Below are 115,343 nucleotides of genomic sequence, written 5' to 3' on the forward strand. Positions count from 1 at the left end.
TTCACAGTGCCCGTGAACAAGAGAAAAAGCCAAGTGCGGGCACTCTAAGAGGTTCACAGTGCCCGTGAACAAGAGAAAAAGCCAAGTGCGGGCACTCTAAGAGGTTCACAGTGCCCGTGAACAAGAGAAAAAGCCAAGTGCGGGCACTCTAAGAGGTTCACAGTGCCCGTGAACAAGAGAAAAAGCCAAGTGCGGGCACTCTAAGAGGTTCACAGTGCCCGTGAACAAGAGAAAAAGCCAAGTGCGGGCACTCTAAGAGGTTCACAGTGCCCGTGAACAAGAGAAAAAGCCAAGTACGGGCACTCTAGGAGGTTTCACAATAGCCGCATAACAAAGAAAAAACACTCCATTTTTTTGTGTCCGCTTTTTGAAATGCTTTTTGATTGTCCAGATCTATCCTCATAAATTTTCCACAATCTTTGGTTTGTTTTTATAAAAAACATTATATTTAGATAATACTTTTTTCTTCGTCTATTTTCAAGAATATATTGATACCGCTTACATTTGCCGCGATTGTTTAAATTTCAGACTATTCTTTTGTTAATAATCAAATAATTTTTTTGATCAAATTTTTTAAAAAAATAATAAAAAACTTTATAGATTTCTGTCGATTGTTGCAATATTATTTGTCGTTCTGTGCTGAAATATGCTGAAAAATCCCTCATTATAACATCTTTCATCAGTTGTTGTCAGAAAAGATAAAAAAGTTTTTCGAGGAATATGCTTCATTTGCACTTATAATTGGTCTTTGAAATACATATTTTCATTGAGGATGAGGAGAGCCATGACAGTGAACACGTTATTTCCGACTGATTATCAGCTGCACTTATTTCACGAGGGGAATTTTTTTCAAAGTCATCAGCTTTTTGGCGCTCATATCTTTAAGGATTCCGACAAGGTTTATACACGTTTTTGCGTATGGGCCCCTAATGCCAGCCAGGTGCGGCTTACGGGCGATTTTAATAACTGGAATGGTAAAGGATATGAACTAAAAAAGGTAAATGATGAAGGAGTATGGATCCTTGTTTTAAACCAAGAACTAGAAGGAAGTCTTTATAAGTATGAAATTTTCTCACAAACAGGGGAAAGATTGTTAAAAGCAGATCCGTTTGCATTTTATTCGGAATTAAGGCCAAATACTGCTTCAGTTGTTTATTCGTTAAACGGTTATGAGTGGGAAGACGACCATTGGATGAAGCGAAGGGAAAAACGGAACCTTTTATCAGAGCCTGCAGTTATTTATGAAATCCATCTTGGATCCTGGCGAAAAAAACCTGACGGCAGCTTTCTCAGCTATAAAGAATTGGCCGCAGAACTTATTCCATATGTAGTGGAGCATGGCTTTACCCATATAGAATTATTGCCGCTTGTCGAGCACCCGCTCGACGATTCGTGGGGATACCAAGGGACAGGTTACTTTTCAGCCACATCCAGGTACGGTACACCTGACGACTTTCGATACTTTATTGACCAATGTCATCAGCATGGGATTGGAATTGTCCTGGATTGGGTTCCTGGTCATTTTTGCAAGGATGCGCATGGTTTATACCGCTTTGATGGAACACATATTTATTCTTACAGTCATGCTGCTGATAGAGAAAATGTAGTATGGGGCACTGCGAACTTTGATCTTGGAAAGGGAGAGGTACAAAGCTTCCTTATCTCAAACGCCCTTTTTTGGATAGATTATTTTCATATTGATGGGTTTCGGATGGATGCCGTTGCTAATATCATTTATTGGTCGAATTCCTCTGGACAAAAACGCGAAAATCCATTTGGAATTAACTTTTTGAAAAAATTAAATAAGGAAGTCCATGAATATAATCCGCATTTTTTAATGATAGGAGAGGATTCCACTGACTTCCCTCAAGTAACAGGTCCCGTTCAGTACGGCGGGCTTGGGTTTGATTACAAATGGAATATGGGCTGGATGAATGACATGCTGGAATATGCAGAAACACCGCCATTTTCACGCTCAGAAGTTCATACAAAAGTCACTTTTTCACTTTTATATACCTATTTAGAAAACTTTATGCTGCCATTTTCGCACGATGAAGTGGTTCATGGGAAAAAGTCGCTCCTAGATAAAATGCCGGGGGATTATCGGGAGAAATTTGCCCAGCTAAGACTGTTACTAGGTTACATGTTTGCGCACCCCGGAAAGAAACTACTATTTATGGGCTTTGAATTTGGCCAGTTTTCCGAATGGAAGGATAAGGAACAACTTGATTGGAACTTAATGGAATATGGCATGCACCAGAATCTAAATGCATATGTAAAAGTATTGATTAAACTGTATAAGCGTTCAAAGGCACTATATGAATTGGATCATTTGCAGGATGGTTTTGAGTGGATTGACGCCAACAACAGCAATCAATCAATTTTCTCGTTTATCCGAAAAGGGAAGAAAGAAGCGGATAACCTCATCATTATTTGCAATTTTACAGGTAATAGCTATCCGGTTTATAGGATTGGAGTCCCTAAATCGGGTGAATATCGAGAACTTTTTACAAGTGATCAAGAAGAATACGGCGGGACTGGATTGATAAATAAAAAAACGATTTTGGCGTTGGAAGAGCCATTTCATGGCCAGCCATTTTCACTTAATTTATCAATTCCCCCGTTTGGTTTTCAAATAATCAGACCAGTAAACAAACGAAAGGAGAGAAAAGGAAATGGCAAAGAAAAAGTGCGTAGCCATGCTGTTAGCAGGGGGGAAAGGAAGCAGGCTTAATTCGCTGACAAAGGATCTGGCGAAGCCGGCTGTACCTTTTGGGGGAAAATATAGAATTATCGATTTTACGTTGAGTAATTGCACCAATTCAGGTATCGATACGGTAGGCGTTCTTACTCAATACCAGCCGCTGTTGTTAAACTCTTATATTGGAATTGGGAGCGCCTGGGATCTTGATCGCAAAGATGGCGGTGTAACTGTCTTACCGCCGTATAGTGAGTCTTCGGAAGTAAAGTGGTATACCGGGACGGCAAGTGCAATCTATCAGAACATGAATTATTTAAAGCAATACCAGCCTGATTATGTATTAATCCTTTCAGGTGACCATATATACAAAATGAATTACGAGAGCATGCTTGAATATCACATTGAAAAGAGGGCCGATGTCACGATTTCTTTAATTGAGGTTCCCTGGGTGGAAGCAAGCCGGTTTGGGATTATGAATACAAATGAGGATTTAAGAATAGTAGAGTTCGAGGAAAAGCCTAGCAGTCCGAAGAACAATCTAGCATCTATGGGTATTTATATTTTTAGCTGGAATATACTGAAAGAATATTTAGAAATGGATGATCGAAATCCTGAATCGAGCCATGATTTTGGGAAAGATGTGATTCCGATGCTGCTTGAGGAAAATAAGAAATTGTTCGCCTATCCTTTTAAAGGATATTGGAAGGATGTCGGTACGGTTCAAAGTCTTTGGGAAGCGAACATGGATTTATTAAATGAAGAATGCGAGTTAGATTTGTTTGATCATGACTGGAGAATTTACTCTGTTAATCCGAATCAGCCGCCGCAGTATATTTCTACGGACGCCATTGTTAAAGAATCTTTGATTAATGAAGGCTGTACCATCGAAGGGGAAATCGAAAAATCAGTATTATTTCAAGGTGTAACGGTCGGAAAAGGCAGCATGATCAAAGAGTCGGTCATTATGCCGGATGCCACGATAGGAGAAAACTGTTTAATTGAAAAAGCCATTGTACCGTGTGAGGTTAAGGTTCCAGACGGGACTGTGATTCGCTCTTTTGATGATGAAATTATTCTTGTTACGGAAGAAATGTTAAGCGAGTTTTACACTGCCTATTAAATAATAGTCTTTAGTTGGAAAACAGGAGGGAATTTGGAGTGAAAAGAAAGCTTTTAGGCGTTATTGATGCCACTACTTATCATGAAGATTTGGAAGATCTTTTAACACATCGCTCACTTGCCGCATTGCCTTTTGCGGGTCGGTACCGCATTATTGATTTTGTTCTATCAAATATGGTGAATTCAGGGATCCGCAGTGTGGCCATTTTTCCAAAAATGCAGTACCGCTCGCTAATGGATCATTTAGGTTCGGGGAAAAACTGGGATCTGAATCGCAAGCGGGACGGACTTTTCTTTTTCCCATCCCCGATTGTCGATAACGATGGCAATAAAATAGGATCGTTTGAACATTTTGCAGCCAATATGGACTTTTTTTATCGCAGTACACAAGAGTATTCGATTATCGCGAACTGTTATACGATTTTTAATATGGATTTTAGACCCATATTAAATTGGCATAGTCAGGCAAAATGTGATATAACCGAAATCCATCACCAGGATGGCAGATCGATGGAAATGTATTTAATCAAAACCTCCTTACTAATTAAACTTATTGAAACAAGACATGAAACAGGATATACCTGTATGAAGGATGTCGTAACGGCTATTCATAACGATTATTCCATTTGTCACTATGATTATAACGGTTATACCGTGATGATAGATTCAATTGAAAATTATTTTTCTACTAGTATGAAGCTGCTCGAATCCAATGTTTGGAAGCAATTATTTATCAAAGAACAACCAATCTTTACAAAGGTAAAGGATGAGCCGCCAACCAAATATAGTAAAGGCTCAAGTGTAAAAAATGCGATGGTTGCCAATGGGTGCAAAATTTTCGGGACGGTGGAAAATAGCATTGTTTCCCGCGGCGTGAAGATTGGCAAGGGAGCAGTTATTAAGAACTGCATTATTATGCAAAAGTGCCAAATTGAAGAAAATTGTTATTTAGATTCGGTAATCTTAGATAAAGATGTGAAAGTGGATGCCGGAACCCATTTAACTGGAACAGCCCGTTCACCTTATGTGATTCGTAAGGGGACAAAGCAAGGAGCGTTGATGAACTCGTGAAAGTATTATTTGCTGTTTCAGAATGCGGACCATTTGCAAAATCGGGGGGACTTGCCGATGTTGCCGGTTCGCTTCCGAAAGAATTAAGAAGTCTAGGAACAGATGTCAGGGTCATTCTTCCTAAGTACGGAACCATTTCTGATGACTATAAGAAAGAAATGAAGAAGCTCAAAGAATTCTTTGTTCCTGTCGGTTGGAGAAATCAATATTGCGGTATCGAGGAGCTTACACATCAAGGGGTGACCTATTATTTTGTCGATAATGAATACTACTTTAAACGTGAACAGCTATACGGTTTTTTTGATGATGGAGAAAGATTTGCTTATTTTAATCGAGCCGTCTTAGAAGCACTGGCGGAGCTGGATTTTTTCCCAGATGTGCTCCACTGCCATGACTGGCATACCGCCATGATTCCCTATCTAATAAGGACGGAGTATTACAAGAGGAAAGGCTACGGTCTAATGCGGACTGTATTTACGATTCATAACCTGCAATTCCAAGGCGTTTTTCCGAAAGAGGTGTTGGGAGATCTGTTAGGGATAGATCATCAATCTTTTCACCTAGGCCATTTAGAGTTTTTCGGGAATATCAATTTTATGAAGGGAGCGCTTGTCGCTGCTGATAAAATTACGACGGTGAGTCCGACCTATAAAGGGGAAATTCAAACGGAAGTTTACGGGGAAAAATTAGAGGGTCTTTTAAGAGAAAGAAATGAGGATATTGTTGGAATTTTAAATGGAATAGATGAGGACTTCTATAATCCAGCTGAAGACCCATTGATCTATCAACCCTTTACAGCCGATAATCAGCGAAATAAGCTTATTAATAAACGAGAAATTCAAAAACGGTTTGGTTTGCGACAAAGTTCAAACACTCCTTTATTAGTGATGATTTCCAGGCTTACAAAGCAAAAGGGGCTCGATTTAGTGAGATGCGTCCTCCGGGAAATATTGCAGGAGGATTTACAGGTGATCATCCTAGGTACCGGCGATTTTGAATATGAAGAGCATTTAAGGCAGGCTGCCCGTATCTACCCGGAGAAGTTAAAGGTTCATACCGGATTTAATGAGGAACTCGCACATAAGCTATATGCAGCGGCAGATATGTTCTTAATGCCATCCCTATTTGAGCCATGCGGTCTCAGCCAGTTGATTGCGATGAAATACGGAGCGATTCCAATTGTTCGAGAAACGGGCGGCTTAAACGATACGGTAAAGGCCTGGAACGAATTTACTGGCGAAGGAAACGGCTTTTCCTTCCGAAACTTCAATGCCCATGAAATGCTCGCGACCATTCAAAGGGCAATAAGTTTTTACCATGATAGCGATACCTGGGAATCGATTGTAAAACAAGCAATGGAGATGGATTATAGCTGGGTACAGTCCGCATTTCGCTATAACCAGCTATATGCAGAGCTCATCTCAAGGAGTGAAACCCATGTTTTCTAGTACAGCCGAATTTAAGGGGAATTTTCTAAAAAGGCTTGAGATGTTATCTGGGAGGAGCTTTTCGGAGAGCACGCTAAGAGACTATTATCAAACACTTGGCCAGATGATTCGTGAATTTGTTAGTCATGATTGGATTACAACCAATGAAAAATATCTAGCGGCAAAGGGAAAGCAAGTTTACTACCTTTCGATTGAATATTTATTAGGTAAACTATTAAGACAAAATTTAATCAACCTCGGTGTGGAAGATACGGTGCAGGCTGGTCTTCAGGAACTGGGGATTGATTTGGGGGAGCTTGAGGAATTAGAAGCAGATGCAGGCTTAGGAAACGGCGGCTTAGGAAGGCTGGCCGCCTGTTTTTTAGATTCTCTAGCTTCGCTGAAACTTCCAGGACACGGACACGGCATTCGTTATAAGCATGGCTTGTTTGAGCAGAAAATTGTCGATGGCTATCAAGTCGAATTGCCTGAGCAATGGCTGCGGAGCGGCAATGTCTGGGAGATCCGCAAGGCGGATTGTGCTGTGAAAATTCCGTTTTGGGGCAAGGTGGAAGCAAAGCAGGAAAACGGCCGACTCGTCTTTCATCATCTGAATGCAGAGACGGTGACTGCTGTCCCACACGACATGCCAGTACTCGGGTTTCAAGCAAATACCGTTAATACACTAAGACTTTGGAACGCGGAGCCTTCCCAGTTTCCATTCCATGATGATATCTTAAAATATAAGCGGGAAACAGAAGCAATTTCTGAGTTTTTATACCCGGATGATACCCATGATGAGGGGAAGATTTTGAGACTAAAACAGCAATATTTTTTAGTGTCGGCAAGCATTCAATCAATCTTAAAAAACTACAGAAAAAAGCACAGCAGCCTGAATTCGCTCCATGAACATGTTTGTATTCACATCAATGATACCCACCCTGTCCTTGCGATCCCAGAGCTGATGAGGATCCTCATCGATGTGGAGGGGTTTGAATGGGAACAGGCCTGGCAGATTACGACACATACGATTTCTTATACGAATCATACAACCTTATCAGAGGCATTAGAAAAATGGCCGATTCGCATTTTCCGCCCGCTATTGCCACGTATTTATATGATTGTTGAAGAAATTAATGAGCGGTTCTGCCAACAGCTATGGGAACAGACGCCAGGTGATTGGGAGCGGATTGCGAGTTTAGCGATTCTTGCTGATGAATATGTCAAAATGGCTCATTTGGCTATTGTCGGCAGCTTTAGTGTCAATGGTGTTGCAAAGCTGCATACGGAGATTTTAAAGAAACGGGAGATGAAACCTTTCTTTCAGCTCTTTCCCGAGAAATTTAATAATAAAACCAATGGGATTGCCCACCGGCGCTGGCTGTTAAAAGCAAATCCGAACTTATCCACGCTTATTACGGAAACGATTGGGCCCGATTGGACCTATTCAGCAACCGACTTGAATCAGCTTCTGAATTATCAAAATGATGCCGCATTTTTGGAAAAGCTGTTAAAAATAAAACAGGAAAATAAGCAAACCCTAGCAAAGATCATCTTTGATAAGACTGGTACAGCTGTAGATACTGGTGCGATTTTTGATGTCCAGGTGAAACGCCTCCATGCCTATAAACGCCAGCTGCTTAATGTTTTACACATTATGCACTTATATAATCGGATAAAGGAAGATTCAAGTTTTTCGCTTGTGCCAAGGGTGTTTATTTTTGGAGCAAAAGCTTCACCTGGTTATTATTACGCTAAAAAAATTATTAAATTAATCAATACCGCTGCTGAAAAAATTAATAATGATCCAGTAGTAAGCGACAAATTGAAAGTAATTTTTCTTGAGAATTATCGTGTCTCACTTGCTGAAAAAATCTTTCCGGCAGCAGATGTAAGTGAACAGATTTCCACGGCAAGTAAGGAAGCCTCCGGAACAGGAAACATGAAATTTATGATTAACGGCGCCCTGACGGCGGGAACATTAGATGGCGCGAATATTGAGATTCGTGAGCTGGTTGGTGAAGATAATATTTTTACCTTTGGGTTAACGGCAGAGGAAGTTCTTCACTATTATCAACATGGAGGATATCAATCGGTTGAATACTATCATCATGATTATCGCATCCAACAGGCTGTTGACCAGCTTGTGAATGGATTTTTCCCAGGAGTGTATAATGAATTCGAACCAATCTTTGATTCCCTTTTGGAGGAGAATGATCAATATTTTGTCCTGAAGGATTTTGCCTCCTATGCCGACATTCAGGGGAAAATTGGGGAAACATATAAGAATCAGCGCATATGGCAGCAAAAGTCGTTAGTGAATATAGCGAACGCTGGTTATTTCTCAAGTGACCGCACCATTCAGGAATATGCGGATGACATATGGGGAATAAAACCCTTATAAGAAAAGGCTTCTGCCACATGGCAGAAGCCTTTTTCTTATGACACAAAGTGTCCAATGAAAATTCCAATTGCGAGTAAAAATCCAAAAATCGTATTAGTTTGCGCTGTTGCTTTCATCGCAGGTGCCATTTGGATTGGTAAGCTGTTTCCAATAAAACCTTTTGTCGCTTTAATTGCTTTTGGTGCACTTAGGATCACGATGGCTGTCCAAACGGGTATCACACCGCTGATAATAAGGGCAAGAACCCATAAATAAGAGAAAATGAACATCCCTGCTAGTAAGTTAATGGCCTTCTTTTTTCCTAATAAAATGGCTACTGTTTTCCGGCCATTTTCTTTGTCTCCATCGAGGTCACGGATATTATTGGACAACATAATCATGCCAACCAAAATCATACTCGGAACCGATACAAGAATACTTGTGGGCTCAACAGATCCCGTTTGAATAAAGAATGAAATTAAGATAATCAGCATTCCCATAAAGAAGCCGGAAAAAATTTCACCAAATGGTGTATAGGCAATCGGAAATGGCCCGCCGGTATAAAAATAGCCAACAGCCATACATACAAGGCCGACAATGGCGAGCCACCAGCTGCTGTTTGCACAAATATAAATCCCTAATAATAAGGCGATACCGTAAAAGCCAAAAGCAAGATTGATGACTGTCTTTGGCTTGATTCCATCACGGACAATGGTCCCGCCAATTCCGACTGAGTGTTCAGTGTCAAGACCGCGTTTGAAATCGAAGTATTCATTAAACATATTGGTTGCTGCTTGAATTAATAAACTGGCGATCAGCATCGCGAGAAAAAGCCCGAAATGAATTTTCCCGTTCCGAAGAGCTAATGCGGTACCAAGTAATACTGGTACGAAGGCAGCGGTTAACGTGTGGGGCCGCGTCATTTGCCACCAAACTTGAACACCGCGATTTGACTCAACAGCAGGTTTCGAACTTTGCTGTAAATTTGGCTGCATATTGTTCTCTCCCTTTTAAAAAAATTTTCTATATAATATTTCATTTTAATAGGATAAAGGTCATTGCCCAACCCTTAGTGTATGGAATTCCTGTAATAGTGTCAATTGATTTTTGCTATCAAAATTAGAAGATAATCCCTGCCTGATTATTATTGAATGGTTCGAGGGAAAATAATAATAATGAAAATACTGAAAAGTTCATTTGTCAACACAAGGTGAAGATTTGATATATAATAAGGATAGATAGTGACAACTATTATTGACTTCATTACAATGAAGGTAGTAACTTAAAATAAGCAATAAAATGAATGGATAACAGTCATTTCGGCTGTTTTGGAGGGATTTGTTTGGTTACCATTCAAGAAACAGAAATAAACGAAAGAGGTCCTTTGGCTGTTAAGCGTGCAAAAGAACTTGGCCGGCCTATTTTGGTAAGTGAAGTTCATAAAATTGACACGGTTAATCCTTTGGCCTTTTTTAAGGCAGGAAAAGAACGCTTTTGTGGGGAACGTTTTTTTTGGAAAGATCCAACAGATGAAATTGTCCTTGTTGGACTTGGAATTTCTAAACAAATTCAGTCGGATCAGGTTACTGACCGCTTTTTTCATGTTGAAAAAGAGTGGGAGAACTTTTTAAAGGATAGTCTCATTTTTAATACATATACTGAAATCGCTGTTGGTCCTGTCATGTTTGGTGGATTTTCGTTTGATCCATTAAAAGAAAAAACAGAGCTCTGGTCCAAATTTGCCGATTCTTTGTTCCATATACCCAAATATTTATTGAGTATCATTAGAGGGCAGGCTTATTTAACAACCAATACCATTTGTACCCCCCATGATGATCTAACCTTATTTAGTAAGATAATCGAAGAAAGAAATTTGATTCTGCATTCTTTAACCACTAATTATCGAGCAAAGTCGACGTCTCTAATCAGGACCAATGAAATTATGCCGGAAAAATGGAAAGAGTCTGTTGATGGGGTTGTGAAAGAATTAACAAACGGCCCCTTAAAGAAGGTGGTCCTTGCCAGGGAGCTCCGGCTCATTTTTGACGGCCAAATTGAGGCGGAGAATGTACTTGATCGTTTATTCTCACAGCAGCAAGAAAGCTTTATCTTTGCCTTTGAATCAAATGGCGATTGTTTTATTGGGGCTTCTCCAGAGAGACTTGTTAAAAAGCAGGGGAATGAAATTTTTTCTACTTGTCTTGCCGGTTCTATTTCCCGCGGGGAGACGGAACAGGAGGATAGGCTTTTAGGGGAGAAATTATTAACAGACCAAAAGAACCTTATTGAACATCAGTACGTAGTAGAAATGATTAAGGAAGCATTAGATGAATCATGCCATGAAATGATCTTGCCCGATAAGCCGCAGCTGATGAAAATAAGGGATATTCAGCATCTTTATACACCGGTCATCGGTAAATGCCATAAAGATGCTTCCCTGCTATTATTGGTGGAAAGACTTCATCCGACACCGGCTCTTGGCGGGCTCCCTAAAGAAGCAGCCGTGGAAAAAATTCGCGAGGTAGAAGTGCTTGACCGTGGTTTTTATGCAGCACCATTAGGCTGGGCCGATTATCGTCGCAATGGTGAATTTGCTGTTTCAATCCGTTCCGGGCTCTTGCAGGGGGACGAAGCATCATTGTTTGCCGGCTGTGGTGTTGTTGCCGATTCGGAAGCAGAAAGTGAATATTTAGAGACGAGTTTGAAGTTTACACCGATGCTTCGAGCTCTTGGAGGAAAATAATATGAGTCATCAAGAATCATTAACCGCTTATATTGCTGCCTTTGTGGCAGAGCTTTATTCTTCAGGAATTACCGATGTTGTCGTCAGTCCAGGATCGAGATCTACTCCGATGGCAATGGTGATGGCCGAACATCCTGAGTTAAAAGTCCATATCCATGTGGATGAACGATCCGCTGCTTTTTTTGCCTTAGGAATTGCCAAGGCAACAAACAGGCCAGCTGCCATTCTTTGTACTTCAGGTACAGCTGCAGCGAACTATTTTCCAGCGATTGTCGAGGCACATTCCTCCAGGGTCCCGCTCGTGGTTTTGACGGCTGACCGGCCCCATGAACTAAGAGAAGTAGGTGCACCACAGGCGATTAATCAAATCCATTTATATGGGCAGCATGTGAAATGGTTTGCTGAAATGGCGTTACCTGAGGGAAATAGGGAGATAATCCGCTATGCCCGGACCGTTTGTGCACGGGCAGCAGCCATTGCTGTTCAGGCTCCCGCCGGACCTGTTCATTTGAATTTTCCATTCCGCGAACCGCTCATTCCAAAACTGGATGAAGAGCTATTCCAGCTGGAGGAACGGCCTAAAGGATATGTAAAGGTTCAAACCGGTGACTTAACATTAGATTATTACCATTTTCAAGACATTGCTGAAAAGATAAAGGACAAAGAAAGAGGCATTATCGTTTGTGGTAACACGGCCGATAATCGATTCACGGAAGCCGTAACCAGGCTTTCCAAGAAATTAAACTTTCCAATTTTAGCGGATCCCTTATCACAACTTAGAAGCGGCAGCCACAGTCAGGAAAATGTAATTGACACTTATGATACTTTTTTAAGAAATGAAGACGCGAAAACCTTTCTAAAGCCGGATGTTGTGGTACGATTCGGGGCGATGCCCATTTCGAAAGCATTAACGATTTTCTTAAAAGAAAACCACGCTGCAGAGCAATTTGTTATTGATGGCGGAGGCGGCTGGCGTGACCCGTCAGCATTATCCACAGAAATGATTTTTTGCAATGAAACAATCTTTTGCGAACAGCTGTTAAGCTTTCTAGATACCAAATCTCCATCCGGATTTTTGCAGGATTGGCAAAAGGTCAACCTGCTTACAAAAGAAAATATGTCTCTTGTTAAAGACTTAACGGAATTAAGTGAAGGTAAATTATTCTACCAATTGACGGATATGCTGCCAGAGGGAGCAACCCTGTTTGTGGGAAATAGTATGCCAATCCGCGATTTGGATAGTTTTTTCCTCAATAATGATAAATCAATTAAGGTCATGGCTAACAGGGGGGCCAATGGGATAGATGGCACAGTTTCAACCGCCTTAGGAGCTGCTTTATATTCGAAATCCTTATATCTGGTTCTCGGAGACCTAACCTTCTTCCATGATTTAAATGGTCTCATTGCAGCTAAGTTGTACAATATTGATATCCATATCATTCTTGTAAACAATAATGGCGGCGGAATTTTCTCTTTTCTACCACAATCTGAACATCCTAAAAACTTTGAGCTTTTGTTTGGTACGCCGCTAAATCTTGAATTTGAGCATGCTGTTCGGATGTTTAACGGGAGATTTACAAAAATTAAAGATTGGGACCACTTAGACATGGAAATGAAAAACACGATGGAAAGTAAAGGAATCCATGTTTTCGAGGTTGTGACAAAAAGAGATAGTAATCGAGACGAGCACCGTGAATTTTGGCGCTCCGTTTCCCGGGAAATATCAAATTTTGTCAATGGAGCGCAGTAATGGATGTGGTTATTAAGGGGATCCGCTATCATGTCGAAGTTTGCGGTGAAGGTTTTCCACTTTTACTGCTGCATGGATTTACCGGTGATGCATCCACATGGACATCATTTTGTCATGACTGGGGTCAGCACTCAAAATTAATTGTCCCTGATATTATCGGACATGGAAAAACGGAGTCGCCTGAGGAGATTCATCGATATCAAATCGAATCCGCTGCGAATGACTTAAAGAGTATCCTTGATGAGTTGGATGTGCATCAAGTGGATTTGCTTGGTTACTCGATGGGTGGCAGGCTGGCCCTTACCTTTGCCGTATTGTTTCCTAATAGGGTCCGAAAATTAGTGTTAGAAAGTGCTTCTCCCGGCCTCTTGACAGAGGAAGAAAGAGTATTTCGCCGTATGAAAGATGCGGAATTAGCAAAATGTATTAGTGAAAACGGCATTAAGCCGTTTGTTGATTATTGGGAAGAGATTCCCCTATTTTCAACGATGAAGCGGCTTTCTAAGGCCATTAATGAATCAATTAGGGCTACTCGGCTGGGCAATTCCCCTGTAGGACTTGCCAATAGTTTACTTGGCATGGGAACCGGCTCACAGCCTTCTTGGTGGGGGCAACCTTTATTGCAGCTGAAATGTGAAGTATTATTGGTGACAGGCGCAGAAGATGAAAAGTTCTGCAGAATTGCCGAAGCAATGCTGAAAAGTCTAAAAAACGGCACGTGGATTACCGTTGAAAAAAGCGGTCATGCAATTCATGTGGAAGAACGTGAAAAGTTTGGTACAATAGTAAGTGGATTTTTACATAAATAAAGGAGGTTTTTATTTTGACAGTAGAATGGGTTGCAGGACGCAAATATGATGAAATTTTATATGAAACGTATAATGGAATTGCAAAAATCACGATTAACCGCCCACATGTACATAATGCTTTTACACCAAAAACGGTTATGGAATTGATTGATGCTTTTGCTTATGCACGCGATGATTCAAATGTTGGGGTTATTGTGTTAACAGGTGCAGGTGAAAAGGCATTTTGCTCCGGCGGCGACCAAAGCGTCCGCGGACATGGCGGCTATGTTGGCGAGGATCAAATCCCGCGTCTTAATGTTCTGGATCTGCAGCGCTTAATTCGGGTTATTCCAAAGCCGGTTATTGCCATGGTTAAAGGGTATGCGATTGGCGGCGGCCACGTTCTTCATATCGTTTGTGACTTAACGATTGCTGCGGACAATGCTGTTTTTGGTCAAACAGGTCCGAAAGTGGGCAGCTTCGATGCTGGTTACGGCTCAGGTTACCTGGCAAGAATTGTTGGTCATAAAAAGGCACGGGAAATTTGGTTCTTATGCCGCCAATACGGTGCCCAGGAAGCGCTTGATATGGGCTTAGTTAACACGGTTGTTCCTCTTGAACAGGTAGAAGAGGAAACCCTCCAATGGTGTGAAGAAATTCTTGAGAAGAGCCCGACTGCGCTTCGTTTCTTGAAAGCAGCGATGAATGCTGATACTGATGGCCTAGCAGGTCTGCAGCAATTGGCTGGTGATGCGACACTGCTTTACTATACAACAGATGAAGCAAAAGAAGGCCGTGATTCCTTTAAGGAAAAGCGCAAGCCTGATTTCGGTCAATTCCCGCGTTTCCCTTGATTTTAAGCTTTTACGACAGCTTGATGGTATCCATCAGGCTGTTTTTATATAAAGGCTGTTTTTCTAAGAAATTGTTGTTTTTAAATAGGTTTGTAAGAAAACCTTATAAGGTTGATTGGAGCGGAAGTGCTCGACTCCTGCGGGAGCAGTGGGACAGGTGAGACCCCGCAGGCGTTTACGCCGAGGAGGCTCACCGCCCACCCCGCGGAAAGCGAGCAACTGGAGCGGAAATCAACCCTTTGCAATATATTGCACCAAAGTTTGCGAAGACAGCCTATATAAAAGAGAAGGTGCTAAAATGCAAAATGAAACAATGCCGAATTTTTTAAAGAATAGAGCTTTTCTTACCCCTGAAAGAACAGCTGTATATTTTAAGGAACAAACATTAACTTTTAATGAACTTTATTACCGTTCTCTTAAAGCAGCAGGTCAGATTCAGGCTCTTGGTATTCAACAAGACCAGTTTGCGGGTGTATTATTGAAAAATCATCTGGATACCGTGGTAATTTTATTTGCCCTCCAGCTATTAGGGGTCAAAGCGGTCATCTTGAACAATCGTTTAACCCCTGCCGAACTTGTTTGGCAATTGAATGATTCGAAAGCAGCATCCCTGATCCTTGAAGATTCTTTTGCCGAAATCGAACTTGAAATTAACAAACAAATTACCGGTTTGAAAACCATTACGAAAGAGCAGCTTTTTCAAATAGAACCAGCAGTACCAGTTATTAAAGACGAAATTAGTCTTTCAGAAATCTGTACCATCATGTATACATCAGGCACAACCGGGAACCCAAAAGGTGTTCTTCAGACTTATGGAAACCATTGGTGGAGCTCTGTTGGCTCTGCATTAAATTTGGGTTTTATGGAGAGTGATTCCTGGCTTTGTTCGGTTCCGCTCTTCCACATTAGCGGATTCTCGATTCTCATGCGCAGTGTCATCTATGGCATGCCGATTGTTCTTCATGAACACTTTGATGTGGAACAAACGATTGCGGATATTGCCGGAAAAAAGGTTACCATCATGTCAGTGGTTGGAACAATGCTTTCACGGATAGTTGAACAGCTTGAAGACAGGAGGCTACCGGAGCACTTTCGCTGCATGCTGTTAGGCGGCGGTCCTGCACCGTTACCATTATTACAGGCATGTGTAGAGAAGGATCTTCCTGTTTTTCAATCCTATGGTATGACTGAATCCTCCTCGCAAATCGTAACACTTTCTCCGGAATACAGCCTAACAAAGCTAGGTTCCGCTGGGAAGCCTTTGTTCCCTGCACAGCTCAAAATTATCAATGATAATAGCTTACCAGCAAAAGCCGGTGAAGCTGGTGAAATAACAGTAAAAGGACCAAATGTTACACCAGGTTATTTAAATCGTCCGGAAGCAACGGAAGAAAAGTTTCATGATGGCTGGTTTTCTACCGGAGATATTGGCTATGTAGATGTGGAAGGGTTTTTGTATGTCATGGATCGCCGTTCTGATTTAATCATTTCCGGTGGAGAAAACATTTACCCAGCAGAAATCGAAGCAACACTGTTAGCCCATCCAGGAGTTGCTGATGCAGGGGTGACGGGTATTGCTGATGAGAAATGGGGACAAGTGCCGATTGCTTTTATCGTAAAAAACAATAAGGTATCCGCGGATGAGCTCCAAGAATTTTGCCGGGAAAGGCTTGCAAAGTACAAAGTGCCGAAAGCATATTACTTTATTGAAAAGCTTCCTAGAAACGCAGCGAAAAAACTGTTGCGAAGAGATCTTCGGGAGTGGGTGGTTAAACATGAAGATAGCCTCGATTGAGCTTTTTGTTATTCAAATGCCATTAAAATCCCCGTTTTTGACGCATTTAGGCGCTGTTAACGACCGTGAAGGCATTATAGTAAAGGTAACTAATACAGATGGCCTTTCAGGGTTTGGCGAGGGTGTGGCCTTTTCAACCCCGTGGTATACAGAAGAAACAGTTGCAACTAGTTTACATATGTTAAAGGATATTTTGATTCCCTTGCTGCAAAAACATCCAATAAATCGTCCTGAGGAGGCCTCACAACTTTTCAGTTCGATAAGGAGAAACAATATGGCAAAGGCAGCCTTGGAAACGGCCATATGGGATTTGGATGCAAAGAGCCACTCAGAGCCTCTTTCTAAAATGATTGGCGGCACACGCGAGATTATTGCGTCTGGCGTCGTCGTTGCAACCGATTCAACAGCCAAAGCACTGCAGCAAATTGAACAATATCTCGAAGAGGGGTATCAGCGGGTCAAAGTGAAAATAAATCCAAATCAGGATTACTCTTTTCTAGCAGAGATTCGCCGCCATTATCCAGACCTGCCGCTTATGGCAGATGCCAATTCAGCCTATACATTAAAAGACATGGACCACCTAAAGGCTCTTGATGAGTTTAACCTGTTGATGATTGAGCAGCCGCTGGCACATGACGATATCATTGAACATGCCGTGCTGCAAAAGGAAATCCAGACGCCTATATGCCTAGATGAAAGCATCGTCAGCTTTGATGATGCTAGAAAGGCAATCGAGTTCGGGAGCTGTAAGGTGATTAATATTAAAGTAGGCAGGGTTGGCGGGCTCTATGAAGCCAAACGAATACATGATTATTGCTATGAAAGGGGAATTCCAGTCTGGTCCGGCGGGATGATTGAATTTGGCATTTCCCGTGCACATAATATTGCACTTGCTTCACTACCGGGATTCTCCATTCCAGGTGATATATCCGCTTCCAGCAGGTTTTGGGAAGAAGACATCATCGCTCCAGACGTAACCGTTGAAAATGGCTACATTACCGTACCAAAGGCACCGGGAATCGGTTTTGAAATAAATGAAAAAAGAATTCAAGAAACACTATTATCTAAGAGAAGATTTGCTTTTTAAAAAAAGAACCAGGCGAAAGTGCCTGGTTTCATTTCTTCTATAAATCACTTGCTTCAAAAGTTTGACAATCAGTTTCTTTAGTTGAATCAGCCGTTTGCCCAGTATGGCTGACAACGTAGATTTTATCGGCACTGCATTTATTGCCATTTGCCCAAAACGTGCAGTTGTTCACTTCACATAAAACATCTTGTGCCATCCGTATCACTCCTTAAAATTTCGGTAATACAGTCATAGCATTTGCTAATTTCGGTAACAGGATGCCCGAAAACAAAAGGAAGCAGATGTGGGAATTGGCAAAGAGACCAAAATTTAATTATTTAAAGCTGTTTTTAATGTCTCAAGGTTTTTATTCATTAAGGAAAAGTAAGTTTCTTTATTTTTAATGTCATCTTTGGATAATACAGCGAGATTATGAATCGGCAATGGTTTTGCACCAATTTCTTTTTGAACGACCTTGCCCAGTTTAGATTGCACGTTTTGTTCGAAAAGAATATAGTGTAAGCCCTCATGGTTGGCGACAGAAATAATTTTTTCAAGTTCCTTTTGTGTCGGTTCATTTGTCGTCGAAAGCCCTGAAATACTTATTTGTTCAATCCCGTAACGATGTTCCCAATAGCCAAACGCTGCATGCGTGACAATCATTTTTTTATGCTTTGCATCCGTAATGCTTTGCTCATACTGAGCGTTTAGTTCATCTAATTCTAAGGCAAGCTTTTGATAATTTTTAGTGAAAAGTTCTTTGTTTTGGGGCATCTTTTTAACTAATTGATCACGAATAACTGCCGCCATTTCCTTTGAATAAAGCGGATCAAGCCATACATGCGGGTTTACATCCCCATGGTGGTGGTCATCATGCCCATCTTCTTCATCTGCATGAACATCTTTTGGTAACTGCAGCTTATCGGCAACAGGCACTAAGGTAACATTTTCGTTTTTCAACGTTCCTTTTGCTTTTTCTACAAAGCCTTCAAGTCCGAGCCCAATGTAGAAAAATAAGTCTGAATCTGCTAAGTTCATCATATCCTTTTGAGATGGTTCAAAGGTATGTTCATCTGCACCTGGAGGGTAGATCGTTTTCACGTCAGCAAATTTGCCGCCAATCCGTTCTGTAAAGTACTGGAGAGGGAAGACTGTTGTATAAATCGTTAACTGATTTTTCTTGGTATGTGTCTGGTCTTTATTATTTGAACAGGCGGATAAAATAAGACTCAATGGTAAAAAAATAGAAAGAATAAGAATAATTTTTTTCATAAAGGCTCCTTCATGTTGTTAAATCGGTATTATTACGATTTAATGCTGAAAAATTTTTAAAAAATAAATGTATAATACGGAACGATTCCGATTTCCATATGTATCTTACAAAAAAAATCGCCAAAATGCAAGTATAAAATTTGAATTAAACATAGGTTTTTATGTATGCTGAAAAAGAAAGGTGGAATTTTATATGAACAAATTAACATTATTAAATGAAATTCTAGACCATAATAAGAAATTTGTAGAAGCTCATGAATATGAAAAATATGAAACAACCAAATTTCCTAATAAACGAATGGTGATCCTCACTTGTATGGATACACGATTGCTGGAATTATTGCCAAAGGCTCTAAACTTGGGAAATGGTGATGCCAAGCTGATTAAAAATGCTGGAGCGCTTGTTTCACACCCTTTTGGAAGTATTATGCGGAGTATTTTGATTGCGATATATCAATTGAAGGCAGAGGAAGTTTTAGTTATTGCTCATTATGATTGTGGGATGAGCGGCTTAAAAGCAGAGCCCGTGATTGAGAGTATGAAAGCACGAGGCATTTCCGAAGAAACGATTGATACGCTAGATTATTCCGGTATCGACATTAAACAGTGGCTTCATGGATTTGATAATGTGACAGAGAGTGTAGAGCATAGCGTTAGCATCATTAAACATCATCCGTTAATGCCGAATGGTGTTCCGGTACATGGATTGGTCATTGACCCTAAAACAGGAAAGCTTGATCTCATTGTTGATGGTTATCAGGCGTAGGCTTTTTCTCAGGAACCGGGTCTAAACCGCCTGGATGAAAAGGATGGCATTTTGCTATTCTCTTAATGGTAAGCCAGCCGCCCTTTAAAGCACCGAAGCGCTGAACTGCTTCTAAGCCATAATGCGAACAAGTAGGATAAAATCGGCATGTCGGTGGTTTTAAGGGTGAAATGACGACCTGATAAAAACGAATAATGGAAAGAAAGACTTTTTTCAACATCGTATGATCTCCTTCTTACTAATTACTTACACGATAACATAAAAAAATTTTTTCGTCTAAATTGGTAAAATTGATTAAGTGGATGAAAAAACTCGGATTTTATAGTAAAATAGGTAATAGATGAAATAAGGAGTGATATTCATGCCTTCAGTTGAAAGCTTTGATTTAGATCATAATGCAGTGAAAGCCCCTTATGTGAGACATTGCGGTGTCCATAAGGTAGGAAGTGACGGCGTTGTTAATAAATATGATATCCGATTTTGCCAGCCAAATAAACAGGCAATGAAGCCTGATGTGATTCACACACTAGAGCATCTGCTTGCCTTTAATCTCCGGAACCATTCCGAGAAGTATGACCACTTCGATATTATTGATATCTCGCCAATGGGCTGCCAAACTGGTTATTACCTCGTTGTCAGCGGCGAGCCGACTGTGGAGGAAATTATTGATCTGCTTGAGGATACTATGAAGGATGCGGTTGAAATTACCGAAATTCCAGCGGCAAATGAGCGCCAATGCGGTCAGGCGAAGCTCCATGATTTAGAAGGTGCGAAACGATTAATGCGTTTCTGGCTTGAGCAAAGCAAAGACGATTTGAAACAAGTGTTTGCCTAATAATATGAAAAATTCCTATTCGCTAAGAATAGGAATTTTTTTACGCCTTCTTTTGGTCTTGTTCTTGTTCTGTCAACTCTAGGTCGACATATGGGTTATTTTCTAATGGATCAACAGTATGTTTATACGTATAGGCTTTTGAAGTGGTAATAACCGCGAGAAGCAAAACGACAATGACAATAATAATACTAATTACTAATATCGTATTCAACATTTTCTAGTGCCTCCTTTACCTCTACATTGTAACATGAAAAACTCATATATTAAGTACAAAAGGCATAAAAAAGGAAGCTGTTTTCAGCTTCCTCTTATTTTGGTATGTAAAATCAATGAATATTTCTAGGATAGTAAGTATTTGTGCGTTGTTGGCCGTACTCTTCTTTAGCGAATTTCCCCTTTAAGCTTTCAATTAGGTATAACCCCATTAAGTCATAAAGTTCTTGTTTATCCATTTCCTGAATTAAAGCAAGCAGGTCTTCTTGCGACATCTCTTCTAAAAAGGCAAAGGCAAGCATATCAATATCCTCTTCATCGCCGGTAAGCTTGTTCCGGTACATTTCATATAATTCATCGACTAATTTCAATTGTTGCACCTCCTAATTTTCACTTCTACTTATTCCATTCCCTAAAAAAGGTAAAAATAATCTCTCCATTCTTCATTTTGAATTGACTGAAAAATCTGTTTTCTTGATTGTATGTTTATTATAGCGTATTCATTTCTAAAAAATAAGTCGAATTTTGAAAAAGAATAAATTTTATCTATTTGTGGATTAATAAAGAGAAAAGGGGATGACATAATGGAAGCGCAGAAGAAGACCTATTATATAGATGTTGGAACTGGAGGAATCTCCCAAAGTGCCACAGGTTCGACTTGGAGCTATAAAATACAAGCAACTGATGAAGAAATTATCGAGCTCCGTGATTTGTTTAATCAAAATTATTCGACCGAGTGGAAAAACTTTTTCAGAGCCCATGTACCCTATCTTGAATATCATCATGACCGTTCAAACGATGCGTACGACAGTACGATTCAGCAGGTGTATGGCATGCTCCATAAGCTTGGTGATGATGAAGCCAAAAGCCATATTGACAGTATGAATATTTTGCCAAATGGAGATTAACGGCTAGAAGGAAAATCCAAATTATTTAGGGATTTTCCTTTTTTCCGTTATAATAAAAGCATTAATAATTTGAGGCAGGAATTGAAATGATACAGTTTTTAGATGATAACGGAAACAAGGTGGATCTGTCATTTTCGCAAAGGGCATTCGAAGAGGAAGCAAAACATGTTTTGGTTATTTGCCAATTCGGAGAAGGATGGCTTTTAACCAATCATAAACAAAGAGGGCTAGAGTTTCCTGGCGGCAAAAGAGAACTTGGCGAAACCCTTGAAGAGGCTGCAAGACGTGAGGCCTATGAAGAGACCGGGGCTGTTCTTGCTGATTTGAACTTTTTGGCGCAGTACAGAGTTCAAGACGAAAAGGGTCCCTTTGTAAAGTCTGTTTTTTGGGGAAAGGTAAAAAGGGTAGATAAAACAAGCAGTTACTACGAAACAAATGGCCCGGTTAATGTCAACGGCGATATTTTACAATTGCGGTTTGGGGAAGAATACAGCTTCATCATGAAGGACCGAGTCGTTGAGGAATGTATTACCCGCATTCTAACGCTGAAAAAGGAAAAAGAATAGCAGGGAGCTCGCGCCAAACCGCTATTCCTTGATCAGTTTTTTTTCAAGAAGTTCTACGAGCTGGTACATAATCGTTGCAATTACAGCAATCACTAAAAGTGATAAGAACACGAGGGTAAAGTTAAATACTTGAAAGCCATAAATAATCATATACCCAAGACCGCGGGATGATACAAGGAATTCTCCAACAATGACACCGACCCATGACAAGCCGACATTCACCTTTAAGGTCGAAATAATGGTTGGAAAACTTGCCGGCAAAATAGCTTCCTTAAAGCATTGAAACCGCGTGGCCCCAAACGTTCGGAGCACTTTTACATAATTGGGATCGACCTCTTTAAATGAGGTATAAACAACGATGGTGGTAATGATAACAGAGATAATCGCTCCCATGGCAATGATTGAAGGATACCCGGGACTAAGTGCAACAATCAAAATCGGACCAAGTGCTACCTTAGGCATTGCATTAAGGATAACCAGGTAGGGGTCAAGGATTTTTTGAAGCAGCGGCGACCACCAGAGAACAGCTGCTAAAATGGTGCCAAGTAATGTACCAAGGATAAAACCAACAATCGTTTCGGTCAACGTCACACCGGTATGTGTCAGTAACGACCCGTCTTGTATTTTATTCAAAAATAAATTCCATATTTTAGAAGGGGAACTGAAAATCAGCGGGTCAATCCATTGCTTCTGACTGGATAGTTCCCAACTGGAGAAAAAGATGATAAAAATGACGGCTTGATAAAATCGCACCCACCATCGCTCAATTTTTAACGAATGGATGTAATTTTTATGGAGGAGTTCAACCTTATTCTTTTGCTGATTCAAGTGACTCCAACTCCTTCCATATCGTTTGAAAGATGCTAGGGTATGCTTCATGATTTCTTGCTTCAAACGGAGAAATTTTCTTTAATTCCTCAGGCATGGTAAAGATTTTATAAATTCTGCCTGGGCTCGGTGAAAGCAAAAAGACACGATCACTCATGGCAATGGCTTCGCCGATATCATGGGTAACAAGAATCGCTGTTTTGCCGAATTCAGTTAATATATTTGACACTAGATCCTCTAGCTTTAGCTTTGTTTGATAATCGAGAGCGGAAAAGGGCTCATCAAGCATCAGCAGTTTTGGCTCAGTAGCAAGTGTCCGCACCAAAGCCACACGCTGCCTCATCCCGCCTGATAACTGCTTTGGCAGCTGCTTCTCCACTCCGTTCAAGCCAATTTGCATTAATAACCCGGTTGTTGCCGATTTTGTTTTTTCATTTAACTGCTTTGACAGCTTCAGACCTAATAAAATGTTCTCTTCAATCGTTTTCCAAGGGAACAAATAATCCTGCTGGAGCATATAGCCAATGTCATTTTTTGCAGTGGAAATCGGTTTATTTTCTAACAGAACCGTTCCTTTTGTCGGTGGCAAAAGGCTTGAAATGATGGAGAGCAGGGTTGTCTTTCCACAGCCGCTTGGGCCGAGGATGGAGACAAATTCCCCTTCCTCAACCGTAAGTGAAATATCGGAGAGGGCCGTGGTGGCGGTGTCTTTTGTAAAATAAGTATGGTGAATATCTTGAACTGTTAAGAAGCTCATACAAACGGCCTCCCTTCCTGGTTATTTTTTCATGACTTTTTCGGCAATCTCTGTATTGACGAGCGTTTTATAATCTACTTCTTTTGGAAGTTCGCCTGCTTTTTTCATGATATTTTGCAAGTTGTTCCATTCTTCTTCATCTAAAATGGGATTTGTTGCGAATGAGCCTTGACTCTTATAGCGCTCAACAACGGTTTTCATAATTTCAGGGTCTGTATCTGGGAAATACGATTCAACTGCTTTGGCAATTTCTTCGGCACTATGAGATTCGACCCACTGTTGCGCCTTGTAAACAGCTCTAGTGAATTTTTCAATCGTTGCATTATTTTTCTTCATAAAGCTTTCTTTTGCCATAAAGCTAGTATAAGGAACATGGCCGGACTCTTTGCCAAAGGAAGCGACAATGTGTCCTTTCCCTTCTTTTTCAAAAATGCTGGCAGTTGGCTCAAATAATTGCACGAATTCACCTGTGCCGGATGCGAATGCATTGGCGATGTTGGCGAAATCGATATTTTGGATTAGAGTTAAATCTTGATGCGGGTCAATGCCATGCTTCTTTAAGACGAATTCCCCGACCATTTGCGGCATCCCGCCTTTGCGCTGGCCTAAGAAGGTTTTACCCTTTAATAAATCCCAAGAAAAATTGTCGATTTTCTCGCGGGCAACGAGGAATGTGCCGTCTGTTTGCGTTAGCTGGGCAAAATTGATAACAGGATCGTTAGCACCCTGAGCATATACATAAATCGAAGTTTCAGATCCGACCAGGGCAACATCGGCTCCCCCTGAGATCAGGGCTGTCATTGTTTTGTCGCCGCCGGGAGTCGTCGTTAGTGTTACGTCTAAACCTTCCTCTTTAAAAAATCCTTTTGCCAGTGCAACGTATTGCGGGGCATAAAAAATGGAGCGGGTGACTTCAGCAATCCGAACTTTTTCTAATTTCTTTGTTTTCGTATCGTCATTACTGTTGCAAGCAGCTAAGGAAAACATCAGAATAGCAATTAGAAGGAAGGAAAAACTGAACTTTACTGATTTTTTCATAAAAACTGAACCTCCTTAAATCTGGGCTAAATTTCTAAGATTATCGTATGAAGCAAAAAAAAATGTGTGAATGCCCAGTTCCACAAAATTTTTAAAAAGGGATCGATATAAGATGAATGATGGGAAAATTGTGGCTATTAACCGATTTCCTTCCCCTAATCCAAAGGTGGAATTGATGGAAATCACCTATATTTCTAATGGATTAAAAGTGAAAGGACTGCTCGCAGAACCTAAATATGAAGAGGTATCTGACGGCTTTCTTTATTTAAGAGGCGGGATTAAAAATGTCGGGAAAGTCCGGCCGGCGCGGATTGCTCAGTTTGCCACTGAAGGGTTTATTGTATTTGCTCCGTATTATCGCGGCAATCAAGGCGGCGAAGGGAATGAGGATTTTGGCGGAGAGGACAGGGAGGATGCGTTTTCCGCCTTTTTACTATTAAAGTCTTTACCAAAAGTTCGCGACATTCATGTCTTTGGCTTTTCACGCGGTGGTGTGATGGCACTCTTAACAGGGATTCAATTTCCCGAGGCGGCATCGATTGTCACCTGGGGCGGTGTTAGTGACATGAGCCTAACGTATAGGGAACGGAAAGATTTACGCAGAATGATGAAGAGAGTAATCGGTGGAACGCCTGACAAATATCCGGAGCGTTATCACGACAGGACTCCCCTATATGAGATGGAAAAATTAGCTGCTCCAGTATTGATCATTCACGGCGCTCTCGACGATAATGTGTCTGTCGAGCATGCTTACCGACTGGAAAGAAGACTTAGGGCATTAGATAAAATGGTCGAATGTTGGTATTTTGCGGAGTTAACGCATTATTTTCCACCTGCAGTAAATCGAAAAGTCGTTGAAGATTTAGCAAAGTGGATGAAAAGTCAGCACAAAAGATGGTAATATAGAGTTAATATAAGCAGAGGAGCGGATTTTTTATGGGTATGCCTCTTGAACTCAATACGATGATTGTAACTAAGGGAAGAGAGACAAGGGTAGAGGAAAATCTCTTTATATTGAAAAAAGAAGGATATAGGCTTTATCCAATTGAAATTCCGATTGAGGTTAGAAAAACGATGGATAGTGATTCAAGCGGTACGGCATTAATTAAAAAAGTCGAGTGGCAGCATAGCAGCACGACACTAACCTACCAACTAATTTCATTAAATTCAACGAATTAAGCAGGGGCTATTGAACCTGCTTTTTCTTTTGGAATGGCAGAGTTAAAGAATATTGGTGATTTTGAACACAATGTTGATTGGAGTGGAAGGCGCGAGACTCCTGCGGGAGCAGCGGGACAGGTGAGACCCCGCAGGCGCTTTAGCGCCGAGGAGGCTCACCGCCCGCCCCGCGGAACGCGAAGCGCCTGGAACGGAAATCAACATTCCCTTTTAACACAGCCTTTGGAATTAAAATAAAAATCTTTTGAATTTAATCAAATATTTTTGTATGTTTTTTCTAAATAAGCCGTAATTCTAATTAATTTGCTAAATTATAAGTGATTAATAGGAAAAAGAGCTGGGGGATGAAGGATGAAAAGAATAGTCGTTTGCGGACTAAGTAATCGCGCCTTGGGAATGTTTATTGAACCAATCCTAACAGATTTTGCTCATGAAAATAAAATTGTGGGACTCCTAGATACAGATGATCGGCGAATTGAGCTTTGTAAGGAAAGTTTTCCCGAATTGTTTTCAATTCCGTCCTATAATGCAGATCAATTTGATCAGATGATTAAGGAAACAAACGCTGACACAATCATCGTTACAAGCAGGGATGATACCCATATTGACTATATTTTACAAGGTCTTGAACAAGACTTAACCGTCATCACGGAGAAGCCGATGGTAACAAATGCAAATGATGCCGTTAGAGTGATAGAGGCAGAGCAGAGAAGCAGAGGAAAAGTGATTGTTGCTTTCAATTATCGTTATGGTGCATTCCATCGCAAAATAAAAGAGCTGATTTTAGAAGGTAAAATTGGCAGAGTTACATCCGTTGATTTGAATTGGTATATTGATACGTATCATGGGGCCAGTTATTTTAAGAGATGGAATCGAAACAGAGCGTATTCCGGTGGCTTGTCAATTCACAAATCTTCCCATCATTTCGACTTGGTCAATTGGTGGCTGGACCAGAAACCGGAAGAAGTCTTTGCTTATGGGGCATTAAATTACTATGGCAAAGATGGAGAATTTAACCCGAGCGCAGCAGACCAAAGAAATTGTAGTACATGCCAAGAAAAATACAACTGCCAGTATTATATGCGCTGGTCAAACCGCAGAAATAATATTGCGGTTAAAGATGATCATATTAAAGCGGATAATATTGAAAAGTCAGCTGATAATTATACGGGTTACCGCCCGGACTCCTGTATCTTTGATCATGAGATTGAAATTGAAGATACGTACGCAGCAATTGTTAAATACGATAAAGGGGCGATGCTAAACTATTCCGTTAATTTTTCCGCTCCATATGAAGGATATCGTCTCGCAATTAATGGAACAAAAGGGAGAATTGAAACAACGGAATATCACGAGCCAAGCCGCATTTCGTTTCCATACCCCGAACAAACGATTGAATATTATCCTTTATTCGGAGCGAAAGAGACCATCCATGTCGTTCAAAATGAAGGTTCACACGGCGGGGGAGACCCACTGTTACAGGAAGATCTCTTCTTAGGTGTCGACCCCAATAGACCATATCAGATTCTTGCTGGTGCAGAGGCGGGAGCCTATTCCATCGCGGTTGGAGAAGGAGTATGGCGGTCAAGTAAGGAAAACAAGCCGTTTCGTATTAATGAACTGCTACGGTCTACTAGTGAAATAAAATATTAATTAGTTAATTCCCTGTTTCTAAATAAGAACCAGGGAGTTTTTTTTCAAAAATCCTCTATTTCTACACTAGTAATTTAGTAATTAGTAAATGTAAATTACAGCAAAATGGTAGGTAATTTGGAATAATGAGGGGAAAATCACTAAAAATATTAAACAATCATATAAAGATTTTATATTTTTAAAAGATTCTGTTTTTATATAATTACAGATGAACTTTAACATGCAGATGAAGGGGGGATATGCACAAAGGGAAAACGACGCTACTATTTCATTGGAATGGCACTATAAATTAGGGAGGAATACAATTTGGGATTTATTAGGAATCTATCAATATTATCAATTGTTTTACTCATGCTTAACTCACTTTTAAATGTAAGCGGTTTCGTAATAAAGGCTAGTGCAGAAACGCAGATATCAGCTCCACAAAACCTTAAGGTACCTGCATTAGCCTATGATGAAAACAGTATTACATTGGTATGGGAGAAACCAGAAGACTATAAAAATATTGTTGACTACAATGTGTACATGGATGGCAAAAAAATTGGCAGCGCCAATCATCAAGCCATTTCCCCAGCTAAATCACATATTGATAAGTTCTACGCAGATCCGAACAATAGCGGGCATGTGAAAGTGGTTATGCACAATTTCACAGCAGCAGATTTAACGCCTAAAACAAATTATCAATTTACGGTTAGGGCGGTTGATAGAAATGGCAATGAATCCACCGATAGCAATACTGTAAGCCAATCGACAACAGCGGTGCCAAAAGTGTTCAATGTTAAAGAATATGGTGCCGTCGGTGATGGCAAAACATTAAATACTGAGGCAATTCAGAAGGCGATTGATGATTGTACACCTGGAGGCAAGGTGTTGATCCCTGAAGGAATTTTTAAAACAGGGGCCATTTGGCTAAAAAGCGATATGACTCTTGAGGTTGCGGAAGGCGCCACCCTTCTTGGCTCTGAAAATGCTGATGACTACCCATATCATTATTTGTTATATGACTATTCCACTGACGAGCGCTTCTATTCTCTTATCAATGCGCACACCTATGATTATGGCAGTCTTTCAAATATAAGGATTGTTGGAAAAGGAACGATTGACGGGAATGGATGGAAACAGAATGGCACAGACCCGGACGGCTTTCCGCTTTCTCAAACTAGCAGTTCCACTACCGTTTATGAAAATGGGATTCTCGCAAAAGTACAAGTAGAACGAGCTGAAGAACTAGGAAGTGCAAAACCGTATCCGACGAGATCAAACCTGATTACTCTTAGAGGGGTTAACAATGTCTATTATAGTGGCTTTACAGCGCTAAACCCGTCCAATCATACGTTAGTAAATTTAAACAGCAACAATGTCACTGTTAATGGAGTGAAGCTATTAACCTATGATGTGAACAACGCGGATGGAATTGAATTTGCCCATGGTGACGGCCTTACTGTATTTAACAATGTCTTCGATACAGGGGACGATGCGATGAATTTTGCTGCAGGACTTGGAGCATCGAGCGAACACGAAGATTCCACCAAAAATGCCTGGATATTTAATAATTACTTCAGAGAAGGGCATGGGGCTGTTGTGACTGGAAGCCATACGGGTGCTTGGATTGAAAACATCTTGGCAGAAGATAATGTTCTCTACAAAACAGAAGTTGGCCTTCGCTGCAAAACAAACCCGGATAATGGAGGCGGTGCAAGAAACATTGTCTTCAGGGACAATGCGATGAAGAATATTGCCAAAGAAGGCTTTATCTTTACTTCTGCCTACTCAGATGCAAATGCTGCTATTGAAGTGGAGCCTGCTGCAGTAAAGGGGCAATTTAAGGATATTGTCGTAAAAAATATTACTGTAGATGGGACTGGAAAAGAAGCAATCAAAGTGGAAGGCGTGTCAGATCAGTTTCATGAAAACATCCATTTTGAAAATGTCTTATTTATGAATGCAAAGGCAACGAAGATAAATTATTTAAAAAATAGTTCATTTACAAATGTGAAATTTAACAATACAAAGAATCCATGGGCCATCACTAATTCTACTGGATTATCCTTCGAGGGTGATACAACTGTAACACCGGTTTCCAGTGATGCAAGCGGTGCCCCTGTTTGGTCAAAAGATAGCAAATTGGAGGCAGTGAATGCAGATGATGTATCCGTTACATTAAAATGGGCCGGCGCTCAGGATGCAACGGGCGTTAAGAGCTACAATATCTATGATGGGGAAACGCTTTTAGCAACGGTCAACGGATCTGTTCAAACGTTTAAATTAACGGGACTTTCTCCGGCATTAACCTATAACTTCAAAGTAGAAGCTGCGGATGCCACCGGAAACTGGACGAAAAATGGACCAAGTTTACAAGTGAAAACAACCGGTTCAAAGGATGCAATCGCTCCGACTGCACCTATTGGAGATAATATCCTCACCCTTAGCACAGTATCCGGAGGTCTTGGGACTTCATGGGCCAAAATTAATTGGCTGCACGCTTCGGACCAATACGGAATACAGCAATATGAAATCTATGTGAATGATCAACTGATAGGAACGGCTGATGGAAATATAAATGCTTATACAGTTACCGGATTGAAGCCAGATACCAGCTATGTTATAAAAATAAAAGCGGTTGATGCAGCAGGTAATGGCACGATGTACGATACCGCTTTACAGCTGACTACAAAAGCAGTATATGACATCGGAGCGCCTAAATGGGCGGCTAAAAGTGAAATTAAAGCCCAAGCCATCACGCAAACGAGTGTAAAATTAAGCTGGTCCGCCGCAAGTGATGACAAAGCGGTCAATGGCTATAGGATCTATCAGAATGGAAAACCCTTGGAAGGGAAAGTTAAATTTACCCCTATCAATACTGAAAATACAGTTACAGGAACAAGCTATAGAATAGAGGGCTTAGAACCTAATACGACCTATACATTTAAGATTGAAGCTGGTGATGCCGCAGGTAAATGGACAGGCACAGGCCCAAGCTTGACGATTACAACAAAAGGCCCGCAAAATGATAAAAAGAAATAAGTAGTGGTTTAAGGAGCTTACCTAGTTTTGGGAGGCTCCTTTTTTCGGCATGGCAGGAAGGTAGGAACACGCCTATTGGCAATTAAAAACACACATCCTAAAAAATTTACAAAAAAACCTAAAAATCTAATAATTTAAAAAGTGAGAAAATTCATTACAATTAAATTACACATTAATGTAAGCACTTTCATCGTAAGAGGACGCAACATACTAAAGGGAGGAGGTGTGAGAATCTAATATGAAATTAATTAAAAAACTAGCTTTATGGTTTGATAGTTTCTTTGAAAATTTGGCCCAAGTTGCTTTGTTGACGATGATTCTCATTGTTACAATGCAGGTGATTACCCGCAAGCTGTTCAATTTTGTTTTTTTCTGGTCAGAGGAAATAACGATGGTATTGCTAATTTGGTTCTCCTTTATGGGAATTGCCGTTGGATTTCGCGAAAAACTGCATCTTGCTATTGATTCGTTCACGACTAAATTACCGCAAAAGGCCATCTATTGGATCAATAAATTGGTCAATTTAGGGGGTCTTGCTTTCGGGATCTATTTGGTCAAATACGGCTGGGATTTTACTGTTCTAATGAACACCTCAACATTGGCAGCGACACATATGCCGAACAGCGTGTTTTATGCAGTAATGCCGGTTTCCGGCGTCATGATTAGTATGTATTCATTTTTAAATTTAATTGGGGTCAACACAAAACGCCATCAAGATGTTGAGGAAGGAGGGCACTAAAATGGATACAACTACAGTCGCAATCATCATTTTAGTTATTAGTTTTATAGCAATGCTTGTTCTGCGCTTTCCCGTTGCACTTTGTCTTGCGGGTTCAACGATTTTTACCCTGATGTATTTGAATGTACCGCTAGAAGTAATCGGCCAAAGAATGATTCAAGGAGTTAACTCTTACGCCTTGCTAACGATTCCGTTTTTTATATTGGCGGGACAAATCATGGGGGAGGGTGGGCTTGCATTAAGGCTGGTCAACTTCGCGTTACTTATTGTCGGGCGGATCCGCGGCGGTCTGGCGATGGTTAACTGTGTTGCCTGCTTGTTTTTTGGAAATATTTCCGGGTCGGCGGCGGCGGACGTCTCCTCGATTGGTTCGATTATGATACCGATGATGAAGAAAAAGGGATATAGCACTGAATTTTCAGTTGGCTTGACCACTTCTGCCGCAATTCAAGGCGTGGTTGTTCCGCCAAGCCATAACTTGATTCTTTATTCCTTGGCAGCTGGAGGAACGTCGATTTCCGCACTGTTTCTTGCTGGTGTTGTTCCAGGCGTTATTCTCTGTATTGCGTTAATGATTGCCAGCTATTTTATGGCGATAAGAAAAGGATTTACGCAAAAACATGTCGTTGCTCGGGAAGATGTGTCCAAAGTTTTAAAGGACGGCATCCTTGCGATTATGCCAGCCTTCATCATTCTTGGCGGAATTTTCTCAGGGTGGTTTACTGCATCAGAATCCGGTGCGATTGCCTGTTTATACGCATTCATTGTTACCTTTTTCGTGTATCGTGAAATTCCGCTCAGCAGAATGTGGACAATTCTTAAGCGAACACTTCGCACCGTTTCAATGGTCTTATTCTTGATCGCCGCTTCGAACGCCTTCGGCTGGCTGCTGGCGTACTTGAAAATACCGGCACTCGTTACTGATACCTTATTACAGATTTCTCATAATCCAATTATCATTTTGCTGATTATCAATATTTTGCTGTTGATTTTGGGTTCGCCGATGGATATGGCGCCGCTGATTTTGATTATGACACCAATCCTGCTGCCAGTCGTCACAGCACTTGGAATGGACCCTGTTCATTTCGGGATTATCATGATGTTAAACCTAGGAATCGGGCTCTTGACCCCGCCCGTCGGAACCGTTTTATTTATCGGCTGTGCGATTGGTAAGGTTTCGATCGGACAAGGTGCAAGGGCAATGGCGCCGTTTGCCTTAGTACTTGTCGCGGTGTTAATGCTGCTGACTTATATTCCACAGCTTTCCATGTGGCTGCCTGGTTTGATGAATCATTAATTAAACCGTTCGATAAAAACACTTAAGGGGATGAAAGTATGGAATTTTTTGGAAAAAAATCATTGACGATTTTGTTAGGAACCACTCTTTCCGCAAGCTTGCTGCTTGCCGGGTGTGGAAGCACAGAAACAAATGGCAAAGGGTCTGATTCTAAGGACGAAGGGAAAAAGTACAGTTTTCGTTTGGCTGATACCCATCCGGATAACTATCCGACTGTTTTGGGTGATAAGAAATTCGCTGAGATCGTCAATGAAAAAACGAAGGGCCGCATTAAAATTGATGTGTTCCCGAACGCCCAGCTTGGAGAAGAAAAGGCAGTTATCGAACAGGTACAGCTTGGGGCAATTGAATTTACCCGGGTAAGTTCGGGTCCGCTCGGGGAATTTAGTAAACCATTAGGTGTATTCAGTCTTCCTTACATCTTCGATAGCGAAGAACACGAATGGAAATTTCTCGAAAGTGATAAAGGCAAAGAATTATTAGCTAGCCTGGAATCCGCGAAAATGAAAGGTTTAGCTTATTATGACTCCGGTTCGCGGAACTTCTATTCGAAAAAACCGTTAAAGAGCGTCGATGATCTAAAAGGCTTAAAGGTTCGTGTGCAACAGAACAAAATCAATATTGATTTGATGGAAGCGCTTGGTGCGAATCCAAGTCCAATGCCATACGGCGAAGTATTTAGCTCCCTGCAGACGGGTGTAATCGATGGAGCGGAGAACAACTATCCGAGCTATGATTCTTCCAACCATTATCAGGTGGCCAAAAATTTCATTGAAGACGGGCACCAGCGTGTTCCTGAAGTGTTAATGATTAGTAAAACAACATGGGATAAATTGAGTGATGCTGACAAAAAGATTATTCAAGAGGCAGCACTTGAATCTGTAAAGACACAACGTGAAGAATGGGCTAAATTTGAAAAAGAATCAGAAGCAAAAGTAAAAGCTGCTGGTGCTACGATTACTAAAGTGACAGATATTAAACCTTGGCAGGAGAAAGTAAAACCTGTCATTGATAAATACCGCGCCGATTATAAAGATGTACTCGAGGCGATTGATAAAGCTAGATAGTCAGATGATAAGGAAGAACAACAAGACTATGTAATCGTAAACCATTACATAGTCTTGTCCATTAATCACATAAAATAAGCGATGCAGTGGGACAGCTCTAGTCAAAAATTTACTTTCAATACTTTTAAAGAAGTCATCTATGAAACTAACAATACCCTTTATACCTAGTAAAAGGAGGACGATGACATGAATTTTAAGCTTAGAAGGACATTTTCCTTCATTCTTGCAGTTGTTTTGTTCTTTTCAACAATGACTGCAGGAGCCGCTGTGCAAGCCGCGGAATCGACAGGGATGAAAGTACAAGAAGCATCTAATGAGAATACAGAAGCAACCTACGAGAATTTGATGAAATTAACCGAGCAGTTTGTCAACAATAAAGGAGTGGCTAATTCCTTAATTGTGAAGATAAAAGCGGCAAAAGAAGCAGATGAAAGAGGGAATACCAAGGCGAAAGAAGGCTCTTTAGGAGCCTATATAAATGAAGTAAACGCACAATCTGGAAAGAAATTAACTATTGAACAGGCAAATATTTTGATAGGAATAGCCAATTCGTTGTTAAAAACTGATGCTGGACGGATTGTCACAAATATTGATAGAAGCTGGAAATTTAATTATGGCAATGTATCTGGAGCAGAGTCCAAAGCGTTTGATGACGCTGCCTGGCTTCCTATTAACCTGCCGCACACCTGGAATGCTGATGATGCTGCCTCTGCGAATTACAAACGCGGTATAGGCTGGTACCGTAAGACTATTGACTTTGATCGTGCTACCTATTCGGGCAAGCAAATTTATATTGAATTTGGCGCAGCATCAACGAAAGCGGATGTTTATGTCAATGGAACTCATGTGGGCCAGCATCTCGGCGGGTTTTCGGCATTTAGATATGATATTACATCGTTGGTTTCTTTCGATGTCCCAACGGTAATATCCGTCAAAGTAAACAATTCTAATGATCCTAGTATAGCGCCGCTCGATTCTGGCAGTTTTGATTTTTCTTTGCAGGGCGGTTTATATCGTGATGTTTCCATTATCGCTACTAATCCCGTTCATATCGATACGTTAGATCATGCTTCCTCTGGTGTATATTTAACCACCACGAATGTTTCAGAAAAAAGTGCTGACCTGAATGTGAAGTCTAAAATTGTGAATCATGCTAGTTCAGATAAGCCGGTTAAAATAACAGCGCTACTTAAAGATGCCAAAGGAAAAACAGTAAGTACACTTGAAGAAACAGTAACTGTTCCTGCAAATGGACATGTTCAATTTGACAAAAACACCACGGTAAAAAATCCTCATCTGTGGAACGGAACCGCCGATCCATACATGTACAATGTCGATGTTCAAATAACGAATGATAAAAGGAATGCGAAACTTGATAGTGTCACGCAAAATCTAGGATTTCGTTTCTATAAGGTTGACCATGATAAAGGTTTTTTCCTAAACGGCAAATATCTTGACCTGCATGGAGTTGGTTATCATCAAGACTATAAAAATGGATTAGGGTGGGCTAGTACAGAACAACACCGAAAAGCTGATTATACAGAAATCATGAAAGACATGGGTGTCAATGCGGTAAGAATGGTGCACTATCCACACGCATCATGGGAATATGACACGACCGACGAATTAGGCTATGTCGTTTGGACTGAGATTCCTCTCGTGAAACAATTTACCGAGACGGCTGACAAGAAAAATATTGATCCCGCGTTCGAAGAAAATATTAATCAGCAATTAACTGAAATGATTCTTCAGCATTACAATCATCCTTCGATTATGTTCTGGGGGATGAGCAACGAGATGCCTAATTATGATACGGATAGTTCGGGGAATTACTTAGGCGGTAATTTAATGACGACACTTAGTGATCTTGCGCATCAATTGGATCCAACGAGGCTTACAACTCTTGCAACGGATCAAGGTAGTAATGATTTATATTATCAAGTTCCTGTAGATGTAAAGGCGATTAACCATTACAGCGGCTGGTATGTATCCGATTTATCAGAATTTACTCCATTCTATAATGGAAGAAGAGCTGTCTCAACATCACCTCTTGGCGTTAGTGAATATGGTGCAGGTGCCAATGCCTTCCAGCATATGGATAACTCGACGAATGTTGATGTACTGCCATCAACAAGTCAGTGGCATCCAGTAGAATACCAGGCAATCGTCCATGAAAGCGATTGGGCACAGATGAAGGATCGTCCAGAAATTTGGGGTAAGTTCATTTGGAATATTTTTGACTTCGCTTCTTACAAAAAAGCAGAAGGCGGTCAAATTGGCATCAATGATAAAGGGATGGTAACACGGGACCGACAAACGAAAAAAGACGCTTACTATTTCTATCAATCCGTTTGGACAGATACACCAATGGTTAAATTAGGTTCAGCTGGGTTTGAAAATAGACCGCACAGCATACCTACACTTAAAGTATATAGCAACTGCGATGAGGTTACGCTGTATGTCGATGGAGTTAATAAGGGTACTATTAAACGGTCGTCCCTTAAACAATCAGCAAATGATACCGTGTTTATTTGGTCTAACGTTGACATCGGCTTAGGTTCTCACGCAATTAAGGTAGAAGGAAAGAAAAACGGAAAAAAGGTAACTGATATGACGAAATGGAACGGGATCCTAGGCAATGATACAAGGATGACTTCTGCTCAATATTTAATTATCGAATCGTCCCCATTTGATTCAAAAGGCAATCCACTTGCTTCGATGCCTGATTCGAAAATAGAAGTTCCAATGGAGGAAACGACTTTACTGAATTATTTAAAAAAAGCGACTCTTCCTTATGGAGCTACAGCAAAATTGTATCAAAAAGATGGCATTACTACGGTTAGTGATGATACACCGATAGCTCCCGATATGAAGCTGATTGTCACATCCGAAGATGGAAAGAATACAAGAAAATATACTTTCTTTGTTCGCAATCTTGCACTCTTTAAACCTGTTAGTGCAAGCAGCATAAAGGGCGGCAGTCAATACGGTTCGTTTGTTACCGACGGAGTCACCGATAATAACACGGCAACCGGAGTATGGGCTCCATTTAGGGACGCAAGCGGCAACTACAGTTTCCCTTCATGGGTAACGATTGACTTAGGTGACGTCTATGATATCTCAACGATTAAATCATTATTTGTTGAAAATGGCATGTCCTTTGGCTATAAAATTTATGCCAGTACTGAATTAAACGGTGTGGAGTGGGCTGATGAGAGCTCCGAATTGGATCTTAAAGATGGCGGCACCCTTGTTATTGATAAAGATGCCAATACGGATAAGTCTGGCACATACATTGATAAAATTTCACCCTCAGCGCTGGTATCTGCACGATATATTAAGATTGTCATTACAAAAATGAATGGAAGTTCTGCAGCTACGAGTAAACAGCCAGGAATCAGAGAGATTGAAATCTATGGTCATAAACTGACCACTTCTTATCCTTATGATCAGGTGACAAAGGCAATGAAAGTGCCAGCGGCGACAACGGTTGCAACGGCATTATCAAAAATTACTGTAAGCGGTAATGTAAAAGGTACTGCATTTACAGACAATGGTAAGGTCCTTGCTGAAACGGATCGATTAACAAATGGCAGCGTGTTTGAAGTGACAGATTATAATGGCAACAAAGTAAATTACGTTATTTTTCTAGAAGGTTCAAATATCCCGGTTGAAAAAGTAACCCTTGAACCTGCAGCAGTTATGCTTAGCGTAGGGGATTCACAGAAGTTAACGGCATCTGTCTACCCGATACTTGCTTCGAATAAAAATTTCACTTGGTCATCCAGTGATGAGTCGATTGTCAAGGTGAAAGATGGTCTTATTGAAGCCTTAGCCGCGGGCAAGGCAACAATCACTGTTACGACCGCCGACCAAAATAAAACTGCTGTTAGCGAAGTTACCGTCCAAGGTGTAGTAGAGGGCGATGGTCCTTTTGCCCTGGTGAATGACACTATGACGGAAGGAACGAAGCGTGACATTGAAGTTGATTTTTCGATTAATCCAGAGGATAAACGTCCAAATGATGCAAATAAGGACGGTATTAGAAATACAACAGTTACAATCAATTTACCAAAAGAAATCACAGCTAATGGTGATGACGAAGTAAGCATTATCGGACAGGATCGAATCAAATTAAATGATACCGCCGGATTTGAGACAATTAAAAAGAATGGAACGGATGTGGTCGGTGCAAGCAGTGCCCCGCCAGCAGCAACGATTAGTAATGGTGGTAAGACAATCACCTTTACAGGATTAGATTTATTACCAAACAACGGTGTGGATATTCAGCTTTTCCTGAAAGGCAAAGTGGTTCCACCTGCAGGAGAGTATGAATTTAGGGCAGCGTATACGCCAAATGGGAGGAACCGAGTTGCTTTAGAACTGGCAACATTGCACTCGATTAAGACGATTACGAATTTTCAAAGAGTCATCGATAATAGCCTGACCTATAAAGAAACAGCCGAGACATATAATAGTCTTACACTAAACTGGACCGCGCCTTCAGGGGCAAAAAGTGTAATCATCAAGCAATCAACAGACGGGAAGAATTGGACCGACTCGGTTCTCGACAAACCGATTACAGCCATTTCAACAAGTGCACACATCAGTCATTTAACAGCTAACAAACTTTATCAGTTTAAATTAGTCGTAACAGGAGGCGGGCAAGCTGGTAATTCCAACATTGCGAAATTTTATACTGGAAAGTTTGATGTGAAATCATATGGTCATGCTGTTGGTGATGGTGTAGCAGATGATACGAAGGCCATTCAGAAAAGCATTGATGATGCAGCAGCAACCGGTGGCGGCATGGTTCTCTTTAGTAAAGGGGACTTTTTAACTGGAACGATTCATTTACGAAGCAATGTCTATTTATATCTTGAGTCAGATGCAACAATCCTGGCAAAACTTCATGGAATGGATACACCGGAACCGTATTATTTAGCCAGCCCATATATTCCATATGCTCCCGATAATTCTAAATCTGGTCCATATGGCGGTAATAATAACGCCCAAGACATTGGACATTCTTTCTTTAACGATGCGTTGTTTGTTGGACTAAGAATTGATAACTTTAAGATCCTAGGAACAGGGGTAATCGATGGTAATGGTGCTATTACGGCGCAAGATGCGAATAAGGGCGATACACCGATTATTGATGTCAATCCGAATACGGTAAATAACTTCAATGAATCGTTCGATCTTGGCGACAAATTAATTTCATTAAAGCTTTCGACAAACTTTGAATTAGGCGGGAAAATTGATAATCCGTCCAATAATTTGCCCGATGATATTACAATTGATGGGCCCGTAATCAACCCGCAGACAGGAAAGTATTATGACGAAGGGGATACCAATAATCCAATCATACCGTATGCAAATTATAATCCAAATTTGAACTCGGATCCTAAAGGAATCCCTGATGCCCTTCATTTTAGACGCGGTGGACATTTTGTCTTGCTTGCGACAGGTGTGGATTATATGAATCTACATGACATTTATTATCTGAACGGGACTTCAAAGAATAAGAATGGGATTGATAGTGCCCTTGGTTATGGACAAAGACAAAGAGATTTATTTGACTTAATGTCTGATAATCATGTAACCGTAAAAAACATTTATACGGCCGTGCAAACGGATGACATTGTAAAGTTGGGCTCTGACTTTTCACTAGGTTTTAGAAGACCAAGTTCTGATTTTATTGTCGATAATATTGTAGGGAGGACAGAATGCAACCTATTCAAAATTGGTTCTGAAACAGCTGCAGATACATCAGATATTCATGTAACCAATTTACATGGTTATGGTGTTTACAAAGCTGGTTTTAACATTAATGAAAACGATGGTGCAACGATCTCAAACGTAACATTAGACGGCGCGATATTTACAAATACAAGTATCCCTATTTCTATTAATCTTACAGGCAGAAACAGAAATGGCGGCAACTCAGGTCAAGCGGCAAATCGACCTGTAGGTAGTATCAAGAATGTTCGAGTCAGCAATGTTACGCAAATTGGTCAAGACTATTTTGGGCTCGTGGGTACACATATCAACAATCTGGGACCTGCAGTAGTTGTTGGCTATAAAAATGCTGCTTCCATACAAGATATCACTTTAAATAATATTAAACTTATTCATAAGGGTGGCCAGCCGATTAGTGATAACTCGATCGTACCGAAATATGAATTAGGTAATAACTATGACCCAGGTGGATATTTCAACAATGGCTCACCAGTCTATGGCTTGCTTGTAAAATATGCTAAAAATGTCGTTGTCAATAATCTCACGACCGAATTCCAAAACAATGATGACAGGTATGCAATCTATGTAGATGATTCGGAAAAGGTATCTATTCAAAATGCTTCATTAGAAAAGGGCAGTGATCCAAAAGCCGCTTCCATCGCTGTGATGAAGACGAATAATTTTGGTTTTACAAATGTGAAATATAAGACAGCTGAAGGTAAAGAAGTGGATATTCCTGATCTCAACCCGCCGGTTAACATTTCGAATCCGCAAACAAACCGTTTCGAATATCCGGAGCCATCGCCAATTAAGGGCGATAAGACTTCAACAGATATAGGGGTAGTTAGTGATAGCGCCCATCTTGTAAATGTGGATACAGGACAATCAGCGATTGATTTAATGAATCATACAATTACGGCGATAATCGGTACCACGGATACGGATCTTAAGAATGAAATAACCGCATCTGATAATGGTTCAAAACAAACGTATGAGGTCATAGACCAGAGCGGTAACAAGAAATCGGGAGTATTAAAAACCGGAGATACCTTGCTCGTCACATCAGAGGATAATTCAACTACCACGGAATATGCCATAACGATACAAACCATCATTCAAGGTGAAGGAAATAACTCACCGAACCATCAGTTTGTTGGTTTAAAATCGAATGCTGTTTCCGGAGGGAAAGTGGGTACCTCTAGTGATAGTAATCCATTTATGGGCTTTGGCGTATTCCAACAAATTACTGGTGCCACTGCTCCGGGTTCCTATTTAGAATATGAACTTAAGAATATCCCTGAAGGAACGTATTCCGTTGAAGTGACCTCGAAGAAAAAAGCGGCAAGGGGTACGATGACTTTGTATGTGGATGGTGAAACACAACCAACACTTAACCCGATTGATGAATCGGTATCGGGATCTGCAACCGTTTATGAATCGATTAATACGGGGAATGTGACAATCACAGGAACAGGGAATCATATTTTTAGGTTCCTAGTTTCAGGATATAATCAAAACAATAATCCTACAGGTGGCGGCAGCAGTTTATATGATGTAAACATCGGTTATATTAAACTTACTCCGGTAAAAAACTAATCTACAGCTCGGTGTAAAGAAAATAGATTGGAGCATATATAAGAGTAGTAGAAAAAAGAAGCATTGGAGAAAGGGCTTCAATGCTTCTTCTTTTGCTCTGTTTTTGACGGTTGACACGGCTACATTCACTTTTGTTATTTAAATGAATGCTCAATAAACCTAGAAGTCAGAATAGACTAAAAGTTCCATTGACAATTAATATAAAAAATAACTATTATCGTTAATAATGGTAGAAATTTTAATTGATCTTAAAAAAATCATAGTCTCGTTACAAAAGTAGAGTAGGGAAAAACATGGGGATTTATTCAAAGCAACCTATTATCAAGTTTTTACGAATCATTTTTTTACGGGACCGCAGTTTGGCGACAAAACTGCTAGTCTATTCCGCCCTTCTTATCATCGTTCCAATGTGTTTTATCGGAATCATATCCTATCACCGGTCCGCTGAAGTATTGGAGAGTGAAGCCCGTCAAAATAGCTGGCAGATTATCGAACAAGTGACGACACATGTTGAATATTACGTAAACGATTTTGAAATTAGTATTTTAAAAATAATAAATAGTCCCAGCATAAACAGCTATCTAAAAATGAAGTCAAAGGAAGAAATTGATCAAAGCGGCCTTCGTGAAGCGGTGAAAAGAAATCTTTACAATGCTGCCTTTTCCCGTTCAGATATTTCGAATATTACCGTTGTCTTAGACCACATTGAAACAATTGATGCCATCGATAACAATTTTAAGCATCCTACAAACCTGGTTGTGAATGAAGAATGGTATACCTCAATTCCTGACACGAGTGAACTGAAAATATTCACCAGGACGCTTCAATGGGACGATCATAATGAACAGGTCATCAGTATCGCAAGAAGACTGGTTAGCCCAATCACATTAAAACCAATTGGGATGATCGTTATGGATGTGAATTTTAAACGATTTCGTGAAATTGCTGAGAAAGTCAATATTGGGCGCTCCGGCTACCTAAGCATCATTGATTCTGAAGGGAATTATGTATACCACCCCAACATGTCCAAACTGGGCAATTACGCAGATTATGAAAATTTAAGCGATATTTTGTATGGAAATAGCAATTCGTTTGTCACGACAAAAGGCCCGAAGGAATTGCTAACCTATAGTCACTCATCCTTTCTCGGCTGGACACTTGTTACCTCGATTCCTTACAGTGAACTAATCCAAGGCACAGGATTTATCCGCCAGACGATTTTGTTTACCGCCATCATATCCTTGGTAGCTGCATCCTTATTTGGTATTGGTTATGCGGGAAGTATTATTAAGCCTGTTAGGCGTCTATATTCTTATATGAAAAAGGTTGAAGCCGGTGACTTCGCCGGTCATATCCAGGTAGAGTCTAAGGATGAAATAGGGATGCTTGTTCACGGATTTAATACAATGGTCATCAGGCTGCAAGAATTAATGGATGAAATTTATTTGACAAAGCTCAGGGAAACCGAGCTTGCCCTAAGGCAGCGTGAAATTGAATATAAAGCATTGCAATCTCAAATCAATCCCCATTTTATGTACAATACGTTAGAAACCATTCGTGGTATGGCACTCGAACATTCCTTGGATGATATTTCATCTATCGCAGCTTCCATGGCTAGACTCTTACGATACAATTTGAATAACAAAGGCCAGACAGTAACTCTCGAAGAGGAATTACGTTACGCTGAAATTTATTTACGTATCCAGAAATATCGGTTCGAGGACCGCTTGGTGTACGACATGAATATTCCGGATTGGGCAAAACAGCAGCTGATTCCGAAATTCGTCTTTCAGCCAATTGTCGAAAACAGTATCATTCATGGAACCGAACCGACAAACGGTGTTATTAGGATCACGATTTCTGTTTTTCTCAAGCCTGAGAACGATTCATATACTATCCGCATTCAAGATACCGGAATGGGTATTTCTGAGCCTATACTTCAGAAAATAAACGAAAACCTTGAGCAAAAAGATGTTATGGAGGGCGGACCAAATATCGGAATCGTCAATGTTCACAGAAGGATTCATCTGCTGTTCGGCAAGAATTTTGGCCTTTCGATTGAAAGCAGTGTTGAGCAGGGGGTTGCAGTTGACATCAAATTGCCGTTATCTGTTCCGGTAAAGTTAGTGGAGGTGTAAGCATGCATACGATTTTATTGGTTGAAGATGAGAGATGGGTCCGGACATCCATAAGAAGGACTGTGGAACGGACAGGTCTGGCTTTTGAGGTCAAACACGAATGCAGTAACGGTTTGGAGGCATTGGATTGGCTAAAAGATCATCCAGTCGACCTCATCCTAGCGGATATTCGAATGCCGGTCATGGATGGCCTGACATTTGTGAAACAACTTCAATCGGGAGGTCAAAAACAATCGGTTATCATGGTCAGCGGACATGATGATTTTACATTTGTCCGGCAATCATTACGTTCGGGAGTATTTGACTATTTACTGAAACCGGTAGAAGTTGAAGAAATGAAAGACTGTCTAAGTAAGTGGACTGACCACTGTGCTCCTTCAGTTGAGCCTGAGCCGCGCAAGCTCTATAAAGATCCAATGGAAATGTCGCCAATTGAACAGGTCATTGAGTATATAAAGACCAAGCTGCCAGGTGATATTACTCTAACGGATGCGGCTGCCGCCGTCCATTTGAATCCATGTTATTTAAGCCAGCTTTTTAAGCAGCAAATGAATCAAACATTTCTGGACTATGTGCTCAAGCTGCGAATGGACGAAGCGGAACGGTTGTTAGCTCACACTTCCCTTAGAATATCGGAAATTGCCTATCGCCTCGGGTACCTGGACCTCTCTTATTTCAGCAATTCATTTAAAAGAATTAAAAGAAAAACACCATCTGAATTTCGCAAATCGTTTCAATAAGGGGAAACACCTTGGCTTCGACTCCATGTCAATAGGTAGAACTATTTAAACTATGAATAGTGCAAATGTAAAACAAAAAAATACCAAGATTGTGAAAGATGGAGGAGATCCAAATGAATATTACATTTCGCTGGTACGGTCAGGGGAATGATACAGTTAGACTTGAGCAAGTGAAGCAGGTTCCCGGAGTGAAAGGGATAGTGTGGGCACTTCACCAGAAGCCGGTCGGTGAGGTTTGGGAAGAAAAAGAGATCATGACGGAAGTGGATTATATAAAATCCTTCGGCTTCCATGCGGAGGTCGTAGAAAGTGTAAACGTCCATGAGTCAATCAAACTGGGTAACGATGAGCGCGATTATTACATCGAGAATTATAAAGAAACAATCCAAAATTTAAGCAAATTTGGCGTGAAAGTGATTTGCTACAATTTCATGCCGGTTTTCGACTGGACACGTACCGACTTATTTCATCCGCTGCCGGATGGCTCCACAGCGTTATATTTTGAAAAAAGTAAAATTGACAGTATTGACCCTGAGGAATTGATTCATACTGTGTCGTCCAATACCGAGTTAACGCTGCCTGGCTGGGAGCCGGAAAAAATGGGACGGATTAAGGAATTATTAGCTGCTTATAAGGATATGACAGAAGAGAAATTGTGGGAAAACCTTGCATATTTTCTTAAGAAAATTTTGCCGATTGCTGAATCTTCCGGTATTAAAATGGCCATTCATCCCGACGATCCGCCTTGGTCGATATTCGGACTGCCGCGCATTATTACCGGAAGAGATAGCTTAAAGAGACTCTTGGCGATTTCAGATTCACCTGCAAACGGGATTACCTACTGTACTGGTTCACTAGGTGCACATCGGGAAAATGATATGGCAGCAATGGCTGCCGAGTTTGCGAGACATTCGCCGTTTGCGCATATCCGGAATGTGAAGATTTTTGAAAATGGGGATTTTATTGAAACATCGCATTTAACCTCTGATGGGTCCATTAATATTAAAGGGGTCGTCCAGAAGCTGTCCGACAACCAATACGAAGGATATGTACGTCCAGATCACGGCCGTCACATATGGGGTGAAAAATGCAGGCCGGGTTATGGTTTATACGACAGGGCACTTGGGATTATGTATCTTCATGGACTATGGGATGCATTTCAATCAGAGAAATAGGAGGAGACAGCGGTGCTTCCAATTCATGAAAACTTAAAAGATAAGACTGCGGTCATTACCGGCGGAAGCGGTGTTCTTTGCTCCGAAATGGCCCGTGAACTCGCACGGCATGGTGTAAATGTAGCAATTTTGAACCGAACTGCAGAAAAAGGTGCTTCAATTGCTGAAGAAATCAACATGGCTGGTGGAAGAGCCATTTCTGTTGCCGCAGACGTGCTTAACCGGACTTTGTTAGAAAAAGCAAAAGAAACAGTCCTCGAAAGTTTTGGTCGTATTGATCTTTTGATTAATGGGGCAGGGGGCAATCACCCGGATGCCATCACGGATGTTGAGATTTACGATAAAGAGTCCGAAGCAAAATCATTTTTTGATTTAGAAGAAACCGGCTTTTCTAATGTCTTTGCTGCAAATTTTACAGGCACATTTTTACCAAGCCAAGTGTTCGGCAGAGAACTTCTAAAGCAGCAAGCACCAACGATTATTAACATTTCGTCCATGAGCTCCTTCTCTCCTATGACAAAAGTGCCTGCCTACAGCGCGGCGAAGTCTGCGATTAATAACTTTACGATGTGGATGGCCGTGCATTTTGCGGAAACCGGTTTGCGCATCAATGCGATTGCGCCGGGATTTTTCCAAACTACTCAGAACCGCAGCCTATTGTTTAATGATGATGGTTCGTACACGGCTAGATCACATAAAATCCTTAACTCTACACCTATGAAACGATTTGGCGATCCAAAAGATCTGTTAGGAACGCTGTTGTGGCTGGCAGACGAGAAGTCTTCCGGATTCGTAACTGGTATAACCGTACCTGTAGATGGCGGCTTTATGGCCTATTCAGGCGTATAAATTGAAATAAAACTGTTTTAACAAAGAGCTCGGAAGATGATTCCGGGCTCTTTGTTTCCCCATTATAAGCCAAAATAGACTGAAATATATAAAAATATTAAACACTTACCCAAAGATTTTGAATTCTTAATGTAAGCGTTTTCGATTAAAATGAGTAAAGAAAGGAGGATCCATAATATGCGCTTACAAGAAAAACTAGAACTAAATGTTATCTCACCAGAGCAAAGTAAACCAAGAAAAAAATTTAAAACTGAAAAGTGGATTCCTTACTTATTTATTCTACCTTCAACCTTAATGATTGTTGCATTTCTTTTTTATCCGATCGGAACAGTTTTCTACTACAGTTTGCAAAACTACAATCTGGCTGCTCCTTTTTACGATAGTTTTGCCGGGTTTGATAACTTTATCAAAATCTTTACAGAGGATAAATTCTTTTTCCCAAGCCTGTTGACAACGCTTAAATGGGTCGTGTCACAGGTTGGTCTCCAGCTAATCTTTGGGATGATTGCTGCGATTTTATTAAATAAGACATTTAAATTTAGAGGGCTTGTCCGGGCAGCGGCATTTATTCCTTGGGCTATCTCAGGGGTGCTCGCATCCGTCATGTGGTCACTTATGTATAATGAACATATGGGCGTTATTAATGACATGTTGATGAGACTTGGGATTATCCATGAAAACCAAGCATGGCTGGCCAATAGCAGTACAGCATTTATCTCCGTTGTTATTGCCGAATTATGGAGAGGGATTCCCTTCTTCGCCATTACACTGCTTGCTTCACTTCAAAGTATTCCCGAAGAGCTTTACGAGGCGGCACGGGTAGATGGTGCAGGGCGATGGAAGAGCTTCATTTTTGTCACGCTTCCCCAGTTGAAAAACACGATTATTTTGACGACACTCCTGCGTGTTATCTGGGAATTTAACAATGTTGATTTGATCTTTAACCTAACGGGCGGCGGACCTGCAGGCAGTACAACCACTCTTACGATGTATATTGCCAAACAGGCCATTCACGGCAGTAATTTCGGTTATGGATCAGCACTTACTGTTATCTCGTTTGGAATTCTATTAATCTTTGCGATTGGGTATTTGAAAATCACACGGTTTGAAAGAGAGGAGGGCTAACGTGAACGGGGCACAAAAAAGACTTGATAAATTATTTACCTTTAATATACCAATTTTAATCATGCTGATGTTTACTGTCTTCCCTCTATATTGGACAATTAATACGGCCTTTAAGCATGAGGGAGATATACTCAAACGACCACTGCAATATGTACCTGCATCTCCAACAATAGAAAATTTCGTTTCAGCTTGGACCAATGTCGGGTTTGCTACGTACTTTAAAAATAGCTTAATTGTAGGTGTTTGTACCGTAGTGATCGTGATTATCCTGTCCATTCTTTCTGGATATGCGTTAGCAAGATATCGTTTTAAAGGGAAGCGTGCATTCCTTCTTATGCTGCTTTGCACCCAGTTTATCCCTAGATCGATGCTGATTATTCCGTTATTTATCGTATTTAAACACTTAGGCTTAATTAGTCATCCGCTTTCACTGATTCTCACTTATGCAGCAGTTGAGATTCCATTTACAACAGTTTTGATGAATGGCTTTATCTCAAATGTGCCACGTGAGCTTGAAGAAGCAGCGATGATTGATGGCTGCAATCGTTTGCAGGCACTGCGTTACGTCATTTTTCCATTGCTAGTTCCAGGAATTGTCGCGACATCGGTATTTACTTTCATTTATACTTGGAATGAGTTTTTACTAGCATTAATGCTTACCAACCAACAGGGACGGTTTACCCTTCCAGTTGGATTAAGTTATATGATGGGCGAGTTCAATATAAACTATGGTGCTTTAGCAGCGGGGAGTGTAATCGCTTTAATTCCTGCCGTAATCCTATTCTCTTATGCCCAAAAGCATTTAGTTAACGGCTTAGGCGGAGCAGTAAAAGGATGATTGGCAGTTTATTAAAAAATAGGCTGTGTTAAAGAATATTGTTGATTTTTATCACAATGTTGATTGGAGTGGAAGGCGCGAGACTCCTGCGGGCTCACCGCCCGCCCCGCGGAAAGCGAAGCGCCTGGAACGGAAATCAACATTCACTTTTAACACATCCAAAAAATAAAAAGATATAGGGGGAGTTAATTTGTATAAGAAGTTACTTAAAACAGTCGCTGCTACCTCAATGGCTGCTTCACTAATACTAGCCGGCTGTAGTAAAGACACAAAGGATGCAAATGCAGGAGCAAAGGAAAAGAAAGAAGATCCCAATGAAAAAGTAACATTAACCTTTTGGGATGAAAATGCAGGTCCACAGCGGACACCTATTTGGGAAGAATTAATTAAACGCTTCCAAGATAAAAATCCAAATATTACGGTAGAATATGTGGGACTGCCGAAGGATTCTGCAAAACAAAAATATGATGCCGCAATCGCAGCTAATGACACTCCAGATGTGGCAAGTGTGCAGACAAGCTGGCTGCCTGAGTTTTCTTTACGTGAGGCATTGTTGCCACTTGACTCCTATTTCGATAAATGGGAAGACAAGGAAAAAATCAACAAAGGTTCGTTAGACTTTAATAAGAAAATCGTCCCGGATCACAAGTTATATGGAATCCCATATACACAAAACCTAGACATTCTTTGGGTGCGTCCAGACTGGTTTAAGGAAGCGAATGTTCAAATTCCAGAAAATTGGGATGACTTCTTTAGTGCTGTAGAAAAGTTGGCCGATAAAGATAAAAATCGATACGGCTATACGATTCGCGGCGGTGCAGGCGGTTCCTTCCAATTACAACGGATGATGTATGCTTACTCTGGAATCAATGATTATATTAAAGACGGAAAAAGCACCATTAATGATCCAAAACATGCTGAATTCTTAAAGAAATACTTTGCATTATATAAAAAATTCACACCACAAAGTGATATAACGAACGATTATAAAGCAATGATTGCCGGTTTTGACACTGGAGCAGTTGCAATGGTACAACATAATATCGGTTCATTTGGTGAGCACAGCAAGGCATTACAGCCGGACCAATTCCAAGCCATTCCATTACCAAAGACTGCAGATGGAAAATATGTGGCTGAAGGCGGAAATACGATTGGAATTAGTGTTTTTAAAGGAACGAAGCATCCAGATGCGGCTTGGAAATTAGCAAGTTTCTTAAACTCAAAGGATAGCCAAAGCTATTGGAACCAACAAGTTGGCCAAATCCCAACAAACTCAGACGTACTAGGTGAAGACTGGATTAAGCAATCACCGCATATCCAAACAGCATTCAAGGTATATGATGATAAAGACACAGTTCTATACCAACCACCGTTCTATCTTCCAGAATACAGATCGATTTTGGATACAGTTGTTGACCCAGGAACACAAGCTGTCTTAAGCGGAAAAATGACAATTGAAGAATTTTTAAATGAATGGGCCCAAGCATTCGAAAAAGCCCAAGCACAATACGACGAACACTTCAAAAAGTAAAATATAAATGACGAGCCGTCTTGAACATAAATTTCTAGACGGCTTCGCCATTATTATAAGGAGGTGGCTAAATGCTAGGTAAAGAATTTCAAAACGAAATAAAAGAGTTTATCGACGAGAAGACGGGAAACATCGTTAAACAATTAACATCTGATGGTTCGAATAACTATCATTTTTATTTTACTGATAATTCATTTTCAGCTGATGATAAAGAAATCTATTTTTTGTCTGATCGTTCTTCTGAAAAGCCTAAAATTTATAATCTCTTTAAAATGGAATTAGAGACAGGAAAAGTCATTCAATTAACGAATGAAGTAGAGGGAATAGCCCCTTCATTTCATACGAAAACGCCCGAAAGCGACATTGTTATATATGTAACAGGAAGACTAGTAAAAAAATTAGATACTGCCACACTCGCAGCAACCGTACTTTATGAAGAAAAACCAGGCATTCAATTAGGGCACCCGCATATCTCTCCGGATAAAAAATATATTGGTATGGCAAGGAACGAAATGGTTCCCATTGCAAGAGGCGCAAATTACAAGGGATTTAAAGAAACTATGTTTGCAACAAAGAAAGGCTGGATTACCTTTATCAGCATGGATGGGTCGGAGGTTTTCGATGTATTCGAAGATACACACTGGCTGGCTCATTTTCAGTTTTCGCCGTATGACAGCAATCTTGCAATGTTCTGTCATGAAGGTCCTTGGAATTTGGTGCATCAAAGAATTTGGATTCTGGATATAAGGGCGAGAACGGTTCAGCCTATATTCAGGCAGGGGGAAGATGATTGTGTTGGCCATGAATTCTGGACAAATGATGGGAAGATTTTTTTTGATAACCGCAGAAAAGGCCATGACGGTACCATCACGATTCATAAAACCCAGGCGACAGTGGAGAAATGTGAATCAGGCCAGACTCCCTTTATTGGATTAGCTGATGAAGGCGGATCAATCATAAGAACAGTTGATTTGCCTTTCTATTGTAATCACTACCATAGTAATAAAGACAACACGCTTTTAGTCGGGGATGAAGTGGAAGACCTTGTATTAATTGACATAAAGGGCGAAAAAGCTACGATAGAAACATTATGCACACACAGTACCAGCTGGAATACGCAGCAAACCCATTGCCATCCAACCTTCAGCTGGAATAACGAAAAGATTTTATTCGCATCGGACAAAGATGGAACTACAAATTTATATTTGATTGAATTAAAAAATAAGGGTGACAATAAGTGATTAATATGTTTGTTAAAGGAGAAGCAACAGTAGCAGTGCAAGCAGACCTAGGTGTAAAAAGAAAATTGTTAGGGCATGGCGGGAGCATGATGATGACCGAAGTCAGCTTTAAAAAGGATGCCATTGGCGCCATCCATTCCCATGTACACGAACAGGTTAGTTATATCGTTCAGGGAAGCTTTGAGTTTAATCTCGATGGGATTGTCCAAAAGGTCGTGAAGGGTGATAGCATCTACATTCCCTCAAATACATTGCATGGGGTAAAAGCGCTTGAAGAAGATTCGGTTATTTTAGATATCTTTACACCGCAGCGAGAAGATTTTCTTTTACTAGAATGATAATTAAGGAGGACTCCTAATGAAAAACAATCCAGAAACCGTATTATCAAAATTAAATGCAGAAGTTCCAATATCGATGGCAGAACGGGCATGCCAGGTCTTGATGGATACCTATACGCCAGCAAATCTGCCGCCGGCAAATACATGGCATTATCATCAAAGTGTGTTCCTTTATGGGGTGCAACGTGTTTGGGAGAAAAACGGTGGACAGGAATATTTTGATTATATTAAAGGCTATGTCGATACGTTTGTGGATGCGGACGGTAATTTTCTGTTTGCTAGAGATGAACTGGATTCCATTCAGGTAGGGATATTACTTTTCCCGTTATATAAGAAGACGAAGGATGAACGGTATAAAAAAGCGGCAACTAAGCTAAGAAACTTGTATACCACCCTTAATAAAACAAAAGAAGGCGGCTTTTGGCATAAAGATAAATATCCATATCAGATGTGGCTTGACGGTTTATTCATGGCCGGCCCATTTGCTTTAATGTTTGATCAAGCATTTAATGAGCCTGAATTAGTTGACATGGTATTGTATCAGGAAAGCTTGATGAGAAAGTATATGACGGATCAAGAAACAGGTCTGTTATACCATGCTTGGGATGAGACTAGAAGTATGCCATGGGCAGATCCGGAAACAGGCTGTTCACCGGAATTTTGGGGCAGGTCTGTTGGCTGGTATGGCACCGCATTAATTGATATTCTTGATATCCTCCCTGAGAATCATGAGGGAAGAGCAGTTCTGATTGAAGCACTGCAAAAGTTAATCAGCGGCTATGCCAAGTTTCAAGATGAAAAGACAGGCTTATGGTATCAAATTGTCGATAAGGTAGACCGGACTGACAATTGGCTAGAATCCTCTTGCTCCAGTCTATTCGTTTATACGATTGCTAGAGCAGTTGAAAATGGCTATGTAGACAAAGAGTATCTAACAATCGCTGTCAAAGCCTACCAAGGCCTATTGGATGAGATGATTGAATGCGACAATGAATCATGGAAAATGAAAGGCATCTGCATTGGCACTTCAGCAGGTGTATACGATTACTATGTTTCACGACCTGTTTCTGAAAATGATTTACATGGAGTAGGTGCCTTTATTCTGGCAAGTATGGCAGTCGCAACTATAATCGAATAAGAAAATAATTGATTCCATCTTAGAGAAAACCCATGCAAGGTTCTTGTTATGGGTTTTCCGTCTTTATGTTATTTGGGGTTTTAGGGCTACTATAAATATATCTATTTACCATATATCAATAGTTTAGTATCTTATAAACTATAAGACTACGATAATTTTTCACTTTCAGAGGGGTCGTTAGACTGCCATGTTCAGACAACAAGTCAAAAAATGGATTAAAAAGTATTTACTATTCTCTTTAAGGTCGACTATCATCTCCTTATTTCTGCCTGTAATCATCATTTTTATTGCGATTATGGGCTGGGTTTCTTATATGCTGGCTGCTGCACAACTTGAGGAAAATGCTTATAAAAATATTGATGATACGGTTTTTCAGACAAAGGCTTATTTAGAAAATCGGCTGTCAGATGTATTCGAACAATTGGTAACGTTTTCAAATAATCCGCGGACTTTATCAATAATAAACTCAGAATCGGCTGAGATCATGCCAACAGATTATATTGATATGAGTAATTTGCTAAAGACTATTCACTTAAATAACACGACCGTCATCGATTCGATTTTCGTTGATATGCATCATGGAACATTTTCGTTGTATCGAAGTGATTATTCTTTAAAGATCAATGAATTCCCCTATAGTCAATATAACAATAACTACCATGGTAATCGAGAAGGATTTTATTGGCAAAATATTCATACAGACGATATTTTCCAAAGTAACAACAAGGTTGTCAGTGTTTTTAAGCTGATAGGAAACAATCAATCGAAGGCAAATGGTGTGCTATTGTTTAATTTGCGAAATGACTTTTTTGAAAAGGTTTTAAATAAATCCCTTATCGGTGAACAGGGGTATATCACACTGATTAGTCCTGATGGATATATGAACTCCAAGAATGTAACAGAAGAATATAGTTTGGATGCAAAAAATCTTGCCTATCTAAGAGGTCTTGAAGAGGAAAGTAGGAAATTTCAGTTTCAAAACATGGATGGCAAGAAAATGATGGTCGTGTACGATACAATCGGGATTAATAAGTGGAAGGTAGCGGCGATTTTTCCGGTAGACGAAATTTTAAAAAAGGCGAACTATATAAAATATGTAACGATTGTTGTGATTATTACGCTTACAGGTATTGCCATCCTACTTGCTAACTTTTTTGCCAGGTATATATCCAATCCGGTTTCATCTTTGGTGAATCAAACAAAATTAATTAGCGAAAATCACTTGGAAATGAAATATGATCATCGTGGTCCGCAGGAAATCCAATTTCTGAATATAGCAATCGAGGATCTAATGGTTAGGGTGAACGATCTGCTGAATCAAATAAGGCTGGAGCAGGAGGAAAAGCGGCAATTGGAGTTTGCGATTTTGCACGCCCAAATCAATCCACACTTTTTATATAATACGCTTTATTCAATTAAAGGCCTTTGTGATATGGGATTAAACAAGGATGCCAGTTCAATGGTTACCGCTCTATCCAACTTTTTCAGAATTAGCATTAGCCAGGGGCAGGAAATCATTACAATAAATGAGGAAATTACACATATAAAAAATTATTTATATATCCAGGAAATGCGATATGGCGATGATTTTTCCTATGAAATCGAAATAGGAGAAACTATTCTAACCTATAAAATTATTAAGCTCACACTGCAGCCATTAATTGAAAATGCTATCTACCATGGAGTAAAACAAACACGTGGAAAAGGCAAGATTACTATCAAGGGCTATGAATCAGGGGAAAATATTTGTCTTGAGGTCATCGACAATGGTACAGGAATGAGCATTGAAAAACTTCAAGCTGTTAGAAAAGAGTTATATGAAAAAAGATCGGGTCAGCCCACGATAGGGATTGGACTAAGAAGTGTACATGAAAGACTGCAAATGCATTTCGGTGAACCATATGGACTAGTATTAGAAAGTGGAGAAAATATTGGGACAAAATGTTTGGTCGTTTTTCCTAAACTAAAAGGGAGGCTAACGAATGTACAAGGTTGCAATCGTGGATGATGACCGCATCATTCGCAGGGGGCTATCAAGTGTCATTCCCTGGGAAGAACATGGCTTTCAATTAGTTGGAGAAGCAGCTGATGGCGAAAAAGGGTTGGAGCTGATTGAAAAAGAAAGACCACAAATTGTTGTGTCAGATATTAAAATGCCATTTATGGATGGCTTAGAAATGGCACGGATGAGCAGAAATAAAATGCCAAAGATTAAATTTATCTTTCTGACTGGATATGAAGATTTTCAATATGCCCATGAGGCAATTAAAATCAGGGCATTTGATTACTTGTTAAAACCGGTGGATTCCGAAAGCTTAATCCAAAAAATTAAAGAAGCCGCGGCGGAGTGGGAACAGGAAGAGCAAAAAGAAAAGCGATTGAATGAAAGCAGCCCTATTACACAAAAGAAGTTTCTCGAAAAATTGGCTGTTACTCATTTCACAAATGAGGAACTAAAAAAAGAGCTTAGCTTATTTGGAATAAAACTCGAGGGTCCGGAATTCCTCGAAGGAAATTTGATGAAGCTCATCGAATTAGGATTATCATCAAAGGTGAATGATTATCTAGAAGAAATACAAAACCAATTATCGAAAAACAGCAGTGCTGCACTTGAAGAAGTTCAATTGTTGGCCATCAGGATGGTGGGGCTTATTGGAGATGAATCGGAAAAATGGTCAAAAGGATCTAGAAAAACCCCTTTTAGTTCACGATACCAATCGGAAATCCTGGAAATGAAAACGATTTCGGAGATTTTTGAGCTTGTTAAAAGCATAGCAATCGACTTGTCCGTTTATGCGAATAAGCTAAATGAAAACAAAAAGACCTCACTGGTAGATAAAGCAATTGCCTTTATTGAAAGCAATTACCAGCTGGCAGAGATATCCTTACAAAAGGTAGCAGAAGCGATCCATGTGAATCCTGCTTATCTAAGCAATCTTTTTAAAGTGGAAAAAGGATTTAACTTTGGGGATTTTCTTGTTGAAACACGGATGAAGGCAGCGATGGAACTTATTCGCCAGAGCGACTTAAAAACCTATGAAGTTGCTTCCAAAATTGGCTACTCGAATCCCCAATATTTTAGTATTTGTTTTAAGAAGTATACCGGCTATTCACCGGCACAATTTAAGAAATTAATATAGATAGGCAAATGTAAATGGTCCTGGTACAAGGACCATTTACATTTTTAAAAAATATGCTCCATTAAAATTTTTTGATATTGAATAAACAGCTATTAAAAGGTAAAATGAAATTAGAAATGTTAACGTGAACATTATTGATAAATTGAAATAAAGGATGATGAAACTGTGGAAAAATTTATGAGTGAAAATTTTTTATTAAAGAATGAAACCGCTATCACATTATTCCATGATTATGCAAAGGAAATGCCGATCATTGATTATCACTGCCATTTAAGTCCAAAGGAAATCTATGAAAATAAAAGATTTAAAAATATTACAGAGGCATGGCTTTACGGTGACCATTATAAATGGAGAGCGTTGAGGGCAAACGGCATTTCCGAAGAATACATAACCGGAAAGGCAAGCGATTATGACAAATTTATTGCCTGGGCAAAAACAGTACCAATGACAATCGGCAATCCATTATATAACTGGACCCATTTAGAATTGCAGCGTTTTTTCGGTATCCATGATATATTGAATGAAAAGAGTGCCCCGGAGATTTGGGAAAAAGCTAATGCATTATTGAATCGCGAAGGCTTTGGAGCAAGAGATTTTATTGAAAAATCAAATGTCCAAGTTGTGTGCACAACGGATGATCCGATTGACAGCTTGGAATACCACTTATTATTAAAGGAAAGCAATGATTTCAACGTACAGGTTGTTCCAGGATTCCGACCTGACAAAGGCTTAGAAATCAATCGTGACGGTTTTCTTGATTGGGTAAAACAGCTGGAAACATCATCTGAACTAACGATTAACAGCTATGCTGATTTCCTAAAGGCACTAGAGGCGAGAGTGATGTTTTTCCACTCCGCTGGCGGAAGGGTTTCCGATCACGCTCTTGATACAATCGTGTTTGAGGAAACTACCCAGGATGAGGTGGAAAGAATCTTTAGTGAAAGATTAACAGGGAATAAAATCCCATTAATCGATGAAAAGAAGTTTAAAACGTATACTTTACTATTTTTGGGCAAACATTATGCGGAATTAGACTGGGCGATGCAATTTCATATTAACGCGAACCGGAATAATAACAGCAGAATGTTTAAGGAACTAGGTCCAGACACCGGCTATGACTCCATAAATGACGACCAAATTGCTAAACCATTATGCAGGATTTTAGATGCTTTAGAAAAAGAAAACAAACTGCCAAAGACAATCCTTTATTCATTAAATCCGAATGATAACCCTGTCATTGCCAGTGTTATTAATAGCTTCCAGGACGGGAAAACACCGGGTAAAATCCAATTTGGTACAGCATGGTGGTTTAATGATACGAAGGAAGGAATGCTTGAGCAGATGAAGGCGTTGTCCAGTATCGGTCTTTTCAGTCGTTTTATCGGGATGCTGACAGATTCAAGAAGTTTTCTTTCGTATACAAGACATGAGTATTTTAGAAGACTTGTCTGTAATCTAATCGGGGAATGGGTCGAAAACGGGGAAGTTCCACAAGATATCGAACTATTAGGCAGCATCGTTCAGGGAATTGCCTATAATAATGCAAAAGAATACTTTCAATTTCCACAATAGCAGAAAAGGAACATTAACGGATGGTAACTATTAAAGATATCGCCAAATTGGCAAATGTATCACACACAACCGTATCAAGGGCATTAAACAACAGCCCATTAATTAAAGAGCCAACGAAAAGAAAAATTTTAGAAATCGCTGCGCAGTTAAATTATACGCCCAATTTCAATGCTAAAAGCCTCGTGATGCAAAAATCGCATACGATTGGCTTATTCTTTACAAGTATCAGCGATGGGACATCTGCAAGCTTCCTTGCCGAAACCATCAAGGGTGTGAATCATGTAATCGGTCAGGACTACAATTTATATGTTCGCGGTATTGATGATTACAAGGAGTATTCATCGATTAATAATCAGCGGTTTGATGGCATTATCTTAATGAGCCAAAGTGTGAGTGACAACTCATTTATCTACCATGTCAAGCAAATGAAGATTCCGCTTGTTGTCCTAAATCGGGAAATCGAGGACGACAAAATTATTAATATAATATCGGATGATAAAGTTGGTTCACGGCAGGCGGTTGAATATTTAATTCAGCAAGGACACACAAATATAGCGTTAATTGAAGGCAGGGAAGGCTTTAAATCAGCCCAGCAGCGAAAAGAAGGCTATCTGACAGCACTAATTGATGAAAATGTTTCGATTAATAAAGCCTATTCTGTTGAAGGTAACTACGATATGGAAAGCGGCTATAAAAAGATGGAACAGCTTTTATTATTGGAAAAACCACCAACAGCCGTATTTTGTTCTAACGATGACATGGCAATTGGTGCGATAAACGCCATTTTTGCTAGAGGATTAAATGTTCCGAATGATATTTCTGTCGTTGGATTTGATGACATAGGCTTCGCACAGTATACCAATCCAAGGTTAACAACCGTAAAACGGCCAGTTGAACAAATTAGTATCATGGGTGCGGAAAAAATACTATCACTGATCCAAAGCAAGAATGTAAGCGGTGAAACAATCTTGGTAAATACAGAATTAATCGTTAGGGATTCGGTAAGGAAAATAAAATAGCATACGGAGGATGTCCAAGTGAATAGGCTTAAATCATCTTGAGACATCCTTGTTTTCGAGTATAAATGTTAACGTGTGCGAAAAGGATGGAGTGATAAAAATATGCAATTACTTAATAAAAAAGTTTATAAAAATTTCAAAACTTATCCGGAAAAGGTCCTCCAATTCGGGGAAGGCAATTTTCTAAGAGCGTTTGTCGATTGGCAGATTCAAGTATTAAATGAGGAAACAGACTTTAATGGCAGTGTTGTTGTCGTTCAGCCGCGGGGATCAGAAAAAATTGAGCGGCTCAATAACCAGGATGGACTTTTTACGCTATTCCTTCAGGGGATTAAGGAAGACCAGCCGGTCAAAGAACAGCTGGTGGTTGATACGATTAGCAGGGGGATTAATCTATATGCAGATTATGACGAATATGTAAAGCTGGCAGGGCAAGCGGAGCTGCGATTTATCGTTTCCAATACTACGGAAGCAGGGATTGTCTTTGATCCGGAAGACCGGTTCGAGGATCGGCCGCAAAAAAGTTTTCCCGGCAAACTTACCGCGTTTATTTATCATCGTTTTAACAGTTTTAAAGGAGATGAGGAAAAAGGCTGTATCATCATTCCATGTGAATTAATTGAAAACAATGGCGGTATGTTGAAAGAAGTGGTTCTTCAGTATGCGGAGCATTGGAATCTGGGTGAAGCGTTTATCAATTGGCTCAAGAGCGCAAATACCTTTTGTTCCAGCCTGGTTGATCGAATTGTGCCCGGATACCCGAAAGATTCAAGTGATGAAATCCAGAAGGAGCTTGGCTACGAGGATCAATTAATGGTTGTCGGCGAGCATTATTATCTTTGGGCAATCGAAGGGCCTGATTGGCTTAACGATGAACTTCCGTTTACGGCTGCCGGACTTAAGGGCACCTTGATAGTCGATGATTTAACAAAATTCCGGACAAGAAAAGTGCGGATTTTAAACGGTGCCCACACGGCAATGACCCCGGTCGCTTATTTATCAGGCTTAAATACGGTGGAAGAGTCAGTGAATCATAGCCTGACAGGGAAGTTTATTAAGGACCTGATTTACGAGGAAATCATTCCGACCTTGGATGATCCGCATGATGAATTAATGGTTTACGCGGGTGAAGTATTGGATCGTTTCAAGAACCCATACATTAAACATTATTTAATGAGCATTTCCTTAAACTCGATATCAAAGTTCAAAACAAGAGATTTGCCGATTTTGGTGGAATTCGTGAATAAATTTGGAGCTTTTCCTGAGAGATTGGTATTTTCGTTCAGCAGCCTGCTGTATTTTTATAAGGGTAAAAGGGGCGGGGAGGAAATCAAGCTCGATGATCATTCGAAGGTTTTAGACCTGTTTGCATCACTTTGGGAAAAATATGAGCGCCAGCAGCTCGGGTTAAAGGAGCTGGCCGTGGAGATATTGGCTGACTCTGTACTTTGGGGAGAAGACTTGACGGATATTCCGGGGCTGACTGACATGGTTGCCGCTCATTTGGACCGAATCGAAACAGACGGTATTACTGCAGTCATAAAGGATTTATCAACAGCATCCGTTACCAGGGGAGAGGGTTAACATGAAGGACTTTATGCAAATAAATACAAACGATAATATTATTTTGGCATTAAGAGATTTAAAAAAATCAGAGACGCTTGACGTTAACGGCCTGCAAATCGAGTTAATGGAAGATATCAACAGGGGACATAAAATTGCTGTAAAGACAATCAAGGATCAGGAAAATATTATTAAATACGGCTTCCCGATTGGCCATGCGCTGACTAATATTTCTCCAGGTGAATGGGTTCATGCTCATAACACGAAAACGAACCTTTCCGGCACTGAAGAATATGTTTACGAGCCGATACACACTGCCAACCCATATAAGAAAGAAGACCGCACCTTTAAAGGCTATCGCCGAGAAAATGGCAAGGTCGGCATCCGCAATGAATTATGGATTGTTCCTACGGTTGGCTGTGTAAACGGGATTGCAGAAAAAATCATTAAACGGTTTGAAAATGTTGTCGGTGATATCAGCCCGTTTGATAATGTGCTTGTATTGAAACATAATTATGGCTGTTCCCAGCTTGGTGATGATCATGAAAACACGAAAAAAATCCTCATGGATGCGGTCAACCACCCGAATGCAGGCGGTGTGCTGGTATTGGGGCTTGGCTGTGAAAACAATGAATTGCCAGAATTTAAAAAGGCGCTAGGCCAGGTGAACGAAGGCAGAATCAAATTCTTGATTTCCCAAGCGGTTACGGATGAAATTGAGGAAGGCTTGAAACTGGTAAAAGAAATCTATGAATATGCCAAAAATGATAAACGGGAAGATATTCCATTATCCGAATTAAAAATTGGCTTAAAATGCGGCGGCTCCGACGGATTCTCTGGAATAACCGCCAACCCGCTTCTGGGCCGCTTCTCCGACTACCTGATTGCTCAAGGGGGAACCACCGTGTTAACCGAGGTTCCGGAAATGTTTGGTGCGGAAACCATCTTAATGGAACGGGCCATTAATGAAGAGGTTTTTGAAAAAACCGTGCATTTAATAAACGACTTTAAGGATTATTTCCTTAAGCACGATATGCCGGTTTACGAAAATCCCTCACCGGGAAATAAGGCAGGCGGAATTACCACTTTGGAGGACAAATCGCTTGGCTGCACGCAAAAGGCCGGTTCTTCTCCGGTTGTGGATGTGATGAAGTATGGCGAGGTTCTTGAAACAAATGGTTTAAATCTGCTCAGCGCCCCGGGAAATGATTTGGTGGCCTCCACAGCCTTAGCTGCAGCCGGCTGTCAAATGGTGCTGTTTACGACAGGCAGGGGGACGCCGTTTGGAACCTTTGTGCCGACGATGAAGATTTCTACAAACACGCAAATTTATAATACCAAGCCTCATTGGATTGATTATAATGCCGGTATCTTGCTTGAAGATGGCGTTTCTTCAGAGCAAGTATTGGAGGATTTTGTTGACTATATTGTAAGAGTGGCAAGCGGGGAATTCGTCAATAATGAAAAAAATGACTTTAGAGAAATTGCGATTTTTAAAAGCGGGGTAACGCTATAAGAAAAGCACAAGCGCCCGTTTAGCGGCGTATGGACTGGAGCACTTTGACTGAGATAAAGGAAACACGGAGAGCGTTAGCGATCCGATGTTGACTTATCGTAGGGAAAAGTGCGAAGTCCACTAGCCGTTGTGCGCTGGAGCTGGACAATTCTCGAAGTCAAAATTTCTTATCCTTTAAAAAATAAACCCGTTATTTAACGATAACGGGTTTATTTCAAAGAATACATTATTGTAAGTCACTGATTATATCTGCCTTGCACGTTTGAATGGCCTGAATGGTTTCCTTGAGCAATTCATCTGTGACGCGATAGTGAGGAATGCTGACGCTAAAGGCACCATGATTCTTTCCATTTACGGTTATCGATGCGCCGATGCAAAAAACCTCATTCTCGTGTTCCCGGTTGTCAAAGGAATAGCCAAGATTTCTTATTTTCGCGATTTCCTTCATGAAAGCATCTTCATCGGTAATCGTATGTTCGGTCATTTTTACTAATGAAGTGGCAGCTAAATACTGTCTTATTTCTTGGTCCGTTTGATCTGCTAATACAGCTTTGCCCATAGCGGAGCAATACAACGGAATCGCTTTTCCGATTTTCGAATACAAACAGACCGGATTTTTACTTTCAATTTTCGTTACATAGACAATACTTGTGTTATCTAGGATTCCAAGATGCACGGTTTCTAATGTCTTCTGCTGTAATTTCTCTAAATGCGGCTGGGCGATTTGTTTAATATCGAGCTGATTAATCGCTTTATTCGCTATTTTGATAAGGGCAGTGCCCAGACTGAATTTTTTTGATTCGTGGTCTTTTTGAACATAGCCAATTAACAGCAGTGTGTCCAATATTTTTAAGGCAGTTGAATTTGTCAATTCAGCCTCTCTTGAAATCGTATTTAATGATTGCGGGTGATCGCTGGCTGACAAAAAATCGATTATACGGGCGGCTTTTAACAGAACGGTGCCATATGGCGGTTTATTCATATTCATCATTTATCCCTTCTCTTGTTCGATTTTGTTAATTAGTATAGTGGAAAATGGTTTAAATGCCTATTGCTCTTAAAATTTCTATAAAGTTATCAAAATATTTTTATCTATTGAAAACGTTAACATTATTATATATAATAAATCTATAATTTCCAAATAATAAATTAGATTTCCAAATAGGAAATTAATATGATTTTTCAAGGTGGTGAAAGGTATGAAAAAACTAAACGTTCTAAATAGCCTTACGGAGTGTGGAGTTGTTGCAGTTGTAAGAGCTGATACGATGGAAGAAGCCATCCTCATTTCTGAAGCGTGTGTAAAAGGTGGAATCACAGGAATTGAGATTACCTTCACAGTACCGGATGCAGAAGCTGTTCTAAAGGAATTAACATCTGTTTATTCAAATAGCAAGGTCGTGATCGGAGCTGGAACCGTTCTTGACGCTCAAACAGCACGGATTGCCATCATGAAGGGTGCAGAGTTTATTGTTAGTCCATGTTTTGATGTCGAGACAGCAAAGCTATGTAATTTATATCAAATTCCTTATATGCCGGGCTGTATGACGATTAACGAAATGAAACAGGCGCTTCAATATGGTGCCGATATTATCAAGCTATTCCCAGGTAATGCTTTTGGCCCGGAATTTATCAAGTCGGTTAAAGCACCGCTTCCCCATGTCAATATTATGCCAACAGGTGGCGTAAGTTTGGATAATGTCGCCGAATGGATCAAAAATGGCTGTGTGGCTGTTGGTGTCGGCGGAAATCTAGTAACACCTGCTAAAACGGGGAATTATGAGCAAATTACCGAGTATGCAAGCGAGTATATTAAAAAAGTAAAAGAAGCAAGAGAGGCGTAATGATGAAAAAGATTTCAGATGAAGTCTTTACAGTTGCCGAGAACGCACCAGGTAAAATCGTTCGTTAAAATTTGAAATGAAAAGGAGAAATGAACAATGGAAACACGTTATGCTCACCATCCAGAAGATGTAAAAAAATATACGACAGAGGAATTAAGAAATCACTTTTTAGTGGAAACACTTTTTGAAGCAGGCCAAGTACACTTAACTTATACTCATGTGGACCGGATGATTTTTGGCGGTGTTACTCCTGCGAAGGAAGAATTGACTATTAAACTCGATAAACAGCTTGGCGTAAATTATTTCTTAGAGCGCCGCGAATTGGGGATTATTAATATCGGCGATGCTGGTGTTGTCATTCTTGATGGTGTTGAATACGACATGGAGCGAAGAGACGGCTTGTATGTTTGCAGAGGGACAAAGGATGTACGATTCCGTTCAAAGGATGCGGATAAGCCAGCGAAATTCTATATCAACTCGACTCCGGCACATCATACATACCCGACAGTCAAGATTGATATTAACAACATTGACCCGCTGCAAGCAGGGGCTCCGGGAACATTAAACGAACGGAAAATTTATCAATACGTTCATCCAAATGTATGTGAAAGCTGCCAGCTTCAAATGGGCTTAACGATGCTTTCAACAGGAAGCGTGTGGAATACAATGCCTTGCCACACTCACGAACGCCGGATGGAAGTGTACTTGTACTTTGATATGGAACCGGAAACACGAGTCTTCCATTTCATGGGAAAACCAGATGAAACAAGACATCTTGTCATGAAAAATGAACAAGCGGCAATTTCTCCAAGCTGGTCGATTCATACTGGTACTGCTACTAGCAACTATACGTTTATTTGGGGCATGTGCGGCGAAAACATTACCTATGATGACATGGATTTTGTCAAAATGGAAGACTTGCGTTAATAGAAAGATAGCTTTTTAACAACATTGTATGGGAGGTATTCATGATGACGAGTGAATTAAATGCTTTTTCAATGGACTTTTTCCAGCTTGATGGGAAAGTAGCGATTGTAACGGGTGGAAATACTGGCCTGGGTCAGGGATATGCTGTAGCTCTTGCCAAGGCGGGTGCCGATTTATTTATCGTTACACATGGTACTAATTGGGATGAAACGCGCGAATTAATTAAGCAAACAGGCCGCTGGGCTGAGTTTTTCCAAGCGGACTTGACGGATAGACAGGCACTCAAGGAAGTGGCAGCCGAATGCCTAAAGGCTTATGGGAAAATTGATATATTAGTGAACAACGCTGGCACAATTCGCCGTTCACCAATCCAAGAGTACAAAGAAGAAGATTGGGATGCAGTGATAGAGCTTAACTTAAATGCTTTATATTTTCTAAGCCAGGAAGTGTCTAAAGTAATGATTGAGCAGCGGAGCGGCAAGATTATTAACGTTGCTTCAATGCTTTCCTTCCAGGGCGGAAAGTTCGTTCCGCCATATACGGCCAGTAAGCATGCCGCAGCCGGCCTGACAAAGGCATTCGCCAATGAATTAGCCGAATATAATATTCAAATTAACGCTATCGCTCCGGGTTATGTAGAAACGAAAAATACAGCGCCAATTCGCGCGGATGAGAAACGCAATGCCGAAATATTATCACGTATTCCTGCCGCACGCTGGGCAACACCCGCAGATTTGATGGGGGTTGTTGTCTTCTTATCCAGTAAGGCATCTGATTACATGAATGGGCATATTTTGGCGGTTGATGGAGGCTGGCTGGCGCGATAATGAATATAGGTATAAGAGCACACGATATTGACAATCAGTCTTTAGAAGAATTAGTAACGAAAATTAGTGATAAAGGGCTGACTTCAATCCAGTTAGCCTTAAACAAATCCTTTCCGTATATGAATACAGCGCCAGGCAGTTTATCACCTGGCTTCGCCCATCAAATCGGGCGCGCCTTCCGAGAGCAGGATATTCAAATTGCAGTCCTCGGCTGTTATATAAACATGATTCATCCAGATCAAACGGAGCGCAGAAAGGCGTTAGAGCGATTCAAAGAGCATATCAGATTTGCTAGAGATTTTGGCTGTGGTATTGTCGGGACGGAAACTGGGAATGTGAATGCGGAAATTGCTTATACCGTTGAAAATTTCAAAGAAAAACCATTCCTTGAAGTTGTCGAAAGCGTTCGTGAGCTTGTGGCCGAAGCAGAAAAATTTGGGGTGATCGTCGGAGTAGAGGCAGGTGTAAATCACCCGATTTATTCCTCGAAGGTGATGAAGCGGCTGTTGGATTCAGTCGACTCCAATAATCTCCAGGTCATCTTTGATCCGGTCAATTTGTTAACAATTGATACGTATCAAAACCAAGAGAAGATCTTCCAAGAAGCATTTGACTTATTGGGAGACAGAATCGTTATTCTACACGCAAAGGATTTTATCGTCGAGGACAATAAGTTAAAAACAGTCGCTGTGGGAAAGGGACTATTAAACTACGACTTCGTGTTGAATTATATTAAGAAGAAAAAGCCGTTTATGAATATCTTAATGGAAAGTACACGGGAACCTTTTATTGATGGAAGTATTAAATTTTTAAAGAAATCATTTCAAGAGGCTTAATGATTATGTTAAAAAGTCCCGCGTAAATTTAATTTCACACGGGACTTTTTCATTATGCAATCGGACCGCCTTTTTCTTCAATTTCAGTCGAAATAGCGGTAAATTTCTTAAAGTTTTCACGGAATTTTGCCGCAAGTTCCTTTGCTTTCTGTTCATAGGCATCCGTGTCTGCCCATGTTTTATTTGGTCTTAGTATATCATCCGGGACACCGGCAATATGAAGCGGAATATTTAAACCGAAGAATTCATCCTTGACCGTTTCAACCTGGTTTAGTTCACCTTCGAGGGCTGCTTGAACCATCGCTCTTGTGTAGGCAAGTTTCATCCGATTGCCGACGCCATATTCGCCGCCCGTCCAGCCGGTATTCACCAAAAACACATTCGCATTATGCTCAAGGATTTTTTCACCAAGCATTTCCGCATAACGGGTCGCAGGCAGCGGCAGGAATGGTGCTCCGAAGCAAGTTGAAAAGGTGGCTTCCGGTGATGTCACACCGCGTTCAGTCCCGGCTAGCTTGGATGTGTAGCCGCTTAGGAAATGATACATTGCCTGTTCCTTTGTTAACTTGGCAATTGGCGGCAATACGCCAAAGGCATCAGCTGTTAAAAAGACGATTGTATTTGGATGACCGGCAATACTCGGCAGGATAATATTATCAATCGCATCAATTGGATAGGCAGCCCTAGTGTTCTCCGTTAATGTTCCATCATCATAATCAGGGATTCGCGATTCCTGATTGATCACAACATTTTCGAGGACGGTACCAAAGCGAATCGCATCGAAAATTTGTGGTTCTTTTTCTCGCGTTAGATTAATGCATTTTGCATAACAGCCGCCTTCAATGTTAAAGACGCCATTTGATGACCAGCCATGTTCATCATCACCAATCAATCGGCGGTTAGGATCAGCTGACAGGGTGGTTTTTCCTGTTCCGGATAAACCGAAGAATAGAGCCACATCTCCTTCAAGCCCAACATTCGCTGAACAGTGCATGGAAAAAATATTGTTTTCAGGCAGCAAATAATTCATCACCGAAAAAATCGATTTCTTCATTTCACCTGCATATTCGGTTCCGCCGATTAAGACAATCCTGCGTTCAAACGAGATGATAATAAATGTTTCTGAGTTTGTGCCATCTACAGCGGGATCTGCTTTGAAATTTGGAGCCGAAATAACTGTAAATCCAGCATCGTGGGTCAGCAATTCATCCTCGGATGGGCGAATGAACAATTGATGCACGAATAAATTATGCCAAGCATATTCATTTACGACTTGAATGGGCAGGCGGGATTTTTTATCGGCGCCGGCAAAGCCTTTAAACACAAAAAGTTCAGGTTGTTGTTTTAAGTAATCAAGAACCTTTTGATACAGAACTGTGAAAGCGTCTTCGGAAATCGGTTGATTAGAAGGGCCCCAGGCAATTTTATCCTTCGAAGACTCCTCCATCACAATAAATTTATCTTGAGGTGAACGGCCTGTATATTTACCGGTAGAAACACGAACGGCACCTGTTGCGGTTAATGTTCCTTCATTACGGCTTAAAATTTTCTCGACTAATTGGGGAACGGATAATTGTACTTGGACATGATTTTCCTTTAACAGCTGAGTTAACTCATTAGGAATTTTTACAGAATTCATTTTATGAAACCTACCTTTATTCATGTTTTTGGTATTTAATAGTATAACACATTGACGCTAATAGTCTACACTATTCAACAAAATCAAATTGTATTTTATACATTATTCAATTTATTTTTAATAAGTTATAACATTCATTTAATTTTTGCATATGATTGAAAAAATAACGGTATTTTTTCTTGAGTTTTAAGGGAAGTTTCTTGAAAAATTCATTGACATTGCTCGATATTGTAGCGTATTATTCTAATTTGAACGGATACTCTCTTATCCCGAGCTGGTGGAGGGACAGGCCCAATGAAACCCAGCAACCTGCAATATGAAAAGGTGGCCGCTAACAGGTTCTTTTCAAATGCAAAGGTGCTAATCTGACGCAAGGCTCACGCCTTGAACGATAAGAGTGAAAGGCCCGGAACAACCTTTCCTCTGATAGTGGTAAGGTTTTTTGTTTTGTATAAGTCCTTTTAAGAAAAGAGTCTCTAATAAAAATCCTTTGTTTATTTCATACTAAGGCTTGGGAGTACCGTGTCAATTCACGAGGTTCAAGAAGTATTCCTGTAACCTTCAAAAAACCTCGATTATCTCATTATATAGGAGGAATTCAGATGTCAACAAAACGTCGTTTGTTTACTTCTGAATCAGTAACTGAAGGTCATCCGGACAAGATCTGTGACCAAATTTCTGATTCCATTTTAGATGCTATTTTAGCAAAGGATGCTAATGCTCGTGTTGCGGCTGAAACTTCAGTTACAACTGGATTAGTCCTCGTTGCTGGCGAAATCACTACGTCTACTTACGTGGATATTCCAAAGATTGTTCGTGAAACGATTAAAGGCATTGGTTACGATCGTGCTAAATACGGCTTTGACTCGGAGACTTGTGCCGTGTTAACCTCGATTGGCGAACAGAGCCCTGATATTGCTATGGGTGTCGACCAGGCACTTGAAGCACGTGAAGGCTTAATGTCTGATGAGGAGATCGAAGCAATTGGGGCAGGAGACCAAGGTTTAATGTTTGGTTATGCCTGCAATGAAACGAAAGAGCTTATGCCGCTTCCGATTTCACTTGCACACAAGCTTGCCCGCAAATTAACAGAAGTGCGTAAAGATAAGGTTCTTGAGTACCTTCGCCCAGATGGAAAAACGCAAGTAACCGTTGAGTATGATGAAAATGACAACCCGGTTCGCATTGATACCATTGTTATCTCAACTCAGCATAATCCGGAAGTAACATTAGAGCAAATTCAGCGCAACCTGAAAGAATACGTTATCAACCCGGTTGTTCCACAAGAACTAATCGATGAAAACACAAAGTATTTCATTAACCCGACAGGCCGTTTCGTTATCGGCGGACCACAAGGGGATGCCGGCTTAACTGGCCGTAAAATTATTGTTGATACGTACGGCGGCTATGCTCGCCATGGCGGCGGTGCCTTCTCTGGTAAGGATCCAACAAAGGTTGACCGTTCTGCAGCCTATGCGGCTCGTTACGTAGCGAAAAACATCGTTGCTGCCGGACTTGCTGACAAAGTAGAAGTGCAGCTTGCCTATGCAATTGGTGTCGCACGTCCAGTTTCCATTTCGATTGATACGTTTGGGACTGGCAAAGTGAGCGAAGAGGTTTTAGTTGATGTAGTAAGCAAAAACTTCGACCTCCGCCCAGCCGGAATCATTAAAATGCTTGACCTTCGCCGTCCAATTTACCAACAAACAGCAGCATACGGTCATTTTGGCCGTACCGATGTTGAGCTTCCATGGGAGCTAACCGATAAAGCGGATACGTTACGTCAAGAAGCAAATCTATAATAAAAAGGGGAGTTACATTCTGATGTAACTCCCTTTTCTATTTTTCGTCTAACATTTTGTGTAGTTGTCTTTAAAAATGAATAAAATGTTTAAGTAGGACTATAGAAGTAAAAACTGAAGGTACAGTAAATTTTCTAATGTTTTCAGTGCATTTTTTTAAAAAATAGTGGTAGTATTATATAGTATGTTTTTCAAGAAACATCCTTTTAAAGGATAGTTAGAAATGGAGTAGGTGAGGTACATAATGTGTGGTTTTATTGGTTGTGTACACGACAAAGCACAAAATTATAGTGATGAACAAAGACAACAATTTAAACATATGAACGATATCATTACTCATCGCGGGCCTGATGATGATGGTTTCTTTTTTGATGATCATATTCAATTTGGCTTCCGTCGTTTAAGTATTATCGACATTGAGAGCGGTCATCAGCCGCTAACGTACGAAAATGAGCGCTACTGGATTATCTTTAATGGTGAAGTGTATAACTATGTGGAGCTTCGTGAGGAATTACTCAAGGAAGGGTTATCGTTTGCGACGAGCTCTGATACGGAGGTTATCATCGCCCTATACAGCCACTTGAAGGAAAAAGCAGTCGAAAAGCTGCGCGGAATGTTTGCCTTTGTTATTTGGGATAAGCAGGAGCAAACCCTTTACGGTGCGCGTGATCCTTTTGGAATAAAACCATTTTTCTATATGCAGGACGGGGAAAGAACGTTGTTTGCCTCAGAGAAGAAAAGTATCTTACTCGCCCTTGAAAATGATGTTTTGGACTATGATTCGCTCCAGCACTATTTAACCTATCAATTTGTTCCTGAACCAAACACTTTGTCTGAAGGAATAAAAAAATTAGAGCCAGGTCACTATTTTACAAAAAAAATTGGCGGACCTATGGAAATTAAACGATATTGGAAAGCGCAATTTAAGCCGATCAACAAATCAGAATCTGATTTCATCAAAGAAATTAAAGATGTTTTGTTCGACTCGGTCAAAATGCATATGCGCAGTGATGTTCCAGTTGGCTCGTTCCTTTCTGGCGGGATTGACTCCTCAATAATCGCATCGATTGCGAAGGAATATCACCCGTCCATTAAGACGTTCTCTGTTGGTTTTGAACATAATGGCTTCAGTGAAATTGATGTCGCCAAAGAAACAGCTGACAAGCTTGGCGTGGAAAACATTAGCTATGTGATTACACCGCAGGAATATATGAATGAAATTCCAAAAATTATGTGGCATATGGATGACCCGCTCGCAGACCCGGCGTGTGTTCCGCTTTACTTTGTCGCACGTGAAGCACGTAAACATGTAACCGTGGTGCTGTCTGGTGAAGGGGCCGATGAATTATTTGGCGGCTACAATATTTACCGTGAGCCTCAAGATTTAGAAGTATTCAATAAAATTCCGCGGGTAGGAAAAGTCCTATTAAAAGGGATTGCGAACATGATGCCTGAAGGAACAAAGGGCAAAAGCTTTATCGAACGCGGTATAACACCGATGGAAGAGCGTTATATAGGGAATGCCAAGATGTTTACGGAAGAAGAAAAACGTGATCTTTTGAGCGTCTATCGTGAAGGCTTAAACTATTTAGACATAACGAAGCCTCTTTATCAGGAATCAAGAGGGTATGATCCAGTTGACCGGATGCAATATATTGATATTCATACCTGGATGCGCGGCGACATTTTACTTAAGGCAGATAGAGTCACAATGGCACATTCGTTGGAACTGAGGGTTCCATTCCTTGATAAAGCCATGTTTGAGGTGGCCTCGAAAATCCCGACAAGCTTAAAAACGGCAAATGGGACAACGAAGTATATTTTGCGAAAAGCAGCTGAAGGCATTGTGCCGGCACATGTGCTTGACCGTAAAAAGCTTGGCTTCCCCGTGCCGATTCGCCACTGGTTAAAGGCGGAAATGAACGAATGGGCGAAAAAAATAATCCGTGAAAGTAACACGGATCATTTAATCAATAAAACATACGTTTTAAGATTACTTGAAGACCATTGCCAAGGCAAAGCCGACAACAGCCGGAAAATCTGGACGGTGTTGATGTTTATGGTCTGGCATCAAGTGTATGTTGAAAAAATATATAATTTCCAAACTGCTGGTGAAAAAGTACTGGAAACCATCTAATACGACGAAATAGCACCCATAATTAATTTTTGGGTGCAATTTTTTTAATTATGACTGTAAGGACTTATAATATTGTGCCTTCTCCGCATATTCTGTATAAATGCGTTCCATGTCCTTTTTGTCTTCCGCTGTTAATTCTCTAATAACTTTTGCCGGTCTGCCGAATGCTAAGCTATTAGGGGGGATTTTTTTCCCTTGGGGAACGAGACTGCCGGCACCAATAAACGCACCTTCGCCGATTTCAGCTTGGTCAAGGATAATCGACCCCATCCCGATTAACGCCCTTTTCCTAATGATGCAGCTGTGAAGAATTACTTGATGCCCAATCGTTACTTCATCCTCTAAAATTAGCGGGTTATTAGGACTTTGGTGTAAGATAGAATTATCTTGGATATTTACTTTATTGCCTATCCTTGTTGGGGCAACATCACCTCTAATACTCGAGTTAAACCAGACGCTGGACTGTTCGCCAATTTCAACATCACCAGTAATCGTTACATAATCGGCAATAAATGCAGTTTCCGCAATTAACGGATATTTATCTTTAAAGGGGTAAATCATAGGTTCGCTCCTTTTTGAGTTATAATTCTATTGTAGCGAAAGCTTTACGTAAATTTCAAAACATTTATCTTTTTTATTTTTTTGTTGTGTTAAAAGTGAATGTTGATTTCCGTTCCAGGCGCTTCGCTTTCCGCGGGGCGGGCGGTGAGCCTCCTCGGCGCTAAAGCGCCTGCGGGGTCTCACCTGTCCCGCTGCTCCCGCAGGAGTCTCGCGCCTTCCACTCCAATCAACATTGTGATCAAAATCAACAATATTCTTTAACACAGCCTTATTATTTATAAACTTCAGGTGGAAGTTTAATTTTTATAATAATCGCTAATTACTTTTTCAAGGGGGAAAAAATATATGTGGAAGTGGGAAGCTGAAGGGGAAGCAAAGGCGGTAATCGTCATTGTTCATGGGGCAATGGAACACCATGGCAGATATGGCTGGCTGATTGAAATGTGGCGGTTATCAGGCTTTCATGTTATTATGGCTGACCTTCCAGGGCAAGGGATGACAACCAGAGCCAACCGCGGCCATATCGACTCCTTTGATGAATATATTTTTGAAGTTAAGGATTGGGTCCAAGCTGCATACCGTTATGATCTGCCTGTCTTTTTACTTGGTCATAGTATGGGCGGATTAATCTCGATTCGCTTACTTCAAGAAGAGAGAGTAAATGTAGCAGGGGTGATTCTATCTTCCCCGTGCTTAGGACTGGTCCATTCCCCTTCCAAATTTTTAGATGCGCTATCCCATGTGTTGAATGTGGTCTTTCCTTCGTTACGAATGAATTCAGGATTGACTGTCCAAATGGCGACGAGAAATGAAGACGTAAGGGAAGCGGACTCGAATGATACCCTTTACGTGACAAAGATATCGGTAAGATGGTATCGTGAACTTGCTGCGGCGATGAAGCAAGCGTTCCTTAATCTCGGAAAAACACAGGATATCCCCATGCTGGTTATGCAGGGCGGGGATGACAAAATCGTCAATAAAACGACCGTTAAGGAATGGTTCAATCACGTTCCATTATCCGAAAAGAGATTTAAGGAATGGCCGAAATGCTACCATGAAATTTTTAATGAACCGGAGCGCGAAGAGGTCTTTGAATACGCGAAAGATTTTGTTTTAAGTCAATTAAAAGCTATCGGATATATCGTTTAGAAAGGTTGTTGTTTCCATGATGCCAATCACCCTAATGTCCAGGGTATACCGCAAAATTCTTCCAGCAGTCCATCAAGAATTGGCTTATTGGAAAAGCCGGGCTGAAAAAATTCCGAATTCGGAGTTACGCACTCAGGCGCTTGCCAGTATTGAGCAAAAAACATTTCACTGTGAAGGTGGAGCGATCTTAGCACTTACTGCTGGCGCGGATTATAAAAAAGCAGTCAAGTTTATTGTTGCTTATCAAACGATTAGTGATTATTTAGATAATCTTTGTGACCGAAGCACATCGCTTGATCCTGAGGACTTTGCTGCCCTTCATGAGTCGATGGCAGATGCACTTATACTTAGGGCTGATAGGAAAAACTATTACCGGCTTCGTGAGGATCAAGATGATGGGAATTATTTGCATGATTTATCGGAGACCTGTCGTTCTGTCCTTAATGAAACCGAGCATTACGATTTAATCAAAGATTATCTTCAGGAGTTGTGCCAGTATTATTGTGATTTGCAAATTCACAAACATGTAGTCCATGAGGAGCGGGTACCGCGGCTTGAAAACTGGTTCCATCGTTATCAAAACCGGCTCCCTGAGATGGAATGGTATGAATTCTCGGCCTGCTCCGGTTCGACATTGGGGATTTTTTGTTTAATATCGTATGCAATAAGGGAGGATTTTCAGGCGAGTGATGCCGAAAATATTCGTAAGGGCTATTTCCCTTATATTCAAGGACTCCACATTCTCTTGGATTATTTCATTGACCAAGAGGAGGATATTGCCGGAGGGGACTTAAACTTTTGTTCTTACTATGACAATCAGGAAACCCTTTTTCAACGGTTAAAGCATTTTGTTGTTGAAGCGGACAGGCATACGGAGTATCTTCCGCATAAGAAATTCCATCAGCTTATCAATCGGGGGTTGTTAGGAATTTATTTATCAGACGCCAAGGTTCGAAAACAGAAAAATGTCCGCAAGCTGGCAAAGGGTATCATTAAATCAGGTGGATGGGTCAGTTATTTCTTTTATTTCAACGGACGTGCCTACCGCTCGGTGCAAAAATTAGTCCCAGCGTTTGTAACTAGACTTATGATTAAATAAAAACCAGGCGCTGCCTGGTTTTTAACGTTTTTCCAGCGCCACAATAAATGGCGGGTTATTTTGCTGATTGATAAATTGGTATTGCAGTACATGGGCTTTCTTTTGGTCTAATTGTTGGCAGAAATGAAGTAGGATGTCCCGTTCCACCGCACCTTGTTCGTGCCCGTGGTAAATAACAAGGACGATGATTCCCTCTGGTGCCATCATTTCCAATAACTGCTCGATTGCGGCAATTGTTGTATCTGGTTGAGTAACAATTGATTTATCGCTGCCAGGCAAATAGCCAAGGTTAAAAATCGCTCCAGTAATTTTTGGATGATCCCAAGTTGGGATTTTTGTGGAAAGCTGTTCGTGTCCTTCGTGAAAAATGGTCACCCGCTCTGACAAGCCATGAGTCGCCAAGCGGTCCTTTGTTGCCAGGATTGCCTCTTTTTGCACGTCAAAGCCGTAAACTTTCCCGTTATCCCCAACTAGCCCTGCTAAAAACACGGTATCATGGCCATTGCCAACTGTTGCATCAACGACAACATCACCGGGTTGAACGGCTTTTTCGAGTAAATTTTTCGCAAACGAAAGAATACGCTCCATTTTCATCGGTTCAATGCCCCATGATAAAATTTACCCTGCCAGCTGTCCCTACGCTTCAATTCTGCATCAATGGAATTCAATACTTCCCACTTATTCACACTCCACATTGGGCCAACCATCAAGTCAATTGGGCCGTCGCCGGTAATCCGGTGAACAATCATTTCCGGTGGTAAAATCTCCAATTGGTCGCATACTAAGTTGACATAGTCTTGTTGCGAAAGAAATTCAAGCATGCCTTTTTCATATTGCTTGACCATCGGCGTGCCTTTTAAAAGATGAAGCAAATGAATCTTTATTCCCTGCACGTCTAATTTGGCGACTTCACGGGCCGTTTCCATCATCATCTCATACGATTCAAGAGGCAGCCCGTTAATAATATGTGTGCAAATCCGAATCCCATGCTTTCTTAGCTTATTAACACCGTCAATATAACTCTGGAAATCATGGGCACGATTGATAAGAAGTGCGGTGCGTTCGTGCACAGTCTGCAGCCCGAGCTCAACCCATAAATACGTACGCTTGTTTAATTCCGCCAAATATTCAACGACATCATCAGGCAGGCAATCTGGACGAGTGGCAATCGACAAGCCGACAACGCCTTCCTGCTTAAGGACGGTTTCGTATTTTTCCCGAAGAACTTCAACGGGTGCATGGGTATTCGTAAACGCCTGAAAGTAGGCCATGTATTTGCCGTCTTTCCATTTCGTGTGCATTTTTTCTTTAATTTCATTAAATTGTGTTTCCAGTGTCTCAACACGATTACCGGCAAAATCTCCTGAACCGGCAGCGCTGCAAAAGGTACAGCCGCCATGTGCAACCGTACCGTCACGATTCGGACAATCAAAACCGCCATCAAGTGCTACTTTAAACACCTTATGGCCGAATTGGCCGCGCAAATGGTAATTCCAAGTATGGTACCGTTTATCATCAGCTGCATATGGAAAAGGTTTTGTCTGAAGCATATCAGAAAACCTCCTTTTATTTTTACATAAAGTCAATTTTATCATAAAAACGAAGGCCTTATCCAATTGTAATTGTTTCAAGGAAGGCTGGTAAAAATTTATCCTGCGGTTTCTGTCATAGAAGAAAGAATGGAGAACACAATAAGAAATGAAGCCGTATGCTTCATAGCAGGGATTGAAGGGGGTTCTTAAATGGCTACTCGTGATTCAATGGATAACCTGATGCAGCAGTGTGAGGATGCGATTCGATTTGCCGAGGAACAATACAAGCAAAGCAGCCTCCAAGAACAATATAACGATGATAATTATACACAGGCACTACAGGGTCTTGAAGGCACTTACGGTGACATCGCCAAAATGGCCCATTTTGCTAATTCGCAGCAGCGAGAGCAGCTCCATAGGATGAGACTGCAGCTACAGCAGCTGCAGAACTCGATGATTTTAAAAGGGCATTAAGAGGAGGAGAGACTTTTTGAAAAAACGATCAAAACAACAAAATCCAGAACAAAAAACTCGAAACGGAATCAATAATCAAGATCTCGAACTCGGCCGGGATGTTGACCTTGTTAAGAAGGCAAAAAGGAAATATGAACAATCAGGCGGTCAGCCAGTAAAATCCAAAATGCACCCAGAAAATGGACAATCCTAATAATAGATTAAAATCTCTCAACAATTTGTTGGGAGATTTTTTTGCGGGTATTTTAAAAAAATAACTCTAAAATTACTTGGGACATCAATTTCTTAATAGAAACAACATGAAAATAGAAGAAAAACCGTGTTCACACTTTTGCTACAACTACAATTTATTGTGTGATGTAGGTCACAGATGGGGATTATTTAACATGGTTTAAATGAGATATGGATTTAAAAATCCCATTCCAAAAACACCACTTTTTGTTAAGTGAACATATCTAGCACTATTTATAGAACAATATGTGAATCCGTTCACATTTTATCGACAAATTTTTCTTAGTAAAGGAAGTATTGAAATGAAAAAATACTTTTTTATCGCTAGCATCTTTCTGGCCTTTATGTTTCCTTCGGTTAGCTTTGCCGAAAATAGACCAATTTTAAGCATGGAAGAGCTGACAATTCAAGTCATGCCGGAGTTTGCTTACCATCCAAATGATCAAAAGAAAGAACATGCACCACTGTTAATTGGTTATCAGGGGTCGATGGTAAATAACTCCGATCGGCCGCAAAAAGGACAAATTGAAATTCCGCTGCCAATGGGTGAGAAAAACTTCCGAATTGGCTATGTGGCAGATTACTCAAGCGATTTACGAAACGCTTATGAAATTGAATATGCCATCGACCGTGATAAAGGAACGGTTTCCTGGACAACAAGCGAAGAGATTGGTCCAAATGAACGCTATAAATTTGTTATCGAATTTTATACAGACAGCTTAAAGGTAAATAAGGTTAAGAAGACCTTAGCGTATCAGTTTAAAAGCTTTGCTGACATCGGACTCGTCAATGTTACTTTTACAGAGCCGTCGAAGGCAAAAAAAATCAAGCTCACACCAGCCCCTGATGAAAATCAGAATCATGGTGAAGCAGCTAACACATTCTCCTACCTTTTCCAAGGAATAAAAGCAGGTGAAGAAAAAAACTTCACTTTAACATATGAACGCAGCGAAACGAAGCCGACCACAGAGCTTACCAATGATAAAACTTCAGCTGAAGTGAAAGGAAACGAGAATAAGAAATCCACAAATATTGCTGTTGCCGCATTTAGCGGGATAAGTGTTCTATCTGTGGCTGCATTGACCATCCTGATTAGAAATCGAAGGAAATGGCAGTAAAAAACCAAAGCGTCTTTTGGCGCGAATCAATTGGGATTAAGGTGCCTTCAAGGTTCTTTAATAAATAAATAGAGAGTACTTAGAAAATTAATGGGAGGTGAAGTAATGTTTAAAAAGCTTCTGAAGATGAACAAAAAGTTTTTAATTGTGTTGGCCTTGCTTGTTGGCGTGTTTTTATCGTTTTCAACTGTCAAAACAATGGCTTACTTGGATTCACCTGGTTTTTGTCAAAATTGTCATACGATGAAATCCGTTTATACGTCATTCGTGGATTCAACACATTCCGATTTGCAGTGTAATGACTGCCATTTGCCGCACAAGAGTGAAGTCGGGAAGTTATTTTTTAAAGGCCGTGCCGGGATGACACATATTTATTTCAACACACTCGGAACAGATGATATTCCGGATGTAATCCAGGCGACGGACCGCACGAAAGATATCATGAATGATAACTGTATCTCGTGCCACAACAGTACGCTCAGCAATGTATCACATGACGCAAAGGATAAGTGTATATCCTGTCACAAAACAGTTCCACATGGGAAAGGCTTTAAAGATGATCATTATAATAAGCCACCTAAATCAGGAGAATTATTAGAAAATAAGGGAGGATTTTAAAAAATGGGAAGGATCCGATATGGGGCATATCTTCTCCTGCTGGCATTTGTGTTGATAATCACCGGCTGCAGCAATGATTCCGGTGAAAAAACAGCTTCGGCAGCAGGTAAGAAAACAACAGGCCTTTCAGCCGATGAAATAAGCAATGAAGCGTTCAAGGACTTATTTCCGCTGCAATATAACAGCTACAAGAAAAATGAAAAGATGGAAGACACAAAATACAATGGTTCGGTCAAGCGCAGCAAATACGATGCCGATAAAGAACCATTACTGCCAATCCTTTTTAATGGATATGGATTTGCGACCGAATACAATGAAGACCGCGGTCATACCTATGCTTTAGAAGATATTCGCAGTGTTAAACGGATTACTGATAAGTCAGTTGGTTCTTGTTATACATGTAAATCGACGGCAGTTCCCAAAATGATTGAGGAAATGGGCGACAGCTACTGGGGAGCCAATTTCAATAAAGATATCTGGCCAAAAGGTGAAGCAATGGGCCACTCGCCAATCGGCTGTTCAGACTGCCATGACCCAAAAACAATGGATTTACGCGTGACCCGGCCTAGTCTTTTTAAAGCATTGAAAGCAAAGGGTGTCGATGTGTCGAACCCAACGAAAAACGAAATGCGCAGCTATGTTTGCGGCCAGTGTCATGATGAATATTACTTTGCTGCTAAAAATAGTGAAGTTACCTACCCGTGGACAAAAGGTTTTAAGCCTGAAGATATGTATGATTACTACAGCACGATTGCAAAAGAAAACGGTTTTGAGAAAGACTGGATCAGCAATATCTCCGGCACACCGATGTTAAAAGCACAGCATCCTGAATTTGAAACTCACTTATCAGGCACACACGGGAAAGCAAATGTATCCTGTGCCGATTGCCATATGCCTTATGAACGTGTCGATGGAAAAAGAAAAATCACTTCACACTGGTGGACTTCGCCGCTTAAAACGATGCAAACATCTTGCGGACAATGTCACGGTGACCGTGATTTAGACAAACTGAAAGACCGTGTTATAGAAATTCAAGATGCAAACGTGAAGGGGCTACATGATGCCCAAGATATTTCCACTTCAGCCCATTACTATGTAAACAAAATGATTACATCAGGCGTGAGCCAGGAAAAAATTAACCAAGCTCAGGAATTTGTCCGTAAAGGCCAATGGTTCTGGGATATCATTGCAGCTGAAAACTCCGCCGGCTTCCATAACCCGCAAGGATCAATGGATTCCTTAAGGATGTCCATTGAGCAGTCTAGCAAAGCGATCCGCCTTGCAACGGAAGAGCTTGTGAAAAAAGGCGTCAACATGGATGAGCTTGACAAGGAAATTGAAAAGGTTAAAAAGGCTGTTGCGGATGAGAAAGTGAATGAGAAGAAAAAAGATCACGCTGTAAACAGCTATTTCCCAGCTCAGGCGCCAGTAGTGCCGGCAGTTCCAAAAAAATAGACCCTTTCCATTAGAGGTTCTTATTCGTCCGACCAAGAAGGAATAAGAATTTAAGAAAGAGCCTTGCAATAAATTCTGGAAAACACTGTTCCTCTTTGGGGAACAGTGTTTTCTTACTTTTTATTGTGACAAAATGGCGTGGGAGTGTCAATTTGCAGGGCTGCCATTTTGGGATTGGCGGAATAGCTCCAGAAATTGGCGGAATCAGCACCCAAATTGGCGGAATAATTTCCAGCACTAATTGGAAAAAAAACGATTGCGCCTTAACAGAAAAACAGCTAAAATGACCAAGGGAATCAAAATAGTTAATCTTAAAGGAGCGTTTTTCATGCCGCGTGCCTTATGGCTCTTAATCATCGGGATGGCAGTGAATGTAATAGGCTCTTCTTTTTTATGGCCTTTAAACACAATCTATATTCACGATCATTTAGGAAAGTCCCTCTCTGTTGCCGGGATTGTCCTCATGCTCAACTCGGGAGCAAACGTCATCGGAAATCTTTATGGCGGCCATTTATTCGATAAAATTGGCGGTTATAAATCTATTATATTGGGAATCGGTATTTCCCTCTTGGCCTTAATCGGCCTATCTATCTGGCATGACTGGCCGCAATACGTCGTTTTTCTTACCATAACTGGCTTTGGAACAGGAATTATTTTTCCATCGATGTATGCGATGGCAGGTTCCGTATGGAAAGAAGGAGGGCGCAAATCGTTTAATGCCCTTTATGTCGCGCAAAACCTCGGGGTTGCAGTAGGTGCATTTCTTGGAGGGATAGTAGCAGCTTACTCATTCCAATTAATCTTCTTAGCCAACACCATCATGTATGTAATCTTTTTACTAATCGCTTTATTTGGATATAAGGGAATCCTGGTAGAGACAGCAATAACTGACCATAAAGAAAAAACGATAAATGTTGTAAAAAGCAAAGCAAATCTGCAGGCTTTACTAATTGTTTGCGGAGGGTATTTGCTTTGTTGGGTTACTTATAGTCAATGGACAACAACCATTGCTTCCTATACACAGGAAATCAACATTTCTTTGAAACAATATAGTTTACTATGGGCGATTAACGGGGCCATCATCGTTATTGGGCAGCCGCTATTAAATGGCGTGCTAAAGCATATAACGGCTTCACTTAAGGTGCAAATCCTTATTGGAATTGGTATCTTTATCGTTTCATTTTTAGTTGCTGGAACTGCGAGTGCCTTTTCAGGATTCTTCGTCGCAATGATTATCCTAACAGTAGGTGAAATGTTCATCTGGCCTGCCGTTCCTACAATTGCATTCGATTTAGCACCAAAGGGGAGAGAAGGCTTTTATCAAGGAATCGTCAACAGCACCGCAACCGGCGGCAGAATGGTTGGCCCATTACTAGGCGGAATAATAGTAGATATGTATAGCATGTCCTCATTATTTTTCGTATTGATTGGACTATTCCTAATCGCAATCGTCACCACACTTATGTATGATCGTGGAATAAAAAGGAAAATGGTGTCAGGCACCGTTCGTGGACAAATGTAGCATTTGTCCACGTGGGAAGGACAGTGAGGGAATTCTAAAAGAAGAAAAAAGTGCGGGAGGCGAATCCCGCACTTTTCTTAATTAAAATAGTTAACTTGAAATTAATTCCCCATATCCATTGCTTGATGATCATTGACGTCTACAGCTTTAAGTGTAAGACTTTTCGTTAAGCGGTTTTTTTGTCCATCCTTTAAGGCAGTTTCATGCTCTTTTGTAATCTTTCCCGTTTTAACTGCATCTGCAATGATTTGATTTTCATAATCGGTTAATTTTTGCAGAAAATCTGCCTTTGTTAATCCTTTGCTTTGAGCAATTTGGACAAGGGTCTTTCCATTTTTCATTTCGTTCATGATATCAATCGGCAGCACATTTAGAACTTTTGCGGCTTCACTGACAACGTTCATTTGCTTTAATCGGCTTCTGCGGAAGTTCGGGTCGATATTTTGCTTATCCTTTGCTGAGTATTTAACCATCATTTGTTCGGCTGACTTCTTATGATTTGACGTCTTATTTTTGGCTTCAGCATTACTATTATGCCAAAAAGTAGATACTAAACCTATAATCAGAAGCATGATTAGTAATCCCGTTACATTCATCCGTTTTTTCATCGATCGGGTACCTCCTTTATTATTTTTCATATTTCAGATAGGAAACTGCTTCCTATTTAGAGGTAGTTAAATTATCTGCTACCCATGCAGAAGCACCAAGTTGATTGATGGCTCTAATTCTAATATAGTAGGTCGTATTCTTAGCAAAACCGTCTATCGTAACAGACGAATTTGGAGCTGAGACCGTTTTTGTTGAAACATTATTTTTGAATGCCGAATCAGTGCTGTATTGAATTTCATAATTAGTAATCGGACCTGTTGGCTCTGTCCAGCTAACAGTTATTGAATTCGTTGTCGTTCCCTTTGTTTCTTTTAATTTCAACTTTGTTGGGGCAGTTGGAACATTAGGAATTTGAATTGAAACCGTATTCGAATATCCGGAAGGTGTTATTCCATTCAATGCATTCACTCGATAAAAGTATGTCATTCCCAGTTGCACTGTTGAATCGATATAGGTTACGGCTCCCTTATCAGGGCTATTTATTACTGTAAAATTTTTATTATCGGTAGACCGCTCAACTGTAAATCCGGTAGCATTTGTCGCATTATCTCTCCAAGTCAAAATGACACTTGTTCCGGATAGGAGGCTTGCCGCAAGATTGCTTGGTGCTGCCGGAGCCGGTGGTGCAATTGTGATGCTCGCCGTATTCGAGTATCCTGATTCGGTTGTTCCACTCACTGCTTTCACACGATATGTGTATGTTCCCGCTGATAAATTTGAATCAGTGTAGCTTGTTTGTGTAGGTCTGGCGATTACAGTATAGGTAATACCATCAGCTGATCTTTCTACAACGAATCCGGTTGTGTTTGCTGCATTATTCGTCCAAGTCAATTTTGCGCCGTTTTGACCGCTCGATGTAACAGTTAAGCTGCTCGGTGCCTTCGGAAGCGCAGAAGCTGTTACAGTATTCGATGGTGTACCGCCATCTAAAGCAGTTATCGGATTTGTCGAGTTTGGATTAGTGGCCGCATTAAATGAATCGACACGATATTGATAACTTGTATTTGGGTCTGCTGTTTTATCAGTAAAAGCGGTGCTGTTAGCCAGACCGACCGCAATTTTTACAAACGTACCGACCTTACCTTTACTATCAACAGGAGCACGCATAATATTGAAGCCAACTTCTTTAGCAGGATCGCCAAATGTTCTCCAATCAAGGTAATTTATTGGTGTCGGAGCCGTCCAAGTTAATGAAACTGAGCCATCGTTTGCTCTGATTAAGCTTAATACGGACGCTTTAGGTTTAACTGTCTTTACCGTAAATTTAATCGGGCGCATCATGTCATTTTCTTCATGACCTAATAGATGACAATGCCATACATATTCCCAGCCGAAATTTGTCATGACATTCCTTGTGGTAACTGGATTTCCAGTTAACGGATCGACATTCATGAACATTCCGGTCGACCCCAAAGGGATTGTTGGGTCTAAAAGACGGATGCTATCTGGAATACCAAACGGTAATTTTGGTGCAACAGGTCTTAGTGCAATGATAGTATCTTCCAACGGGTTCATTCGTACGGTATCCTTCCAGCCCCGTTCGTTAGCATCAGGGAAGCGGATGGAACCATCCCAGCCCACTCGGTTAATCAGCTGAACATCAAACAAATGGAAATGGATTGCATGTGTATCGACACCGTTATGTGTGACTTTCCAAATTTGTGTTCCATTTGCTGATGGCGGAGTTAGAGGTGTCATTGCATCGGTCAGATTCTCCGTTGAAGGGTCTACATAGCCAAGCATAATCGTCGTCTGGTTCTGGAAGTTTGTATTTGGCAATTCTGTGCCTAGTACTGCATTCATGCGTCCATACTCAACTTCAAATTCTTCAGCAATTGCCTTAGGCAGCATTGGAACGGTTACCTTTGACGCAGCGTTAGGAGGCAAGATAGAGATATTATTAGCTTGAATCGTGCCATATGTCTTTGGATCAGTGGATGGCAGTGGATTCTGACCAGCAGCAAAAGCTTTTGGAAGCTCTGTTTTTAATGTGTTCAGATCGTAAGCTGGTGCCGGTGTGGAATCTGCTATTTTTATTTGCATAATTGTCCTTGTATTTGGTCCGTAACCCGGCTGTGTTGTTGGCGCTCCTCCAGAGTTGTCGCCTGTGGCTGAGAAGTCAGGGTCGCCAGTGTAATAATCATAGCGTGGATCAAACGCCGGAACAGGAGCAGGGGCATCGTTGTAAAGAATAAGTGTTTCACCGGCATATTGGCTGAAATCGACAATTACATCTGCTCTTTCAGCAGGAGCTAAAAAGAGTGTTTTGTCTGAGACGTTTAGAACTGTAATGCTTAAGCGGCCATATTCATAATTAATCGGCTGGTTATCGAGTACAGCAGGATCTTTAAGAAAACCACTTTCAGTTCCAATTTGAACCATTTTTGGTCCTGCAGCTGAAGGGTCTGGAACCCCTCCATCCCGTCCATCTCTAGGCCATTTAGCAGGATAGCCTGCTTTTTTTACTGCATCAACCATCGGGACTTCACCAGCATTTGCATCATTCAATGTTCCATTATCGTTCCACATTTGCGCATTCGATGCAGCCTTATAAAGCTGCAAATTCCAATTTCGGTCATTAGAAGCATTTAATATCCGGAAACGGTAAGACTTAGGTTCAACCGTAAGTGTCGGATAAGCGGTTCCATTAATAACGGGTGTATCCATAAATGATTCTGGAACCCAAGATACATTTGGTGTGCCAGGATTCTCCGGTGCTTGGCCCTCTTGACCGGCTAATGGGTTCTTTACAGGCCCCTGTAATAGTCCAGTGTTAGGCGGCCAGAACCATGGGCCATAATCCCAGCGCCCCATTTCGTTTGCGCCGGTAAGGTCAAAAGGATTCTGATTCGGCATATACACATGGGGGAACCAAAGATTTCCCATTCCACCCCATTTCGTCTTATCCCAGGTTGGATCTGTTGCTGCTAATTGATTTTCAGAAGGCACGAAGGTTTTATCTTCAATTAGTAACGGAATTTCATCCTTCGGAATAATCCCTCTATCAATGAGATCTTTTTCAACATCATCTTGAAGCAAGTAACCGGCAGATTCTCCAGCATAAACATTTAATCTTGTAAGACCATAAGAATGGTCATGATAAAACATTAACCTGGCACTTTGCTGATTGGTGTAGAAGAATGTCATTGAACCATCGCCGGGATCAGGCATATCAGGGACATTCTTTACACTGACTCCTTTCGGATATGGAGTTTTTTCGCCTGCTGGCGTAATCCATTGATGTGGGGTTCCATCACTAATCCAAGGGGTAACACCTCCATGCAAATGGAGAGTAGCCCGGTTTTGTGTGTACATATTCTTTCCATCAGGTCCCATCCCTGATCCCATAATGGTCGTATCAACAGGTAAGAAGAGGTCACCATCCTTGCCCGTTGGAAGTGCATTGGTAAATTTAATTCGTACAGGCCGATTCTTTTGTGCGACAATGGTCGGACCAAACTTACTCGGAATATTTTTAACTGTAGTATCTTCTGTGTTTGTTTGCATATACCCACGGAGAAGTGTTTCAGGCAGATCACTATGCATTTTCTGAGAGTATTGAACGAGTGAAATTTCATAGTAATCAGAGCCTGGGTACGTAGTTGTATCCGGAATCGCTACCGGTATATATTGGTGTAAGTTGTTTTCATTGGCTTTTCCAAGACCAGGCAGAGTGTCGACAAATTTTCGGATTCCAGACCCAGGAACAATTTCGCTAGTTTCCGGATTAAACTCTGGTAACGGACTATTTGCATAGTTTGGAGTTGTCCAATAGTCCGGTATTCCTCCAGGTGTACCTGGTGCGGGTCCTGCTGCTAATGCATTTCTGAGATTAATTCCGGAAATTGGCAGGGCTGTTAATACTAATAATACCGCGATAATACTTAATTGAATTTTTCTACCAAATCTTTTTACCTTATTGAGATTAACCATAGTGCATCACAACATCTCTCCCTATGAGATTTATTTTTATAACGAACCAAACTCTTGGAAGAAAAACCATGTAAATGTTTGGAAGTTCATTATAAAAATATTATAATTCATTCTTTATAAAGATAGAATATATTCTTTATTAAGAAATAATTATTATAGTTTACACTGTTGTAATAGTGTAAACTATAATAATTAAACTAATAGGGTTAATAAAATAGAAAATTGTCAAGTATGAAATTAGGCACAAGTTTACTTGCAACCGATCGAAAAATTTAATACAATAACCGTAATACTTTTTATATAAGAAAAACAGTGATCAGGAGTAGTAATGGTCAATACCCGAACTGTAGAGAGTTGACGGCTGGTGAAAGTCAACCGGGTATATCATGAACTCGCCTTTGAGTTGCAGGCATGAAGGAATAGTAATGCTTGCCGTTTTCCGCGTTAAGGATGAATGAAGCGAGTGCAAGCATGCACTAATGTGGGTGGTACCGCGGGAAGATACATACAATCCTCTCGTCCCTTTTTGGGATGAGGGGTTTTTTATTTTTTTTAGGAGGAAAACAATATGAGTTTCGACCATCAACAAATCGAGAAGAAATGGCAACAGAAATGGGAAACAGAAAAGACTTTCAAAACAAGTGAAGAATACGATAAACGAAAATTCTACGCGTTAGATATGTTTCCATATCCATCAGGGGCTGGACTCCACGTTGGACACCCTGAAGGCTATACGGCAACGGACATTCTTTCCCGCTTAAAGCGGATGCAGGGATATAATGTTCTTCACCCAATGGGCTGGGACGCATTTGGATTACCGGCAGAACAATACGCATTAGATACAGGAAATGATCCAGCAGAATTCACAGCGAAAAATATTGATACTTTCCGCAGACAAATTAAAGCGTTAGGTTTCTCCTATGATTGGGACCGTGAAGTCAATACGACTGACCCGGAATATTATAAATGGACACAGTGGATTTTCTTAAAACTTTTTGAAAAAGGCCTTGCCTATATCGATGAGGTCGCAGTGAACTGGTGTCCTGCACTTGGAACCGTTTTGGCCAACGAAGAAGTTATTGATGGCAAGAGTGAACGCGGCGGACATCCGGTTGAACGCCGTCCGATGAAGCAATGGATGTTAAAAATCACCGCTTATGGTGACCGCTTACTTGAAGATTTAGAGGAGCTTGATTGGCCAGAAAGCTTGAAAGACATGCAGCGCAACTGGATTGGCCGTTCTGAAGGCGCGGAAGTAACTTTCGCCATTGAAGGTTATGATGAATCCTTCACTGTTTTTACAACTCGTCCGGATACATTATTTGGTGCGACCTATGCAGTACTGGCTCCAGAACACGTATTTGTTGATAAAATTACATCAGCAGAACAGCGTGGAGCAGTTGATGCTTATTTAGATAAGGTTAAAACGAAGAGCGACCTTGAGCGTACTGACCTTGCGAAAGAAAAAACGGGTGTTTTCACAGGGGCTTATGCCATCAATCCGGTAAATGGCGAAAAAATGCCAATCTGGATTGCCGATTATGTATTAGTAAGCTACGGAACGGGTGCGATTATGGCCGTTCCTGCACATGATGAACGCGATTATGAATTTGCTAAAGAATTCGGACTCGCAATTAAGCCAGTTGTCGCCGGCGGCGATGTGGAGAAAGAAGCCTATACAGGTGACGGAGAACACATCAATTCCGATTTTTTAAATGGCTTAAATAAAGAAGATGCCATTTCCAAAATGATATCGTGGTTAGAGGAAAAAGGCATCGGTACGAAAAAGGTAACTTTCCGCTTACGTGATTGGTTATTCAGCCGTCAGCGTTACTGGGGTGAGCCAATTCCAATTATCCATTGGGAAGACGGCACGATGACAGCTGTGCCGGATGATCAACTTCCGTTGATGCTGCCAAAAACGAAAGATATCAAACCGTCTGGAACAGGTGAATCACCACTTGCTAATATTGCCGATTGGGTAAATGTTGTCGATTCGGAAACAGGCAAAAAGGGTCGCCGCGAAACCAATACGATGCCGCAATGGGCAGGCAGCTGCTGGTATTATTTACGTTATATTGATCCAAAAAACAGTGAAGCACTGGCTTCTGCCGAAAAATTAAATCACTGGCTGCCTGTTGATATTTACATTGGCGGTGCGGAACATGCCGTGCTTCACTTGCTATATGCCCGTTTCTGGCATAAATTTTTATATGATATTGGTGTGGTTCCAACAAAAGAACCATTCCAAAAGCTATTCAACCAAGGGATGATTTTAGGCGAAGGCAACGAAAAAATGAGTAAGTCAAAAGGAAATGTGGTCAATCCTGATGATATCATCGACAGTCATGGTGCCGATACCCTTCGCTTGTATGAAATGTTTATGGGACCGCTTGATGCCTCGATTGCTTGGTCGACAAATGGTTTGGACGGTTCCCGTCGCTTCCTTGATCGGATCTGGCGCTTATTGGTGGAAGAGGACGGTTCATTAAGTCAAAAAATCCAATCAACAGATGAAGCATCGAGCTTGGAAAAGGTTTACCATCAAACAGTGAAAAAGGTTACCGAGGATTACGAAGGCTTGCGCTTTAATACCGCGATTTCGCAAATGATGGTATTCATTAATGAAGCCTATAAAGCAACCGTACTACCTAAGAATTATGTAGAAGGCTTCATCAAAATGCTTGCACCTGTCTGCCCGCATATTGCAGAAGAACTTTGGAATAAACTCGGGTCTAGCGAAACAATCTCTTATGAGGCTTGGCCTGCATACGATGAAGCAAAGCTAGTTGATGACGAGGTAGAAATTGTTATTCAAGTTAATGGTAAGGTAAAGACGAAGCTTATGGTGCCAACTGATGCCAGCAAGGAGGCATTGGAAGGAATCGCAATGGACGATGACCGCGTAAAGGAACAAATCGAAGGAAAAACGATACGCAAAGTCATTACGGTTCCGGGTAAACTAGTCAATATTGTGGCCAATTAATATAATAGAACATCCTCCTGCAAAACTGGGGGATGTTTTCTGAAGGGATGATTGGGATGGAAGCAATTCAAACGATAACACCAGAAGAGTTACAAAAGAAGCTCGAGGCAGGGGAAAAGCTAGAGCTTGTGGATGTTAGAGAAGATGAAGAAGTAGCGGCGGGGATGATTCCAGGGGCAAAGCATATTCGAATGGGAGAAATTCCTGCTAACTTGGACTATTTTGATAAGGATAAAGAGTATATTTTTATCTGCCGCTCAAGCGCCCGCAGCGGCAATGTTTGCTACTACCTGCAGGATCAGGGCTACAAAGTCCGTAACATGATTGGCGGCATGATGAACTGGACAGGAGAAACGAAATAACCGATTCCATTTTTGGAATCGGTTTTTCTCTTTCATAAAATTCGGTTATGACATCAATTTTGGCGTTTACGACATATTTTTGAGAACTTACGACATATATTCAGTCATTTACGACACATTTACAGAAACTTACGACATATCCTGGATAATATTTGGAAAAAACACAACTTTTCTAGTCCTCTCTTTTTTAAAATTCAGAAAAATTGTCAATAATGATAATAAAAAAGAGAGGGAGAGTACATTGATTCAGGTGAAATTGTTTGATCGCGAGCATGAGAAGGATTTAGAAAAGGAAATGAATCGTTTTCTCAGAGGGATAGATGAACGGAGTCTCCTAGATATTAAGTATAACGTTGCAGCGATGCCAGAAGAGGAAGAGGAAGAACAGATTTATTGCTTTACAGCGATGATTATTTACAAGGCCTGACAAAAGTCAGGCCCGATTTTTTGCTGCATATGCAGCATTGGTTCCCGCAAGCCTGCCGGTCACAAGTGCGGAGGTAATATTATAACCTCCTGTATACCCATGAACATCAAGAATTTCACCGCAAAAATATAAACCATCCATTAATTTCGAGCCCATCGTTTGCGGTTCGATTTCTTTAACAGACACGCCGCCGCCCGTGACAAATGCTTTTTCGAGTGGAAGTGTGCCGTTCACGTTAATCAGGAATTGCTTGCAGCTTTTAGAAAAACTACGAATTTTTTCATTGGAAATCGTGCCGCCTTGCTCGGAAGGATCCATACCATTTTGTTCTAAAAGAAAAAGTAAATAACGTTCAGGCAGCAAGCCCTTTAACGTATTTTTAATACTTTTCTTAGGGTCATTTTTTACAAGTCTAATAATTTCCTGAAAAATTTCTTCCTCCTTTTTATCTGGAAGGGCATCGAGGCTCATGGTAACCTCTGTTATTTTCCACTTCTTCATCGCCTTCACTACAAACTGGCTGCAGCGCAGTACCGCCGGGCCGCTGATGCCAAAATGAGTAAACAGCATGTCCATCCGGTGGGAGATAATTGGCTTTCCTTTTGGATTCAACACACTTACGACAATATCGCGTAAAGCTAACCCTTGCAGGATCTTATTTTTGATAAAAGGTTCACTAGAAGTGACAGGGACTTCGGTTGGGAACAGCTCAGTAATCGTATGTCCTGCCTTCTTTGCCCAGGCATAGCCGTCGCCGGTTGATCCCGTATGGGGGACCGATTTTCCGCCAACAGCAATGACGATGGATTTCGCGGCAATTTTTTGGCCATCCTTTAATAAAACTGCAGCTGTTTGTCCATTTTCATACATGACTTCCGCTACCGGGGAATTTTTGAACACACGAACATGAAGCTTCTCTAATTGCTCCAAAAGCGCATCGACCACAGATTGTGCTTTATTAGAGACAGGGAACATCCGCCCGTGATCCTCTTCCTTTAAGGCAATTCCTAATTTTTCAAAAAAGGCAATAATATCCTCATTGCTAAAAATAGAAAAAGCGCTGTATAAAAATTTCCCGTTTCCCGGCAAATGTTTAATGATTTCTTCCACCGGCAGACGGTTTGTGACGTTACAGCGTCCGCCACCGGATATAGCCAGCTTTCTGCCAAGCTTGTCCCCTTTATCGATTAACAGCACCTTTGCCCCTTTTTCACCGGCGGCAATGGCAGCCATTAACCCGGATGGGCCGCCGCCAATGACAATTACATCGTATTCCATATTTGCACCAACTTTATGTTCATTCATTTTTTTCGGTAACCTAATGGTATTTATACCAATTATTCCATTATAACCATTTCAGCGCTTACTGAAAACAAAACAAATAGACAACAATTTTTAATAAATTTTTGGGGTTGTTAGTGGCGTCATAATGAAAAGAGTTGTACACTACAATAGTGTGCAAAAAAAGTCGAATTTACTTGATGAGGCGCTTGCGCTTTTCGAATTAGGAAGGGATTTTATGCAGTCTAAGCTTTTAAGAGGAACATTTATCTTAACCTTTGGAACGATATTATCAAAGGTTATCGGCTTAATTTACGTTATTCCATTTTATCAAATTGTCGGAAAACATGGGACACAGCTTTACTCCTACTCGTATGTCCCTTATACAATTTTTATTAGTGTTGCCACGGCTGGTGTACCGCTCGCAGTGTCAAAGTTTATTTCAAAATATAATGCCCTAGAGGAATATGCCGTTGGCCGAAAACTATTTAAATCGGGAATAGTGGTCATGCTATTTACGGGAATTGCAGCATTTCTTGTCATGTTTTCAGCGGCACCGTTGCTAGCAGAGATGAGTCATCCTGATAAAAAAGACTTGGCAAGTGTTATTACAGTCATAAGATCTGTTAGTTTCGCGTTGATTGTTGTGCCATTTATGAGTTTAATCAGGGGATATTTTCAAGGACATCAATCGATGGGACCGTCTGCTGTGTCACAGGTCGTGGAACAAATCGTCCGGATTATTTTCACGCTTGCCGGTGCCTACGTTGTCCTGAAATTTTTAAATGGAACAATTGTATCTGCGGTTAGTGTCGCAACTTTTGCTGCCTTTATTGGTGCTATCGGCGGCTTGTTTGTTTTATTTTGGTATTGGTACAAAAGAAAACCATATTTGGATCAGCTTTTAGAACATGATAAAGGCAGCATCGATATCTCGTTAAAGGAAATTTATAAAGAGATTTTTATATACGCAGCACCATTCGTGTTTGTCGGGATAGCCAATCCACTCTTTCAATTTATTGACCAATTTACCTTGACAAGGGCTTTGAAGGAAATGGGGATGAATAAGAGTTTTGCGGATGTTGCATTTGGGATATTGAATTTCGAATCACATAAAATAGTTATTATTCCCGTCTCACTCGCGACGGCCTTTTCCTTAACGCTGGTACCAAGCATTACAAAAGCATTTGTAGAGAATGACCGTCAAAGTATGAACCGGCAATTAAACCAGACATTTCAAGTCTTATTGTTTTTAACATTACCTGCGGCGATTGGGCTGTCTTTACTGGCCGAACCAGTTTACACAGCCTTTTATGAGCATGATGTCCTTGGAACACAAGTATTAGGTGCCTATGCTCCGGTTGCGATTTTATTTTCCTTGTACGCAGTAACAGCTGCCATCCTGCAGGGAATCAATGAACAGCGCTTTACCATCTTAAGCTTACTTGTTGGTTTATTAGTAAAACTCGCCTTAAATATCCCGCTAATAAAAATGTTCGAAACAAGAGGGGCCGTTTTAGCCACCGCTCTTGGCTACAGTGTAGCGATAATAATTAATTTGATTGTTATTAAAACATTCTCGCGTTACCAATTCCGTCTTGTTTGGAGACGAAGCTTACTAATCGTGATTTTTGCAGGATTGATGTGGGCGGGGACAGAGCTTGTCTATAAATTCCTTTTGCTATTTCTTTCACCAGCATCAAAGGGTGAATCTGTCTTGATTATCCTAGTAAGTGCTGGAGCAGGTGCGCTCATCTATTTTTACCTAGGATTGAAATCAGGACTCGTCGACCGATTATTTGGGGACCGGGTTGTTCGCTTAAAGCAAAAATTAAGACTTCGTACCTGAAAATCTTCTTAAAATAAGGGGGATTATCATTGAGAATTGATAAAATGCTGGCTAATCTCGGCTACGGCAGCCGCAAGGAAGTGAAGCAGCTGCTGAAAAGCGGGGCCGTTAAAGTAGATGATGTCGTGGTTAAGGATGCCAAGCAGCACGTCGATACTGCAAAACAAACCGTCGCCTTAAATGGCGAAGTTGTTGAATACAGGGAATTCATCTATCTGATGATGAACAAGCCGCAAGGGGTATTGTCAGCGACAGAAGATAACTCCTGTGAAACCGTCATCGATTTATTGGAGATGGATGATCAGGTGTATGAGCCGTTTCCTGTCGGCAGGTTGGACAAGGATACAGAGGGCTTATTGCTGATTACGAATGATGGTCAATTAGCCCATCGTTTGCTGTCTCCGAAAAAGCATGTCCCGAAAACTTACTTTGCTGTGATTGATGGGGAAGTGGACGCGGCAGACGTTGAGGCATTTGCAGAAGGGGTAACCTTGGACGATGGTTATGAAACCAAGCCAGGCGAATTGAAAATCTTAAAGTCTGGCATCCGCTCTGATATTGAGCTAACCATCACCGAAGGTAAATTTCATCAGGTGAAAAGGATGTTCGAAGCAGTGGGAAAAAGAGTTGTCTACCTACAGCGGATTTCCATGGGACCTCTTGGGTTGGACGAAACCCTTGAGCTGGGTGAATACCGGGAATTGACCGACGAAGAAGTAGAATTATTAAGAGATTATCAAGTAAAATAGAGAATATTTATGAAGAAGCAGCTAAGAAGTAGGCTGCTTCTTCATTTTTACATACTTTTGCTGTCCAATGAGGGGATTTCCAGTTTCAACGAGCGAATCTTGGAGTCCAATGAGCGGATTTTCAGGTTCTACGAGCGAATTTTGGACTTCAATGAGCGAATTCTGATGTTCAACGATCGAATCTAAATTCCTAAGCTAACAGCATGAAATAAAAAAATTCGCATGTAATGTTCACATGCGAACTCAAAGAACAATTTTTTAGTTATTGATATCCTTTAATATTCAACAAATCTTGCAAGTCAACGATTTCAAAATCCCTTTTTTGCAATTCCTCGATTAACATTGGTAATGCTTTTTTGGTCTCTCCTTTATCGGAATCAGAGTGCATTAAGATAATGTCGCCATTTCGAACATTTGCCAGCACATTATTAACGATATTTTTGGAATCCTTTTGTGACCAATCTAAAGTATCAATCGACCAAAGGACAATGGAATAACCTTCTTGTTTTGAAATCGCCGCTACATCTGCATTCGTATCGCCAAAGGGGGTCCGAATGATGGTGGGTTCTTTTCCGGTAACAGATTTTATCGCCTGGCCAGTATCGGTAATTTCCTTGCGAACAGCTTCTTTACTTAACTTCGTTAATTCAAGATGATGATAGCTGTGGTTTAGGACGAGATTTCCTTGTTTGAATGCTTCCATAACAACATTCGGGTGATCTTTGACTTTACTTCCTATAAAAAAGAAATTTCCTTTAACATGATGGGCAGCTAAAATATCAATGATGGCCGGGGTGATGACTTCATCTGGACCATCATCAAATGTAAGGGCGACCTTCTTTTTATCAGGGCCATTTATATACACATTTGCTTGACTTTTCGCGAAAAGGACAATATCCTTTCGCCATTTCTGCATCGATGCCCATGCTGAGTCGGTTAGTTTATTTGATGATCCTTTTATATCTAGAATATAATCGCCTGACGATTCTGCTCGTTTAGGATTAAAAATGGAAATATGGTCGATTTTCTTGCTGCTTTTCGGAAAGATTATTTTTAATTGAATGTCTTGGTCCGCTTCATAACCATAAATATTTTCATTGTTGTTGTCCTTTATCTCTGCTGGCTGTCCGAATGCCTTTACAATCATCTGCTCGGATACATCCTTCAAATCACTCGCATAAGAGCGGACATCGAAAATTTCGCCTGCCTTGTTGTAACCTAGAACTATATTCTTTTTAGTAAATGTAGCATAGAAGCCAAGACCTGCTTGATCGACCGTATCAGGGTCCCCCCATTCTGTTTTCACCTGCTCCATAGTGCTATCAAGTGCATTAAATGGACAGTCTTTAACCGTTCCTTTCTTAGCCAAATCCATGATTTCGGTAAGCAGCTTTGAAGTGGGGCGGTTTACTTCCTTAGGCTGTATGGCATTTTCTTTTGGTGGCAGGTTCTTACTGTCGTGTGTTTTTTCAGAAACACATGCTGATAAAATGATAGAAGAAAAGAACAGAATCATCCACAAGGTTTTCTTCACAATCCAATCCTCCTTAAATTTCTTGCCTTTATCATAACAAAAACATCATAAACATCTAAATATTTTTAAAAATAAGGCTGTGTTAAAGAATATTGTTAATTTTGACACAATGTTGATTGGAGTGGAAGGCGCGAGACTCCTGCGGGAGCAGCGGGACAGGTGAGACCCCGCAGGCGCTTTAGCGCCGAGGAGGCTCACCGCCCGCCCCGCGGAAAGCGAAGCGCCTGGAACGGAAATCAACATTCACTTTTAACACAGCCAAAAAAATAAAAAAGGACAAAGCATTACGCCTTGTCCATTAAAAAGCTATTGGTTGTATTACGCCTGTAAGAAGGATTTCAACATCCAGTTATGTTTAGTAAGTTTGCCAATTAGGCCGAGGAACATATCGCTGGTAACTTCGTCGTTATTTTGTTCCGCGACGTCCATTCCCGTTTTTAATTCAGTAATGATTAAAGAAAAGTCATTGACCACTGTCTGAACCATTTCTTCTGCTGTTAATTTATCATTTGATTCTTCAATCGTTGCCAATTGAAGAGACTCTTTTAAAGTGGAAATCGGGCTGCCGCCATTAGCTAGTAATTGTTCTGCGAATTCATCGATTGTGGCAGCTGCTTCATCATAAAGTTCTTCAAATTTTACATGTAAGGTAAAGAAGTGAGGTCCTTTCACATACCAGTGAAACTGGTGTAATTTTGTGTATAATACGGTCCAGTTTGCGATTTGTTGATTAAGTACTTGTTCGAGTGTCATTTAGCATTCCTCCTAATTTCTTATCTAAATTAATTATATCATATATTATTTTATAATCAATACTAAATTATAATCATTATAAATAATGTAATTAATATTGAAATATGGGCAATACATTTTCTAGTGTTTTTCTTCAAAAAAGTCATATTGGCCGATATTCTTAATCCAAACCTTCGCATTTTCCCCATATTGATCAGCAATCCATAAATCTCTTCGTAATTCAGCCAGATCCCTTTTCCTTAGCCATGTTAATTTTCCCGCAACAGGAAGATAGGTCGGATTGTAATCACCAAAATCCTTTGGCGGGTGAGTAATTTGTATTTGCTTTTGTTCACCAATATTTATCGAAAATAATGAAGGGTCTGGCCTCTGCTTCGCATCATTTGACCATTCGCTTTCTTTCACTCTTGAAACAATTAAGGTATTGTCATCCTTTCAAGCAAAACCTAATTCCGCAAAATTTGGCGGGGTAAGGATGATTGATTTAAATGTGGGAAGCTCTTTTACTTTCATATCTTTATCTTTGAAGCCAAAGACTATTCTGCCGCCACCGGCAATATACCCTAGACGATTATGCTGAAAGGCCCATTTTACCCGGGATTCCCCATTTATTTCATCGATTGTTTCGAAGTGTTTCCCATCTGATTAAATTACACAAACCATATTACTATCCATTGGCCCTGATCCCGGTGGACTGACGACGAAAGAAATCCACTTTCCATCGGGAGAAAATTGAAAGTTAGATACATCAATTGACGGTATGTTGACGTTCCCTTTTTTCAGTTCATTCGGAATGGTATAAAGCTTTTTTACATTTTTCGTCAAACTGGTGATTTTCTCAAAATCCTTCTCAAGTCCGATTTGAAAAAGGACTGGGTTCGTCCAGCCATCGGGTCTCATGGACGCACCCGAGGCTGTAATAAAGGATCGTCCATCAGGGTACCAGCTATAATCCGCTACACCCAACGCAATATTATAAAAGTGTTCAAGGGTTGAGACATTTAACACCCAGCCGCTTTTAAATGCTAAGATATTCTCCACTGGTGACCATTTAGGGGCCGTGCCATCCCTAGAAATCCGTTTATGCTGTTTCGTTTCAAGATTATACACCCATATTTCAGTTGACTCGGTGTTCATTTTAGATTCAACTTCATAAGCAATCCATTTCCCATCATGCGACCATTGGGGCTGATAGTCGTACTTGTTTTTTCTATTCGTAATTTTTTCTTCCTTGCCATTTATTTTTATCCAAAGAAAACCATTCCTGACAAACGCGACTTTTAGATTACTTTCATTAAAGGGTTCCGCATTTGCCAAGATCCTTGGCATCAATAATAGAAATATTACAAACAAACAAACCTGTTTTTTCATCACTTCACCTCATTTAGAAGACCTTCAATTATTTTCTTCAAGAGAGAGTGAAATATGATTAAAACAAAGGATCTAAGGTAGATACTTTACTTTTTGAAAATATAAGTAACCGGGTATAACAATGGGTATTATAAAAGCTAAATAGGTTTAGGCTTTGAAGGGGGAACTGTCATGAAACTTACACACGAGCAGGCGATTGAATTACACGGCTTTAATAACTTAACGAAGTCGTTAAGCTTTAATATGTATGATATTTGTTTCACACGGACGAGGGAAGAGCGCGAAGCTTATTTAAACTATATTGATGAAGAATACAGTGGGGAAAGATTGCAGAAAATTTTACGGCATGTCTCAGATATAATTGGCGCCCATGTCTTAAACGTAGCCAGTCAGGATTTTGAACCTGCCGGGGCAAGTGTGACGTTGCTGGTATCGGAAGGGCCTGTGGCAAATGCTCCCTCAGAATCATTCGAGGAATCACCGGGTCCGCTTCCCGAATCAGTGGTGATGCAGTTGGATAAGAGCCATATCACTGTTCATACCTACCCGGAATTCCACCCTGATGAAGGAATCAGTACATTTCGGGCAGATATTGATGTCTCCACCTGCGGAGAAATTTCGCCGCTTAAGGCACTTCATTATTTAATTCGTACATTTGAAACCGATGTGATGACAATTGATTACCGTGTTCGCGGTTTTACAAGGGATAAAACAGGCCACAAGCTATTTATTGACCACGAAATCAACTCGATTCAGAATTACATCCCAGAAGACGTGAGCGAATTATTCGATATGATTGATGTTAATGTCTATCAGGAGCATATTTTTCACACAAAATGCAAGCTGCGGGAATTCGATTTAAATAATTATTTGTTTGGCTATACAAAAGACAAGCTAACTCCCGATGAGCATATTGAAATAACAGAGAGATTAAAGTTAGAGATGGATGAAATTTTTTATGGGAAAAATATTGTTTAATAAAAGAGCGCGGGTTTCAATTAACGGGTTCCATTTCGTATCACAAAACCCGAAAATGCAATCGAAAATGTTACCAAATTTGTACTGCCTTTTGTATCTGTTTTGCAATTAAAAATAAAAGGAGCTGTCCAAAAAGTCAGGTAATTGACCTTTGGTAGCCTCCTCTTCTTTTAGTTATTGGCTGGTTCATAAGGTCTGTTGATTTCCGCTCCAGGCGGCTTCGCTTTCCGCGGGGGGTGGGCGGTGAGCCTCCTCGGCTAAACGCCTGCGGGGTCTCACCTGTCCCACTGCTCATTTAAGTTTTCCCTCTTGTAATCACAATTCATATCTTCCTACATCTTTTCCTGAGGATAGCTAGATGCATATAGTTTTACAACTAGCAAAAAAAATTTTTAGCAAATGATTACATATCTTTTCAAATAAATGGTTATTATAAAATTTATTATTATATTAGAAAAGTTATTAATGAAACTAGAAGGTGGTATAACTTATGGTTATAGATTGGGCAACAACGGCAGTATATAATACGATTATGGCCGTATCAGTAGGTATTGGATTATTATTAATTGTTAGATTTTTTTCTCACTTACATGCAAGTAAAATTGGGCATTTAGAGGGTTGGGCTATTGGTTTTGCCATTCCAGGGCTCATTTTAACGATAACTGGATTTCACATGTCATTGACTTGGCCTCTATCAAAAATGGGCTTTCCATTTGATGATATTATCTTTGGTGAATCATCCATAGCTTTTGGGGTTCTTTTATTAGGCATAACGGTTCTATTATGGAGAAAAGCAAATTTATATTTAAAACAAGGTATCGATACGAATAATTCAACTGTAGTATCTGAAAATTTAAAGAAAGAATTGCCCTATTTACTAAAGCCATTATCATATTTTGGAGCTGCAATGGGATTTGCTCTTATTGCAATGGGATGTGCTGGTGTTACCTTTCATTTATTTGCCGCACCGCCTCAAGAACCTATTTCCGGATTATTCGCTGATTATCCAATGATTGAAGCAACTTTTATGTCTTTGTTACTTGCTCTTACAGGTGTTGGGGCTATTCTTTTCGCAGTAAACCAAAAAGAAAATCCAAGCCCAAGTTTGGTTAAATTCAATCAATGGGCATGGACTATTACTGGCATTATTTGGACTGCATTCGGTATTATGAATTATTTTACTCATATAGGATTAATCATACACACACTGGGGCACTAAAAATCATGAAAATGAGCAAACATCCTTTACACAAAGGATGTTTGCCTCTCTTATTAGGCTACTTATATAGATAAAAAGTTTTGTCCGATATAGATCACTTTCTATTTCATCTTCTACATAATTCAATATAATCACCTGTATTTTTAATCAAACTTACATTTTTAATGTTTACGACAGGAAACGGAACCCGTTAGGTTCCAATGCGCTCTTTTTGTTCATCCATTTAACAAATGATGAAGCATTCTATTTTTATCAATGAAAAATTGTTTCATGATTTGATAATGATTGGTTTCCTCAAGGCGGCGCTCGTTAATACCGTCCTCAGAGAATTCAAAAATCCTAGCCTCTGGATATGCCATGATGATCGGCGAATGGGTTGCAATGATAAATTGCGAATTCTCCTGAACTAGGTCGTGGATTCTTGTTAACATCGACATTTGCCGTAATGGCGACAGGGCGGCTTCCGGTTCATCCAAAATATAAATTCCATTGCCGCCAAAACGGTGGAGAAACGTGGCAAAAAATGCTTCCCCATGTGACTGCTCATGAAGGGAAACTCCCCCAAAGGAATCAATAACTCGAGGACCGAACCCTTCACGATCCAATTCCTCAATGTTAGAAGCAACATTATAAAAGCTTTCAGCCCTAAGGAAAAAGCCATCCTTAGGTTTTTCGATGCCTTTAATTACTTTGAGATAATCGCCAAGTGGTGAATGCGAATCATAGGTTGAAAAATTAAAATTAAAGGACCCGCCTTCAGGATTAAACCCCAATGCGGTTGCTATCGCTTCTAATAAGGTTGATTTGCCCATCCCATTTTCCCCGATTAGGAAGGTTACATTTGGATGAAAGCGTAGTTCATCTAAGGTTTTCAAGCTGGGGAGGTTAAAGGGATATTTTTTAAAAGATGGGATTTCCCCTCTCTTTAATTTGATGCTTCTCACAAATTGTCCATTAAAAAGCTCCATAAATTACTACCTCATTACGATTTTTAATAATTGTAGCATCTTTCCTTGATTGGCTACAGGATGTTACAGAGATTTAACAGATGAATATTTTTATAGCTTTTCCCATACATTGAAGTGATATGATAATGGGGGGATATCTATGCAATTTTACTATGGTCCGCAAATGCCACTGCGAATTTTAGATGAGGCTGAATTTTGGAAGCATCAAGAAGAGGAACATACAGTAGTAATTAGAGAGCTGGTCTCAGGACTGGAGCCTGAGTTTGTCGATGCCTTGAAAAAGTGGGAACAAGCACTTGGGGAAACGCACCAGCAGGTTGTAAGATTTATTGAATCTGTGATCCGCTCTGGTTCGCAGGTATCGGACCAATTGTATCAACAGGTGCTACAGCTAGTTACTTATTGCTTGCAGGAAAGCGAGTCTTTTATTCAATTATGTGAGCAGATTAAAACACATAGTCAAGCTGTAAGCGGTAATCATACAGCTAAAGTGGTTTTAAATCATATTATTCGCGAATCCGAGTACTTTGTCGGAATTGCACAAGCCTTGCTATCAAGCGGCCAATAAATATATTTTTTGAATGAAATGCTTTGTTTACGGTGACTTTACTTAATGTGGAGTCACCATTTTATTGCTTGACATGAAACCAAAAGGTGTTATATTATTTAAATGCGTAACCAAATGGTTTCGTATTTTATTGAAAGAGGAGCATTCATAATGGAAAATCAAACTCAAACATTACCTGATATTCGATACACACTAGTGTATAATGCACCAATTACGAAAGTCTGGAACGCTGTAGCAACATCAGAAGGATTAGCGGCATGGTTCATGCCAAATGATATGGAACCAGTTGAAGGTCATGAATTTCACCTAAACGCGGGCCAATTTGGAATGTCCCCATGTAAGGTAACGAAAGTCGACCCGCCAAATAGCCTTTCGTTCAATTGGGGCAAGGATTGGACACTAACATTTGAATTAAAAGAGCTCGATGGAAAAACTGAATTTACTCTTATTCATAGCGGTTGGGATGCTGCCAAAGTCACAGAATTTGGTGCTCCACATACTCCAATTCGCGACAACATGAATCAAGGCTGGGCTGGACTTGTGCAAAAATTGCAAGGATATGTTGAGGCATAAATGGCTGGAACACCCGCCAAGCATGATGTCTTTCAAGCCATTGCTGATCCAACAAGGCGAAAGCTGTTGAAACTTCTTAGCAATGAAGAAATGCCCGTAACCGCTATTAGCGGACACTTCCCGATAAGCCGGACTGCGGTGTCCAAGCATTTGCGTGTATTAGCAGATGCGGGACTAGTTAAGGAGCGGAAAGTCGGCCGGGAAACAAGGTATAAGCTTGAGCCGGAACCATTGTACGAATTAAAAGATTGGCTTCAATTTTTTGAATTATATTGGGAAAATAAACTTGGCGCGCTAAAACGTTTAGTGGAGTCAGATGAGCAAGATCTCTAAATATAAGGAAAGTTACCTAAGCCAGGCTAATCGCCTGGCTTTTTTGCTTACTTAGGTTGGTGGCCAGAACCGTTGGCAGGTGGACTTTAATTATTTTGCTTTAATTGACGTTGCCATTAAACCTGCCTATCTAGTAGAACAAACTAATATTCATGGTTAGAGGAAAGAAAAAGCCAGCAAATTTGCTGGCTTTTAATTAAGCAGTAAAATCAGTAACGCTAGTTTTTCTTATAAAAAAGGAAACGAAGATTAAAAAACCAATGGTTACAACGCTAACCGATGAACCGATAATATTATTTGAATTTAACAAAAATCCGATAAAGATAACGCTCAAAGACAGTATAGCAAAAATGGTCGTATATGGGAACCATTTTACTTTAAAAGCAGGTTGATTATTGTAAAGCGGTCGCAGTTTTAACTGTGCAGCACAAATACTAATCCAAATGAACATGACCGTAAAACCTGGAATTGTCATGAGATAGCCGATAACCTCACTTGGAGTCAGATAGGCTAAGTAAAGACCGGCTAAAATACAGATACTCGTAATGATAATCCCTGTTAATGGAATTCCCTTACTAGATACTTTGGCTAACCCCTTCGGTGCAACACCGCTTTGTGCCATCGAAAACAATGTTCTCGATGTGGCATATATTCCAGAATTTGCGGCCGAAAGCACCGCTGTCAACAAGACGAAGTTCATAATATGGGCTGCGCCTGGCAACCCGGTGCTGCTGAAAACCTGTACAAACGGACTGTCTGCGCCTGTGACCTTGTCCCAGGGCATGATGCCGCAAATGATGAGAATTGGTAAAATATAAAAAATAATGACGCGCCAAACGGCCCCTTTAATTATTGTTGGCAATACGCGCTCCGCATCTTTTGTTTCTGTTACAGCTACCCCGATTAATTCTGCTCCGCCATAGGAAAACATGACAACTAAAAAGGCGCTGAACGTTCCAGCGATTCCGTGCGGGAAGAAGCCGCCATGTGCTGTGTAGTTCGAAAATGGATCGTGTACCGTACTAGGAATCATACCAAAAAGAAGCAAACAGCCTAAAATGATAAAAGCAATTAAAGCAATTATTTTAATCCCGGCAAACCAAAATTCCATTTCCCCGTAATATTTTACTTGAAATAAATTAATGCCGACTATGACAATCGCGCAGAGAAAGCTAAGAAGCCATAACGGGATTGAAGGAAACCAGAATTGCAGGAAGCTTCCCGCTGCTAATAGTTCAACGACGGTGACGATAATCCAGTTAATCCAGTAAAGCCATCCAACGAGAAAGGAAAACTGGAAGCCAAATGCTTTGTTTACCAGATGCTGTACATTTAAATTTGGAAAGGCTAAGGCCATTTCCCCTAAGGCGGCCATAATAATAAATAGCAAAAGCCCGCCAATTAAATAAGCAACAACGACACTTGGTCCGGCAATATTTAACGTGTCAGAGCTCCCTTTAAAAATCCCTGTTCCAATCATGCCTGCTAAAGCGATGAACTGAACATGCCGCGGCAATAACCCTTTTTTTAATCCCTGATGATTATTCTCCATGATGAACCAACTTTCTATTCTGCTTAGACGCTTTTAAGCGTTAAAGTATTTTTATATTAATATAGCATAATTTTTATGACTGTCAATTAGAATTGAAGCTTCCCCGGCTCTTTTTTTAAATACAAAATAGCACGCGATTGGCTCGCGTGCTATTTTTATGCTTATTTTCAGATTTTGTAATAGGTTTTAAGATGACAACTTCACTTTCTTTTGGGTTGTTGTCCATTTTCCGCGGCTTGGGCTTATGACCAAGTCATTGTAAGCTAAGACATTTAAATCCCGTTGTATGGTGCGAGGAGTGATACCAAATTCCTCTACAAGTTCCTGTGTTGTGACAGTGCCGTTATTGCGGATAAACATGTAGATACATTTGATGCGGTTTAACATCCGGTTAGTTGAAGGTTTCACAAAACCACTCCCTATCCTTTTTTCAAACCCATGGCAATACCCTGTTACCGACAGCCTGTTTGAAGTATACACTTCAAGAATATGTAGTTTCTTTTCCGCGCAGCCATCTCCTTTTTGTTGGATGGAATGAAGTGAGTACTTTATTGTCTACCTCTAACCATATTGTACCCACAATTTTCAAAAATTTCTACCACAATAGTAAGAAATTAAAATAAACTTAACAATCTTATACAAAATAGGTGGATTCATCCCCTTTTTTTATTATTCTCATACTATAAGTTATGGTGTTGAATGTTTGTTTTATGATAAATTGTTTGAATTTTTAGTAAAAAGATTTCTATTATGTTTGCATAATCGCAATTTTATAAAGAAGTTCAAGAAAAATTGCTAGCTATTTGCACTAATGATATTGTTTAATATGGATAAATATCTTGTATAGGGGGTTAATAAAATTGACACAGATTAATTGGACAAGTGAAGTGGAAAAACGAAAAGAGGCCCTTATTAAGGACACACAGGATTTATTACATATTAAAAGTCTTTTGGATGATGAAAATGCGGAAGCTGATGCACCGCTGGGGAAAGGTGTAAAAAAGGCACTGGATTTTATGCTTCAGCTCGGTGAAAAGGATGGGTTTACCCAGAAAAACGTCGGAAACTTAGCGGGGCATCTTGAGTTTGGTGAAGGAAAGGAGCTGCTCGGTATCCTATGCCATGTGGACGTCGTTCCAGAAGGAGATGGCTGGACAAGTGATCCATTTGGTGCGGAAATACGCGATGGGAAAATTTTTGCCCGCGGCGCGTTGGATGACAAAGGGCCGACAATGGCAGCGTATTATGCAATGAAAATTGTTAAAGAGCTTGGTCTGCCGCTTAAGAAGCGTGTTCGGATGATTATTGGCACCGACGAAGAAAGCAATTGGCGCTGTGTCGATCATTATTTTAAGCACGAAGAAATGCCATCGTTAGGATTTGCCCCAGATGCTGATTTCCCAATCATTAATGCAGAAAAAGGAATTGCTGATTTTGATATGGTTCAGAAGGCGTCATTGGAGGATTTCGCTGAGACAAATATAGAAGTCGAGAGCTTTGTTTCCGGAAAACGCTACAATATGGTCCCTGACCATGCCAAAGCTGTCATTTTGTTTAAGAGAAATCAAAATGTTGTAGTCGAACAATTTATCACCCACATGAAGCAATATGAGCTGGAATATAGTTACCAAGCTGAAAATGGAAAATTAATTTTAGAAGTAATAGGCGTTTCAGCACATGGAATGGAGCCGAGAAATGGGAAGAATGCCGGTTTGTTTTTAGCTGAATTTCTATCTAAACTCAGTTTGGATGCAAAGTCAGCCCACTATTTCCAATTCGTAACCCGCTATTTCTTTAACGATTCAAGAGGTGTCAACCTTGGAGTGGCTTATTCTGATGATATTTCCGGAGAATTAACGATCAACCCTGGAAAACTGGCTTATTCTAAGGATTCTGGCGGCAGAATCGGGATGACTTGCAGATATCCTGTAACAAACAAAATGGAAGATACGAAGGAGAAGTTGGATGAGCTTTTACTCGATGAAGGATTTGCGATTGAAAACTTTTCTGATTCAAAACCGCATCACGTCGATGAAAAAGAATTCCTTATTCAAACCTTGAAAAAGGTATATGAAGAGCAAACAGGTGAAAAGGCAGAGTTGATTGCGATTGGCGGCGGTACATACGCCCGTTCGCTGAAAGCGGGAGTGGCCTTTGGTCCGTTATTTCCTGGAAGACCAGATATCGCCCATCAAAAAGATGAATATATGTTTATTGAGGATTTACTAAGAGCTACGGCCATTTACGCACAAGCTATTTATGAATTGGCCAAAACAGAATAAATAATTCAAAGGGGAAATGGGAGCATGGGATTTGCAATTTTAAATGGAAAGATTATTGATCGTTCAGAAGCGAAAGTGGATGTCGAGGACCGCGGCTACCAATTTGGCGACGGGGTTTATGAAGTCATCCGTGTTTATAACGGAAAAATGTTTACCGCCGCGGAACATTTGGAGCGTTTTGTTAAGAGTTCGGACAGTATCGGGATTTCTCTCCCATACAAAACTGAGGAATTGTCGGCTTTACTAGAAGAGCTTATTGAGAAAAACAACCTCGAGCTTGGGATTATCTACATGCAGCTAACAAGAGGAGTGTCTCCTCGCAATCATGCTTTTCCAATTGCGAAGGTCGCACCTGCCCTAACAGCCTATACGAAGGAATTCGAAAGACCTGTTGAAAGCATGAAAACGGGTGTGAAGACGATACTGACAGAGGATATCCGCTGGCTCCGCTGTGATATTAAGAGCTTAAATTTGCTGGGCAATTTATTAGCAAAACAAAAAGCAGCGGAAGCAGGCTGTTTTGAGGCCATCCTGCATCGCGACGAAAATGTTACCGAAGGAAGCTCGTCGAATATCTACATCGTCAAAAATGGTGTGGTTATCACGCATGAATCCAATAATCTTATTTTAAAAGGGATCACTAAAGATGTGATTCTCGAATTGTGCTTGGCAAATAATATCCCTGTAGAAGAGCGGACCTTCACGCTTGAAGAGCTGGCAAGTGCGGAAGAAGTGTTCCTTTCGAGCACAACTTCAGAGGTCATGCCAATTGTGGGAATAGACAATAAAAAAGTAATCGAAGGTCAACCAGGCCCAGTAACAAAAACACTACAAAAACTATTTCAACAAGAAATCGAAAATCAGTGCGGCAAACTGAACTAATACTGGTGTCAGGCACCATGTGAAAAATTCACATAGTGCCTGACACCCTTTTTACATTAAGATGGATACAATTTGGAGAAAATAGACTAAAATTAAGAAAAGGAATGGTAAACGATATGGAGCAGCGAAACCACATTTTCTTTGCTGTAAAACTTCCGGAAGAAACGAAATTGATTATGAAGAATCATCTGAATCAATTAAAAGAAAAGATCCCTTTTAGCCGCTGGGTTGAGTTTCAGGACCTCCATATTACATTGGCCTTTCTTGGCGCAGCACCTCCTGAAAAACGTGCAGCCGCAGAAAGAAACGTCAATGAGGCCATAAAGGAGGCAGCAGCACTGTCATTGAAAATTAACAAGCTTGGTTTTTTCGGGATGGAGAATGCCCCGCGTGTACTTTGGGCAGATACCGAGGAAAGTATGGAGCTGAAGAATATCAGGGATAAAGTGTTTTCTGCCTGCGAGAAGGCGGGATTTCAACTGGAAACAAGACCCTTCCGTCCTCATATTACCCTTGCCCGAAAGTGGAACGGGACCGCCGCTTTTCAACAGGAATTGCTGGAAGTCTGGCATGAACTTCAGCCTGAACCCCTTCAATTTCAAACAAATGAGGTCGTATTATACCAAACACATCTTCACCAAACACCAAAATATGAAGTAATTAAACGGTTCGAATTACAAGCTTAGAATTATTAAGATAAAGGTTGGTTTTATGAAGGACATCTACTTTATTATTAATCCAAAAGCGAGAAACGGTCATTGTTTAAAAATTTGGGGAAAGATTGAAGCGCATCTAAAGACGGAACAGATTCCCTATCTTGCCTTTTTCACCGAATATCCCGGTCACGCTAAAAAACTCGCCAATCATATTGCTGAAAACAAGAATGACAACGAAAAAATCATTATTGCAGTTGGCGGTGATGGCACGATACATGAGGTCATGAATGGGGTAATCAAGCATAAGAATATAACACTTGGATTCATTCCCGGCGGGTCTGGGAACGATTTTTCAAGGGGATTTCAGATTCCGTCAAACCCGCTAGAAGCCTTAGATGTGCTATTAAGGCTTATGAAGCAGGAACCAGCGTTCATTGATGCCGGAAAAATGACGCTCGAAGATCAATCGGAACATTATTTTATTAACAATATGGGTGCTGGGTTTGATGCGATTATTTCCTACGAAGTGAATCAATCTCAGATAAAGGGATGGTTAAACAAGCTTTCGCTCGGCCGCTTAGTTTATGTTTATTTTCTCCTAAAAAAGCTATTTACTTATCAAACTGCCACAATTGATTTATCAATTGATGGGCAAAAGCATATATTTGAAAAGACATGGTTTGTGACTGTCTCCAATCAACCTTACTATGGAGGCGGGATGAAGATTGCCCCGGAGGCTGAGCCGGATGATGGCCAGCTAGATATTACCGTTGTCCACCAGTTAGCGAGATGGAAGCTCTTACTTGTATTCATCAGTGTTTTTTGGGGAAAGCACATCCATTTTAAAGAAGTAAAAACATTTAAAGGAAGAGTAGTTTCTATCCAATCGGCAACATCATTGTATGTTCATGGAGACGGGGAGCATATTGGCTATACCCCCTTAAACATAGAGATTCAGGTAAAGGGATTGCAGGTGTTAACGAGAAGGGCTAGGAAAGAAAACCTTGATTTGAAAGAGAGGGAAGCGAATGGTAGCCACTGACAGGAATTTCCTTGCCTATTTGGATGAGTTGACAGTCATTACGATACTGCTTCCACTTTCCTATCATCAAGGGGTGTCAGCCTCGTTTTATCTCACCGATCATTCCGAGAAGAGCCCACTGTCAATCCTTAGCATCAACCAGATTGAAAATAATCAAAAATATACTTGTCAACTTGAGATTGACATTTCATTTGGTAAGCAATATTGGATCATGGACGAACATGGGGGGCAAACAGACCTGCAAATAGGTGCAGTGATTCGAACGGAGTCATTTGATCATCTATTTTATTATGATGGGAATGATCTTGGTGTTACCCATGAAGCCAATCAGACACGATTCAAACTTTGGGCACCGACAGCCACTCAAGTGAAACTCAAATTACTTCCGCCAAACAGTCATTTTTCAGAAATTATCAAGATGAAACGGGAGGACTTAGGAGTATGGTCTGTTGATATCAACCGTGAGCTAGAATCCTTTCAATATCGTTTTCTCGTTCAAGTCAATCAGGAATGGCGAGAGGCTGTTGACCCGTATGCTAAGGCTGTGACGGCTAATGGAGAGCAGGGTGTTATTGTAAAGCTCGAGAAAACCCGCAAAACGAAACACGTGCTGCCGCCCATCGAAAGTCCAGTGGATATGATTATTTATGAAACCCATATCAGAGACTTTACCATTCATGAAAATAGTGGAATTATCAATAAAGGACTTTATCTGGGTGCCGGAGAGTTGAACAGGAAGGGAAAAGACGGCGGGCCAACCGGGTTATCCTATTTAAACGATTTGGGTATTACCCATATTGAATTCCTTCCGTTTAATGATTTTGCCGGTATCGATGAAATGGAACGAAATAAAGCCTACAATTGGGGATATAATCCGCTTCATTTCAATGCTCCAGAAGGCAGCTATGCCACCGACCCCTCAAATCCATATGCCAGAATTATTGAGTTAAAACAATTAATTGACCAAATTCATCAGAGCGGTCTTCGCGTTATTATGGACGTAGTTTATAATCATGTCTACATTCGTGAAACTTCCTCGTTTGAAAGGATAGTCCCTGGCTATTATTTTCGCCATAATGAAATGGGATTGCCTTCTAACGGAACCGGTGTTGGAAATGATATTGCTTCCGAACGGAGAATGGTTCGAAAATATATCGTGGATTCTCTTCGTTATTGGCAGGAGGAATATGATATTGATGGTTTTCGGTTTGATTTAATGGGGATATTGGATGTAGCGACCATATCAAAGGTTTGTGAGAGTTTGCCTAAGGGAACGATTCTTCTGGGCGAGGGCTGGAACTTGAATACGCCCCTTCCTCCAGAACAAAAAGCAATGATAGCCAATCAAGCGAAAATACCTCAAGTAGCCATGTTCAATGACAAATTTCGCGACACGATTAAAGGCAGCACCTTCAATTTGTTTGATAAAGGGTTTGCCTTAGGGAATGAACATCACACTGAAACGGCATTCGAGGTCATCACAGGGAGTATAGGTTTTAAAAAGAAAGAAAACCGGCTCTTTAACGAACCCGTTCAATCAGTAAATTATATTGAATGTCATGATAATCATACACTATGGGATAAGCTTCTCTCTTGCCTGCCAGATGCGGATGACTTGACGCGCATGAAATATCACCGGCTTGCTACAGGTATTGTAATATTGTCTCAAGGAATTCCCTTCCTTCACAGCGGGCAGGAATTTTTCCGGACAAAACAAGGTGATGGGAATAGCTATCGCTCTCCTAACGAGATTAATCAGCTAGATTGGGACCGAAAATCGGAGTTTATAGAAAATGTAAATTATCTTAAAGGATTGATTCAAATTCGGAAATCATTTCCTTGTTTCCGAATGAGAACTGCTGGTGAAATTCGCAGCCAAATCCAGCAATTATCAACAGCTGGACCACTTTTAGGCTACTTATTGCACAAGGATACTCATGAAGTAATCTTGTTGATTAATCCCTCTCCCAAACAGCAATCTCTATTACTTCCTGAGGGAGAATGGTCCATTTTAGCTGATCATGAATATGCGGGAATTTCCCCAAAAGAATCCCTTGTTAGGGAAGAACTCACGGTGGATTCTATCTCGCTAAATGTTTTGCTAAAAAAATAGTTTTCCAAGATGACTTGACGAAAAAAGGCAATTGGAGATAAAATTTAATAAGATGGCTATTGTATGGAATGAGATCAATAGCTTTTTTTTTATTTTTAAAAAGTCAAAGCTGTTGATTTGAATGTGGTAAAATAAAACCTTCGGCAGCATAGCGTTACCTCTGAATAAGATGAGCAGCAATGCTCGTTAGAACGGCATAAATTGAAGGTGAACAATTTTGGAACATATATTAGGACAAGAATGGGAGATAATCCCTGCTGGGGGCGCAACGGGAGAGGCCTTTTATGCAAGCTATAAGGATCAGAGGCTTTTTTTAAAGCGGAATTCTTCTCCCTTCCTTGCGGTTCTTTCAGCAGAGGGAATTGTCCCAAAGCTTGTTTGGACGAAACGATTGGAAAATGGAGATGTTATTTCGGCACAACAATGGCTGGAAGGCCGTGAACTGAAACCTTTTGAGATGAACCATGAGGCTGTGGCCAGGTTATTAAAGAAGATTCACTGTTCAAAGCCGATGCTTGGGATGCTTAGCCGGTTAGAGACATCCCCATTGCTTCCGGAGACTTTTTTTCAAGCGGTGGTAAATGAGTTGGATGAACAAGTGCTTTCATTGATGGAAGTGCAAAAGGCGATGAGCTTTTTAAAGAAAGAAGCTGTCAATGTTTATTGTGAGGAAAAAGTCGTTTGCCACGGTGATGTGAACCATAACAACTGGCTGCTTGCGGAAGACAACCAGTTGTACCTGATTGATTGGGACGGGGCGATGATTGCCGACCCTGCCGTTGACCTGGGATTACTGCTATATTGGTATATTCCTGAAGAAAACTGGCAAGATTGGCTGAACATGTACGGCAAAAGCTTTACCGATCATTTAAGGTTACGAATGAAATGGTATGTTGCCCTGCAAACCTTAACCTCGATTCAATGGTATAAAAGTAAAAATCGCTTGGAAGAAATGAACAAATGGATAAAGTTTTTGGACGATATCCTTTAACTAGTCCAAAGGCCATTGACCAGGGCGCTTGCGCTTTTCTTAGGAAAACTGATCAATATTGCTTACCCATTGTGACAGGTTATCTTGATTAGATAAAATATGCTGATCTAAATCAGCAGTCTCTGCACCGTGCTGGCTGTACTGATAGACCTCCTGTAAAATGGTTTTTACATTTTCATCAACTTGAGTGTTGACCATCAGAGATTTTACCAGCCGTTCCAATTGTTCACATTCTGCTACGGATCCACAACAATCGGCCTGGTGGTTGTTTAAGATATCTTTTAATAACGTTACCTGGTCATCATGACTTAATGGCATGAAAACACGCCCTTTCAACGTGGGAATTTAAAAAAGAATTCACAGTTAGGATGTGAATTCTTTTTTTGTTTATACTTAAACTTATTTTCCAGAAAAAATTACTTGCAGGAGAACAGTTTTTAGTGATATGGTTTGAACGAAAATTTTTTTAGGAGTGTCATAAATGAGACTTAGGAATAAGCCTTGGGCAAAGGATAAAATAGAGCAGCATCCACAATATATTGTCGCAAATCCCGAAATGTACAAAGGAAAATGGTATGAAGTATTTGGCAACGAGCAGCCCCTTCATATTGAAGTCGGAACAGGAAAAGGCCAATTTGTCACCGAAATGGCAAGAGCGAATCCAGACATCAATTATATGGGGATCGAATTGTACGACAGTGTCATCGTTGCGGCATTAGAACGTTTAATTGAAGCCGATTTACCGAATCTCAGGCTGTTAAACGTTAATGCAGTTGATTTAGAGAAATATTTTGCTAAGAATGACGTTGACAGAGTTTATCTGAATTTTTCTGATCCATGGCCAAAGGTCCGTCATGAAAAAAGAAGATTAACGTACAAAGATTTCTTAAAGCTTTATGAGGATATTTTGGTCGATAAAGGTGAAATTCATTTTAAAACCGATAATCAGGGTTTATTTGAATACTCCCTTATGAGCTTTTCCGATTATGGATTATTGTTAAAGTATGTAAGCCTTGATTTTCATAAAAGTGGATATCAAGGAAACATCATGACAGAGTACGAAGAGAAATTCTCCGAAAAAGGGAATCGGATTTATCGCTGTGAAGTTAAATATCAGAATTAATTGGATGGACAGTTCATTACAAGGGCTGTCCTTTTTTGTTTTCTAAATAATCAGCCAATGGTAAAATGGGGAAAAAGAGGAGGTATTGGATGATGGAGACCTTACAGATAGGGAATGTTTCACTGACATGGTTATCAGGAGGGGTAACAAATCTAGACGGCGGTGCGATGTTTGGGGTCGTTCCGAAAGGGCTATGGTCGAAAAAATATCCTTGCAATGAAAAAAATCAAATCGAGTTGCCGACAGATCCAATTTTAATTCAGATGGATGGAAAGAATTTGTTGGTCGAATCCGGACTTGGAAAAGGAAAATTAACTGAAAAGCAATTAAGAAATTTTGGCGTCGCCAGAGAATCTGAGCTTGAATCTTCTTTGGAGAAAGTAGGCTTGAGTGTGGAAGAAATTGACTATGTCCTAATGACTCATTTGCATTTCGATCATGCCGGTGGTCTGACAAAACTTGATGAGGGACAATATGTATCAACCTTCCCAAATGCAAAAATTATTGCCACGCAAGTTGAATGGGACGAAATGCGCAATCCTAATATTCGTTCAAAAAATACATACTGGAAAGAAAACTGGGAAGCAATTGAATCGCAGGTGGTCCCTTTTGAGGAAAAGTGGAACCTAGGGGCCATCACGATGATCCATACCGGCGGGCATAGTGATGGACATTCAATCCTAGTTATTGAAGACGGCGGAGAAATGTCCATCCACATGGCTGATCTGATGGCTACACATGCTCATCAAAATGTTTTATGGGTGATGGCCTACGATGATTACCCAATGGATTCAATCGCGGCAAAGGAAAAATGGCTGCCATACGGATTGGGGGAAAATGCCTGGTTCACCTTTTATCATGATGCCTTTTACCGGGCAGTTAAATGGGGCGCCGACGGAAAACAGATAGTGGAGAGCATTAAGAGGGAAAGATAAGCGATTTTTAAAATTTCCTAGTCACAAAAAATAGCCGTATCTATTATTAAGATACGGCTATTTTGGTAGTTAAGATATGAGTTCATCTGATAAAGAGCGTATGTCCAAAAGAGTTCCTGTTTGGGCATCGGCGATGAATTCAAATTGTTCATTCGAGCCGTTGGTATTTTTCGAAATGCCGCCCTTGTAAACTTTATAGTGAATTTGGTGTTTCTCATACGGCTCTGCTTCCATATGTATCCATGAACCGCTAATTGGTCCATTCTGTTTAAATTGATTCTTAACCTGCTCTAATACCTTTTCGGGTGAAACCTTTAACTTGTTATTTAGGACTTCATGAACAGCATATCCGCCAATGATACCAGCCGCTGCACCCAGGATAAACGACTTCCAGTTCATTTGAAAACCTCCAAATATTAAATTGGAAAAGATTACATTTACCATTCTCCTCTTTAGTATATCGTATTTAAAAGGAAGAAGGTAATATTACTAATATTGAAATGAAATGTTGGTAAGCGGTCAAAAATTTCTGTAAAATAAACAGTATACATAAATTCAAGATTAGAAGGAGTCGCATAATGAACGAACAAACCTTAAAGCTATTTCAAACGTTAACAGAGCTGCCCGGTGCACCCGGAAATGAGCATTTAGTAAGAAATTTCATGAAGGAACAACTAGCTCAATATTCTGATGAAATTATCCAAGATAAATTAGGCAGCATTTTTGGTGTGAAAAAAGGAAATGGAACTGGCCCAACCGTTATGGTTGCTGGACATATGGATGAAGTGGGTTTCATGGTGACTGCCATTACCGATAATGGCATGCTTCGTTTTCAAACACTTGGCGGATGGTGGAGCCAGGTGCTGCTTGCACAGCGTGTTCAAGTGATGACCAAGAATGGTCCGGTTATTGGTGTCGTTGGCTCGATTCCACCACATTTGTTAGACGAATCGAAGAAGAACAAACCGATGGAAATCAAAAATATGCTTATTGATATTGGCGCTGATAATCGCGAAGATGCTGAGCGAATTGGAATCAAGCCTGGTCAGGCGATCCTGCCAATTTGTCCATTTACGCCAATGGCAAATCCGAAGAAAATTTTAGCCAAAGCTTGGGATAACCGATACGGCTGTGGTTTAGCAATTGAGGTGCTTCAGGAATTAAAAGATGAGACATTACCAAATATCCTTTTTTCCGGGGCGACTGTTCAGGAGGAAGTAGGATTACGCGGAGCGCAAACGGCGGCCAATATGATTAATCCTGATATCTTTTTTGCGCTTGACGCAAGCCCGGCCAATGATATGAGTGGAGATAAAAATGAATTTGGTCAATTAGGCAAAGGGACCCTGCTTCGTATTCTTGACAGGTCGATGGTGACCCATCGCGGTATGCGTGAGTTTGTCCTCGATACGGCAGAAACAAACAAAATTCCCTATCAATATTTTGTTTCACAAGGCGGAACAGATGCAGGCCGTGTACATTTATCTAATGAGGGTGTTCCAAGTGCTGTCATCGGTATTTGTTCGCGTTATATTCATACCCATGCTTCAATCGTTCATATTGATGACTACGCTGCCGCAAAAGAACTCGTCGTTAAACTTGTCAAAGCTTGCGACCAGACAACCGTGGATACCATTAAATCAAACAGCTAATATTCGTGGGAAGGGGGGCATTTTTATTTGCCTCCTTTTTAGGTTTAAAAAGGAGATACGTACATGAAAATCATCATCGGCTCAAAAAACCCAGCAAAGATTAATGCAGTAAAAAATAGTTTTTCTCAACAAGAAGCAGAATTTATTTCGCTTGATATTCCATCCGGTGTGAACGCACAGCCATTTTCCGATGAAGAAACAATCCAAGGAGCAATCAATCGAGCTGTAGGTGCGTTAAATCAAGGAAGCGGCCATATTGGGATTGGCCTTGAGGGCGGCGTTCATGAAACAAGCCGCGGTTTGCTTCTGTGCAACTGGGGGGCACTTGCCACACACAACATGGAACCGATTATCGCTGGCGGTGCCAGATTCCTTCTCCCGGAGGAGGTAGCTGCAAGACTTAGAATGGGGGAAGAGCTCGGTCCGGTTATGGATGATTACGCAAAAATGAAAAATGTTAGAAAACATGAAGGAGCGGTTGGGATTTTTACAAATGGCATGATTAACCGCATGGAAATGTTCACGCATGTTACAACACTTCTAGCAGGACAATATACCTATATCCAAAATCAAAAAGGAAGATAATCTTACTTTTTCGACAGCAATAATTGACAAAGGACTTGTCATACGAATATTCCGACGGGTATGATAGGGATAGGACTTTGTTCATATTGCGAGGGGGCGGAAAATCTGAAATTCTTCAAAACCATTACTTTATTCATGGTATCAATCCTGTTATTATCTGCGTGTA

The 115,343-nt window shown here is 40.6% G+C and carries 101 protein-coding genes, 1 riboswitch and 1 other annotated feature (1 of these 103 running past the window's edge); of the genes, 75 read left to right on the forward strand and 26 right to left on the reverse strand.

Annotated features, from left to right (window positions below):
- The first annotated feature begins 784 nt into the window (after positions 1-784).
- From glgB to ACIQCO_RS14755, 5 genes are read left to right on the forward strand one after another with little or no spacing between them, the layout of a single operon-like run.
- Complete coding sequence (gene glgB / locus ACIQCO_RS14735) at positions 785-2,734, forward strand: 1,4-alpha-glucan branching protein GlgB (protein ID WP_400429839.1); 1,950 nt, start codon at positions 785-787, stop codon at positions 2,732-2,734.
- Positions 2,676-3,821: a glucose-1-phosphate adenylyltransferase gene (locus ACIQCO_RS14740; protein ID WP_400429840.1), complete on the forward strand. Its 1,146-nt coding sequence runs from the start codon at positions 2,676-2,678 to the stop codon at positions 3,819-3,821. The genes glgB and ACIQCO_RS14740 overlap by 59 nt, the downstream gene beginning before the upstream one ends.
- A 38-nt stretch (positions 3,822-3,859) precedes the next feature.
- Positions 3,860-4,891, forward strand: a complete 1,032-nt coding sequence (locus ACIQCO_RS14745; RefSeq protein ID WP_400429841.1) for a GlgC family sugar phosphate nucleotidyltransferase — start codon at positions 3,860-3,862, stop codon at positions 4,889-4,891.
- Positions 4,888-6,339, forward strand: a complete 1,452-nt coding sequence (glgA, locus tag ACIQCO_RS14750; RefSeq protein ID WP_400429842.1) for a glycogen synthase GlgA — start codon at positions 4,888-4,890, stop codon at positions 6,337-6,339. The genes ACIQCO_RS14745 and glgA overlap by 4 nt, the downstream gene beginning before the upstream one ends.
- Positions 6,329-8,722: a glycogen/starch/alpha-glucan phosphorylase gene (locus ACIQCO_RS14755; RefSeq protein WP_400429843.1), complete on the forward strand. Its 2,394-nt coding sequence runs from the start codon at positions 6,329-6,331 to the stop codon at positions 8,720-8,722. Before glgA ends, ACIQCO_RS14755 begins: the two co-directional genes overlap by 11 nt.
- Positions 8,723-8,757: 35 nt before the next feature.
- On the opposite strand, the gene ACIQCO_RS14760 is transcribed toward ACIQCO_RS14755, so the two are convergent.
- Positions 8,758-9,696, reverse strand: coding sequence for a 1,4-dihydroxy-2-naphthoate polyprenyltransferase (locus ACIQCO_RS14760; RefSeq protein WP_400429845.1), 939 nt, complete (start codon positions 9,694-9,696; stop codon positions 8,758-8,760).
- A gap of 347 nt (positions 9,697-10,043) precedes the next feature.
- Here ACIQCO_RS14760 and ACIQCO_RS14765 point away from each other — a divergent pair, with 347 nt between their 5' ends.
- The 6 genes from ACIQCO_RS14765 to menC all read left to right on the forward strand — a co-directional run bounded on the left by ACIQCO_RS14765 (position 10,044) and on the right by menC (position 17,718).
- The gene (locus ACIQCO_RS14765; RefSeq protein WP_400429846.1) at positions 10,044-11,444 is read left to right on the forward strand and encodes an isochorismate synthase; all 1,401 of its coding nucleotides are present in this window, start codon (positions 10,044-10,046) and stop codon (positions 11,442-11,444) included.
- Between the two features lies 1 nt (position 11,445).
- Positions 11,446-13,194, forward strand: coding sequence for a 2-succinyl-5-enolpyruvyl-6-hydroxy-3-cyclohexene-1-carboxylic-acid synthase (gene menD, locus ACIQCO_RS14770; protein ID WP_400429848.1), 1,749 nt, complete (start codon positions 11,446-11,448; stop codon positions 13,192-13,194).
- Positions 13,194-14,003 carry a 2-succinyl-6-hydroxy-2,4-cyclohexadiene-1-carboxylate synthase gene (menH, locus tag ACIQCO_RS14775; protein WP_400429849.1) on the forward strand — a complete coding sequence of 270 codons (810 nt, stop codon included), beginning with the start codon at positions 13,194-13,196 and terminating at the stop codon, positions 14,001-14,003. Before menD ends, menH begins: the two co-directional genes overlap by 1 nt.
- A 14-nt stretch (positions 14,004-14,017) precedes the next feature.
- Positions 14,018-14,836, forward strand: a complete 819-nt coding sequence (gene menB / locus ACIQCO_RS14780) for a 1,4-dihydroxy-2-naphthoyl-CoA synthase (RefSeq protein ID WP_400429851.1) — start codon at positions 14,018-14,020, stop codon at positions 14,834-14,836.
- Between the two features lie 298 nt (positions 14,837-15,134).
- Entirely contained in the window at positions 15,135-16,631 is a 1,497-nt protein-coding gene (locus ACIQCO_RS14785) for an o-succinylbenzoate--CoA ligase (protein ID WP_400429853.1), read from the forward strand.
- Positions 16,612-17,718, forward strand: a complete 1,107-nt coding sequence (gene menC, locus ACIQCO_RS14790; RefSeq protein ID WP_400429855.1) for an o-succinylbenzoate synthase — start codon at positions 16,612-16,614, stop codon at positions 17,716-17,718. The genes ACIQCO_RS14785 and menC overlap by 20 nt, the downstream gene beginning before the upstream one ends.
- A 37-nt stretch (positions 17,719-17,755) precedes the next feature.
- Here menC and ACIQCO_RS14795 read toward each other — a convergent pair whose 3' ends face one another.
- Positions 17,756-17,914 (reverse strand): DUF1540 domain-containing protein, encoded by a 159-nt coding sequence (locus tag ACIQCO_RS14795; protein WP_400429857.1) that lies wholly within the window; start codon positions 17,912-17,914, stop codon positions 17,756-17,758.
- 113 nt (positions 17,915-18,027) lie between these two features.
- Positions 18,028-18,969, reverse strand: coding sequence for a metal ABC transporter solute-binding protein, Zn/Mn family (locus tag ACIQCO_RS14800; RefSeq protein ID WP_400429859.1), 942 nt, complete (start codon positions 18,967-18,969; stop codon positions 18,028-18,030).
- Positions 18,970-19,162: 193 nt separating this feature from the next.
- Between ACIQCO_RS14800 and ACIQCO_RS14805 the strand changes: the two genes are divergently transcribed.
- The gene (locus tag ACIQCO_RS14805; protein WP_400429861.1) at positions 19,163-19,735 is read left to right on the forward strand and encodes a beta-class carbonic anhydrase; all 573 of its coding nucleotides are present in this window, start codon (positions 19,163-19,165) and stop codon (positions 19,733-19,735) included.
- Here ACIQCO_RS14805 and yidD read toward each other — a convergent pair.
- Positions 19,710-19,955 (reverse strand): membrane protein insertion efficiency factor YidD, encoded by a 246-nt coding sequence (gene yidD, locus ACIQCO_RS14810; RefSeq protein ID WP_034724778.1) that lies wholly within the window; start codon positions 19,953-19,955, stop codon positions 19,710-19,712. The two genes, ACIQCO_RS14805 and yidD, sit on opposite strands and share 26 nt — an antisense overlap.
- Positions 19,956-20,096: 141 nt before the next feature.
- Between yidD and ACIQCO_RS14815 the strand changes: the two genes are divergently transcribed.
- Positions 20,097-20,570, forward strand: coding sequence for an S-ribosylhomocysteine lyase (locus tag ACIQCO_RS14815; protein ID WP_024030136.1), 474 nt, complete (start codon positions 20,097-20,099; stop codon positions 20,568-20,570).
- A 40-nt stretch (positions 20,571-20,610) separates the two neighbouring features.
- On the opposite strand, the gene ytzI is transcribed toward ACIQCO_RS14815, so the two are convergent.
- Both ytzI and ACIQCO_RS14825 read right to left on the reverse strand, forming a co-directional pair.
- On the reverse strand, positions 20,611-20,781 hold the full coding sequence (gene ytzI, locus ACIQCO_RS14820; protein WP_082804876.1) for a YtzI protein: 171 nt from the start codon (positions 20,779-20,781) through the stop codon (positions 20,611-20,613).
- Between the two features lie 115 nt (positions 20,782-20,896).
- The gene (locus ACIQCO_RS14825) at positions 20,897-21,154 is read right to left on the reverse strand and encodes a DUF6154 family protein (protein WP_066091084.1); all 258 of its coding nucleotides are present in this window, start codon (positions 21,152-21,154) and stop codon (positions 20,897-20,899) included.
- A 213-nt stretch (positions 21,155-21,367) separates the two neighbouring features.
- Between ACIQCO_RS14825 and ACIQCO_RS14830 the strand changes: the two genes are divergently transcribed.
- Together ACIQCO_RS14830 and ytkD are read left to right on the forward strand one after the other, a co-directional pair.
- Positions 21,368-21,691, forward strand: coding sequence for a hydrolase (locus tag ACIQCO_RS14830; RefSeq protein ID WP_400429862.1), 324 nt, complete (start codon positions 21,368-21,370; stop codon positions 21,689-21,691).
- An 86-nt stretch (positions 21,692-21,777) separates the two neighbouring features.
- Entirely contained in the window at positions 21,778-22,257 is a 480-nt protein-coding gene (gene ytkD, locus ACIQCO_RS14835) for an RNA deprotection pyrophosphohydrolase (protein WP_400429864.1), read from the forward strand.
- 21 nt (positions 22,258-22,278) lie between these two features.
- Here the strand turns inward: ytkD and ACIQCO_RS14840 are convergent, their stop codons facing one another.
- Genes ACIQCO_RS14840 through ACIQCO_RS14850 form a run of 3 tightly spaced genes read right to left on the reverse strand, consistent with a single transcriptional unit; the run spans position 22,279 to position 24,880 of the window.
- Positions 22,279-23,085: an ABC transporter permease gene (locus ACIQCO_RS14840; protein ID WP_400429866.1), complete on the reverse strand. Its 807-nt coding sequence runs from the start codon at positions 23,083-23,085 to the stop codon at positions 22,279-22,281.
- Positions 23,066-23,842, reverse strand: coding sequence for an ABC transporter ATP-binding protein (locus tag ACIQCO_RS14845; protein WP_400429868.1), 777 nt, complete (start codon positions 23,840-23,842; stop codon positions 23,066-23,068). The genes ACIQCO_RS14840 and ACIQCO_RS14845 overlap by 20 nt, the downstream gene beginning before the upstream one ends.
- A 21-nt stretch (positions 23,843-23,863) precedes the next feature.
- The gene (locus tag ACIQCO_RS14850; RefSeq protein ID WP_400429870.1) at positions 23,864-24,880 is read right to left on the reverse strand and encodes an ABC transporter substrate-binding protein; all 1,017 of its coding nucleotides are present in this window, start codon (positions 24,878-24,880) and stop codon (positions 23,864-23,866) included.
- Positions 24,881-24,992: 112 nt separating this feature from the next.
- Here ACIQCO_RS14850 and ACIQCO_RS14855 point away from each other — a divergent pair, with 112 nt between their 5' ends.
- From ACIQCO_RS14855 to ACIQCO_RS14970, 24 genes are all read left to right on the forward strand, one after another.
- Complete coding sequence (locus ACIQCO_RS14855; RefSeq protein WP_400429871.1) at positions 24,993-25,781, forward strand: alpha/beta hydrolase family protein; 789 nt, start codon at positions 24,993-24,995, stop codon at positions 25,779-25,781.
- A 35-nt stretch (positions 25,782-25,816) separates the two neighbouring features.
- Positions 25,817-26,059, forward strand: coding sequence for a DUF2584 domain-containing protein (locus ACIQCO_RS14860; RefSeq protein ID WP_400429873.1), 243 nt, complete (start codon positions 25,817-25,819; stop codon positions 26,057-26,059).
- Between the two features lie 351 nt (positions 26,060-26,410).
- The gene (locus ACIQCO_RS14865; protein WP_400429875.1) at positions 26,411-27,712 is read left to right on the forward strand and encodes a Gfo/Idh/MocA family protein; all 1,302 of its coding nucleotides are present in this window, start codon (positions 26,411-26,413) and stop codon (positions 27,710-27,712) included.
- A gap of 306 nt (positions 27,713-28,018) precedes the next feature.
- On the forward strand, positions 28,019-30,736 hold the full coding sequence (locus tag ACIQCO_RS14870) for a fibronectin type III domain-containing protein (protein ID WP_400429876.1): 2,718 nt from the start codon (positions 28,019-28,021) through the stop codon (positions 30,734-30,736).
- A 238-nt stretch (positions 30,737-30,974) separates the two neighbouring features.
- A complete protein-coding gene (locus ACIQCO_RS14875; protein WP_400429878.1) occupies positions 30,975-31,475 on the forward strand; it encodes a TRAP transporter small permease in 501 nt (166 codons plus the stop codon).
- A gap of 1 nt (position 31,476) precedes the next feature.
- Complete coding sequence (locus ACIQCO_RS14880; RefSeq protein WP_400429880.1) at positions 31,477-32,772, forward strand: TRAP transporter large permease; 1,296 nt, start codon at positions 31,477-31,479, stop codon at positions 32,770-32,772.
- A gap of 38 nt (positions 32,773-32,810) precedes the next feature.
- A complete protein-coding gene (locus ACIQCO_RS14885; RefSeq protein ID WP_400429882.1) occupies positions 32,811-33,839 on the forward strand; it encodes a TRAP transporter substrate-binding protein in 1,029 nt (342 codons plus the stop codon).
- 186 nt (positions 33,840-34,025) lie between these two features.
- Entirely contained in the window at positions 34,026-41,177 is a 7,152-nt protein-coding gene (locus tag ACIQCO_RS14890) for a glycoside hydrolase family 2 TIM barrel-domain containing protein (RefSeq protein ID WP_400429884.1), read from the forward strand.
- A 293-nt stretch (positions 41,178-41,470) separates the two neighbouring features.
- Positions 41,471-43,315, forward strand: a complete 1,845-nt coding sequence (locus ACIQCO_RS14895) for a sensor histidine kinase (protein ID WP_400429886.1) — start codon at positions 41,471-41,473, stop codon at positions 43,313-43,315.
- Between the two features lie 2 nt (positions 43,316-43,317).
- Positions 43,318-44,055, forward strand: a complete 738-nt coding sequence (locus ACIQCO_RS14900; protein WP_400429888.1) for a response regulator transcription factor — start codon at positions 43,318-43,320, stop codon at positions 44,053-44,055.
- Between the two features lie 113 nt (positions 44,056-44,168).
- Positions 44,169-45,230: a mannonate dehydratase gene (gene uxuA, locus ACIQCO_RS14905; RefSeq protein WP_400429890.1), complete on the forward strand. Its 1,062-nt coding sequence runs from the start codon at positions 44,169-44,171 to the stop codon at positions 45,228-45,230.
- A gap of 12 nt (positions 45,231-45,242) precedes the next feature.
- Complete coding sequence (locus tag ACIQCO_RS14910) at positions 45,243-46,079, forward strand: SDR family oxidoreductase (RefSeq protein ID WP_400429892.1); 837 nt, start codon at positions 45,243-45,245, stop codon at positions 46,077-46,079.
- A gap of 177 nt (positions 46,080-46,256) precedes the next feature.
- Positions 46,257-47,204, forward strand: a complete 948-nt coding sequence (locus ACIQCO_RS14915) for a carbohydrate ABC transporter permease (RefSeq protein ID WP_400429894.1) — start codon at positions 46,257-46,259, stop codon at positions 47,202-47,204.
- 1 nt (position 47,205) lies between these two features.
- Positions 47,206-48,042: a carbohydrate ABC transporter permease gene (locus ACIQCO_RS14920; RefSeq protein WP_400429895.1), complete on the forward strand. Its 837-nt coding sequence runs from the start codon at positions 47,206-47,208 to the stop codon at positions 48,040-48,042.
- 190 nt (positions 48,043-48,232) lie between these two features.
- The gene (locus tag ACIQCO_RS14925; protein ID WP_400429896.1) at positions 48,233-49,573 is read left to right on the forward strand and encodes an ABC transporter substrate-binding protein; all 1,341 of its coding nucleotides are present in this window, start codon (positions 48,233-48,235) and stop codon (positions 49,571-49,573) included.
- A 71-nt stretch (positions 49,574-49,644) separates the two neighbouring features.
- Positions 49,645-50,814, forward strand: coding sequence for an oligogalacturonate lyase family protein (locus ACIQCO_RS14930; RefSeq protein ID WP_400429898.1), 1,170 nt, complete (start codon positions 49,645-49,647; stop codon positions 50,812-50,814).
- A 5-nt stretch (positions 50,815-50,819) separates the two neighbouring features.
- Positions 50,820-51,152: a cupin domain-containing protein gene (locus tag ACIQCO_RS14935; RefSeq protein WP_400430113.1), complete on the forward strand. Its 333-nt coding sequence runs from the start codon at positions 50,820-50,822 to the stop codon at positions 51,150-51,152.
- A gap of 19 nt (positions 51,153-51,171) precedes the next feature.
- Complete coding sequence (locus ACIQCO_RS14940) at positions 51,172-52,290, forward strand: glycoside hydrolase family 88/105 protein (protein WP_400429900.1); 1,119 nt, start codon at positions 51,172-51,174, stop codon at positions 52,288-52,290.
- 187 nt (positions 52,291-52,477) lie between these two features.
- Positions 52,478-54,298, forward strand: a complete 1,821-nt coding sequence (locus tag ACIQCO_RS14945) for a sensor histidine kinase (RefSeq protein ID WP_400429902.1) — start codon at positions 52,478-52,480, stop codon at positions 54,296-54,298.
- Positions 54,273-55,430, forward strand: coding sequence for a response regulator transcription factor (locus ACIQCO_RS14950; protein WP_400429904.1), 1,158 nt, complete (start codon positions 54,273-54,275; stop codon positions 55,428-55,430). Before ACIQCO_RS14945 ends, ACIQCO_RS14950 begins: the two co-directional genes overlap by 26 nt.
- Positions 55,431-55,595: 165 nt before the next feature.
- Positions 55,596-57,002 carry a glucuronate isomerase gene (uxaC, locus tag ACIQCO_RS14955; protein WP_400429906.1) on the forward strand — a complete coding sequence of 469 codons (1,407 nt, stop codon included), beginning with the start codon at positions 55,596-55,598 and terminating at the stop codon, positions 57,000-57,002.
- Between the two features lie 20 nt (positions 57,003-57,022).
- Complete coding sequence (locus ACIQCO_RS14960; protein ID WP_400429907.1) at positions 57,023-58,021, forward strand: LacI family DNA-binding transcriptional regulator; 999 nt, start codon at positions 57,023-57,025, stop codon at positions 58,019-58,021.
- Positions 58,022-58,123: 102 nt separating this feature from the next.
- Positions 58,124-59,605, forward strand: a complete 1,482-nt coding sequence (locus ACIQCO_RS14965) for a tagaturonate reductase (protein ID WP_400429909.1) — start codon at positions 58,124-58,126, stop codon at positions 59,603-59,605.
- 1 nt (position 59,606) lies between these two features.
- Entirely contained in the window at positions 59,607-61,100 is a 1,494-nt protein-coding gene (locus ACIQCO_RS14970) for a UxaA family hydrolase (protein WP_400429911.1), read from the forward strand.
- A 226-nt stretch (positions 61,101-61,326) separates the two neighbouring features.
- Here ACIQCO_RS14970 and ACIQCO_RS14975 read toward each other — a convergent pair whose 3' ends face one another.
- Positions 61,327-62,088, reverse strand: coding sequence for an IclR family transcriptional regulator (locus ACIQCO_RS14975; protein WP_400429913.1), 762 nt, complete (start codon positions 62,086-62,088; stop codon positions 61,327-61,329).
- A gap of 211 nt (positions 62,089-62,299) precedes the next feature.
- Between ACIQCO_RS14975 and ACIQCO_RS14980 the strand changes: the two genes are divergently transcribed.
- The 4 genes from ACIQCO_RS14980 (at position 62,300) to ACIQCO_RS14995 (ending at position 65,534) form a co-directional block, all read left to right on the forward strand.
- Entirely contained in the window at positions 62,300-62,944 is a 645-nt protein-coding gene (locus ACIQCO_RS14980) for a bifunctional 4-hydroxy-2-oxoglutarate aldolase/2-dehydro-3-deoxy-phosphogluconate aldolase (RefSeq protein ID WP_400429915.1), read from the forward strand.
- Between the two features lie 96 nt (positions 62,945-63,040).
- On the forward strand, positions 63,041-63,871 hold the full coding sequence (gene kduI, locus ACIQCO_RS14985; RefSeq protein ID WP_400429917.1) for a 5-dehydro-4-deoxy-D-glucuronate isomerase: 831 nt from the start codon (positions 63,041-63,043) through the stop codon (positions 63,869-63,871).
- Positions 63,872-63,915: 44 nt separating this feature from the next.
- Entirely contained in the window at positions 63,916-64,698 is a 783-nt protein-coding gene (kduD, locus tag ACIQCO_RS14990) for a 2-dehydro-3-deoxy-D-gluconate 5-dehydrogenase KduD (protein WP_400429919.1), read from the forward strand.
- Entirely contained in the window at positions 64,698-65,534 is an 837-nt protein-coding gene (locus ACIQCO_RS14995) for a sugar phosphate isomerase/epimerase family protein (RefSeq protein WP_400429921.1), read from the forward strand. Before kduD ends, ACIQCO_RS14995 begins: the two co-directional genes overlap by 1 nt.
- Positions 65,535-65,586: 52 nt before the next feature.
- Here the strand turns inward: ACIQCO_RS14995 and pckA are convergent, their stop codons facing one another.
- Positions 65,587-67,173, reverse strand: coding sequence for a phosphoenolpyruvate carboxykinase (ATP) (gene pckA / locus ACIQCO_RS15000; RefSeq protein ID WP_400429922.1), 1,587 nt, complete (start codon positions 67,171-67,173; stop codon positions 65,587-65,589).
- A gap of 261 nt (positions 67,174-67,434) precedes the next feature.
- Positions 67,435-67,571: riboswitch (SAM riboswitch) on the forward strand.
- Positions 67,572-67,775: 204 nt separating this feature from the next.
- Here pckA and metK point away from each other — a divergent pair.
- Positions 67,776-68,975: a methionine adenosyltransferase gene (gene metK / locus ACIQCO_RS15005; RefSeq protein ID WP_400429924.1), complete on the forward strand. Its 1,200-nt coding sequence runs from the start codon at positions 67,776-67,778 to the stop codon at positions 68,973-68,975.
- Between the two features lie 244 nt (positions 68,976-69,219).
- Positions 69,220-71,112 (forward strand): asparagine synthase (glutamine-hydrolyzing), encoded by a 1,893-nt coding sequence (gene asnB, locus ACIQCO_RS15010; protein WP_400429926.1) that lies wholly within the window; start codon positions 69,220-69,222, stop codon positions 71,110-71,112.
- 48 nt (positions 71,113-71,160) lie between these two features.
- Here the strand turns inward: asnB and ACIQCO_RS15015 are convergent, their stop codons facing one another.
- Positions 71,161-71,673: a gamma carbonic anhydrase gene (locus ACIQCO_RS15015; RefSeq protein WP_400429928.1), complete on the reverse strand. Its 513-nt coding sequence runs from the start codon at positions 71,671-71,673 to the stop codon at positions 71,161-71,163.
- A 345-nt stretch (positions 71,674-72,018) separates the two neighbouring features.
- Between ACIQCO_RS15015 and ACIQCO_RS15020 the strand changes: the two genes are divergently transcribed.
- Both ACIQCO_RS15020 and ACIQCO_RS15025 read left to right on the forward strand, forming a co-directional pair.
- Positions 72,019-72,822, forward strand: a complete 804-nt coding sequence (locus ACIQCO_RS15020; RefSeq protein ID WP_400429930.1) for an alpha/beta hydrolase — start codon at positions 72,019-72,021, stop codon at positions 72,820-72,822.
- Between the two features lie 34 nt (positions 72,823-72,856).
- On the forward strand, positions 72,857-73,921 hold the full coding sequence (locus ACIQCO_RS15025; protein WP_400429932.1) for a tetraprenyl-beta-curcumene synthase family protein: 1,065 nt from the start codon (positions 72,857-72,859) through the stop codon (positions 73,919-73,921).
- A gap of 21 nt (positions 73,922-73,942) precedes the next feature.
- On the opposite strand, the gene mnmM is transcribed toward ACIQCO_RS15025, so the two are convergent.
- The gene (gene mnmM / locus ACIQCO_RS15030) at positions 73,943-74,515 is read right to left on the reverse strand and encodes a tRNA 5-(aminomethyl)-2-thiouridylate-methyltransferase MnmM (protein ID WP_400429934.1); all 573 of its coding nucleotides are present in this window, start codon (positions 74,513-74,515) and stop codon (positions 73,943-73,945) included.
- Positions 74,512-75,471, reverse strand: a complete 960-nt coding sequence (gene mnmL / locus ACIQCO_RS15035; RefSeq protein ID WP_400429936.1) for a tRNA modification radical SAM protein MnmL/YtqA — start codon at positions 75,469-75,471, stop codon at positions 74,512-74,514. The genes mnmM and mnmL overlap by 4 nt, the downstream gene beginning before the upstream one ends.
- 192 nt (positions 75,472-75,663) lie before the next feature.
- On the opposite strand from mnmL, the gene ACIQCO_RS15040 reads away from it, so the two are divergent.
- The 7 genes from ACIQCO_RS15040 to ACIQCO_RS15070 all read left to right on the forward strand — a co-directional run bounded on the left by ACIQCO_RS15040 (position 75,664) and on the right by ACIQCO_RS15070 (position 80,871).
- Positions 75,664-75,927 carry a YtzC family protein gene (locus ACIQCO_RS15040; protein WP_400429937.1) on the forward strand — a complete coding sequence of 88 codons (264 nt, stop codon included), beginning with the start codon at positions 75,664-75,666 and terminating at the stop codon, positions 75,925-75,927.
- 16 nt (positions 75,928-75,943) lie between these two features.
- Positions 75,944-76,120 (forward strand): glycogen biosynthesis protein GlgD, encoded by a 177-nt coding sequence (locus ACIQCO_RS15045; RefSeq protein ID WP_400429939.1) that lies wholly within the window; start codon positions 75,944-75,946, stop codon positions 76,118-76,120.
- A gap of 340 nt (positions 76,121-76,460) precedes the next feature.
- On the forward strand, positions 76,461-77,276 hold the full coding sequence (locus tag ACIQCO_RS15050; RefSeq protein ID WP_400429940.1) for a hypothetical protein: 816 nt from the start codon (positions 76,461-76,463) through the stop codon (positions 77,274-77,276).
- A gap of 105 nt (positions 77,277-77,381) precedes the next feature.
- Entirely contained in the window at positions 77,382-77,894 is a 513-nt protein-coding gene (locus tag ACIQCO_RS15055) for a NapC/NirT family cytochrome c (protein WP_066090992.1), read from the forward strand.
- Between the two features lie 3 nt (positions 77,895-77,897).
- A complete protein-coding gene (locus tag ACIQCO_RS15060; RefSeq protein WP_400429942.1) occupies positions 77,898-79,349 on the forward strand; it encodes an ammonia-forming cytochrome c nitrite reductase subunit c552 in 1,452 nt (483 codons plus the stop codon).
- Between the two features lie 125 nt (positions 79,350-79,474).
- A complete protein-coding gene (locus ACIQCO_RS15065) occupies positions 79,475-79,636 on the forward strand; it encodes a hypothetical protein (protein ID WP_400429943.1) in 162 nt (53 codons plus the stop codon).
- A 41-nt stretch (positions 79,637-79,677) separates the two neighbouring features.
- Entirely contained in the window at positions 79,678-80,871 is a 1,194-nt protein-coding gene (locus ACIQCO_RS15070) for an MDR family MFS transporter (RefSeq protein WP_400429945.1), read from the forward strand.
- 101 nt (positions 80,872-80,972) lie between these two features.
- On the opposite strand, the gene ACIQCO_RS15075 is transcribed toward ACIQCO_RS15070, so the two are convergent.
- Positions 80,973-81,479, reverse strand: coding sequence for a hypothetical protein (locus tag ACIQCO_RS15075; protein WP_400429947.1), 507 nt, complete (start codon positions 81,477-81,479; stop codon positions 80,973-80,975).
- 52 nt (positions 81,480-81,531) lie between these two features.
- Positions 81,532-83,523 (reverse strand): fibronectin type III domain-containing protein, encoded by a 1,992-nt coding sequence (locus ACIQCO_RS28210; protein WP_483874169.1) that lies wholly within the window; start codon positions 83,521-83,523, stop codon positions 81,532-81,534.
- A gap of 2,193 nt (positions 83,524-85,716) precedes the next feature.
- Positions 85,717-85,940 (forward strand) — a binding site (T-box leader).
- Between the two features lie 41 nt (positions 85,941-85,981).
- Here ACIQCO_RS28210 and leuS point away from each other — a divergent pair.
- The 3 genes from leuS to ACIQCO_RS15095 all read left to right on the forward strand — a co-directional run bounded on the left by leuS (position 85,982) and on the right by ACIQCO_RS15095 (position 89,188).
- Complete coding sequence (gene leuS, locus ACIQCO_RS15085) at positions 85,982-88,399, forward strand: leucine--tRNA ligase (RefSeq protein WP_400429950.1); 2,418 nt, start codon at positions 85,982-85,984, stop codon at positions 88,397-88,399.
- Positions 88,400-88,455: 56 nt separating this feature from the next.
- Positions 88,456-88,761, forward strand: a complete 306-nt coding sequence (locus ACIQCO_RS15090; protein ID WP_400429951.1) for a rhodanese-like domain-containing protein — start codon at positions 88,456-88,458, stop codon at positions 88,759-88,761.
- Positions 88,762-89,002: 241 nt separating this feature from the next.
- Positions 89,003-89,188, forward strand: coding sequence for a sporulation protein Cse60 (locus ACIQCO_RS15095; protein ID WP_066090976.1), 186 nt, complete (start codon positions 89,003-89,005; stop codon positions 89,186-89,188).
- A 6-nt stretch (positions 89,189-89,194) separates the two neighbouring features.
- Here ACIQCO_RS15095 and ACIQCO_RS15100 read toward each other — a convergent pair whose 3' ends face one another.
- Positions 89,195-90,466: a BaiN/RdsA family NAD(P)/FAD-dependent oxidoreductase gene (locus ACIQCO_RS15100; RefSeq protein WP_400430114.1), complete on the reverse strand. Its 1,272-nt coding sequence runs from the start codon at positions 90,464-90,466 to the stop codon at positions 89,195-89,197.
- A 241-nt stretch (positions 90,467-90,707) separates the two neighbouring features.
- Here ACIQCO_RS15100 and ACIQCO_RS15105 point away from each other — a divergent pair, with 241 nt between their 5' ends.
- Both ACIQCO_RS15105 and ACIQCO_RS15110 read left to right on the forward strand, forming a co-directional pair.
- On the forward strand, positions 90,708-92,318 hold the full coding sequence (locus ACIQCO_RS15105) for a putative polysaccharide biosynthesis protein (protein WP_400429953.1): 1,611 nt from the start codon (positions 90,708-90,710) through the stop codon (positions 92,316-92,318).
- 29 nt (positions 92,319-92,347) lie between these two features.
- Complete coding sequence (locus tag ACIQCO_RS15110) at positions 92,348-93,067, forward strand: 16S rRNA pseudouridine(516) synthase (protein ID WP_400429955.1); 720 nt, start codon at positions 92,348-92,350, stop codon at positions 93,065-93,067.
- 262 nt (positions 93,068-93,329) lie between these two features.
- On the opposite strand, the gene ACIQCO_RS15115 is transcribed toward ACIQCO_RS15110, so the two are convergent.
- From ACIQCO_RS15115 to ACIQCO_RS15130, 4 genes are all read right to left on the reverse strand, one after another.
- Positions 93,330-94,601: a polysaccharide deacetylase family protein gene (locus ACIQCO_RS15115; protein WP_400429956.1), complete on the reverse strand. Its 1,272-nt coding sequence runs from the start codon at positions 94,599-94,601 to the stop codon at positions 93,330-93,332.
- Positions 94,602-94,919: 318 nt separating this feature from the next.
- Positions 94,920-95,354: a Dps family protein gene (locus ACIQCO_RS15120; protein WP_400429958.1), complete on the reverse strand. Its 435-nt coding sequence runs from the start codon at positions 95,352-95,354 to the stop codon at positions 94,920-94,922.
- Between the two features lie 120 nt (positions 95,355-95,474).
- On the reverse strand, positions 95,475-95,759 hold the full coding sequence (locus ACIQCO_RS15125; RefSeq protein WP_400429960.1) for a hypothetical protein: 285 nt from the start codon (positions 95,757-95,759) through the stop codon (positions 95,475-95,477).
- A gap of 240 nt (positions 95,760-95,999) precedes the next feature.
- On the reverse strand, positions 96,000-96,725 hold the full coding sequence (locus ACIQCO_RS15130) for a TolB family protein (RefSeq protein WP_400429962.1): 726 nt from the start codon (positions 96,723-96,725) through the stop codon (positions 96,000-96,002).
- A 171-nt stretch (positions 96,726-96,896) separates the two neighbouring features.
- Here ACIQCO_RS15130 and speD point away from each other — a divergent pair, with 171 nt between their 5' ends.
- Both speD and ACIQCO_RS15140 read left to right on the forward strand, forming a co-directional pair.
- Entirely contained in the window at positions 96,897-97,703 is an 807-nt protein-coding gene (gene speD, locus ACIQCO_RS15135) for an adenosylmethionine decarboxylase (RefSeq protein WP_400429963.1), read from the forward strand.
- Between the two features lie 490 nt (positions 97,704-98,193).
- Complete coding sequence (locus tag ACIQCO_RS15140) at positions 98,194-98,922, forward strand: DUF981 family protein (protein ID WP_400429965.1); 729 nt, start codon at positions 98,194-98,196, stop codon at positions 98,920-98,922.
- A 215-nt stretch (positions 98,923-99,137) separates the two neighbouring features.
- Here ACIQCO_RS15140 and ACIQCO_RS15145 read toward each other — a convergent pair whose 3' ends face one another.
- Entirely contained in the window at positions 99,138-99,890 is a 753-nt protein-coding gene (locus ACIQCO_RS15145) for an AAA family ATPase (protein ID WP_400429967.1), read from the reverse strand.
- Positions 99,891-100,029: 139 nt separating this feature from the next.
- On the opposite strand from ACIQCO_RS15145, the gene ACIQCO_RS15150 reads away from it, so the two are divergent.
- The 3 genes from ACIQCO_RS15150 to ACIQCO_RS15160 all read left to right on the forward strand — a co-directional run bounded on the left by ACIQCO_RS15150 (position 100,030) and on the right by ACIQCO_RS15160 (position 101,364).
- Entirely contained in the window at positions 100,030-100,458 is a 429-nt protein-coding gene (locus ACIQCO_RS15150; RefSeq protein WP_400429968.1) for a DUF2935 domain-containing protein, read from the forward strand.
- 150 nt (positions 100,459-100,608) lie between these two features.
- Positions 100,609-101,031: an SRPBCC family protein gene (locus ACIQCO_RS15155; RefSeq protein ID WP_066090949.1), complete on the forward strand. Its 423-nt coding sequence runs from the start codon at positions 100,609-100,611 to the stop codon at positions 101,029-101,031.
- Complete coding sequence (locus ACIQCO_RS15160) at positions 101,032-101,364, forward strand: ArsR/SmtB family transcription factor (protein WP_400429970.1); 333 nt, start codon at positions 101,032-101,034, stop codon at positions 101,362-101,364.
- A 196-nt stretch (positions 101,365-101,560) separates the two neighbouring features.
- Here the strand turns inward: ACIQCO_RS15160 and ACIQCO_RS15165 are convergent, their stop codons facing one another.
- The gene (locus ACIQCO_RS15165) at positions 101,561-102,916 is read right to left on the reverse strand and encodes an amino acid permease (RefSeq protein ID WP_400429971.1); all 1,356 of its coding nucleotides are present in this window, start codon (positions 102,914-102,916) and stop codon (positions 101,561-101,563) included.
- 186 nt (positions 102,917-103,102) lie between these two features.
- Positions 103,103-103,324, reverse strand: a complete 222-nt coding sequence (locus ACIQCO_RS15170) for a DeoR family transcriptional regulator (protein WP_400429973.1) — start codon at positions 103,322-103,324, stop codon at positions 103,103-103,105.
- Between the two features lie 452 nt (positions 103,325-103,776).
- On the opposite strand from ACIQCO_RS15170, the gene pepV reads away from it, so the two are divergent.
- The 6 genes from pepV to ACIQCO_RS15200 all read left to right on the forward strand — a co-directional run bounded on the left by pepV (position 103,777) and on the right by ACIQCO_RS15200 (position 110,882).
- A complete protein-coding gene (gene pepV, locus ACIQCO_RS15175; RefSeq protein ID WP_400429975.1) occupies positions 103,777-105,198 on the forward strand; it encodes a dipeptidase PepV in 1,422 nt (473 codons plus the stop codon).
- 24 nt (positions 105,199-105,222) lie between these two features.
- Positions 105,223-106,080, forward strand: a complete 858-nt coding sequence (gene dat, locus ACIQCO_RS15180; RefSeq protein WP_400429977.1) for a D-amino-acid transaminase — start codon at positions 105,223-105,225, stop codon at positions 106,078-106,080.
- A gap of 104 nt (positions 106,081-106,184) precedes the next feature.
- The gene (thpR, locus tag ACIQCO_RS15185) at positions 106,185-106,766 is read left to right on the forward strand and encodes an RNA 2',3'-cyclic phosphodiesterase (RefSeq protein ID WP_400429979.1); all 582 of its coding nucleotides are present in this window, start codon (positions 106,185-106,187) and stop codon (positions 106,764-106,766) included.
- 25 nt (positions 106,767-106,791) lie between these two features.
- Positions 106,792-107,778: a diacylglycerol/lipid kinase family protein gene (locus ACIQCO_RS15190; RefSeq protein ID WP_400429981.1), complete on the forward strand. Its 987-nt coding sequence runs from the start codon at positions 106,792-106,794 to the stop codon at positions 107,776-107,778.
- A complete protein-coding gene (gene pulA / locus ACIQCO_RS15195) occupies positions 107,765-109,891 on the forward strand; it encodes a type I pullulanase (protein WP_400429982.1) in 2,127 nt (708 codons plus the stop codon). Before ACIQCO_RS15190 ends, pulA begins: the two co-directional genes overlap by 14 nt.
- A gap of 217 nt (positions 109,892-110,108) precedes the next feature.
- Positions 110,109-110,882 carry a phosphotransferase gene (locus ACIQCO_RS15200; protein ID WP_400429983.1) on the forward strand — a complete coding sequence of 258 codons (774 nt, stop codon included), beginning with the start codon at positions 110,109-110,111 and terminating at the stop codon, positions 110,880-110,882.
- 39 nt (positions 110,883-110,921) lie between these two features.
- Here ACIQCO_RS15200 and ACIQCO_RS15205 read toward each other — a convergent pair whose 3' ends face one another.
- Positions 110,922-111,200: a YtzH-like family protein gene (locus tag ACIQCO_RS15205; RefSeq protein WP_066090920.1), complete on the reverse strand. Its 279-nt coding sequence runs from the start codon at positions 111,198-111,200 to the stop codon at positions 110,922-110,924.
- Positions 111,201-111,363: 163 nt separating this feature from the next.
- On the opposite strand from ACIQCO_RS15205, the gene trmB reads away from it, so the two are divergent.
- Both trmB and ACIQCO_RS15215 read left to right on the forward strand, forming a co-directional pair.
- Positions 111,364-112,005, forward strand: coding sequence for a tRNA (guanosine(46)-N7)-methyltransferase TrmB (trmB, locus tag ACIQCO_RS15210; RefSeq protein WP_400429985.1), 642 nt, complete (start codon positions 111,364-111,366; stop codon positions 112,003-112,005).
- A gap of 92 nt (positions 112,006-112,097) precedes the next feature.
- The gene (locus ACIQCO_RS15215) at positions 112,098-112,940 is read left to right on the forward strand and encodes a YtnP family quorum-quenching lactonase (RefSeq protein ID WP_400429986.1); all 843 of its coding nucleotides are present in this window, start codon (positions 112,098-112,100) and stop codon (positions 112,938-112,940) included.
- A 69-nt stretch (positions 112,941-113,009) separates the two neighbouring features.
- Here the strand turns inward: ACIQCO_RS15215 and ACIQCO_RS15220 are convergent, their stop codons facing one another.
- Entirely contained in the window at positions 113,010-113,339 is a 330-nt protein-coding gene (locus tag ACIQCO_RS15220) for a PepSY domain-containing protein (protein ID WP_400429987.1), read from the reverse strand.
- A 179-nt stretch (positions 113,340-113,518) separates the two neighbouring features.
- Here ACIQCO_RS15220 and ACIQCO_RS15225 point away from each other — a divergent pair, with 179 nt between their 5' ends.
- The 3 genes from ACIQCO_RS15225 to ACIQCO_RS15235 form a co-directional block, all read left to right on the forward strand.
- On the forward strand, positions 113,519-114,592 hold the full coding sequence (locus tag ACIQCO_RS15225) for a M42 family metallopeptidase (protein ID WP_400429989.1): 1,074 nt from the start codon (positions 113,519-113,521) through the stop codon (positions 114,590-114,592).
- Between the two features lie 63 nt (positions 114,593-114,655).
- A complete protein-coding gene (locus tag ACIQCO_RS15230) occupies positions 114,656-115,177 on the forward strand; it encodes a DUF84 family protein (RefSeq protein ID WP_400429991.1) in 522 nt (173 codons plus the stop codon).
- A 135-nt stretch (positions 115,178-115,312) separates the two neighbouring features.
- Positions 115,313-115,343, forward strand: the 5' portion of a protein-coding gene (locus ACIQCO_RS15235; protein ID WP_400429993.1) for a hypothetical protein. It continues 455 nt past the right edge of the window; the window shows 31 of its 486 coding nt (coding positions 1-31); its start codon is at positions 115,313-115,315; its stop codon lies off the right edge, out of view.

Origin of the sequence: Neobacillus sp. NPDC093127 (assembly GCF_044754175.1) — a bacterium.
Lineage (GTDB): Bacteria > Bacillota > Bacilli > Bacillales > Cytobacillaceae > Neobacillus.

Coding starts and splice junctions, on each gene's coding strand:
- glgB (WP_400429839.1), top strand. CDS start 785: ATGACAGTGAACACGTTATTTCCGACTGATTATCAGCTGCACTTATTT.
- ACIQCO_RS14740 (WP_400429840.1), top strand. CDS start 2,676: ATGGCAAAGAAAAAGTGCGTAGCCATGCTGTTAGCAGGGGGGAAAGGA.
- ACIQCO_RS14755 (WP_400429843.1), top strand. CDS start 6,329: ATGTTTTCTAGTACAGCCGAATTTAAGGGGAATTTTCTAAAAAGGCTT.
- ACIQCO_RS14760 (WP_400429845.1), bottom strand. CDS start 9,696: ATGCAGCCAAATTTACAGCAAAGTTCGAAACCTGCTGTTGAGTCAAAT.
- menD (WP_400429848.1), top strand. CDS start 11,446: ATGAGTCATCAAGAATCATTAACCGCTTATATTGCTGCCTTTGTGGCA.
- menH (WP_400429849.1), top strand. CDS start 13,194: ATGGATGTGGTTATTAAGGGGATCCGCTATCATGTCGAAGTTTGCGGT.
- ACIQCO_RS14785 (WP_400429853.1), top strand. CDS start 15,135: ATGCAAAATGAAACAATGCCGAATTTTTTAAAGAATAGAGCTTTTCTT.
- menC (WP_400429855.1), top strand. CDS start 16,612: ATGAAGATAGCCTCGATTGAGCTTTTTGTTATTCAAATGCCATTAAAA.
- ACIQCO_RS14795 (WP_400429857.1), bottom strand. CDS start 17,914: ATGGCACAAGATGTTTTATGTGAAGTGAACAACTGCACGTTTTGGGCA.
- ACIQCO_RS14800 (WP_400429859.1), bottom strand. CDS start 18,969: ATGAAAAAAATTATTCTTATTCTTTCTATTTTTTTACCATTGAGTCTT.
- ACIQCO_RS14805 (WP_400429861.1), top strand. CDS start 19,163: ATGAACAAATTAACATTATTAAATGAAATTCTAGACCATAATAAGAAA.
- yidD (WP_034724778.1), bottom strand. CDS start 19,955: ATGTTGAAAAAAGTCTTTCTTTCCATTATTCGTTTTTATCAGGTCGTC.
- ACIQCO_RS14815 (WP_024030136.1), top strand. CDS start 20,097: ATGCCTTCAGTTGAAAGCTTTGATTTAGATCATAATGCAGTGAAAGCC.
- ACIQCO_RS14830 (WP_400429862.1), top strand. CDS start 21,368: ATGGAAGCGCAGAAGAAGACCTATTATATAGATGTTGGAACTGGAGGA.
- ytkD (WP_400429864.1), top strand. CDS start 21,778: ATGATACAGTTTTTAGATGATAACGGAAACAAGGTGGATCTGTCATTT.
- ACIQCO_RS14845 (WP_400429868.1), bottom strand. CDS start 23,842: ATGAGCTTCTTAACAGTTCAAGATATTCACCATACTTATTTTACAAAA.
- ACIQCO_RS14850 (WP_400429870.1), bottom strand. CDS start 24,880: ATGAAAAAATCAGTAAAGTTCAGTTTTTCCTTCCTTCTAATTGCTATT.
- ACIQCO_RS14855 (WP_400429871.1), top strand. CDS start 24,993: ATGAATGATGGGAAAATTGTGGCTATTAACCGATTTCCTTCCCCTAAT.
- ACIQCO_RS14860 (WP_400429873.1), top strand. CDS start 25,817: ATGGGTATGCCTCTTGAACTCAATACGATGATTGTAACTAAGGGAAGA.
- ACIQCO_RS14865 (WP_400429875.1), top strand. CDS start 26,411: ATGAAAAGAATAGTCGTTTGCGGACTAAGTAATCGCGCCTTGGGAATG.
- ACIQCO_RS14875 (WP_400429878.1), top strand. CDS start 30,975: ATGAAATTAATTAAAAAACTAGCTTTATGGTTTGATAGTTTCTTTGAA.
- ACIQCO_RS14880 (WP_400429880.1), top strand. CDS start 31,477: ATGGATACAACTACAGTCGCAATCATCATTTTAGTTATTAGTTTTATA.
- ACIQCO_RS14885 (WP_400429882.1), top strand. CDS start 32,811: ATGGAATTTTTTGGAAAAAAATCATTGACGATTTTGTTAGGAACCACT.
- ACIQCO_RS14890 (WP_400429884.1), top strand. CDS start 34,026: ATGAATTTTAAGCTTAGAAGGACATTTTCCTTCATTCTTGCAGTTGTT.
- ACIQCO_RS14895 (WP_400429886.1), top strand. CDS start 41,471: ATGGGGATTTATTCAAAGCAACCTATTATCAAGTTTTTACGAATCATT.
- ACIQCO_RS14900 (WP_400429888.1), top strand. CDS start 43,318: ATGCATACGATTTTATTGGTTGAAGATGAGAGATGGGTCCGGACATCC.
- uxuA (WP_400429890.1), top strand. CDS start 44,169: ATGAATATTACATTTCGCTGGTACGGTCAGGGGAATGATACAGTTAGA.
- ACIQCO_RS14915 (WP_400429894.1), top strand. CDS start 46,257: ATGCGCTTACAAGAAAAACTAGAACTAAATGTTATCTCACCAGAGCAA.
- ACIQCO_RS14930 (WP_400429898.1), top strand. CDS start 49,645: ATGCTAGGTAAAGAATTTCAAAACGAAATAAAAGAGTTTATCGACGAG.
- ACIQCO_RS14935 (WP_400430113.1), top strand. CDS start 50,820: ATGTTTGTTAAAGGAGAAGCAACAGTAGCAGTGCAAGCAGACCTAGGT.
- ACIQCO_RS14940 (WP_400429900.1), top strand. CDS start 51,172: ATGAAAAACAATCCAGAAACCGTATTATCAAAATTAAATGCAGAAGTT.
- ACIQCO_RS14945 (WP_400429902.1), top strand. CDS start 52,478: ATGTTCAGACAACAAGTCAAAAAATGGATTAAAAAGTATTTACTATTC.
- ACIQCO_RS14950 (WP_400429904.1), top strand. CDS start 54,273: ATGTACAAGGTTGCAATCGTGGATGATGACCGCATCATTCGCAGGGGG.
- ACIQCO_RS14960 (WP_400429907.1), top strand. CDS start 57,023: ATGGTAACTATTAAAGATATCGCCAAATTGGCAAATGTATCACACACA.
- ACIQCO_RS14965 (WP_400429909.1), top strand. CDS start 58,124: ATGCAATTACTTAATAAAAAAGTTTATAAAAATTTCAAAACTTATCCG.
- ACIQCO_RS14970 (WP_400429911.1), top strand. CDS start 59,607: ATGAAGGACTTTATGCAAATAAATACAAACGATAATATTATTTTGGCA.
- ACIQCO_RS14975 (WP_400429913.1), bottom strand. CDS start 62,088: ATGAATATGAATAAACCGCCATATGGCACCGTTCTGTTAAAAGCCGCC.
- ACIQCO_RS14980 (WP_400429915.1), top strand. CDS start 62,300: ATGAAAAAACTAAACGTTCTAAATAGCCTTACGGAGTGTGGAGTTGTT.
- kduI (WP_400429917.1), top strand. CDS start 63,041: ATGGAAACACGTTATGCTCACCATCCAGAAGATGTAAAAAAATATACG.
- kduD (WP_400429919.1), top strand. CDS start 63,916: ATGACGAGTGAATTAAATGCTTTTTCAATGGACTTTTTCCAGCTTGAT.
- ACIQCO_RS14995 (WP_400429921.1), top strand. CDS start 64,698: ATGAATATAGGTATAAGAGCACACGATATTGACAATCAGTCTTTAGAA.
- pckA (WP_400429922.1), bottom strand. CDS start 67,173: ATGAATTCTGTAAAAATTCCTAATGAGTTAACTCAGCTGTTAAAGGAA.
- metK (WP_400429924.1), top strand. CDS start 67,776: ATGTCAACAAAACGTCGTTTGTTTACTTCTGAATCAGTAACTGAAGGT.
- asnB (WP_400429926.1), top strand. CDS start 69,220: ATGTGTGGTTTTATTGGTTGTGTACACGACAAAGCACAAAATTATAGT.
- ACIQCO_RS15015 (WP_400429928.1), bottom strand. CDS start 71,673: ATGATTTACCCCTTTAAAGATAAATATCCGTTAATTGCGGAAACTGCA.
- ACIQCO_RS15020 (WP_400429930.1), top strand. CDS start 72,019: ATGTGGAAGTGGGAAGCTGAAGGGGAAGCAAAGGCGGTAATCGTCATT.
- ACIQCO_RS15025 (WP_400429932.1), top strand. CDS start 72,857: ATGTCCAGGGTATACCGCAAAATTCTTCCAGCAGTCCATCAAGAATTG.
- mnmM (WP_400429934.1), bottom strand. CDS start 74,515: ATGAAAATGGAGCGTATTCTTTCGTTTGCGAAAAATTTACTCGAAAAA.
- mnmL (WP_400429936.1), bottom strand. CDS start 75,471: ATGCTTCAGACAAAACCTTTTCCATATGCAGCTGATGATAAACGGTAC.
- ACIQCO_RS15040 (WP_400429937.1), top strand. CDS start 75,664: ATGGCTACTCGTGATTCAATGGATAACCTGATGCAGCAGTGTGAGGAT.
- ACIQCO_RS15050 (WP_400429940.1), top strand. CDS start 76,461: ATGAAAAAATACTTTTTTATCGCTAGCATCTTTCTGGCCTTTATGTTT.
- ACIQCO_RS15055 (WP_066090992.1), top strand. CDS start 77,382: ATGTTTAAAAAGCTTCTGAAGATGAACAAAAAGTTTTTAATTGTGTTG.
- ACIQCO_RS15060 (WP_400429942.1), top strand. CDS start 77,898: ATGGGAAGGATCCGATATGGGGCATATCTTCTCCTGCTGGCATTTGTG.
- ACIQCO_RS15070 (WP_400429945.1), top strand. CDS start 79,678: ATGCCGCGTGCCTTATGGCTCTTAATCATCGGGATGGCAGTGAATGTA.
- ACIQCO_RS15075 (WP_400429947.1), bottom strand. CDS start 81,479: ATGAAAAAACGGATGAATGTAACGGGATTACTAATCATGCTTCTGATT.
- ACIQCO_RS28210 (WP_483874169.1), bottom strand. CDS start 83,523: ATGCAAATAAAAATAGCAGATTCCACACCGGCACCAGCTTACGATCTG.
- leuS (WP_400429950.1), top strand. CDS start 85,982: ATGAGTTTCGACCATCAACAAATCGAGAAGAAATGGCAACAGAAATGG.
- ACIQCO_RS15090 (WP_400429951.1), top strand. CDS start 88,456: ATGGAAGCAATTCAAACGATAACACCAGAAGAGTTACAAAAGAAGCTC.
- ACIQCO_RS15100 (WP_400430114.1), bottom strand. CDS start 90,466: ATGGAATACGATGTAATTGTCATTGGCGGCGGCCCATCCGGGTTAATG.
- ACIQCO_RS15105 (WP_400429953.1), top strand. CDS start 90,708: ATGCAGTCTAAGCTTTTAAGAGGAACATTTATCTTAACCTTTGGAACG.
- ACIQCO_RS15120 (WP_400429958.1), bottom strand. CDS start 95,354: ATGACACTCGAACAAGTACTTAATCAACAAATCGCAAACTGGACCGTA.
- ACIQCO_RS15130 (WP_400429962.1), bottom strand. CDS start 96,725: ATGAAAAAACAGGTTTGTTTGTTTGTAATATTTCTATTATTGATGCCA.
- speD (WP_400429963.1), top strand. CDS start 96,897: ATGAAACTTACACACGAGCAGGCGATTGAATTACACGGCTTTAATAAC.
- ACIQCO_RS15140 (WP_400429965.1), top strand. CDS start 98,194: ATGGTTATAGATTGGGCAACAACGGCAGTATATAATACGATTATGGCC.
- ACIQCO_RS15145 (WP_400429967.1), bottom strand. CDS start 99,890: ATGGAGCTTTTTAATGGACAATTTGTGAGAAGCATCAAATTAAAGAGA.
- ACIQCO_RS15150 (WP_400429968.1), top strand. CDS start 100,030: ATGCAATTTTACTATGGTCCGCAAATGCCACTGCGAATTTTAGATGAG.
- ACIQCO_RS15155 (WP_066090949.1), top strand. CDS start 100,609: ATGGAAAATCAAACTCAAACATTACCTGATATTCGATACACACTAGTG.
- ACIQCO_RS15160 (WP_400429970.1), top strand. CDS start 101,032: ATGGCTGGAACACCCGCCAAGCATGATGTCTTTCAAGCCATTGCTGAT.
- ACIQCO_RS15165 (WP_400429971.1), bottom strand. CDS start 102,916: ATGGAGAATAATCATCAGGGATTAAAAAAAGGGTTATTGCCGCGGCAT.
- dat (WP_400429977.1), top strand. CDS start 105,223: ATGGGATTTGCAATTTTAAATGGAAAGATTATTGATCGTTCAGAAGCG.
- thpR (WP_400429979.1), top strand. CDS start 106,185: ATGGTAAACGATATGGAGCAGCGAAACCACATTTTCTTTGCTGTAAAA.
- ACIQCO_RS15190 (WP_400429981.1), top strand. CDS start 106,792: ATGAAGGACATCTACTTTATTATTAATCCAAAAGCGAGAAACGGTCAT.
- pulA (WP_400429982.1), top strand. CDS start 107,765: ATGGTAGCCACTGACAGGAATTTCCTTGCCTATTTGGATGAGTTGACA.
- ACIQCO_RS15205 (WP_066090920.1), bottom strand. CDS start 111,200: ATGCCATTAAGTCATGATGACCAGGTAACGTTATTAAAAGATATCTTA.
- trmB (WP_400429985.1), top strand. CDS start 111,364: ATGAGACTTAGGAATAAGCCTTGGGCAAAGGATAAAATAGAGCAGCAT.
- ACIQCO_RS15215 (WP_400429986.1), top strand. CDS start 112,098: ATGGAGACCTTACAGATAGGGAATGTTTCACTGACATGGTTATCAGGA.
- ACIQCO_RS15220 (WP_400429987.1), bottom strand. CDS start 113,339: ATGAACTGGAAGTCGTTTATCCTGGGTGCAGCGGCTGGTATCATTGGC.
- ACIQCO_RS15225 (WP_400429989.1), top strand. CDS start 113,519: ATGAACGAACAAACCTTAAAGCTATTTCAAACGTTAACAGAGCTGCCC.
- ACIQCO_RS15230 (WP_400429991.1), top strand. CDS start 114,656: ATGAAAATCATCATCGGCTCAAAAAACCCAGCAAAGATTAATGCAGTA.